The organism is Ligilactobacillus sp. RTP31139st1_D10_RTP31139_211217, from assembly GCF_040226755.1.
In the GTDB taxonomy this organism is placed as follows: domain Bacteria; phylum Bacillota; class Bacilli; order Lactobacillales; family Lactobacillaceae; genus Ligilactobacillus; species Ligilactobacillus animalis.
Window position 1 is genome coordinate 1 of record NZ_JBCOAR010000001.1, and the last position, 115,343, is coordinate 115,343.

The window sequence follows — 115,343 nt, forward strand, 5'->3', positions numbered from 1 at the left end:
AAACGCAAGTTAATTCCAATGAAGATTCAACGTCTGATAGACACGCATGATTCAAATTATTTTTGGAAGGGTAAAGTTCAATCAATTACGCTTGCTGATGATAACAAATATCAAACGTTGGTGGCCACGATCACCTTTAACTGCTATCCGTTTGCATTTGCCAAAAATTATGAAGGATCTGATATTTGGGACGATGTAGAGTTTGAACATTGGGTATTTCAAGAGGTGAACTTCGATGTATTTGAGGCTAAGAAGATCACACTGATAAATATCGGATCAAGGTCTACAGTGTGCAGTGTAGAAGTTACGGGGAATGTTTGGGTCAGAGGCAATAACACTGAGTTACAAATAAATTCAAGTAACTACCTAGGTGTTGAGATCGTATTGAACAGAGGAGAAAATTACTTTGAGCTTGCTGGGGAAGGGACTATTAAGTTCAAGTTTAGACGTGAGGAGATGATCTGATGTATCGTATCATTGCTTATAATGAACCAACGGATAAAGTTGGATATATCATTCATGATCCACGTATTGATAGACGTGTCTCAGCGGGAAAGCTAACTTTAAAAGAAGGTGAAATTGATGATCTTACACTAAAGGTCAATCAAAAAAGTAATTTGTTCAATAATGTTCGCCCGATGCATACGCATGTTGAAGTTTACGATGGTAACGAACTGATTTTTAGAGGACGTGCACTAAAACCTACTAGAACAATGGAATCTAGTGGGCAGTTCATGCAGGAATATGTTTTTGAATCGATCGAAGCATATCTATTAGATAGTGTTCAAAGATTTGCTGAAGTTCATAATACGACCCCAGCCGATTTCTTTCGTATGTTGATCCAAGTACACAATAATAGCGTACCTGATTGGAAGAAGTTTGAAGTCAGAAAAGTGAATGTGACCAACTCGACTGATAATGTATATCGCTTTGTTGACTATACTAAAACAAGAGATACGATCAAAGAAAAACTGTTGACGCGTTTAGGTGGCTTCTTACGAGTTGAATATCATGATGGTAAAAATTATGTAGACTATGTTATTGATCCAGGTAGAGATCATCAGGCTGACACTCCTATTAAATTAGGGAGGAATCTAAAGTCTGCTAGTATGACGATCGATCCAACTAAAGTGATAACACGTCTTATTCCGTTAGGCGCACAAATAGAGCCTCCACAGAATGAGACTGGTAATGTGGCTAATGGTACAAGGCCAAGAATAACGATCGCAGATTTAAATGGCGGGAAGGATTACTTGGATATACCTGATTTACAGCAAGAATTTGGGATTATCAACGGCACTCAAACTTGGGACGATGTGCATGAACCACAAAACTTGCTAAGAAAGGCAAATGAGTGGATCCAAGCACAATCGGCAACGAATACTCAATGGACTATTTCAGCGCTAGAATTGCCAGAATACAATGCCTTCAAGGTGTCTGATCGCTATTTATTTATTAATCCGGGGATCGTAGAACCGCAGATGTTGAGGGTGACGCAAAAGCAAATTGACCTAACTAAGCCTTATGAATCGTCATTAACGATAGCCGAGAAACCTTTTGGGCTAGTTGAGTATCAATCTAAACTTCAAAAATCGCTAGGAAGGGTTGAGAATTTGAAACGAGTTATCGAGTCGCAAGCAGAAGCTATTAGCGAGTGGAATGCCCGTTACGATAACTCACAACAACAGATAAAGGATCTAAGCTCAGCGCTAAAAGACTTAGAGAACAAAGTCAACGCACAAACGCCAGAACAGCCTAAGCCACCGCATATCGGGAAGATCATCGATGTGTCCGAATGGCAAGGTGTGATCGACTGGAATAGCGTTGTCAGAGATGACGTTACATTGAGTATCATTCGAATCCAAGACGGATCGTCACATCAAGATCTTAAGTACATGGAAAATCTGCAGAAGTGTATCAATGCAGGTGGAAAATATGCGGTATATGCGTACTTTCGTGGTACATCGACAGCAGACGCACAACAAGAAGCTAGAGACTTTTTTGAGAGAACACAGCAGGTTGTTGCTAACAAGCAGCAGCCTGTTTTTTATGCGATCGATGTTGAAAGCGCCGAAATGGGTGGAAACATATCTCAAATGCGGGCTGGTATCGAAGCGTTCATGTCGCAGCTTAATACGCTAGGTGTTCCAGACCACAAGATTGTGCTGTATATCGCAAACCACCTGTATGACAGTTTCAACTTGAATACAGCCCGTGCTGGTGCGATCTGGATCCCCAGCTATGGACAAAATGATGGATCTATCGTCAATAGTACGAAGCCTACACATCCTTATGATCTTTGGCAATACACAAGCAAAGGGCGTGTGTCTGGGATCACTGGCAACGTTGATATGAACACAGAACCAAGCGATAAATTCAAAGCTTATCTTAGTTGAAAGGAAGTGAGAAAGTGACATATCGAGATAATACACCGATCACACAAGAAGACTTAAAAAAGCTTCAGCGTGATATTTCGGTGGGGGACGTTGAAAAAGTCGCTCAAACAGTAGCGACTTGGCTTAGAGAAAAAATGTACGGTAAAGACGTGCGCGAGACGTTAGCGCAATGGGCGATCTATACTGCACGTATTGCACAGTATCTTATCAATGACGAGCAAGAATTTAAGCGAGTAATGAACGATCTAAAACTTGAGCTTATCAATCGACAAGAGCAAGTTGAAGGGCGACAAACAGACTTAGAGAACCAATTTTTGCAAGTGATCGCAAATGCAACAGTTGACAGTGAAGTTATTTTAGCTCGCAATTCTAATCGCTATGGTAGCTATATAACGCTAGATAATCGATTAGAACACATAGAAAGCTTGCTAGCATCATATGTGCCTGCTGGCTTTACGATCACACTAAAACACAATCAAAATCGAAACCCGATAGTAAGTATTTTGTATTACGAATACGCTATCGGGACGGAGCCTAACGGATTAGGCAGTGGCCCAAGTGGGTCTTTTGGTGGAACGAATTTTACCAGCGTAGCGCCACAAGTTGACTATCCAGATTTGAATACTGTGGTAATCCATCTGCCAACTGTATATTCAATGCACGGTACAGTCGAGTATAAACACGGCTACTGGTATCTTATCGATGGCTACAAGACGTTACGTATCGATCTAGGAGACGTTGACGATCAACGAGCATTGGCTGGCAACGGCCAGCATCAAGTATCGACTGACTCAGTTGCACCACCGCAAACGAATCCACAACCAACCACAGTGACAGCACCACGTAATTTGCGCGCAACACGGATCAATGACGAAACAGAAAGACTTGATCGGAATGAATAATAAAGGAGGTTGATAGTTTATGGCTATCTCGTTAGAAACGATCGTGACTGGTATGAATGGTGGACCAGAGGCGATCCAACAAAATTTCAATAAGGTCAAAGCTGAACTTGAACGCATGAACGGTAGTGTAGTAGAAATTCCAAAAGAGCAGTTTACAGCGCTCAATGGTTTTAATGTTGATAGTAATAATTGCAGGGGTCTCATCTTCAAATTCGATAGTTTTGCGATCATCTATTTTCAAAGTTATATCGGAAATGTCACGTCGAAAGGTTGGACGTTTAAAGAAGCTGTATCTATTCCAAAATCATATTTAGGCGGTTTTACGAAGTTTGCCTCTTTTGGAGTTGGTAGACGTATCTCTGACGATGCAAAACAATTCGATGTTGATTTTAAACCAGACAAAGCAGTTGCTACCATCTACACTCGTGGTAGTGAGTGGAATAATGGCGGAATGGATATTAAATTTGCAGGTATCTTATACAACTAGAGAGGATGTGGAAGTTAGATGTTGATTTATTATTTTGATGATACTAAGCGCTTTGCGTATACTGATGTGATCGCTGACGAGACACCAGTACCAGAAAATGCAACAACGATCGCACCAGTGAACACTGACGGCACTGGTATGTATGCACCTACGTGGAACGGGACGGAGTGGGTGCCGATGACTAAAGAAGAATTTCAAGAAAAGTATGAGCAACAGCAAAAGCCAGACGATGTTCCAGCAATCACAGAAAGTCAAAAGCAAGAAGCACAATATATGCTTGAACTAGCGAAGATGAAAGCAAATATCGCTGCAAACTCAAAAACGATTGCTGTGCTAACTAAACAATTGGCTCAAACTGCTTTGAACAATAAGGGGGTACAATAACATGTTATTTGATTACAACACAGTGAAATTATATTTTGATTTAGGGCTATTTACTAAGCAAGATGTAAAAGATTTTGTAACAGTAGGCTTTTTCGCTCAATCAGATTATGACAAGATGTTTACGGGACGGATCAATTGAACTCTGATTTTTCGGCATTTGATGGCGACAAGGCTATTTATTTGAAATGATTTTTAGCAGTGGTGGGCGGGCGGCAAGAAGGGATAAAAATGTTAAAAAATATCAAAAAGAATAGATTTTGGCTATTGAAGGCGCTGGAGACTTATTCTCTAGCGCTTTTCTTTATCGTTAAGCGATCGACCGGGATTTTTGATTGGGATCATAGCCCGCTAGCTGTGCTTGATGATCCGCCATTCATTTTCGCGTTAGCCGTCGTCGGAACGATTGCATTAGTTTTTGCGCTGTGGGATATCAAGTATTTGTACTACAAGCAGATTATGACGAGTACGTTAACATTTGTGTGGCTAGCCTTTTTCTTGTCATTTTGTACGAATGACGCTTTGCGAGAAGTGTATTTAAGTTTCCCTGGAATATATGCCTTTTTTGTATTGGTAGGAATAGTGATAGAACTTCGTTGGGAGTGATTAGACTTGAGTGATCAAGTGTGGGTTGCCGTGATTTCTACGCTTGGATCAATTATTGTTGCGTGGATCACGGCGACTGCGAATAGCAGAAAGGCTGATAAATATGATGTCAGCGAATTAGAGAAGCTTAGAGAAGAGAACGCTAAGCTCAGATCAAAATTGAAAAGTAAGGGGAACGAGAAAAATGAACACAAATGAATTAGTAGTCACGTTGTTAGCTACAGTTTTGACTGCAGTAATCAGCTATTGCGGTAATGTGCTTGTGAAAAATAATCGAGCATTGACGATCGTGCGAGCACTCGAGCCGCTTGCTCGAGATGCGGTGATCGCAGCGCAAAAATTGGGCGTCACCGAATATCTTACTGGAGTGGCTAAGAAAAATCATGCAGTGCAGACTGTTGTTCAGGCGCTTTCTAACGCTGGGTTCACGATTGCAGATGAACAAGTGATCGTAAACGCAGTAGAAAAAGCCTATGCTGAACAGAAAAAGTTACTTGATCAATATCCGCAGAAAACAAAGGAGGACTGATCTAGTTGAATAAGAAAAAATTATTAGGAGTTGTCGCGTTGGCAACTCTTTTTTTATCGCTTGCAACACCGATGACGGCTCAAGCTGCCAAAGGTGATCATGGTGTCGACTGGGCCAAGTATCAAGGCGCAAATGGTGTCTTTGGATACCCACACGATAAGTTCGCTATTGCGCAAGTTGGCGGTTATTATAACGGATATTTTGCTGATCAGTGGACATACCCAACACAAGTTCAATATGCAATTGCTCAAGGCAAACGAGCACACACATATATTTATGCACGCTTTAGCAATAAATATGAAGCTGATCAGATGTTAGATCATTACTTGCCGAAAGTACAAACGCCTAAAAAGTCGATCGTGGCATTAGACGTAGAAGACGGTACTCCCAATACTGAAGCTGTGTTATATGCATTGGATCGTGTCGAAAAGGCAGGTTATACGGCCGTATTGTATGGCTATAAGAATTTCTTACTCAATCATGTTGACTTAGCACGTATTGCTAAGCAATATCCGCTTTGGCTAGGCGAGTACCCAGACTACAACGTTACGCCCGAACCGAACTACAACTATTTCCCGAGTTTTGACAATATCGGCATTTTTCAGTTCACAAGTACTTACATCGCTGGTGGTTTGGATGGTAATATCGATTTGACAGGCTTGACAGACGTAGGCTATAAGAATGGTAATGCTGAGAAGCCAGTGACAAAGCCTAATGCGGTTCAGCAAGGTATCATCGCAGATAACACGCCTAAGAAGGATATTACAGCAGGCTACACAGTCAAAGTCAACTTTAGCGCAAAAACGTGGTCCACAGGTCAAGAGATCCCAGCTTGGGTCAAGGGTAACAGCTACGAAGTCATTCAAACGAGTGGTAACAAAGTCTTGCTTGGCGGCATCATGTCTTGGATCGATCGCTCTAACGTTGAGATCCTATCGACAGCAAAACAAAACAACACACAAGCTACATCAAACACATATACAGTTCGTTCTGGTGACAGCTTGAGTGCGATTGCAGCACGCTTTGGGACAACAGTTAGTGCATTGCAGAGTGCTAATAACATTCGCAACGCTAACTTGATTTATCCTGGTCAAGTACTCAAAGTCAGCGGTCAACCTACGATCATGAGTGTATACACGGTGCGCTCTGGCGATAATCTAAGCACGATCGCTAGTCGCTTAGGCACAACAGTATCACACTTGCAAAGTGTGAACGGGATCAGAAATGCAAATCTGATCTATGCTGGACAAACATTAAGATATTAATGCACGCTAAAGCGCCTCGCTCGATTTTATTCGGACAGGGCGCTTTTTTAGTGCAAAAAAATTACCCTCTGACAAATATGTCAGAAGGTAAAACTGGCTGGGCTGATTAGACCCAATACGAGATTAACTCGTGTCCTTACAACTACATGATAGATTATTGTTCTAATTATGTCAATATTCTAGTATAATCAAAGACGGTACATAGAAGCTGATTACTTCTAGCTCAAGTGCCGATTGCGAGGTGATACTCGTGTCCTTACTATTTGATTTAGTATTGGCGATCCTTGTCAATCTAATTTCAGATATTATCTATGATTGGTTGAAAGACCGTCACTAGATAAAACGGTACCCTAGTTACTTTTGGCTAGGGTATTTATTTTAAATAAGTTGAGCTTTTTGTGTTACAATAAAATTAAACCTTCCTATTTATATGCCGATATATGCCATAGTATTTTTTGGGTGGGCAAATAGTGGACAGAAAGTTTAATGTTGGATAGCGCCAATGAATAACACGGTATTATCATTTTAGTGATAGTGCTTGGTATTATGCGATTTTTGAAAACTATAAGTATCAGTATGTGACATAGCTCAAAATGAGCCAAGTTAAATAACATTCGCTTATTTTAACGCTAGAACCCTTGATATATCAAGGGTTCTTTTTTGTGTTGGGAATGAAACTATTCCATATTAGCAAGAATAAGCAATTTTTGTGGTGTTTCTAATTATTAAAGAAAATGAGTAGCAGTACTTGACAGTAGTCGTTTTTCGGAAGAAAATTTAGTTAGTTTTATTTAGTATAATGGGTATTTATGGAAATATTGATAGAAGTGTTCTCTAAAGGGGGACAGAATGATGACTAATTTGATCTATCAGCTGTTAGTTGAAACGAAGACAGGCTTGAAAGTATGTAAATTATGGAACGAGCTTACTAAGTTATTTAATGCTTATCTGAGTTATTGTTCTAAAAATAAAGTCGTAGGTGTGATAAGTTATTTAATAACAATTATTGTTGGCGCGGTAGTACTTAAACTTTGGCTTATTCCGTTCTTGCTCAAGCTCATGCTTATTGGTGCCTATCTTCTGGGAGGATTAGTTTTTGGTGCAGTTTTGTCTGTTATCTTACTATTAAATTTCTTTGCCCAACATTTATGACCTGTCCGGATAAATAATATGTTAAAAAAGTTGAGATAGAACACTATTTTCTGAGAACATAATGATAATCTATGATATATTTAACGCAACAATTCGCAATTCATAGTGTTTTTAGGTAAAATAGAAAAAGAAGTTTCTAGTCAGAATAGTTAGGGAGCATAATAATAATGTTAAAAAATTTAATTGGACGCAATATAACTGCTATGGTCATTGATGAAAATGCAGATTATGTTTTTGCGCAAAAAGAAGGAACAACTTTTAGGATCGCCAAGAGCGAACTTTTGAAGTTACCTAAACCAGGAGCTATGATCTCAGGCTTTGCTTATGAAAATGAAGATCATGAATTACAGTTGACTAAAACTGAACCCAAGAGTGGTTTTGATCGTTATGCATGGGGTGAAGTAAAGAAGGTCCAACGTGGCTTAGGGGTCTTTGTTGATATCGGTCTACCTAACAAAGACATCGTAGTTTCGACTGATACTTTACCTGAATTGCAAAATCTTTGGCCTAAAGCAGGCGACCGTTTGATGATCGCTTTACGTGTAGATGATAAAGGCCGTCTTTGGGGCGAATTAGCTACAATGGAGATGTTTAAAGCTGTAGGTGATGCTGCAAGTCAAAAGATGATGAATAAAGACGTGATCGCAACGGTCTACCGTTTGAAGATGGTGGGTTCATATGTCATTACTAAAGATTACCAATTAGGCTTTATTCATCCGTCAGAACGTGATCAAGAACCGCGTTTAGGTCAAGAAGTTAAGGCCAGAGTGATCGGGATAAGACCAGATGGGACATTGAATCTTTCATTACGTCCACGTGCTTATGAAGCTATCAGTGACGATGCGCAAATGCTTCTAGCTGCTTTACAACATAATGCAGAAGGCCGTTTGCCGTTTACAGATAAGAGTGATCCGGCTGAGATCAAAGTCTATTTTGGAATCAGTAAAGGACAATTTAAACGCGCAGTTGGGCATTTGATGAAAGCTGGCTTAGTTGTGCAACGAGATGGATATTTGATCTTAGTCAAATAGAGTATAGAAAGGAAGGATGACCTTGGATCAGTTAGCAAAGATCGAACAAAAGTTACATGCACAAGGTTTTAAATTAACACCTCAAAGAAGAGCCACGATCGCAGTGTTACTTGAGCATCAAGCTAGGCATCTTTCGGCAGAAGAGGTTTATTCCTTACTCCATCAAAAACATCCTGAAGTTGGTTTAGCAACTGTTTATCGGACTTTGGACGTTTTGGCCGAGATCCAGATCGTCAATAAGATAAGTTTTGAAGATGGGATCGCACGCTTTGACCTAAAAACAAGTGATAAGGGACATTTTCATCATCATCTTGTATGTAGTGTTTGTGGCAATGTGACTGAGATCTACGAAGATATGCTGATCGACGTTGAAGAACGACTCGCCCGGCAATATCATTTTGAGGTCACAGATCATCGGCTAACTTTTTTGGGTATTTGTCAAGATTGTCAACGAAAACAAGTGATCAAGGAAGTGAAAGACGATGCCTCCAACATCTGAAGTGATAGCTGATTATTTGCATTATCTCATGGTCGAATGTGGTCTATCTAAAAACACACTTCTGAGTTATGGGCAAGATCTGCGCCAGTTTGCAGCATTTTTAGAGCAAAAAAAAGTTACGCTGACTCAGGTCGATCGTGATCTGATCATGTTGTATTTAGAGAGCCAATTACAACATCAAAAAGCCAGGACCACGATCAGTCGTTGTATTACAAGTTTAAGGCGTTTTTTTCGCTATTTGATGCAAGAAGAGCTCGTCACTAAAGATCCGATGCAACTGATCGAATTACCTAAAAAAGAAAACCATCTGCCGGAAGTATTGTCAGTGTCTGAAGTTGAAATGTTACTTCAGACACCTGATGTAGAAAAGCCATTGGGGTTACGTGACCGTGCGATCTTAGAATTGATGTATGCGACTGGATTACGAGTCAGTGAGGTCATCAATTTGAAATTAGCTGACCTACATTTAGAGTTAGGGATCATCCAAACACTAGGTAAGGGTCAAAAAGAGCGGCTCGTCCCGATCGGAGATACAGCTGTAATGTGGGTCCAGCGCTATTTAAAAACGGCGCGTCCTAAACTATTGCGAACACCAAATGATTATTTATTTTTAAATTTTCACGGAAATCAATTGACTCGTCAGGGGATCTGGAAAAATTTGAAACAGCAGGTCAAATTGGCGGGGATCAAGAAAAATGTGACTCCACATACGTTGCGACATTCATTTGCGACCCATATTTTAGAAAATGGAGCTGATCTGCGGATCGTCCAAGAACTATTAGGGCATGCAGATATTTCAACAACGCAACTCTATACGCACTTATCTAAGAAACGCTTAGCTAAGATCTACAATGAAGCTCATCCGCATGCGTGATTGTCTTTCGCGTGAATTTGTGGTAATCTAGCATAATCAGATGAGCAATTAGCTATTGGAGGAGAAAATGCTTTATAAGTATAAAAGCGACTATGAAAAAATCGCAATGGGATTGTTATCGTTTATCCCCGATTTAAAAGAGATCGCTAATTTGAAGACGGAAATTGAATGGTACGAAGCTGACAGCTCGCATGTGCTATATTTATGGAAGAATGAGAATCGTGATTTTGTCGGTGTTTTAGGGACCGAAATAAATGAAGATTTCATCATGGTACGTCAGATAGCAGTAACACCAACGGAAAGAAGTCAAGGACTGTGCTTTTTGATGCTAGATAATTTAGCCGAACTCTATCCGGATAAGAAGATAATGGGTAATATTGAAGCTTCGTCCTTGATAGCTAAATGGGAGCACCATAATGAAAAATGAAGCGACGCCAAATGTAAAAGAGTTACTATTTAAAGTTCCTGATTTTGAGGGGCCGTTAGATCTATTGTTGCACTTGATCAAGAAAAATCAAATGGATATCTATGATATTCCGATGGCGGAAATAACTACCCAGTATATTGACTACTTGCACCAGTTAAAGGAAATGCAATTAGACATTGCTGGGGAGTATTTGGTTACAGCTTCGATGCTGGTCAATATTAAAAGTAAGATGCTTTTACCAAATGAGCAAGCTAGCCTACAAACAGACGATGAAGTTGAAGATCCACGTGAAAGTTTAGTGCAACAATTGCTATTACACCAAACATTTCAAACTGCTGCCCAGAATATGCGCGGTTATGCTGATGAAAGGATGAAGTTATATCCGCGTGAACAAGCGCTCGTACCAGCTGGTGCTAGTTTAGGGAAACTTGACCCTGATAGCTGTGATATAACTGCATTGCAGAAAGCATTTGCACGTTTGATGCTCAAACGTAAGGCCCAAAAACCAGTTATGCGCAAGATCGAATCAGAACGTTATTTCTTAAAAGATCAGATCACGCGGGTCGAAAAATTGGTCAAGCAAGCAAAAGAGCCGATCGAATTTGAGGATCTGTTTGCAGCAAATGCAGTCTTAGAGCTAGTGGTGACGACCTTTTTAGCACTTCTTGAATTGGTCAAACAAGGAGCAATCAGAGCCACACAAGAAGATATTTTAGGACCAATAAAATTAGTGAGTGGTGAAGTAAATGCTGTCTAATCAAGCTAAAATAGAAAGTTTGCTGTTTGTAAGTGGAAATGAAGGCATAACAGCGCGCGAGCTTTCACAGTTGACAGGGATCATGAAACCGGCTGTCTTAGATCAGTTAGCTTTGATCGAAAAAAAATATAAACAGGATGCCAACACCGCCTTAAAGTTGATCCATGCAGAAGAGCGTTATCGGTTGGTGACTAAGAAAGCTGTGACTGAGCTAGTTAAACAGTATTTTGAATCACCGGCAATGACGGAATTATCTTCAGCTGCATTAGAAACGTTGGCCGTAGTGGCTTATAAACAGCCTGTGACTCGGATCCAGATCGATGAGATCCGTGGAGTGCAATCAAGTGGGATGTTGCAAAAGCTGTTAGTGTTAGATCTGATCAAAGAAGCTGGTCGAATGGATGCTCCTGGTCGTCCGATCATGTATGCAACAACGGAAAATTTCCTTAATTATTTTGGGATCGAATCGCTAGCACAATTGCCTGAATTACCACAAGATGACGAAAAAAATGAAGCTACTTCAGATGATCTAATGTCATTATTTAACGACGCATTAGATGATGAAGAGTAGTTGATAGTGAAAGGAAAAAACTGCAGTTGCTGCAGTAGGTGACTAAAAATGGCAGAAAGACTGCAAAAAGTGATGGCTAACGCTGGGGTGGCTTCTCGGCGTGCCAGTGAAAAGATGATCTTGGACGGACGGGTTCGAGTTAATGGTAAGGTCATCAAAGAATTAGGTCAAAAAGTTGACGGAAATGACGTGATCGAGGTCGATGGACACTTGATCGAACGCGAAGAAAAGGTCTATTACCTTTTCTATAAGCCACGTGGCGTTATCAGCGCGGCTAAAGATGATAAGGGTCGTAAAGTGGTGACTGATTACTTTACTGATTATAGTGAACGTGTATATCCCGTTGGACGGTTAGATTATGATACTTCTGGTCTGCTTTTATTGACCAATGATGGAGAACTAGCTAATCGTTTGATGCATCCACGTTATAAAGTCAACAAGACTTATGTGGCTAAAGTCAAAGGAATTGTCCAAAATGATGAGTTAAAGCAACTACGTGTGGGCGTTCGCTTAAAAGATGGCAAAAAGAGTGCCCGGGCTAAGGCCAAGATCTTGTCTTTAGATAAAAAAAGTGATACTTCGATCGTGTCGTTGACGATCCATGAAGGTCGAAATCATCAGGTCAAGAACATGTTGCAAGCTGTCGGACATCCTGTTAAGAAGCTCAAACGTGAAACATATGGCTTTTTGACCTTAGCTGGATTGACTTCAGGGCAATATCGTGAGTTGACACGTGAAGAGGTAAAAGCTCTTTATGAGCTAGGAAATAAGTAAGTTACTTGTTTTTTTTAAGTTAGTATGCTAAACTAACTGTGATAATAATTTAGGTTTATCTTCAGGGCAGGGTGTAAATCCCGACCGGCGGTAAAAGTCCGCGACTCCTCGTTTATTGCGAGGACTGAACTGGTGTGATCCCAGTACCGACAGTTAAAGTCTGGATGAAAGAAGATAGGTTTTATATACATGGGTGGAGTGGATGCTTTACCGATGAAAATAGACCTCTGTTGCTCAAGATGAACAACAGGGGTCTATTTTTGATATAGGATCTACTGTGAGATGGACCTCTTAGGAGGAATTAGCTTTGGCAGTAAAACGTTGGGTAGTAGCAGCTTGCTTAGCTGCTATCTCGTATCTTTTGATGTTTCTATCATTTGTGATAGTTCCGATCGTACCTTTTATGAAGTTAGATTTTTCGGATATTCCGATCTTATTGGCTTTCTTTATTTTAGGTCCATTAGGTGGGATACAGGTCGCATTTCTACGTTCCTTGTTGTATTTTCTGATCACAGGGCCGTCATTACCACAATTGATCGGCGTCAGCTTGAGTTTTGTGGCGACGTTAGCGTTTTGTTTACCACTTTACTATTTGCTCAAAAACAAGTCATTGGTATGGCAAAATGTTGTAGGAGCTATTTTAGGGGCCACGCTGAGCTTAACAGTTGTATTAGCCTTACTTAACTGGCTTGTGACGATCCCGCTATATATGAGCTTGTTAGGGATGAAATTAAGCATTCCTTTAGGACAGATGATTTTATTTGGAGTCGTACCATTTAATTTGATCAAGGGGATCGTGATCGGTGCAGCTTTTATTTTGATCTATAAAAAGTTAAGTGTTTGGATCGAACATAAAAAATATCTCCAATCATAATAAAAAGAGGGCTCATAGCGAAAGAATTTTGCTATGAGCCTGTTTATTTAGAATTTAACAGTATAAAAATATCCGATCAAATTTCTCAAACATGGAATTTGATCGGATATTTTTAGCTTAGGCTAGTAGTTTTTCAGCCAATTATTTGTTATTACCTGCTTGGTGAGCAGCTAATTTTTCAGCATAGCGCTTATTACCTTTGTATAGCTCATACATTGTCCAGATCAAGAGCGCTGCGATCACAACGATCAAGGTATAAGCAATTCCGTTAGCTAATTGAAGTTGAGCAGCTGATGGCTTATCACCGAAGAAACCAGCCACCATATCTGGTAAGCCCTTGAAATCAAGGATCGTTAAGGTCAAGACAGAAAGCCAACCTAGAACTTTGACCCAAAGAGAGTTTTTGAAACGTTCGCCCATTTCAGTCTTACTATTTGTCATCATCAATAATGGTAACATTGAGAATGGTAAGGCTAAGGACAAGAATACTTGAGAATTGATCATCAAGTTGTTTAGCGCTTCGTGTTCTTGTTCAGCACTTTGACCAGCTGAAAGTGAAACACAGACCAAAACCGGGATAACAGAGATCAAACGTGTGATCAAGCGACGTGCCCAAAGTGGCATCTTCAAATGAACGAAACCTTCCATGATAACTTGACCAGTCAATGTACCCGTGATAGTTGAGTTTTGACCAGAAGCAAGCAAGGCAACAGCAAAGAGTACAGAAAGGATACCTGATTTAGCAACCGAGATCAAGACACCGTTACTGAGCATTGATGTATCAGATAAAGCTTCGTAAAGACCAAAGAATGATGGATCATCTACTGCACCGCTCTTGAAGACCGCTACACCCATGATCAAAAGTAATGAGTTAACGACAAAAGCAGCACTCAATTGAATGTTAGAATCCCAAGCTGAGAAACGTACAGCTTCGGCAACGTCTTCTTCGTTGTTATGATCGATCTGACGAGTTTGGGAAACAGCAGAGTGTAAGTACAAGTTATGTGGCATGACCGTTGCCCCGATGATCCCTAAGGCACCGTTCAATGGTGTCATACCATGAACTTCAGGTGAAGTTGCAAAAGTTTGTGAAGTTGGAATGAAACCTGCAAAAACAGCACCCCAATCAGGATTTGACAATGCAACTTGGTAAGTGAAGACGAACAAGATAACTAAAATTAAAGCAACAACGATCGCTTCGATCTTTCTAAAACCGATTTTTGTTAATAAAAGCAAAAGTAAAACGTCAAATACGGTAATAAATACGGCAAATACTAGTGGGATACCGAATAAGAGATATAAGGCGATCGCAGCCCCGATAACTTCAGCGATATCAGTAGCCATGATAGCTAACTCGGTCAAGATCCATAAAATGATCCCGAGCGTCTTGCCTGTTCTGGCACGGATCGCTTGGGCTAAGTCCATCCGGCTCACGATACCAAGTTTGGCAGCCATGTATTGTAAAAGCATCGCGATCAAACTTGACATCAAGATAACGGACATTAATAGGTATTGGAAGTTTTGTCCACCGGTGATGGAGGTTGACCAGTTACCTGGATCCATATAACCTACCGCAACTAAGGCACCTGGGCCAGAGTAGGCAAATAGGGTCCGCCAAAATCCTTTCCCTTTAGGCACTGTAACAGTACCATTGATTTCCTCTAATGAGGGACCATTCGCATATTCAACGAGTTTGTGTTTTTCGTGTTTTTTATCCACAATAAAAACCGTCCTTCCTTTTTTAGGTACTTAGACATTGTACACCTTATTAAGCCAAATTAAAAGTATTTTTTAGGTGTGCCTTACAAAAAATATTTTTAACCTAACTTATGTTGTTTGAAACAAATTTAGAAGAATTATTCAGGTTTAGCAAAAAAATCAGCAAATTTAGCGTATATTATATAGTGAAGACTTTTAGTGGGAGGTGGGCATATGGATTATGGATCAGAAAAATGGTTGCTTTATTTCTCTGAGAGTCAGCCGAGACGCCCCGCCGTCATTCGTCAACTCTTGAGTAACCATCTAACGACTTCGGCTTTATTTTGGGGGAGGGCATATGGACTTTTAGATATCATTGCTTTACCGCTAGATATAAATAACTTCGAGCCTACATTAGATGAACTATGCCAAAAGAAGTTGCTAGTGGAGACTTCGAAAGGGATGTGTTTGACTGCTAAAGGTAAATTACGGGTCGAAGAATTGAAAAGTAAGCACCAATTTTTGCGTGAACCGGCCTTTTTTAATGGATTTGATCTTAAGGGCTGGGAGAAGCAATTTTATTTATTAGTTCAAGTTGCGTCAGAATTGAGCTATCAAAATAATAAATATTTTGCGATCACCAATGATTTTAGAACGCAACAACTTTTCAAAAACTGGTTCAGACGATATGGAAAAGCTACATTATTAGAGGAGATAACGACATCATTGACTGATTTCTTAGCACATGAGCCTAAGTTGGATGCGCAACTCTTTTGTGAACAATTAACGGGACATGGACGTTTAGGACAGACTAAAGCACAATTAGCTGCAAGATATCGACTACAAATTGCTGAGATCGAGGTGGGCTGGCGCGATATGTGTGCTCGATATGCTAAATATTTGCTTGAACAAAACTTTGAGCTGGCAAAGCTTGTTTTGAATTATAAACGCCTATCTAACTTGCCGGCTAGTACAGAGAAGACATATACTTTGTTTTTAGCGGGTAAAAGTATTGAAGAGATCGCAAATTTACGAAGGATACGGAAGAGTACAGTCCAAGAACATCTTTTAAATGTAGCTATTCTAGCAGATGATTTTCCAAAAGAACAGTTGTTGTCACCGAAGATAAAAAAGCAGATCGTGGATCTTTTTGAAAACTGTCCAGTCTTAGACTGGAAGTTTCAACAATTGCATGAAAGCTACCCTGAGATCTCATTTTTTGAGTATCGTTTATGCCAAATAGAAAGGGTAATTGCAGGTGAAAGAAAAGCTTGAAGCCATCTTGAAAAGTGAATTTGGCTATCCAACATTTAAAACTGGTCAAAAAGAGACGATCGAGTCTTTATTAGCTGGTAAAGATACTTTAGCTATTTTGCCGACGGGAACTGGAAAATCTCTGTGCTACCAGTTTATCGGAAAATATCTAAAGCGTTCAGTATTGATCGTTTCACCCTTGATATCACTGATGCAAGATCAAGTCGAGCAACTGCGGTACAGTGGTGAAAAAGCGGTAGTTGCTCTAAATTCACAATTGAGTTTTGCTGAGAAGAGATTTGTATTACAAAATATTGCTAGTTTTCAATATATCTATGTTTCACCGGAAATGTTGGGCTCGGCTGAAGTTTTGAACGCACTTGGTCAATTAGAGTTAGGACTGTTTGTCATCGATGAAGCCCACTGTATCTTGCAGTGGGGACCTGATTTTCGACCTGAGTATCTAAATTTAGGCAAAATCAGAAAAAAGCTACATGAGCCCCTGACTTTAGCCTTGACTGCAACGGCAACTCCTAGAGTAGCACAAGATATAACTGCTAGTCTGGGATTAGCACAGACAGGAAATGTGATCCGATATCCGGTTGATCGGCCCAATATCTATCTAGGAACACAAAGTTTTATAAATGAACCCGAAAAACTTGCGTATCTCCTAGAATTACTTCCTAAGTTAAACGGGAAGGGGATCATTTACTTTTCAAGTAAGAAAAAAGCTGACGAAATAAACGAAAATTTGGTAACTAAGGGATTCAAGAGTGCAGTTTATCACGCTGATCTAGAGCTGACAGAACGTTTTTTGGTACAACAACAATTCTTAAATGATCAATTAGATGTTATTTGTGCAACTAGTGCTTTTGGAATGGGGATCAATAAGCCTAATATCCGGTATGTGATCCACTATCACATGCCAAATGATCTTGAAGCTTATGTGCAAGAGATCGGCCGTTGTTCGCGTGACGGGAAAACTGGGATCGCAGTGCTACTATATGAGCCTGGTGATCTAAAACGTCAGGAATTTTTGATCGAAAAAACCTTGCCTAACCCCCAACAGATCCGGTATTTTACCAAACACCAAGAGTTGCTCCAAAACTTTCCCAGTGAAGAAATGCAATTATTAGCACGGCTGTTAGCTAATGGTTATCAAAAAGATCAGATAGAGACATTGGTGAAAAAGCGTCAGACTGAACGTAATGTTGCTTTACAAAAAATGCATCAATATCTTAAAACTGGTAACTGTAAACGCCAATTTATCGCGCAATATTTTGGTGATAAAGTTGAAAACATCCATGGCTCAGGAACTTGTTGTGGCACTGGTCAAGCGCTCCCATTAGAAAAACTTGGCTTATTAGGAGAGCCGGCAGTAAAGGTGAGTGAAATAAACGAGCTGGACTATCGCGAGATCTTACAGCAATTGTTTAAAGAAACCTAACTAAATGAGAATTTCAAGCGATTATTTATATATTTTTAGGAGTATTTATGCTATCATATTTTGTAATATTAGTAGTTTTGTGAGTACTATGAGCTAATTGTAAAAACAAGCTATCGTTTATGAATGTCAACTAAAAAGTTAGAATGTGGAGCTGACATTTAATTACTTTGATATTGTTTTATACTGTTATCGGCGGTATCATAAATTTATGTAGCAAGCTCTAAGAGATATTATAATTGCTTCTAAACTATATAGTTTGCCATGCATGTATGGCATTAATGGTAATAATAAATTTTTAAGAAAGGAAAAAACTATATTTCTTTTTGATCATGACACTAAGTGATCTTAGTAGCATGATTCCATATTTATATAGTGGGATTTTAATAAAAATGAGTCGAAAGAATAACGACCACACCAAAAAACCTTGGGAAAAGACCTTTGAAGAGATAAAAGATGATAAGGGAAATTACTCGCGTAGAGCTAGCCGGCAGAGCAATAAACGAAATACGATGCTGACAACGATCTTATTGGGTGTCTTTGTGGTCATCATTGTAAGTACGATCGTATTTTACTTTGTTTCACAACGGGCCTCTAGGCAAACTGTAAGTACCGATGATTCGATCGAAGTGGTCTCTTCAAGCGAAAAAAAATCATCTTCGAGTAAGAAAAAGGCTGTAGCTAAGAAAAGTTCAAGCAAAAAGAAGGATACAACTAGAGAATCTAAGTCAAAAAAGAGTTCAGATACGCAATCTGATAGTACTGATAGCACACCACAAGCAGCACCGCAAGACACAACACAAGCGCAAGCAAGTAGCGAACAGCCTGCAAATCACGAAAATCAAGCAAATGCTGAACACCGAGCAGCTGAAAGTTCACAAGAATCGCAACATTCAGAAGAACAATCTTCCCAACAAGAGCAGTACATCTCTGTTCCAGCAGGGCAAGGCTTGTATCGGGTAGCGGTCAATAATGGTTTGACGCTAGATCAGTTATTGCAGTTGAATCCAGGCTTAACAGCTAATTCAAGTATTTTACCAGGACAACAGATCCGTGTAAAATAAGCTTTAGAATAATAAAAGAGAGGAAAAACAATAAAAATGTGTCCTTAGTTTTCTTGGGACACATTTTTATCTGTTTAAATGGGGTATATTATAGTATGCAAACAAAAATGCAAATTGCGATCGATGGGCCCGCTTCTGCAGGTAAGAGTACCGTTGCAAAGTTAGTCGCTAAAAAATTAAATTACATTTATTGTGATACAGGCGCAATGTATCGCGCCACAACTTGGAAAGCACTCCAAACGGGTGTTGCACTAGATGATGATCAAGCTCTAGGGAAAATGCTCGAGACGATGGAATTGAGCTTTAAGCCTAATGACCCAGAACAATTAGTATTTGTTGATGGAACAGATGTGACAACTGCGATCAGATTGCCAGAGATCACTAATAATGTTTCACTTGTCTCAGCTCAACCAAGTGTGCGCAAAAATTTAACTGAGCGTCAACAACAGATCGCAAGTGAAGGCGGGATCGTGATGGACGGACGTGATATTGGTACGACCGTTTTGCCAAAGGCTCAAGTAAAGATCTTTTTAGTTGCGAGCGTACACGAGAGAGCTTTACGGCGCTTTAAAGAAAATCAAGCTAAAGGTATCGATACGCCATTAGCTAAACTCGAAGCTGAGATTGAAGCCCGTGATTATAAAGACTCACACCGTAAAGTTTCGCCATTGACTAAGGCAGATGATGCGATTTTATTGGATACTACTTCACTAGATATTGCACAAGTTACCGATGAAATCATGAAAATTGTTAAAAATACAGAGAAATAGGTAATTTAACTAGCATTTTGAACTGCTTTCAGTTAAAATGGTTATTAGAGTTAGTCGTTAAGGAGGACAAAGTCCATGAGTGAATCAGAAAACAAGGATTTATTAGAAGCTTTAAACAGCGTTAAACCAGTTAAGGTTGGCGACGTTGTCAAAGGCGAAGTGTTGGCATTTGATGATAAAAAGCAAGTTATCGTAGGGATCGAAGGCACCGGTGTTGAAGGTGTTGTTCCTGCACGCGAATTGAGCGTTAAAGCAGATGAGATCGAAGATAACATCAAAGTTGGCGATGTGCTTGACTTAGTTGTTATTTCTAAGATCGGTTCTGACAAAGAAGGCGGTAGCTACTTATTATCACAACGTCGCCTCGAAGCCCGCAAAGTATGGGATGAAATCGAAAAGAAATTTGAAGCAGGTGAAACTATCACAGTTCCTGTAACTCAAATTGTAAAGGGTGGCTTAGTTGTTGACGCTGGCGTTCGTGGCTTTGTCCCTGCATCAATGGTTTCTGACCATTTCGTTGAAGATTTCAACCAATACAAGGGTCAAGAACTTGAACTTAAGATCGTTGAGATCGAACCAAGCGAAAACCGTTTGATCTTATCTCATAAAGAAATCGTTCAACAAGAACGTGAAGCTAAGAAACAAGAAGTTATGTCACAACTTGCAGCCGGCGATGTGCTTGATGGTAAAGTTGCGCGCTTAACTAACTTTGGTGCGTTTATCGACCTTGGTGGCGTTGACGGTTTAGTTCACGTTTCTGAAATTTCCTACGAACGTGTTGGCAAGCCATCTGATGTCTTGAAAGTTGGCGAAGATGTTAAGGTCAAAGTGTTAGCTGTCGATCCTGAAAAAGATCGCATCTCACTTTCTATCAAACAAACATTGCCACAACCTTGGGACAATATTGAAGAAAAAGTTGCTGAAGGTGACGTTCTTGATGGCAAGGTAAAACGTTTGACAAGCTTTGGTGCATTTGTTGAAGTATTCCCAGGTGTTGAAGGCTTGGTACACATTTCACAAATTTCACACAAGCATATTGCTACACCAAATGAAGTTTTGACATCTGGCCAAGACGTTAAAGTCAAAGTCTTGAATGTTAACGGTGCAGACCGTCGTTTAGCATTATCTATCAAAGCTTTACAAGAAAAACCAGCAGCTGATAAAAAAGAAGTTGAAGTTGTCGAAGAAGAACATGTTGAAATTCCAGAAGAAGATACAGGTTTTACTTTAGGCGACTTAGTCGGTGACGACTTAAAAAATGAAGACTAATCTCACGTAATTGAGATTCATTTTGACTGGCCCAAGCGTAAAAGGTTTTGGGTCAGTTTTTTTGCTAAAACATTATTATAAGGAGTGATTAAAATGGCTAATCCAGTCGTTGCGATCGTTGGACGTCCAAATGTCGGGAAATCAACGGTTTTTAACCGGATCGCTGGTGAGCGGATCTCTATTGTTGAAGATACCCCTGGTGTGACTCGTGATCGTATTTATGCGAAGAGCGAATGGCTCGGACAACCCTTTAATTTGATCGATACAGGTGGGATCGATATGGGGGATGAACCATTTTTAGCCCAAATTACCGAGCAAGCTCAAATCGCGATCGATGAAGCTGATGTGATCGTTTTTGTGACAAGCGTCAAAGAAGGAATCACGGATGCTGATGAAAAAGTAGCAAAGATCTTATATCGAACTGATAAACCAGTTATTTTAGCTGTAAATAAAGTAGATAACCCTGAACTTAGAAGTGAGATCTATGATTTCTATTCATTAGGGTTTGGCGACCCAATGCCACTTTCTGGAACTCACGGGATCGGTACGGGTGACTTATTAGATAAGGTCTGTCAGGCATTTCCTAAAGATGGAGCTAAAGAACAAGATGATTCGATCAAATTTAGCTTTATCGGACGCCCTAATGTCGGTAAGTCTTCTTTAGTCAACGCGATCTTAGGTGAAAACCGCGTGATCGTTTCTAACGTTGAAGGCACAACGCGTGATGCGATCGATACGAAATTCGTGGCTGAAGATGGAACGGAATTTACGATGATCGATACTGCAGGGATCCGTAAAAAAGGTAAAGTTTATGAAAATACAGAAAAATATTCTGTTTTACGGGCCATGCGTGCGATCGATCGTTCTGATGTCGTTTGCGTTGTTTTAAATGCTGAAGAAGGTATTCGTGAACAAGATAAACACGTAGCCGGCTATGCGCATGAAGCAGGACGTGGGATCATCATCGTTGTCAATAAGTGGGATACTTTGAAAAAAGATAACCACACGATGAAAGAGTTTGAAAAGACGATCCGGCAAGAGTTCCAATACTTGAGTTATGCACTGATCGTATTCGTTTCAGCTAAGACGCATCAACGCTTAGAACAATTACCAAAATTGATCGAGCGTGTAAATCACAACCATGAACGCCGTATCTCATCAGCTGTCTTGAATGATGTTATCATGGATGCGATCGCGCATAATCCAACCCCAACAGACAATGGACGTCGATTGCGGGTCTACTATGCGACTCAAGTGGCCACTAAGCCACCAACATTTGTCGTCTTTGTTAATGACCCAGAATTGATGCACTTTTCATATGAACGTTTCTTGGAAAATCAGATCCGAGCAGCGTTTGATTTTGAGGGTACACCGATCCATGTGATCGAAAGACGGCGTAAATAATCAAAGATAAAAAATTAAAAAAATTATGCCTAAATTTATCTTATTTTTTCAAAAAAATGATTAAAAACGTTGCTATATTAGGCTTTCTGTGCTATCTTATTAACTGAGCAATGATTTGTTAGTCATTGTTTCACCATTTCTGGCTAGTTTAGAAATGGACAAGAAGATATGCCTATATCTTTATCTTCACTTGAGGAGGTGAAACACATGGCAAACAAAGCACAATTGATCGAAACTGTTGCTGAAAAGACAGGTTTGACAAAGAAGGACGCAACTGTTGCAGTTGATGCAGTTTTTGGTTCTATCCAAGACTACCTTAAAGAAGGCGAAAAAGTTCAATTAATCGGCTTTGGTAACTTTGAAGTTCGTGAACGTGCAGCTCGTAAGGGTCGCAACCCACAAACTGGTAAAGAGATCCAAATCCCTGCAAGCAAGGTACCTGCATTCAAACCAGGTAAGGCGCTTAAGGATGCTGTTAAATAAGATTGACTTATTTTAGCTTCGACCCTTGATATATCAGGGGTCTTTTTTTGTATTAAAAAATACTGGAGCCATAGTTGATTTGAAGTCAACCATGGCTCCAGTATTATATTAGGCATTTAGATGTTGGATAAATTTTAAGTAAGCTTCTTGTTCACCGGTCGCTTGGATCTGACAAACATTGGGAGTAACTGTATTGTGATGTAAGTGATTTTCAGCAACTAAAATATCATGGGTGAAAGTTGCATTTCCGATCAACTGGATCTTAAATTGATCATCTAATTGTTGCACTTTAGTTTTGACCATTCCCCCGGGATTGAAGACTGTTATCTCTTGCGTGAGATCGCAGTGCTCGGGATGACTGAGATAAAAGGCTAAACTTGTAGCCGACATTCCAGTCCCACAAGCATTAGTAAAACCTACGCCCCGTTCGTAAGTACGCACAAATAGCTTGTTTGGACCTAGGATCTGAGCAAAGTTGACGTTGACACCATCTGGAAAATACGGGTTTGGGGCATTTAACTTAGCGCCTAATTCGCCTAAAAATGTTCCAGCTTTCTCAATATCGGGTACAAAACTGATCAAGTGGGGATTGGGTACGGCCATGATCGTAAAGTGTAATTTTTCCTGAGGGTCAAATTCCGCCAAGGGACGATCGATGACCTGCTCAGCTCCTAGGTTATCAAAGGGAAGATAGCGCTTCTCAAAATGAACGGGTGAGATCTCAACGCCAAAAGCAGGAACATTAGGCGCTAGGTCGGCTTGTTTTTGGACTTCTAGGTCACTTTGGCGAGTCTGAACTTTAAAAGCTGTCAGCGCGTGTTTTTCGGCCAAATAACGCGCAACTGTACGCAGACCATTACCGCACATTGATGCTTCGCTCCCATCAGCATTGATAACGCGCATTTGTGCCACCGTGTTGGGAGTAGAACTCTTTTGAACGACTAGGACGCCATCCGCGCCACCTAAGATACCGGAAGTTTTAGTCGTGAGTGTTTTGGTCAGTGTGACCAATTCTTGTTCGGTCAAAGGTGTAGTCAGTAATGTTTGATCTAAGATAAAAAAACTATTCTGTGATCCATGAACTTTTTTTAAGTTGATCATGAATATCCCTCCAATTTTTTAAGCGAATAAGGGCTTATTTTCCCCCATCTTGTATGATGAGAGGCAATCTCGCTTTAATTTTTCGATAACTGAATTGTATCATTTTTAATTTTAATGACAAGAGTCAAATATATAAAATTCTAGATTTTTTTATAAAAAAACCGATTTTCAAAAAAATAATATTAAAATCCCTTGACGTATCACATTAAAAATTATAGTATTATGTTAAATCGAAGAGGCGCAACTGACATGAGTAAGGTTCTTTAGCTGCTATAACAGTGTTTGAGTGGTCCTTGAAAGGGGAAGTTGCCGAAGTTTTAGGTGTTTATAGACACTTAACGCTGGGTTGTGGTTTAAGAGATCACAGACTGTCGCAAACTAAACTTTGCGGAGTGCTATCGATCAAACAGAATTTTGCAATTATTCCAGCAAGATCTTTTTAGGCGATAGGACTAAAAAGATCTTTTTTTTGTGCAATTTATTTATTGGAGGGGAACTTATGACGTTACCAACGAATAACGCCGGTCATTTGACGATCGGCGGTGTAGATGCGATCAGCTTAGCCCATCAATACCAAACTCCATTGGTCGTATATGATGTGGCTTTGATCAAGGAGCAGATCACTAAATTTAAACGAGTTTTTGAAGAGCAAGCTGTTGACTATGAAGTCAGCTATGCTAGTAAGGCATTTTGTTCGGTAGCAATCTACCAAGTGATCAATGAATTGGATTGTCATACAGACGTTGTTTCCGGTGGTGAATTAGCAACTGCTTTAAAAGCTGGTTTTCCCGCTGAAAAGATCAGTTTCCATGGAAATAATAAGTCGATCGCTGAACTTGAATTTGCGATCAAAGCCGGCGTCGGTGTGATCATCGTGGATAATTTTTATGAGATCGAACTTCTACAGAGGGTCTTACGGGAGCAAAAAGCTAAAGCTAAAGTCATCTTGCGCGTGACTCCGGGTATCTCAGCGCATACGCATGAATATGATCAAACGGGCCAGATCGATAGTAAATTTGGGTTTGATCTAGCTTCGGGGCAAGCTGATAAGGCTTTGACTCAGTTACTGGCTGACCCGCAGATCAAGGTTTTAGGGCTCCATGCACATATTGGTTCCCAGATCTTTGAATTAGGTGGCTTTGAGTTAGTTGGTCAAAAATTGATGGAAGTGGCTCATTCTTGGAAGCAAAAATACGATTATACAACTAAAGTTATCAACGTTGGTGGTGGTTTTGGTATCAAATATACCGCTGAAGATGATCCGTTGGCACCAGAAAAATTTGTCGAGCAGATCATTAAGGCGGTAAAGCAAAAGGCGCTGGAATATGAGTTGGAGCTTCCAGCAATTTGGATCGAGCCCGGGCGTTCGATCACAGGACCAGCTGGATATAACCTATATACAGTCGGGGCACGAAAAGATATTCCAGACCATTTATCGTATTTAGCAGTTGATGGTGGCATGGGAGATAATATTCGCCCCGCCTTATATCAAGCTAAGTATGCAGCTGTTTTAGCTAATGAGCCAAACGCCAAAGTGACTCAGACAGTGCATTTAGCTGGAAAATACTGTGAATCAGGGGATATTTTGATCGATAAATTAGCTTTACCTGAAACAAAACCAGGTGACATCATCGCGCTGTTAGCAACGGGGGCATACGGTTATGCGATGGCTTCAAATTACAATCGTAACCCACGTCCCGCAGTTGTTTTTGTTGAAAATGAGCAGGCTAAACTAGTGGTCAAACGTGAGACTTACGCTGACTTATTGAAGTTGGATCTACCTTATAAATAAAATCAAGAAAGGAAAGCTACTTTTTGGTAGTAGCAATTAAAGAACATGGCAGAATTAAACGCACAAGAAATTATCAATTTTATCGCAAACGCAGACAAGAAGACACCGGTCAAAGTTTATTTGAACGCTTCGATCGCTGACCTTGATATTCCAAATGAGATCAAAGTTTTTGGCGGGGCAGATAGTGCTGTATTATTTGGTGACTGGCAGGTCGTCAAACCATTTTTAGCCACTAACCAAACTAAGATCAAAGACTATGTGATCGAAAACCAAACGCGAAACTCCGCTGTACCGTTACTAGATCAAAAAGATATCAATGCGCGGATCGAACCCGGCGCTTTGATCAGAGATCAGGTCTTGGTCGGTGATAATGCAGTCATCATGATGGGGGCGATCATCAACATTGGAGCCGAAATCGGTGCTGGTTCAATGATCGATATGGGGGCTGTTTTAGGTGGCCGTGCGATCGTAGGTAAGAATTGTCATATCGGTGCGGGGACTGTTTTGGCGGGGGTAGTCGAACCAGCGTCGGCAACGCCTGTGATCATCGAAGACGATGTTTTGATCGGCGCTAATGCTGTTGTTTTAGAAGGTGTTCGGGTCGGTAAAGGCGCAGTCGTGGCTGCTGGTGCGATCGTGACTAAAGATGTTGAACCTTACAGTGTCGTTGCCGGGGTACCAGCTAAGTTTGTTAAATACACTGATGAAAAGACCAAAGAAAAGACAGGCTTAGAAGATGATTTAAGAAAGTTGTGAGCAAAATGTTAAGTGAAAGTAAGTTGACAAAGATCTATCAAGAGTTGCATCAGATCCCCGAGTTAGCACTAGAAGAAGTCAAAACGAAAGCATATTTACAACAAGAGATCGCTAAATTAGATCAAAGTTACTTAGAGATAAAAGAGATCCCTGAGTTGCCAACGGCTTTATTGGTCAAAGTGCGGGGAAGTGCCCCTAAAAAAACGCTCGGCTATCGCTGCGATATCGATGCGTTGCCCCTCACAGAAGAAACAGGCTTAGAGTTCAGCTCGAAAAATCCTGGGGTGATGCACGCTTGTGGTCATGATATCCATATGACAGTGGCATTGGGAGTCTTAGCTTATTTTACAACTACTCGTCCTAAAGATGACTTGATCTTTTTCTTTCAACCAGCTGAAGAAAGTAAGAATGGTGGTAAATTAGCTTATGAATTAGGCGTTTTTAGTGGAGAGTGGCGCCCCGATGAATTCTATGCTTTGCATGATGCACCTGAACTGCCTGCTGGTGCGATCGGATGTAATTTAGGAACATTATTTGCAGGAACAACTGAAGTCGATATCCATTTGTACGGCAAAGGAGGCCATGCAGCTTATCCCCATCAAGCCAATGACATGATCGTCTGCGCTAGTGCTTTGATCATGCAGGCGCAAACGATCATCTCGCGCAATGTCGATCCAACTAAGGGTGGTGTCTTAACGTTTGGTGAACTAAAGGCTGGTACGATCAGAAATGTGATCGCTGGTAAAGCGGTGATCAAAGGCACCATTCGTGGCTTGACCCAAGAGATGATCACCTTGATCCAAAAAAGATTACAGGAGATCTGCGATGGTGTAGCCCAGAGTTTTGATGCTCGAGTCGAGCTTACCTTGAATCAAGGTGGTTATCTACCCGTTGAAAATGATTCTGTATTGACGGCTTTTTTCATTGAACATATGCAAAAAGCGCCAGATGTTGAATTTATCGAGACTGAGCCGAAGATGACCGGGGAAGATTTTGGATACTTACTTTCCAAATTTCCTGGGACGATGTTTTGGTTAGGTGTAAATGATGTCCATGCTTTACATAGCAATAAGCTAGTGCCTGATCAAACAGCGATCCTCAAGGGAGTCAATGCAATAACTGGGTTTTTATGTGCCCGTATGAAACAAGAGAAAGAAGTGGATGCTTAATGTTAACCAGATCACAGATCATAACCGCGATCGTGACCCCATTTACGGCTGAAGGGCAGATCGATTATCCTGCCTTAGAAAAATTGACTGAACACTTGTTACAAAGTGGGACCCAAGGCTTTGTGATCGGCGGTACAACGGGTGAGACGCCAACTTTGACACATCAAGAGAAATTAACGCTTTACCAAAAGTTTGCCCAAATAGTTGCTGGACGTGTTCCAGTGATCGCTGGTTGTGGAACGAATGCGACTCAAGCGACTTTAGAATTTATCAATGAAGTTGCAAAGATCACGGGAATAGATTACGCTTTGGCCGTAGTACCTTATTACAATAAACCAGATCAAGCTGGGATAAGAGCACATTTTGAATATTTGGCTAAAAAGGCTGAGCTTCCCTTGATCATGTATAATATACCTAGTCGGACTGGTGTCAAACTCGATAAAGAAGTGATCGTAGACTTAGCCAAATTGGATAACATTGCTGGGGTAAAACAATGTGGCAGTCTAGATGAGCTGGCATATATCATCGAGAATACACGTAATGAAGCTTTTAGTGTCTTTACTGGTGAGGATGCACAGGCTTTAGCAGCTAAGAAATTAGGCGCAGTTGGAGTTATTTCGGTGGCGGCACATATTTACGGTGAGCAAATGACACAAATGTATCAAGCATTTGCTAAAGCTGATCAAAGTAAAGCTAAGGCATTGGAACAATGGTTGCTCCCTAAGATGCAAGCTTTGTTTATGTATCCTTCACCAGCTCCAGTCAAAGCCGTGTTGAATGCCCAGGGCTTTGCTGTTGGTGGGCTTAGGTTACCGTTGCTTGCTTTAAATGAGGCTCAACAACAAGAATTAGCATCAAGCCTAGGATTAGCTAAAAATGCTTTATCAAAACGATTACCATTAGATTTGGGGGAGACAAAATGATCAAGATTTTAGTTGCAGGTTATTCAGGTTCAATGGGCCAACAGGTCTTAAAGTTGATCGATGAGACACCTGATTTTGAATTGGTGGCGGTTTTTGCTTTAGGAGCTACCGAAAGTGATCGTCAACGCTTTGGTCTTGGTGAGCAGGTCAAGATCTACAATGAGCTGTCGCAGATCGAACATGGAGCTGATGTTTGGATCGACTTTACCGCTCCGAGTGCTGTGTTTGAAAATGTCAAATTTGCTTTAAAACACGGGATGCGTCCCGTAGTGGGAACTACAGGTTTGACCGATGAAGAGTTAGCTGAACTTAAGCAGTTAGCTTTAGCTCAGCAGCTAGGTGGCTTAGTGGCACCTAATTTTGGGATGTCAGCGGTATTATTGATGAAATTTGCCAAAGAAGCAGCCAAATATTTCCCTGATGTTGAGATCATTGAAATGCATCATGATAATAAAAAAGATGCACCCTCAGGGACAGCCTTGATGACAGCCAAGTTGATCGCACAAAATCGCGTACCGCATCATCAAGGAGCAAAGGATGAAACTGAGACCCTAGCGCATGTACGTGGCGGTGACTATGAAGGTATCAAGCTCCACTCAGTTCGTTTGCCAGGATATGTGGCTCATGAACAGGTCCTTTTTGGTGGTGCAGGTGAAGCCTTGACGATCCGCCAAGATTCATTTGATCGGGCTTCGTTTATGAGCGGTGTCAAGCTTGCGGTGCAAAAGGCTAAGGCATTAGACGGTTTAATCGTTGGATTAGAAAATATTTTATAAAAAGAAGGTAAAGTAAAATGAGAGAATATACAGTTGCTATTTTAGGTGCTACTGGTGCGGTGGGTTCACGGTTGATCGAACAATTAGAACAGTCAACGATCCCAGTCAAGAAGGTCAAATTGCTTGCTTCCAAGCGTTCGGCAGGTAAACAGCTCAGTTTTAAGGGTCAAGCGATCACGATCGAAGAGGCAACACCAGAGGTATTTGAAGGTGTTGATCTAGTTTTAGCTTCAGCTGGTGGTGCTGTTTCTAAGAAATTGCTCCCTGAAGCAGTTAAGCGCGGGGCGGTCTGTGTCGATAATACGAGTGCTTTTCGGATGGAGCCAGAAGTACCGCTAGTCGTCCCAGAAGTCAATGAACAAGCTTTATTTGAACACCGTGGGATCGTAGCTAATCCTAATTGTTCAACGATCCAAATGATGGTCGCTTTAGAACCGATCCGCCAAAAATTTGGCTTAGAACAGATCATCGTTTCGACTTATCAAGCAGCTTCAGGCGCAGGTCAAACTGCTTTAGATGAAATGCTTTCAGAGGCCAAAGATTATTTGAATGGGGAGACAATGGAAGGTAAGATCTTTCCAGTCAAGGGTGACAAGAAGCATTATCCACTAGCTTTTAATCTTTTGCCACAGATCGATGTCTTTGAAGAAGATGGTTACTCACATGAAGAGTGGAAGATGATCCATGAAACTAAAAAGATCATGCAAGGTGACATGAATGATCCAAAACTCAAAGTGACGGCGACCTGTGTTCGGGTCCCAGTCGTGATCGGCCACGGTGAATCGGTCTACTTTAAGACGGCAGATACCACTTTGACAGCTGAACAAGTCAAAGAAACGCTTAAAACTGCTCCTGGAGTCGTTTTACAAGATGATCCGGCTCACCAAGAATACCCACAGCCACTGACAGCTGAAGGTAAACGTGAGACTTTTGTGGGACGGGTACGTGCTGATAAGGAAAATCCGGGTAGTTTTAACATGTGGATCGTGTCAGATAATTTGTTGAAGGGAGCTGCATGGAATACAGTTCAGATCGCTGAACGCCTAGTTGAAAATGATCTCGTACATGTTCCAGCGGATCCATATTTAGGTTAATACCAAAGAAGTCGTTATTAATTTAGCGACTTTTTTATGTTATGATGGTAGCTAGAAGTTATTAAGTAAAGGTGGTAACCACATGACTTATTCGGAAGAAACACTAGATCATTTAGCGCAAGGAGATTTTACCAAAGCAAATGAAACTTTAGAGCTTGCGTTGACTAGGGATGAAGACGATATGCTATACAGTTTGGCCGAAGAGCTGTATTCACTAGGCTTTTCTGAGATGGCAGCTAAAGCATACGAAACTTTAGTCAAACGCTATCCCAATGAAGATAGCTTAAAGACCGCCTTAGCTGAGATCCAGATCGGTGAAGGTAATGATGATCAAGCCTTAGCGATCTTATCTCAGATCACTCCGGAATCAAATGCTTATTTAGAAGCTCTTTTAGTTAGCGCTGATCTTTATCAGACGCAAGGGGCTTTTGATGTCAGTGAACAAAAATTGCTAACGGCTTATCGATTAGCACCAGATGAACCGGTGATCGAATTTGCTTTAGCTGAGTTATACTTTAACATTAAAGAATATCGTAAAGCAGCTCAATTTTATCGTTCCTTGTTAAAACAAGGGATCTTAGAGTTTTCCCGGGTCAATTTAGTGACTCGTTTGGGTCTTTCTTATGCCGGCTATGGCAAGTTTGAGACTGCATTAGGCTATTTAGAACAGATCCCAGAAGAACAACTCGATAACGATACGTTGTTCCAATTAGCCTTTACCCAACGTGAATTAGGTGATCTTGAAGCTGCGACGGCCAACTTTGAGAAGTTGCGTGAACGTACGCCAGATTATGTGACGGTCTATCCATATTTAGCTGATCTCTACGAACAAGCGGGTCAGTTTGGTCAAGCTTTGATCACGGCCCAAGAAGGTCTAGCCGTGGATGAATTTAATGAAGCCCTATACCAAAAAGCCAGTCAATTAGCTGCTAAATTGGGCAAAAACAAGGAAGCAACTGATTACTTGAAAGAAGCCTTAGCGTTAGATCCAAGTAATTTGACGCTAGTTTTGGAATTGAGTAACCAATTATTGGCTACGCAACAAGATCAAGAAAATATCGAACTTTTGAAAGATTATTTGGCTAAAGATGAAGTTGATCCGCAGATCTATTGGAATCTAGGGCGTTCATATGCCAACTTGGATGATTATGAACAGGCTTTGACTAATTACGAAACAGCTGCTCGTTATTTAGATGACAATGCTGAATTTTTAAGGGATGCAGCTTTCTTCTTTAGAAATGCAGGGCGCCGTACTGAAGCTAGTGCAGCAGCTAAAGCTTACCTCATGCAAGTTCCGACTGATTATGAAGTCGAAGATCTATTAGATGAATTACAATATTGATAGCAAAAAAGCGCTCGAATTCGGGCGCTTTTTTGCTATTGAAGTTCGTATCTGATCAGTTCTTGCCGATAATAGTTGAGTGAAGTCCCATCAAGATGCAATTTGTCACTAAGTTGTTGCTCATTTAAGTGTTGTTCGGTCAATAGAGCATGGAAGATCGCAGCTTGGTAGAACTTACGTGGGATCAAAGGTAAGAAGCATTTAGGTTGGTCAGCTTTGAGATATTTATGCAAGCCAGGCAAAGTCAGCCGGGGTTCAACTAGATTGATCCGCTGTTTTAAGAAAAGATCTTGACTGTGCTGTTTAGTTTGCAAAGGAGCAAGATATTCTTTAAAGCGGTCTAAGAAGAGCTGTTCATTGGGGGCAAAGTTTTCCGTGTCTAATATCTGATAAAAGCCACTTTGTAAGATCTCGGTGATCGTATAATAGTGTGAGATAAATAATAAAGTGGCACGCGTGTAATACGATAAGTCATCGTTTTCCAGCAATAGCGGTAGTTCTTCTTGCCAATTTACCGGGACCAGCTCATTTTTAGAGCGTTTTAGTCCTTTTAATGGTAGAGTAGGCAAGCTAGTTGAAAGACGTTCATTGAAGAGAAACGCAAAATAAACATTAAGGTGTGTCAGATATTTGTTGTAAGTCGTATTTTTGATCTCCCGTTTGACTTGGAGCATGTTTAAATAATCACGGATATCGCTTTCGGTCAGGTTAGAGAGATCAGGATCCATGCGGTAAAGGCTGTTGAAATTTCTTAGATAGTTGAAGAGATCGGCGACATCACGACAAAGATCATCACAAGTATTTTTTTCAAGCACCCGATCGTATTCTAAATAATGCCGAAATCTATCTTCATAAGGGAATTGTGCCATATTTACCCACCTCGATAATAATAATTTGTTACTTTAACAATAGCAAAAAGTGTAAATGCTTGCAAGTTTATCAATAATAAAATGTTACTTTAACTTTAAGAAATAAAATAAAAGACTGCGCCAAAAACCGGCGCAGCCAACAAAACATTTTATAACTGATCTTAAGCTAGTAAGTTAGCGACCTACTTATGTTATTATAAAACTAGAGAGGGTGTGTTTGCATGGTATCAAATGAACGTTTAAGTATAATAGATCTTATCATGATAAGTTTGGGGTGTGCTTTTTATGGCTTGGGTCTAGTCTCGGTCAATATAGCAAATAATTTAGCTGAAGGTGGAGTTACAGGGATCACGTTGATCATTCGTTATTGGTTACATATCGATCCAGCGCTATCAACGATCTTGATCAATATTCCCTTGATCATCATTGGCTATCGCTACTTAGGGAAAAAAGCTTTAGTTTATACAGTTTATGGAACATTGGCTTTGTCATTTTGGATCTGGTTTTGGCAACGATTCTATATTCCGATAAATATTCATAATGATCTCTTTATTGCCGGGATCTTAGCTGGGATCTTTGGTGGTGTTGGCTCAGGGATCGTCTATAAATTCGGTGGAACTACCGGGGGGACCGATGTCGTAGCTCGGATCTTGGAGAAGGAAAAAGGGATCCAGATGGGAAAGACACTGCTTGCGTTAGATGCGGTCGTTTTGACGTTATCTCTGAGCTACTTGGACCTACGCCAAATGATGTATACCTTGCTCGCTTCGTATGTCTTTTCGCAACTAGTTAATTTTATCCAAGGTGGGGCATATGCAGCGCGCGGTGTTGTGATTATTTCACGCTTTCCAGATGAGATCGCTAAATCGATCATCCAAGATCTTGATCGGGGCGTCAGTTATTTAGCTGGACAAGGGGCATTTTCCAATCAAGATTTTAAAGCGATCTACTGTGTCGTCAGTCCCAGTGAATTGACGGCCATCAAGCGGATCGCAGAGCATCATGATCCCAAAGCTTTTATCTCAGTCTTAGATGTGACCGAAGCATTGGGTGAAGGTTTCACGTATAATCGGCCCAAGAAGAAATTACTATGAAATGAGTGTGAGCTAAATGAGCAAAAAATATAAAATATTTGCCGGTGACGTAGAATTTTCATATATGGGTAAAGAGTTGACTAATTGTACAATTTAACAAGTGATGAGAAAAGTGAATTGATGTTTTTCGTTTTTGAAATGACCGATCACCCTAATCCAGAGGACGCTTGCTTTTATTTTGATAATCTAGAAGAACTTTACTGGCCTAAGTTGACACCCGAAGAAAAAGAAAATGTCAGAAAAGCTATCGAACCACATATCATAAAATTAAAGTAATTTACCTTAGCATTCAGCGAAAGTTGAGTGCTTTTTTGTTAGATACTTTTAATTGTAACGCTGAATTGAGACGGCTATAATAATACTGACTATATATTTAGAATAGGTTGGATATAGATTATGCAAGTAGAAAAAATACCTCAAGAATTTACGGTAGCTTTACCGTTGTTACAACAGATAAGAGCTGCTGGCTTTGAAGCTTACTTTGTGGGGGGAAGCGTCCGGGATACGATCCTAGGCTTACCGATCCACGATGTTGATATTGCAACTAGTGCATATCCGGCCGAGATAAAAGCGATCTTTGAGCGGACAGTCGACACGGGGATCGAGCACGGAACTGTCATGGTATTAGACCATGGTGAAGGTTACGAAATCACGACTTTTCGGACGGAAAGTGGCTATCAAGATTTTCGGCGCCCTGATAAAGTCGAATTTGTGCGTTCTTTAAAAGAAGATCTCAAGCGCCGCGACTTAACGATCAATGCTTTGGCTTTAGCACCCGATGGCACTGTGATCGACATGTTTTCTGGCTTAGATGACTTAAAAAATAAAACGATCCGTGCTGTGGGTGATCCGACTGAGCGTTTCTTTGAAGACGCCTTACGCATGATGCGGACAGTACGCTTTGCTAGTCAATTGGATTTTAAGATCGAGCCTAAGACTTTACAAGCGATCAAAGCCAATGCACATTTACTCGAAAAGATCGCGGTTGAACGGATCCAAGTCGAATGGATCAAATTATTATTAGGTAAAAATGTGGTCCAAGGACTAGATGCCTTTTTAGAAACAGAACTTTTCAAATACTGCCCACAATTTGCGACACGTGAGCAAGCTTTACGTAAGATCGCCAAATTGCCTCAACTAAAACTAGTAGATGAATTAGAATGTTGGGCATTATTGGCCTATGTCTTTGAGCTTACCCCTAAACAAGTCCGCAGTTTTCTCAAAGCTTGGAAAACTTCAAATGATATCAGTATGGAAGTTCAAAACGTCCTATCGATCCTTGAGCAAGCCACACCTGATCTTGATCCGTTGGTCTGTTACCATGCTAAAGAACGTGCAACTAAAGCAGCGAGCCACCTATTAGATATCTTACAGTTACCTTTGACCGGTGCTAAACTTTTACAGACCTATACAGCGTTACCGATCAAAGATAAGGCGCAGTTAGCTTTGAATGGTAAGGATCTGATCCAAACACTGGGCCTAAAACCAGGACCAGGATTAGGCAAGATCTTGAATACGCTCGAACAAAAAGTTGTGCTAGGTGAACTAGCCAACGATAAAGCAGTTTTATTAGCTCAAGCTGAAAAATTAAGTAAGGAATTAAACTAGATGCAAACACTTCGAATTGAAAATTTAACTAAGACCTATGGCGATAAAACACTGTTTCAAGATGCGAGTTTTATCATCAATGAACATGACCGGATCGGCTTGATCGGGACTAATGGTTCAGGGAAGACGACTTTTTTGAATACGATCAGTGGTTTTGATCCCGCCGATTCTGGTGAATTGATCGCACCTAATAATTATCGGATCAGTTATCTAAAGCAACAACCTGAATTGGATCCAGAAAAAACGATCATGGAAGCTGTTTTTGATGGTGCAGCGCCAGTTTTTCAGACGATCAAACATTACGAACAAGCATTAACGGCCTACAGTAATGATCCGGAAAATGAAAAACTCCAAAAACGCTACGATGAGGCTGAAGCCAAGATGAATCAAGAAGATGCTTGGAGTGCTGATAGTGATATTAAGACTATTTTGACGCAGTTACACATCAACGATTGGCATCAAAAGATCAAGACACTTTCTGGTGGTCAGGTCAAACGGGTCGGCCTAGCCCAAGTTTTGATCCAAGAGCCAGACCTACTGATCCTAGACGAACCGACAAACCACTTGGACTTTGATTCGATCGCTTGGCTAGAAAATTACCTAGCTTCGTATAAGGGTGCGCTTTTAGTAGTGACCCATGACCGTTATTTCTTAGACCAGATCGCTAATCAGATCATTGAACTATCATTTGGCAAATTATATTTTTATACCGGGAATTATCAAGATTTTGTCGATCAAAAGGCAAAACGTGTCGAACGCGAATTGACTGCTGAACATAAGCAACAACAGCTCTATAAAAAAGAATTAGCGTGGATGCGTACCGGGGCTAAAGCGCGAACGACTAAACAGCAAGCTCGGATCAATAGCTTTAATGAACTAAAAGAAAATCTCAACAAAGTTCAAGTTGATGGTAAAGTCGATATCAATCTAGGGCAACAACGCTTAGGTAAAAAAGTTTTAGAGCTAAAACATGCTTCATTAAACTTAGATGAGCATGCGATCTTAAAAGACTTTGATCTGTTGATCCAAGCCGGTGATCGGATCGGGATCACAGGGGTCAATGGTGCTGGTAAATCAAGTTTATTGAATGTTTTAGCTGGGAAATTAGCTTTAGACAGTGGAGAATTGATCACAGGTGAAACGGTTAAGATCGCCTACTACCAACAAAAAACAGAAGACATCCCTGAGGACAAACGAGTTATCAGTTATCTAAATGATGTTGCTCAAACGATCGTCAATAAAGATGGCGAGCACGTCAGCACGACGCAATTGCTCGAACAGTTTCTCTTTCCAAGATCAATGCATGGTACCTTGATCAAGAAACTTTCTGGGGGCGAAAAACGGCGCTTATATCTTTTGAAACTACTGATGATGCAGCCAAACGTCTTGATCTTAGACGAACCGACAAACGATCTAGATATCGGTACATTGACGGTATTGGAAGATTATCTCGATCAATTCCAAGGAACCGTGATCACAGTTTCGCATGACCGTTATTTCTTAGACAAAGTAGCCGATTCACTTTTGATCTTTGAAGGCAATGCTAAAATAACACGGCATTATGGGCTTTTCACAGATTATCTAAAAAAAAATCTAGATAAACGACCTGCCAAAAAAGTAGTCAAGGAAAAGCCAGTTACCAAATCGACTGAACCAAAAGAAAAAACAAAATTGACTTATGCTGAGCAGCTTGAATTTGATAAATTAGAACAAGAGATCGAAATGTTGGATGAAAAGCTAGAACAATTACAGACGCAAATGGGTGAAGTGGATGGTTCAGATTATCCTAAGCTCGCCAGTTTACAACAAGAGATCGACGACCTAAACGCACAAAGTGAACAAAAAATGGCCCGCTGGGAAGAGTTAGGACAATACGTCTAATAAAACATGATATAATGATCTATCCCAAATAATTGCATCGGAGGAAGAAAATGACTGCACTTGAAGAACCGTATTTACAATTGATTCGAGATATTTTAGAAAAGGGTCATCAAAAAGGTGACCGGACTAAAACAGGGACGACCAGTTTATTTGGTTATCAAATGCGCTTTGACCTAAGCCAAGGTTTTCCTTTATTGACAACTAAAAAAGTTCCTTTTGGCTTGATCAAAAGTGAGTTGCTTTGGTTTTTGAAGGGTGATACCAATATTCAATACCTATTGCAACATAATAATCATATTTGGGATGAATGGGCTTTTAAAAATTGGATCGAAAGTGATGAGTACACTGGACCAGATATGACTGATTTTGGCTTACGTGCTCAAAAAGATCCAGCGTTCAAAGAAGTATATCTAACACAAAAGAAGCAATTTTGCGACCGGATCGTTAACGATGATGAATTTGCAGCTAAGTATGGCAATTTAGGTGACGTTTATGGTGCACAGTGGCGGCATTGGAAAACCCATACAGGCGAAACGATCGATCAGATCAAAGATGTGATCGAGACGATCAAAACTGACCCAAATTCTAGACGAATGATCGTTTCGGCTTGGAATCCTGAAGATGTACCTTTCAGTGCTTTGCCACCGTGCCATACGTTATTTCAATTTTATGTCAATGACAATAAGTTGAGTTGTCAGCTCTATCAACGAAGTGGTGACGTCTTTTTAGGAGTACCGTTCAATATTGCTAGTTATGCTTTATTGACACATTTGATCGCCCATGAAACAGGATTAGAGGTAGGCGAATTTATCCATACTTTAGGGGATGCGCATATCTACTCTAACCATCTTGAGCAAGTTAAAGAGCAATTAGCACGTACACCTAAAGTGGCCCCTAAGTTGTGGTTGAATCCAGCTAAAAAAGACGTTTTGTCATTTGAAATGGATGATATCAAACTAGAAGGCTATGAATCTTGGGGAGCTATCAAAGCACCTGTGGCTGTATAAGAAAAGGGGTAAAAAAATGATCTCATTTATTTGGGCTGAAGATAAGGCACATCATATCGGATACCAGGGGAAATTACCTTGGCATCTGCCAGCTGATCTAGCTTTCTTTAAAAAACAAACTATCGGTCACCCGATCGTTATGGGACGCAAGACTTTTGCTAGTTTTCCAGGCTTATTGCCGAAGCGCCAACATGTCGTCTTGACGCACAGTGAAGAATTAAAAAAAGAAGCACAAACGACTGAACGCTTAACGGTTTTTTCAGATCTAACTGAGCTAAAGACTTGGTTATCACAACAGTCTGAGGAAGTTTTTGTGATCGGTGGCGCTTCGCTGTTCAATAGTTTGCAAGAAGAAGTTGAGCGTCTGTATGTGACCAAGATCGCTGCTGAATTTAAGGGTGATACGCTTATGCCTGAGCTAGATTATTCAAAATTCAGAGTGATCTTTCAAGAAGACGGTGTGGTCGATGAAAAAAATCATTATCCACACACCTTCTATATCTATGAACGTAAATAAAAAACGGGGATGTTTTATTACGACATCCCTGTTTTTATCATCACTAACGGATCAATTGTATCAGACCTAAAAGCCAAGTCCAGATCAGCAATGTTTCTGCAAGACATGAGAGCCAAAGTAGTTTAGGCTGGGCTTTATTCCACCAATAGGAAAGGATCCCTAAGATGATGGCGATAATAAAGAGTGGTTCAAAGATCTGACCGGTAACGATCAAGATCAAACAGACCAACCAAACGACCAAGCTAACGGCATAGACCCATTGCCAGTATTTTAGATAAAAAACACATTCATAGATCAATGTTAAGACCGCCCAAGCAGTCACGAGTCCAAAAGCGACCCAGCCGGCTGCAAAAAACTTTACCCCAAAACAAAGTGGGTAAAGCAGCGTCATAAGCGTCAAAGCTCCTAAGCTACGTGTTATCGTGTCTAAAGGACGGTGAGCTTTAGTATTATACAGAGCTAAAGTAATGATCTTTAGCAATAGATACAGGCTAACAGTCCCTAAGATAAGCGAAAGCGCAACAATAAAGGCAGTTTTGGGATGCCCAGCTAGCAGCGTGATGATCGTTAAAAAGACAGAGCCTAGCAGCGCGATCCCTGTGATGATCGAACTAGCGATCAGATTTTTGTTAGTATATTTAGGCAAATAGATCGACCTTTCTGATAAAAAATTTTTAATCAATTACAATTGTAACATACTAGCAAATACAACTTACATGAGATAAGTATTTAAATTAAAGTGCATTTAGCTTACAATAAAGGCAAGACCAATTAAAGGGGGATATTTTTTGAAAGTAATCGGAAAAATAGCAGCATTTGTCGGTTGTATCGTTGGAGTAGCTGCTGTTTTTTATTTAGTTTTACAGCTTGTATTACCGCAGAAACAAGAATTGGACCCAGTCAAAAAAGTTACCGCTAAAGTGGAACGAGCTACTACCAAAAAAGCCAAACCGACCCTGACCTTGACTGCTTTAGGTGATTCTTTGACTTTTGGTGTGGGTGATACCACAGATAAAGGTGGTTATGTTGGCTTGATCAAGACCAAGCTCGAGCAAAAACAAGCTCTAACGGTGACCACACACAATTACGGCAAGACTGGTGATCGTAGTGATCAGATAAAACAACGTGTGCTTGATTCAAAACAGCTCCAGTCAGATCTTAAAAAGGCTGATGTGATTACGATGACGGTCGGCGGGAACGATCTAATGAAAGTTCTTCAACAAAACTTCAATAGTTTAGCTGAAAATAAACTCAGTAATGCAATGCCTAAAGCTAAAACTGAATATGCAGCTAATTTACAGAGTTTATTAGCGACTGTGCGGCAATATAACAAAACTGCACCGATCTTCTTGATCAGTGTCTACAATCCATTTTATGTATATTTTCCGACTTTAACACAAATGCAACAATATACTGATGAATGGAATGAAGTTGCTAAGGATACTATTAAAAATGAGTCGAAGATCTATTTTGTGGATGTAAATAAGCGGCTATCTGAGGGGCAATATTACGGTAGATCGAAGGCAACACTGCAAAAAAATGCGACGACCGATCTAAATGATGTTGCTGATAGTAAACTTGAGCAACTTTTAAGTGATGATAAGGAGAAAAATGACTATCTATCTGATGAAGATCATTTTCATCCTAACGATAAAGGTTATCGCTACATCACTTCTAGACTATATCAAGTGATGCTCAAACATAAAAGTACATGGTTAGAGGGTGAAAAATAAAATGAAACAAAATCCTTGGAAATGGGCGTTTGCGATCCTTTTAGGGCTAGTATTAGGCTTTATCGTCTTTGTTTGGTTTCAAGTAACGACTCCAAGCTCAGATCAAAAACAGATCGCAACGCAAACAACACAAAAACAAGGACAGTATGCCAATGTCAATGTTGTTTTGAATAAAGAGCAACTAAGTGCGGCTGTCAACTATTATCTACAACAAAACCAAAAGAAGGGTGCGATCAAGTACCGTTTCGTCTTGGATAAATCTGCGATCTTGATGGGGACGACAAAGATCTTAGGCAAAGATGTCTCCTTCACGCTATATGCGACGCCACAGCTTGACGATTCGGGAAATCTAGAACTAAAAACTAAATCAGTCGCGATCGGATCTTTGAATGCTCCACCAAGTTTTGTCTTAGGGTATATCAAAAATAATTACGATCTCGGTAAGTGGGCTAAGATCAATGCCTCCAAAGCAACGATCACCCTTGATCTAAATCAATTGACCAAAAAACAAGGGATCAAGATCCAAGGTGAAAAATTTGATCTCAAGCAAGATGATCTTCAATTTAAAGTCGCTTTCCCATTGAGTAATACTAATTAAAGGTAGGTAAATTTATGCGCGAAAGTTTTTATCGGTATTTGATGACTAAACGTGATCCCAATGGTGTAGATGAGATCAGTCATTTTGCCAATGCAGCGTTCTTTGATCAAGCTTTTCCTAAACATTCGGATGATTATCATGAGATCTCGCATTATCTCGAATTGAATGCGACTTATCTACCTTCAATGAGTGTTTTCGATGAAGCTTGGCAAGGATATTTGGAAGAGGTAATTTAAGTGGAAAAAGAGAAGCAAAAAGAACCAAAACTTAAAAGAGTGTTTTTACAAAAAAAGTACAATTTATTGACCACCGTGCTCGTTGCAGTTTGTGTCGCCTTGCTCAGTGGTGGTGGCGTGTTTTGGCTGATGGATCGTCAGGTAAAGGGGCTCGAGTCGGCTAACCAAGCAATGGGCAAGATCAATACGGTCTATAATGCCCTTTACTACAACTATTATAAAGATGTCAGTCAACAAAAACTGGTTGATGGTGCTTTAAATGGGATGGTCGAGGCTTTAGGTGATCCCTTTACCGAGTATATGAATGCGACTGAAAGTCAAGAATTAAATGATTCGATCTCGGGAAGTTTTGGCGGTATCGGCGCCCAAGTGCAAAAAAGTGGTTCAGAGATCAAGATCATGTCACCGATTGCAGGGACACCAGCTGCTAAAGCCGGTTTGAAAGCAAATGATGTTATCGTCAAGATCGATGGCAGATCGACTAAGGATTACTCCTTGAATAAAGCTGTTTCATTGATGCGGGGTAAAGTTGGGACTAAGGTTTCAGTTACGATCAAGCGGAATGGAACGACTTTCACGAAGACTTTGACGCGGGCTAAGATCCCAGTTAAAACAGTTGAGGGTAAATTAGCTACTGAAGATAAGCAGGTCGGTTATATTCAAGTAACTTCATTTTCTGAAAATACTGCCAAAGAATTTAAACAAACAGTCCAAAGCTTGCGCAAAAAAGGGGCTAAGTCCTTTATCATCGATGTACGTAATAATCCAGGTGGCTTGATGGATCAAGCTTTAGCGATGTCTTCAATGTTTGTTGAAAACGGCAAACCGATCTTACAAGTTGTTGGCCGTGATGGCAAGCCAACGGTCTATAAGGCAAGTAATGAACTGGATGACGGTTTCAAGGTCAAGGAAAAATCGATCGTCTTGATCAATGGCGGCTCCGCTAGTGCTTCAGAGATCTTTGCGGCGGCACTCAAACAATCAGGTAACAATGTCACTTTGATCGGAACTAAGTCCTATGGTAAAGGAACAGTTCAAAATACGCTACCATTCAAAGATAAGACTGAATTGAAATTAACGATCGCTAAGTGGTTGACGCCAGATGGAACTTGGATCCATAAAAAAGGGATCAAGCCAGATGTCGAAGCGGATTATCCGGATGTTGCCTACTTGACTGCGATCGATACAGCTAAAACCTATCAAGAAGGACAAAATTCAAAGCAGATCAAGAATTTGCAACAGATGCTGGTCTTTTTAGGCTATGATTTGGATGAAAAATCAGGTTACTTTAATGAGCAAACTAAGCAAGCTGTTGAAAAATATCAAACAGATAATGGGCTAACAGTTACCGGAACGGCTGATAAAGCAACCGTTGAAAGTATTGAAGCCAAAGTTGCTCAAAAAGTCACCGAATCAGACAATGCCTACCAAAAAGCTGTCGAAAAATTAAGTGAATAAATTTTTTAACGGGACGTCTCAAAACAGACGCCCGTTTTTTATCTTTACAAGAATTATGTTACAATATGGGTGTATTTTTCAGAAAGGGACGTAGAGATCATCATGAAAGTACATGTAGATAAACAAAAACTCAAAAAATGGAGTGGTCCCTTCGTATTGGCGCTCGTAATAGCGCTCTTCATTCGCTTTTTTTTAGTCACCCCTTTGGAGGTCAATGGCAATTCGATGTTACCGGCACTTCATGATCATGATGAAGTCTTGGTGCGACATTACGGTACGATCAAGCGTTTTGATATCGTCACTTTCAAGCTCGCTAATGGTGAAACTTATATCAAACGGGTGATCGGGTTACCTGGTGATGAGATCAAATATGAAAATAATCAGCTTTATGTAAATCAAAAGAAGGTCCCAGAAAAATTTCTAACGGATCCAAATTTGGGTGAAACTTCAGATTTTACATTGGATGATTTTTTTACGACTACTAAAGTCCCAGCGCGTAAATATTTTGTATTGGGAGATAATCGCCGGATCAGTCAAGATTCGCGTACTTTAGGGATGGTCGATGAAACGTGTATCTCAGGACGAGCCTGGATCATTTACTGGCCTATCTGGCATTTTAAAGTACTATAAGGCATGGTATAATAGCAAAAGCTGATTTAATTTTATGAAAGGATGCAAAAACATGGCAATTATTCAATGGTTCCCTGGTCACATGGCCAAAGCCTTACGTCAAGTCAAAGAAAACCTCAAACTGGTGGATGTCGTTTTGGAATTAGTCGATGCTAGACTACCTGAATCATCACGTAATCCCCAGTTAAAGGATCTATTACAAGACAAGCCAAGTATTATCGTGCTGACGAAAATGGACTTAGCTGATCCTAAGGAAACCCGTAAATGGATCGAGTATTACGAAAAAATGGGACAACCTGCTGTAGCGATCAACAGTGTTCAAGGTTCATTAAAAGTGATCGATAAGAAGATCAAAGAAGTCTTAGCTGAAAAATTAGCAAATAAAAAAGCACGCGGGATCTTATCGCAACGCATCAAAGTCATGTGTATCGGCATCCCTAACGTAGGAAAATCTACGTTATTGAATCATTTGGTCAAAAAAAATGTTGCTCAAGTTGGCAATCGCCCTGGGGTCACCAAGTCGCAGCAATGGTTGAAAGCTGGCAAAGATCTCCAATTATTAGATACACCGGGGATCTTGTGGCCGAAGTTCGAAGATCCGATCGTGGGTAAAAAGCTAGCTTTGACGGGTGCGATCAAGGATACTTTATATGCAAAAGATGATGTTGCGTTATATGAGATCGAAGAATTCAGTGCAAAAAATCCACAAGCTTTGATCGAACGCTATAAGATCGACGAAGAACTTTTGGAATTGCCGACAGTTGAAGTTTTACTGGAACTGACGCGTAAATTGGGCTTTAAAGATGACTATGAGCGCGCAAGTGAACGTTTGATCTTTGATTGTCGCAAGGGCAAGTTAGGACGTTATACTTTGGATGACGTTCCTAAAGATCCAGCTAAAGTTTAGATCATATTCGAGAGGGACTTGCAGTAGCATGCCCCTCTTAATTTATTAATTGGGGGAATTATTTTGGCATACACGATCGCACAGATCAAAGCGCTATTAAAGGCTGAGCCTAGCGCTGAAATGTTAGCAGAATTGAAAAACGACCCACGTAAAGGTGTTCAGACTGCCTTAGCAACGTATTATAAACAAAAAGAAAAACAGGCACAAAAGCTAGTCAAATTTAAAGAACGCTTGCGTTTAGAAAAACAACTATGGAATAATGACGTTGAATACGTTGCCGGGATCGACGAAGTCGGTCGCGGCCCTTTGGCTGGTCCAGTCGTTACAGCAGCAGTGATCTTACCGCATGATTTTCAATTAGTTGAAGTCAATGATTCAAAGCAGTTATCTGAAAAAAAACGTGAAGAACTTTATAGTAAAATTTTAGAACAAGCGGTCGCGGTAGCCGTTGGAGTAGCCGAAAATGATCTGATCGATGAAGTCAATATCTATCAGGCAACTCGGATCGCAATGAAAGAAGCTTTGGAAGCTTTAACGATCAAACCGGGGCATATTTTGATCGATGCGATGCAGATCGATACTGACATCCCGCAAACAAAATTGATCAAGGGCGACGCTAAATCAGTTTCGATCTCAGCCGCTAGTATCGTTGCTAAAGTCAATCGTGACCACTTGATGAAATTTTACGATACGGTATATCCAGGCTATGATCTAGGTAATAATGCTGGCTACGGGACGCCTAAACATTTGGCTGGTCTAGCTCAAAAAGGAGTCACTCCGATCCATCGTAAGACATTTGAACCAGTTGTTAAATATTTAAGCAAATAAACTCATACCTTTTGCGTATTTATATAGCGAGAGGTGTTTTTCATGAACGAATTAGAATTTTTCTTGCTGAAGCTACATTTATGTAACCTAGATCTTAAAAATGAATTACGGGTCGTTCGTTATATGCTTTCATTTGAGCGTTGGCCCTAGTAAAGATGAACTTTTTTTACTTCTAAAATTAGGACAAACGCAAAAAAATGATCTATGGGATGCTCTACAAAGTAAACAATTAGCGCAAAAGGTCCGCCAAAATCTAAAGGTCAGTCATTTTTTGACGATTTTAGATAAGCGCTACCCGTCACAATTACAGGAAATATACTCACCACCGGTCGTTTTGTTTTATCAAGGTGATATCGAACTGTTGGATTCTAAAAAACTCTTAGGTGTAGTCGGAGCACGGCAATGTAGTTCATATGCACTGCAAGCCTTGACTTAATTATTACCTAACGTGATCCAACAACAACTTGTCCTTGTCAGTGGGTTGGCCAAGGGAGTTGATGGTCTTACTCATCAGTTGGCTTTGAAACACCACGGAAAAACGATCGCTGTGATCGGTAATGGCCTAGATATCAGTTACCCAAGCTGTAATCGTGCTTTACAAACACAGATCGCACATGCTGGACTGTTGCTCAGTGAATATCCTTTGGAAAGTCGGCCGTTGAAATACCATTTTCCTTTGCGTAATCGGATCATTGCAGGATTGTGCCAAACAGTGTTAGTCGTTGAGGCAAGACATCACAGTGGCAGTTTGATCACCGCTAATCTTGCACTACAAGAAAATCGCAATGTTTTAGCTTTACCTGGGCGCATAAATGATATCAATTCGATGGGATGTAATGAGTTGATCGCAGCTGGAGCCAAACCAGTCCTGAATAGTAATGATATCTTAGAAGAATTTATTTAGGTAAGGTGAACAATAGCTGAGAAATGTTCAAACTGCTTGACAAAGTTAGTTTAAATAGCATAACATGAGTATCGAATTTCGTGACTGGTCGATCGATCGTGTCAGCAGATATTTTTAAATCAAGACTATATTATGAGGGAGTTGTTGGTATGCCGAGGTCTACAACTGGGTCTGCTACCAAAAAGAAAACAAAACGCAAAGTAAAAAAAAATTTAGTGATCGTGGAATCACCTTCTAAGGCTAAAACGATCGAAAAATATTTAGGCTCACGCTATAAAGTTATGGCTAGTTTAGGGCATATTCGTGACTTACCTAAGAGTAAGATGGGGGTCGATGTTGAAAATAACTACGAACCACATTACATTTCGATCCGCGGTAAAGGTGATGTGATAAAAGAACTAAGAAAAGAAGCCAAAAAGGCTGCTCACGTTTATCTCGCAGCCGATCCGGACCGTGAAGGAGAAGCGATCGCATGGCACTTATCCTATCTTTTAGGGCTTGATCCAAAAGATAAAAACCGGGTCGTGTTCAATGAGATCACTAAAGATGCGGTTAAAAATGCTTTTAAAAACCCACGGGCGATCGATATGAATTTAGTTGATGCTCAACAAGCTAGGCGGGTTCTTGATCGTTTAGTAGGTTACTCGATCTCACCACTATTATGGGCTAAGATCAAAAAAGGGCTATCAGCTGGGCGTGTGCAATCGATCGCTTTAAACTTGATCATTCAACGTGAACAAGAGATCAAAGCTTTTAAGCCTGAAGAATATTGGACTTTAGATGCTCAATTCAAAAAGGATAAAGCTAAATTCGATGCTAGTTTCTATGGCTTAGACGGCAAGAAAGCTGAGCTAAAGAACAACGAAGCAGTGCAAAATGTTTTAGCTAAGTTAGACACTAAGAAGCCATTTACTGTTTCAAGTGTTACTAAGAAGGAACGTAAACGGATGCCACAGCCACCATTTACGACTTCGACGTTGCAACAGACTGCAAACAACACATTGAAATTCAAGACACAAAAGACGATGATGGTGGCCCAACAACTCTATGAAGGGATCAGTTTAGGCCGTGGCGGTGCTGTTGGGTTGATCACGTATATGCGGACCGACTCAACACGGATCTCTAGTGTAGCAAAGCATGAAGCTTCGACCTTTATTCATGAAGAATATGGTGAAGAGTATGCAGCTTTAAAGCCACGTAAGGCTAAACTATCTGAAGGAGCACAAGACGCCCATGAAGCGATCCGACCTTCTTCAGTTATGCGGACCCCTAAATCGATCGAGAAATATTTGACTAAAGATCAAATGAAACTCTATTCTTTGATCTGGTCACGGTTTGTGGCAAGTCAGATGACACCGGCGATTGTCGATACGATGCGCGTCGATCTAACGCAAAATGGTGTGACTTATCGTGCAAATGGATCAAAACTAAAATTTGATGGTTTTACTAAGGTCTATGCTGAATCCAAGCGCAAAGATAATGTCTTACCAGACCTAAAAGAAGCTGATGAAGTTTTAATGGTCAAAAATCAACCTAATCAACACTTCACCTTACCACCAGCTCGTTATACTGAAGCTAGTTTGATCAAGACGCTCGAAGAAAATGGGGTCGGACGTCCTTCAACGTATGCGCCAACGCTAAATGTCATCCAAAAGCGTTACTATGTAAAATTAGCTGCCCGTAAATTCGAACCAACGGAATTAGGTGAGATCGTTGATAAGATGATCCAGGAATGCTTCCCTGATATCTTAAATGTTGATTTTACGGCTAATTTGGAAGGACAGCTAGATGAGATCGAAGAAGGTAAACAAGAATGGGTCTCCATTATCGACGAATTTTATCAACCATTCTCTGATGAGGTCAAAGAAGCTTCTGAAAAATTAGCTAAGGTCACGATCAAAGATGAACCAGCTGGTTTTAACTGTGAGATCTGTGGTGCCCCAATGGTCGTCAAAATGGGACGCTATGGTAAGTTTTACGCTTGTAGCCGGTTCCCAGATTGCCGTAACACCCAAGCAATCATCAAACAGATCGGGGTAAAATGCCCAGTTTGTGGCAAGGGACAAGTTGTTGAACGTAAATCCAAGAAGAATCGTGTTTTCTATGGCTGTTCGCGGTATCCAGACTGCGAGTTTGTTTCTTGGGACAAGCCGGTCGGTAGAAATTGCCCTAAATGTGACCACTATCTAGTCTATAAAAAGACGAAAAAGGGACAACAAGTTAAGTGTCCAAATGGTGACTATGAAGAAGCCATTCAAAAATAACTAAGGAGTAAAATAATGACAACTACTAGCATTAATGTTATTGGTGCCGGTTTAGCCGGCAGTGAAGCCGCTTGGCAGATCGCCAAACGTGGCCTCAAGGTTCGACTTTATGAAATGAGGCCTGAGAAAAAGACCCCAGCCCACCATACACAAAATTTTGCTGAATTGGTCTGCACTAACTCGTTGCGTGCAAATCAATTAACAAATGGTGCGGGGTTGTTAAAAGAAGAGATGCGGCGCTTAGATTCGATCATCATGGAGGCAGCCGATACACATAACGTTCCCGCTGGTGGAGCGTTAGCCGTTGACCGCGAAACGTTCTCGAGTGCGATCACAGAAAAATTGACAAATCATCCTAATGTGGAAGTTATCCGAGAAGAATTGACTGAGATCCCAGAAGGATTAACGGTCATTGCGACTGGACCATTGACTTCTGATCCATTGGCGCAAGCGATCAAGCGTTTAACCGACGATGAAGGTCTATATTTCTATGATGCCGCTGCTCCGATCGTTGAAAAATCATCCCTTGATATGGATAAGATCTATTTGAAATCACGTTACGATAAAGGCGAAGCAGCTTATCTCAACTGTCCAATGACAGAAGAAGAATTCTACAATTTTTATCATGAGTTGATCAATGCTGAGATGGCTGAATTACATGACTTTGAAGATCAAAAATTCTTTGAGGGCTGTATGCCGATCGAACAAATGGCTTCGCGTGGTGAAAAGACGATGCTTTTTGGTCCTTTAAAACCAGTTGGCCTAGAAGACCCTAAAACGGGTAAAGAACCTTTTGCCGTCGTTCAATTACGGCAAGACAATGCTGCGGGTAACTTATATAACCTTGTTGGGTTCCAGACGCATCTCAAGTGGGGCGAACAAAAACGGGTCTTTTCAATGATCCCAGGGCTAGAAAATGCTCAATTTGTCCGTTATGGTGTGATGCATCGCAATACTTACTTGCGTTCACCAGAATTTTTAAATGCAACATATCAAACTAAAAAGCGTGCTGATCTATTATTTGCAGGTCAAATGACAGGTGTCGAAGGCTATGTTGAAAGTGCAGCTAGCGGACTTTATGCAGGGATCAATGCAGCCTTGATCGCTCAAGGTAAAGAACCAGTCGTTTTCCCAGAAGAAACGATGATGGGGGCAATGGCTCACTATATCACCCATGCTAGTCCTAAGCATTTCCAACCGATCAATGCAAACTTTGGGATCGTCCCACGTTTGGAAAAACGTATCCGTGAAAAACGCGAACGCAATTTAGCTTTATCACAGCGTGCGTTAGCTGTTTTAGAAGAATTTAAAACAACAGCTGATATTTAAAGAAAGAATAAAAACTCGTATTTCTCGTGTGAGATGTACGAGTTTTTTAGTGTGCTTATCACTTTACACGAACATACTTTCGTTTTAGAATATACATGTTCATAGACGAAGAGATATCTCAAACGTCTAACCTTAAGAAAGTTTAAAAGTTTTAGACATATACGTATTTAGGAGCTTGACTAACATTGACCAATATTAGAAAATAGCTTTAGATAGGTGAAGGAGCAAGCAAATGGAAAAAAAGTGGATCACAGAATTTAAAGAATATCTTCGCGTCGAACGCCAATATTCGCCTAAGACGATCACTGCTTATTTAGAAGATGTTACTGAATTTGAGCAATTTTTAGCTGACAGTGGTCATCCTAAATCATTTGCAGCGATCACGACTTTTGATGTTCATGTCTTTATGAGTGAGCTTTACGATAAAGATCTCAAAATGAGTAGCATTTCGCGTAAAGTCTCAAGTCTACGGGCGTTTTATCGTTTTTTGTTGCGCAATGGATATGTGACTAAAGATCCTTTTGCATATGTGCAGATCAAACAAAATCCACGGCGCTTGCCACGGTTCTTTTATGAAAAAGAACTCGAGCTTTTATTTGAGGAAACAAGGCGCCCGGATAAGCTTTCGTTACGCGATAACGCCCTGCTTGAAACACTTTATTCGACAGGGATGCGGCTCAGTGAGTGTACTGGGCTCAAGCTTGAAGATATCGACTTTGAACTAAAAACGATGCTTCTTCACGGAAAGGGACGCAAGGATCGGTATGTGCCATTTGGGTCATACTGTTATACTTCACTTAAACGTTATTTGGCGAAGTCACGTAAGCCACTGATGGCTAAATACAAACGTGACCATGATCATGTTTTTGTGAACCATCATGGTGATCCCTTGACAGCTGCTGGTGTCTCTTATGTTTTAGACCAGATCGTTAAGCGCAGTTCGCTTTCGAGCACGATCCATCCCCATGAATTGCGGCATACCTTTGCCACACATTTGTTGAGTAATGGGGCAGATCTACGAGCGGTCCAAGAACTTTTAGGCCATAGTAGTTTATCGACCACACAAATATATACACACGTTACGCCGGAACACTTACAACGAGATTATCGGAAGTTCTTTCCACGAGCGTAAATTTAGGAGGAATTTACATGTCTGTTTCATTTCACGCAACTACGATCTGTGCTGTGCGCCACAATGGGCATACTGCGATGGCCGGGGATGGTCAAGTTACCATGGGCGAAAAAGTCATCATGAAAGGTTCTGCTCGTAAAGTTAGGCGGATCTACGATAATAAAGTCGTAGTTGGTTTTGCTGGAAGCGTTGCTGATGCTTTTAACTTGGAAGATAGATTTGAAAAAAAGCTCAATCAATATAGCGGAAATTTACAACGAGCAGCTGTTGAATTGGCCCAAGAATGGCGCAGCGACCAAGCTTTGCAAAAACTTGAAGCCTTATTGATAGTGATGGATAAAGAAAACTTACTATTGGTCTCAGGATCAGGTGAAGTCATCGAACCTGATGATAATGTTTTAGCGATCGGTTCTGGTGGAAATTACGCCTTTGCAGCAGCTAAAGCGATGACAGCTTATGCTAAAGATCTAAGTGCAGCTCAGATCGCTCAAAATGCGATCTCGATCGCTGGTGATATTGATATTTTCACCAATCACAATATCATCGTAGAAGAACTTTAATCAAGGAGTGACAGATTTCTATGGAACATAGTGAAAAAACACCTAAACAAATCGTAGCTGAATTAGATAATTATGTTATTGGCCAAGATCAGGCTAAAAAAGCGATCTCGATCGCTTTACGTAACCGTTACCGTCGAATGCAATTGCCCGAAGACATGCAAGAAGAGATTACCCCTAAAAACCTCATGATGATCGGGCCTACTGGGGTGGGTAAGACTGAGATCGCACGTCGTTTGGCTAAAATCGTTGATGCACCATTCATCAAAGTCGAAGCAACAAAATTTACTGAAGTTGGTTACGTTGGTCGCGATGTTGAATCAATGGTGCGTGATCTAGTCGAAGTTGCTTACAAGATGGAACAAGATGAACTCTTTAAAAAGGTCAGAAGTCAAGCTGTCCAAAAAGCAGATAAACGCTTAGTAAAATTATTAGTTCCAGCTCAAAAACAACAAACCCGTCAAAATGAACAAGAAAACTTCATGCAGTTCATGCGTGATCTCCAAAGTGGTAAAATGCCAAACATGCCAGGGATGCAAGGTGCTGAAGAAAACGAAACCGTAACCGAGGGCGTTAAACGTGAACGCTCCAGTGTGGCTGAAAAACTCCAACGTGGCTTACTTGAAAATGAAGAAGTTACGATCCAAATGGAAGATCCTGCCCAAAAATTCCAAGGTGCTGATGGAATGTTAGGCCAAATGGGCTTAGATCTATCGGATACATTAGGTTCACTAGCACCTAAACGGATGGTGACCCGCACGATGCCAGTCAAAGAAGCTCGTGAAGTATTTGTGCGTGAAGAATCAGAAAAACTGATGAATACTGCTGATGCAGCTAATGCAGCGATCAAACGTGCAGAAAATACTGGGATCATCTTTATCGACGAGATCGATAAGATAACTTCAAAATCGCAACAAAATGCAGGTGAAGTCTCACGTGAAGGGGTCCAACGTGATATCTTACCGATCGTTGAAGGTTCGCAGATCAAAACTAAGTACGGGATCATTAAGACCGATCACATCTTGTTTATCGCTTCAGGTGCATTTGCTCAAAGTAAACCAAGCGATCTGATCGCTGAATTACAAGGACGTTTCCCGATCCGAGTTGAATTAGAAGACTTGAGTAAAGACGATTTCGTTAAGATCTTGACTGAACCTAATAACGCATTGATCAAGCAATATATTGCGATCATTGGGACTGATAACATTAAGGTCACATTTACGATCGAAGCGATCGAAAAAATCGCCGAGATCGCCTATCGTGTAAACCATGAGACCGATAATATCGGAGCACGCCGCTTACACACGATCTTAGAAAAATTACTCGAAGATTTACTCTTTGAAGGACCAGACATGCAAATGGGTGAGATCACGATCACAGAAGCGTATGTTGAAGAAAAAGTAGGTAAGATCGTGGCTGATAAGGATCTTAGTCAATATATCCTATAGTCCGAACGTTTCGGTGATACTTAAAAGTGTTTCCTCGGGTATTTTCGAGAATTTGCCGAATTATATTTTGAAATGTACCTTATATAGTTCGATAATAACACAAAAACAGCACTTCCAATTTATATGGAAGTGCTGTTTTTTTTATTATCTAGTTAGAAAGTATCGATCGTGTAGTTAGCTTCAAAAACTTGTTGTCCATTTAACTTATTGATCGCATATTTTGTTTTAAAATCGCCATCAGTATCCAAAGTATCAGATAAAGCCCACCAAGGTTCGAGGCAAACAAAATCACCTTCAGCTGGGTAACTTGACCAGATACCCATTGCTTTAGCATCAGTCGTTGTGATCGTTACGCCATGGCCATGGTGTTTACTTACTAAGCTGATCTCATTTGGTTCTTGGGCGAGATCATAGATAAGAGCATCATTTTTAAATAGATCATGGCTAACGGGCAAGGTTGCTGCGCCAGTCGTGATGTGTTCTAGATCGATAAAACCATCGACCAGCGGGATGCGCGGATAACTCTCTTTAGGACTTAGGCGAACTTCGTAATCTTGATAAGTATCGGTTGCTTTTAGTTTAGTTGAAAAAGCAGGGTGTGCACCTAAGCCAAAATACATTTCTTTAGTACTTGGATTGATCACGCGGTAGCTTACTTCAAGCTTAGTTTGTGTCAAATTATATTGAACTTGCAAAACAAACTCGAAAGGATATTTTTCAAGGGTCTGTTCATTAGAGCGTAATTCAAAACAAACTTCAGTTGGAGCTTGATGTAAGATCTCAAAATCCATATCACGGGCAAAACCGTGTTGTGTCAAGTGATAGCTTGTTCCATCAACTTGATATGTATCATCTTTTAAACGTCCTTCGATCGGGAAAAGAACCGCTGAGTGCCGTTTCCAGTACTTACTATCGCCACTCCACATATATTCAAACCCATTTTCCTTAGAGATTAAACTAGCTAATTCAGCCCCGTGTTCATTGATCACGACGCGTAATTTTTCATTTTCAAGCATAACTGCCATTATAATATCACCTCAACTTCATTATAGCACACAAAAAAAGCGTATCTGGGTAACTGTAGCCCCAAAGATACGCTTTTATTTATTTTGTTTTTGTTGTCGACGCTTATAACCTAGGCCAAATGGTACCATGTTTTCAGTCCCATTTTTGATCCGTTCAATGTTACCGTAGTGGCGAACAAAGACAAAAATCGTTAAAGTGATCGCAACGACTGAAAGTAGGGCATCTTTAAAGAAAAATGATACGATCGTGATCAGTAAAAAGCCTAGCATGCTAGCGACACTGACCATACTGGAGATGTAAAGTGTTACTAAAAAGATCAGCCAAGCAATAACAAAGAATAATGGATTATAAACTAATAAGACACCCACACTCGTAGCAACAGCCTTACCACCCTTAAAACCGGCAAAAATCGGAAAGACATGCCCAACGATCGCTGCCAGACCGATCAATAGTGGGTTAGCAGTGGAATGAAATAGGAAAGGTAATAGGGCAGCTAAAGTTCCTTTAAATATATCCATCAATAAAACGATCGTCCCAGCTTTTTTTCCTAGGACCCGAAATGTATTGGTCGTTCCCATATTACCACTACCGTAATCGCGAACATCTTTACCATACATCAGCTTCCCGATCCAAACACCTGATGGGATGGAGCCTAAAAGATAGCCAATGATCAACATCAAAATGATCTTTAATGTCTCTGACAAAAAAATTCCTCCTCTAAAAAGCAATACGTTCTATTGTACTGGCTTTTGAACATAAATTCAATAATGATCAGAAGATATAATTGAAAATAACAAAGACCCCAGCCGCTAAAAAGCCTAGACCAATCACCATAGTCATTGCCTTTAATTCACCAGGTGCTTCATCCCAAGCGACATTTTTTTCATTAGCAGTCAAAGCACCAGTATGGCGCAAAATAGCCATTGTAAAACCGGCGATCAAAAACATTAAGCTCATTAGGCCATAACCGATCAAAGAAATTAGCGGTAATGTGGCTAAATTCCCGATCACCAGTAAGATAACACTTAGTAACAAGCCAAGTGCAAAGAGCAAACGTCCATTCATATGATAAATTCTCCTTAAAATTAGTCTTATAGATATTATTACACTTTTTTAACGGCTTAACAAATGTTTGAGTAATTTACATAAAAAACTTGTGTTGTATTCAAATAAATAAATCGTTAAAATACATCTTGTACACAAGTTTTACCTCGCAATAAATTGGAGGAGAAATTTTGAAGATCAAAAAGATCATTTTAAGTTTCGTGGCTTTTATGCTACTAGGGATGTCAACGGCGCAGGCTAAGACGAATTTGGGCGACCAAAACACGATGGCAGTTGCATGGTATCAAACTTCAGCTGAAGTAAAGGCGTTGTATTTGCAGGGGTATAATGTTGCTCGCAATAATCTGGCAACTAAGCTTGCAACTCCGTCAGAAAAGCCGAAAGCTATCATTTTAGATATTGATGAAACGGTCCTAGACAATTCACCATATCAGGCGTATAACGCTTTAAATAATAGATCCTATCCCCATGGTTGGGATCAGTGGGTCAGAGCGGCTAAGGCTAAGGCTGTACCAGGAGCAAAAGACTTTTTGAATTATGCTAATGAGCAAGGAGTTCAAATTTATTATGTCAGCGATCGGGAACAGAGCCAATTAAAGGCAACGATCAAGAATTTAACGGCCGAAGGGTTGCCACAAGCCGATCGTGAGCATATCTTGCTCAAACAAAAGCAAGATAAGACTAAAGAACAACGGCGCCAACAAGTGGCACAAAAGGCTGATGTTATCATGCTGTTTGGCGATAATCTTTCTGATTTTAACGATCCAGCCGAAAACACTGTCGCAAAACGCACAAATGATGTTATGCAAAATGCGGCGCAATTTGGGGATAAATACATCATTTTACCTAATCCGATGTATGGTAATTGGGAAGCTGCACTATATAACAATAATTACCAACAGAGTGATTCTAAAAAGAGTAAGTTACGTAAATCACATTTAACTTACTTCGATCCAAAAACTAATAAGGTAAAACAAACGACTGTAACTACTAAATAATGAGCTAAAACTTGTGTACTTGAAAATTTGAATCTATCTCGGTCAGCCTGCAAGCTAGTAGGCTGACCTTTTGTAGTTTACTGGTAATTGTCCCTTAAATATATTAATATATTTAGATATAGTGTTGTTGGGATATAAAAGTGAAGGGGTAACGTAATAGACTGGAATCAAAGGAGGCGATATTTTTTGCGATTCTTTTATGGGATCATAGAGTCATTCACGAATTTCATGGGCTGTCTGTTCAGCTTGTTTTGGATCGGATTTTTGATAATGCTGACCTATGTATATCTCAAGGTAGCATTTAATATCTAAATTGTTTTGACTTAATTAAGGAAGGTGGGATTTAATGCGCTTCTTTTTTGGTGCCATGGAATCATTTGCAAGCGTAGTTGGTTGCATTTTTAGTTTGCTTTGGTATGGTATACTATTTTTTATAGCGATAGCACTTTTGCGCTGGGCGTTAGGTATCTAACGAAGGTGGTTACATATTTAAATTAGATATTGGCTGACCAGGAGAGTAGGTCGGCTTTTTTTTTGCAGTTAATATTGATATTCACCCAATATATTCTAGTTTACATAATATACATTATAAAAAGTAGTTTTGGTAGCTAAAATAAACAGTTAGTATTATATACATAACTGTTTATTTTAGCTAGACCTTGATCACTAGCTCATCAGTATCGAGCCAGACTTCTTGACCTAGCGGGATCGTAAATATTGGCTGTGTATGTCCAAAATCTAGATCATACATTACAGGTATCCCTTTTAGGATCGGAAATTTGTCCAAGACGTATAACAAGCGTTGCTCTGTCATCTGTGATATTTTGGGAAAACGCCCTAATAAAAGCGCGCGTGGCCGTTTAGCTAGTTGTAACACTTGAGCTAACAACCTAGAAAAGTCGAGCCAAGTTTCACCATCATCTGCAAATTCAAGCAAAATTATCTTATCCTCAAAATCTGGTTGGTATTGCGTTCCAGCTAATAAAAACAACGTGTTGACATTGCCCCCCAACTGTTACACTACGGACACGTCCTGGTGTATAAATCTTCCAATCAGTTGGATAAAATGTCCGCTTGCTGTCGGATAAAAACCATTCATCGCTTGACCAGGTCTGTGATGGTCGGAGCTCGTAATGCTTTTTGGTCAGTGCTTGTAGGAAATTGTTATCTTGATAAGCCCCTGCTTTATCCAGCATTTTCAGTGTTATGTAAGCGGGTCCATAGTAGGTAACTAGCCCTGTTTTAGCTGTGATCGCATTAGCCAGCGCCGTGAAATCAGAAAAACCACAGATGATCTTGGGATTATTGGCTATCAGATCAAAATCTAGGTATGGTAATAACTCGTTTGAGGTAAACCCACCGATCACTGTTTGGATCGCTTTGACATTAGGATCGCTAAATGCCGCATGAATATCCTCTATCCGCTCAGAAATGCTGTTAGTGCCATCTAAAGTCATCCCTGAGGTGATCACCAAAAGTGACCTTAAATCCCATCTGGGTCAATTTTTCCTGTGCTATTTGATTAGCAGCAAGCCCACCGACACAATCAAGTGTCCGACTAGGAGTAATGATCCTGATCTCATCATTTTGTTTCAAACGTGCGGGTATCAGCATAAACATTCCTACTTTCTAAAAGATATTGAACAAATTTTAGCATATAAATCGTCTAAAATAAAAAATATCGACCCTAAGCCACTTGACTTGAGGTCGATATTAGTTAATCACCATATGAATTGATATATTCGTGGGCATCATTCCAAAATGGAACTTTGACAACGCCTAAGATCTTAGAACGCGGGACAAAGCCATAGGAGCGGCTGTCATTGGAGACTTCACGATTATCACCTAAAACAAAGTACTCATCTTTAGGGACCGTGAATGAACGTCCAGTACCAAGTGTCACACCTTTATCTTCGGCACTTGCGATCGATAAAGTTCCTTCTTTTTGTTGCTCAGTAGTGATATACCCTTGAGATTGGAATTTTCCGTTAACATAGAGTTTACCATCATTTTTGTATTCGATCTTGTCACCAGGCAAACCGATGACCCGCTTGACGTATTTTGTAACGTCGGTCACACCAGGACGGTCATCGACGCCTTTAGCACTGAAAACAACGACAGTATCACGTTTTATCTTAGCATGTTTTAACATGATCACACGTTCGTTATTTTGTAGATTGGGATACATCGATAAGCCATCGACTTTGACCAATGATAATAGGAATGTATTGATCAAAAGTGCGATAAGTAGTCCGATAACAACGGGCCAGACCCATCCCATGATATTTTTAAATGTTGACATCTAGTTTTTCCTCCAACGTTTTTAAGTATTTAAAGCTGTTAACTTGTTCCAAAGCATTAGTCTGATCTTTTAAGACGATCTCAAAGATATTGGTCGCATCTTCATTCAGTAGAGGTAAGATATTTTCCCAAGCGATCTTTCCCTTACCAAGTTCTAAGCTATCATGTGTTTGCCCTAATGAGTCAACTAAATGATAATGAACGATATTTTGCTTCAAACGAGCTAAGGCGGTCATTAATTTAGCGTTATCCCCCTGCCACTTGATAAAGCAATGCGATGTATCAAAGGCTAAGCGATAATCATGAGCTAAGATCTTGGCATCTAACGCTTCATCCCCATAATAAAATACCGGTGAGATCGAATTTTCAAACATCACATGCTCTTTACCGAGATCTTTAAAATGGTCTAAGCGCTTAAAAACGTATTCTTCAGCATGCGCTAAATCAGGATATAAACTGAGAAATTCAGCCGTTTGGCGCGAATAAGACCCATGGATCAACACTTGAACATTTTTGTCATAAGCTAATTGTAACAAATCTAAGGAACTTTGCTCAATAAATCGATACAATTCTGGCAATTTAGCTTCGGGTGTCAAAAGTTCAGTAAAATACTCCCGGTAACGCATGGGGTGATGTAATACGATATGATTTATTCCCGCATCTTTGACTTGATCGATACCATAGGCCAGACGCTTTAGTCCATCCCTAGTAAAGTCGTTTTCAGCGGTGTAGAATTCAAAGACATTGGGCTGATATTGTAGACGATCCTTGATCTGTTCAGGGTCAGAACTAGCTTTCAAGCCTAAATCGATTTTTTTCATAAAATCAGCTCCTCCTCAAAAAACTGGATAGGTCATACTACCGATCCAGTTTAAAACATATATTATTATTTATCGATATCTTCCATCCAACCAAGTGCGAGTGCATTTTCACCTAAATGCGTCCCGATAACAGGCCCAAAATAGCTGATCTCGATCGAATTGTTTGGATATTTTTTAGCAAGTTTAGCTTGCCATTCTTTAGCTGCTTCTTCGTTGTTAGCGTGGATCACGAGCATCTTGATCGGATAAGTTAGATCTTTTGTATCTTCTTCAAATAGATCTTCTACGCGTTTTAAAGCACGTTTAGATGAACGAACTTTATCAAAAGCTACGATCTTGTCGGTCTCATCATCAAAAGTCAAGATCGGTTTGATCTTAAGGACACTACCGACAAAAGCTGCAGCATTAGATAAGCGACCACCACGCACTAAGTTTTGTAGGTCGTCAACGACAAAATATTCATTGGTCGTTTTCTTTAAATGATCTAAACGAGCTAAGATCTCATCTAGGTCTTTACCTTGTTTAGCCATCCGAGCTGCTTCGATCGCTAAGTAACCCATCAACATAACGGTGATCTCAGAATCCACAGGTACAACTTGGATATTATCGACTGTGTCTTTAACCGTTTCCAAAGTTTGAACTAGCCCTGAGATCGTACCTGCTAAATGAATGCTGATCACGGCATCATAGTCTTGGTCACCTAAGGACTCGTAAAGTTCGATCAATTTGCCGATCGGTGGTTGTGAGGTACTAGGGAAAGTTTCCGAAGTCCGTAGCTTTTCATAAAATTCTTCAGTAGTAATATCAATACCTTCATCATAGCTTTTACCATCGAGAATAAACGGGATAGGAACGATATGGATATCATTTTCTTTGATCTGTTCTGTGCTGAGATAGGCTGTACTGTCGGTAACAACAGCTATTTTCATAAAATTACACCTACTTTAATTATTATTGCAAATCCTATCATAACACACAAATAAGCTAGTTACTAGCACAGTTCTTACTTGTGCGCGTTCAATAAGCCACTTCAAACGGGCTTTAAAAATAAATTATATCATTTAGATAGCCAACTTTACACAGATAACTTTGCTCTTTTCTGAAATAAAGGCTACAATATTAAGTGAAACTTTTTTAAAGGAGGCTTTTAACATGGCATTTGATGGTATTTTTACCCGTGCAATGGCTAACGAATTAAATGAGCTTCTCTTAGATGGACGCGTGATGAAGATCTCGCAACCCTACGCCAATGAAGTCATCCTAACGATTCGCCAAAATCGCCATAATTATCCTGTTTTATTATCGGCACATCCCAATTATGCGCGTGTTCAGGTCACTGAGATCCCCTATACTAATCCCCCAGTCCCGACTAATTTTACGATGGTCTTACGTAAGTATTTAGAAGGTGCTAAACTCGTTAAACTGGAGCAATTGAACTGTGATAGAGTTCTCAATTTCTACTTTATGACTCGAAATGAACTCGGGGATCGGTTGCCGTTGGTCTTAAGTATTGAGATCATGGGACGTTATAGCAATATCATTTTAGTCGAACAAGAGACCAATAAGATCTTAGACACGGTAAAGCATGTCGGGATGGATCAAAACCGTTATCGGACCCTTTTACCAGGGGCTACCTATAAAACGCCCCCGGCTCAAACTAAAATTGATCCTTTTTTAGATCCAGATAAACTTTATTTAGCGCTAGTCAAAGAGTATCCGAATCGTGAAGTCTTAGCTACGCAACTTATCAAGACTTATCAAGGTCTATCGCGGCAAAGTGCCCTCCAATTAGCTAAGATGCTACACGAAGATCAAGATATAAGCGCTAGTTTTAACGCTTTTTTTGAACAAACTAAGCATCCCCAAGCTAATATCTTTACCGAAAAAAATAAGCTAGCCTTTGATATCTTTACGCACCATACGACCCAACAAGAGTTTGCGACTTTAAGTGAGATGCTCGATAGTTACTACCAAGAAAAAGCAGTACGCGATCGTGTCGCTCACCAAGGTGCAAAATTGATCCATGTCGTTAAAAAGGAACTGTCTAAAAATCAGACTAAGCTCAAAAAATTGACTAAAGAGCTCAAAAATACGGATAAAGCTGATGGTTTTCGGGTCAAAGGCGAATTGCTGACGACTTATCTTTACCAGGTAAAGCCAAATTCAACGAGTGTGACCCTACCTAATTATTATGATGATGAAAAGCCAGTTGAGATCATTCTCTCACCGCAAATTTCCCCAGCTCAAAACTCACAAAAGTATTTCAAAAAATACCAAAAGCTTAAAAATGCAGTTGCGCATATAGAGCAACAATTAGCTTTAACTAAAGCTGAGATCGCTTATTTAGAAAGTGTACAGATGCAATTAGAGTTAGCACAGCCAAGTGATCTAAATGACATCGAACTCGAATTACAAACAGCGGGTTATCTGACCCAAACTAAACAACAAAAAAAGCGTAAACCTAAATTGAGCAAACCAGAAAGCTTTGTTGCTACTGACGGGACCGAGATCTCAGTCGGTAAAAATAATTTGCAAAATGATCGTTTATCGTTAAAAACAGCCCAAAAAAATCACTATTGGCTCCACGTAAAAGACATCCCTGGCTCACATGTGATCGTGCATAGTGCTCAGCCGTCCGAGGAAACTTTACTACAAGCCGCTGGTCTAGCCGCTTACTATTCTAAGGCTCGAGGCTCAGCCAATGTTCCAGTCGACTATGTGCAAGTTCGGCACCTTAGAAAGCCTAATGGGGCTAAACCAGGCTTTGTGATCTATGAAGGCCAAAAGACCATTTATGTTACGCCAGACGAAGCATTAGTCGCTAAACTAAAAAAATAGATATATCAAAAAGAGTATGCTATCACTTTGGATAACATACTCTTTTTGATCATTCAGTTTCAGTCTCTTCTATTGTATAGAGTCTGATATTTTGTGGCTCACCCTCGGTCTTAGCATCAAACACGTAAGAACCATTGGAATAGCGTTCATTAAAGTTATGAGCATTTGGTTCCACGATGATCACTTTTTCAGTCGCAGTCATGACTTCTAAACGTTGGTCAGGTGCGATCAAAAACGCAGTGAACACGCGATGGGGTTTGCTCTTTAGTTCTCGTAAGATCTGGACTCCGCGGCGCGCTCGTGATGTCAGTGGGATCTCAGTGACTTTCATCTTTTTAAATGATCCGCGTGTCGTCAATAGTCCAAGCGCACTTTGCTCATCGGCCAATAAGACAGCCACCAAAGTATCATCCCGTAGATCCATACATTTGACCCCCGCTGCGCGTGCCCCAGTCGTTGGGACTTCAGCTAGATCATAACGTAGACCGTAACCGTTATAAGATACACAGACTAATTGTTTATTTTCAGTGGTGTAATACAACGAAATAACTTCATCGGTCGGCGTTTTGAGCGTGATATAACGACTAGCCCGTGATTTATACGTCCGTCCAGGTTTTAGATCAACAAGTGCAGTCTGCTTGATAAAGCCTTCTTTAGTTGCAAAGACAAAGTTTCCGGGTTCGTCTAAACTCTTGAAAACTTTAGCAAAAATGACCCGTTCATCTGCATCTAGACCTACAGTTTGCGAGAGATGTTCGCCCGTATCTTTAAAGCGGGCTTCAGTGATCTCGTGAACTGGACGATAGATCACATTTCCCTTATTGGTAAAGATAAAGAGATGATCTAACGTATTGACAGTCGTTTGTAGGACTGGTTCGTCATCTTCGCGTAAGCCATTATCATTAGCATCCGATGCGTTGAAAGAACGCAATGAGGAGCGCTTGACATAACCTTCCCGCGAGATCTGAACGATCACATCTTCTTGGGCAACTAAGACTTCAGTTTCGATCTTAAGTGAGGCGATCTTAGCTTGGATCTCAGTTTTACGCGGGGATGCGTACTTTTTAGCGATCATTTGTAATTCTTGGCGAATGACCTTATCTAATTCCTTAGGATCACTCAAGATCTTTTCGTATTTAGCAATCTCTTTTTTCAGCGCAGCCGCTTCTTTTTCAAGTTCAGTCACGTCAGTATTCGTTAAACGATACAATTGTAAGGCAACGATCGCATCGGCTTGTTTATCAGTGAAATCAAACTGTTGTACTAAATTCTTAGTAGCATCTTTACGGTTTTTAGAAGCGCGGATGACCTTAATGACTTGATCTAAGATCGATAAAGCTTTGATCAGACCAACAACGATATGCTCTCTTTGCTTGGCTTTATCTAGATCAAATTCAGTCCGTTTAGTCGTAACTGTTCGTTGATATTCTAAATATGAAGTCAAGATCTGTTTTAAGCCAACATGTTTAGGACGCATATGATCGATCGCGACCATGTTGAAGTTATATGAGATCTGAAGATCAGTATTTTTGAAGAGATAATTCAAGATCCCTTCAGCATTGGAATTTTTCTTCAGCTCGATCACGATCCGTAACCCGTCGCGGTCACTTTCATCCCGAACTTCGGCGATCCCTTCAACTTTTTTGAGTAAACGGATCTCATCTATTTTTTTGACTAAAACGGCTTTGTTGACTTCATAAGGGATCTCAGTGACTACGATCGCAGATTTCCCCCCACGGAGGGCTTCGATCTCGGTCTTAGCGCGTAACATCGCCCGGCCACGCCCAGTTTCATAGGCTTTCTTGATCCCATCTAATCCTTGTAAGATCCCACCAGTTGGAAAATCTGGTCCTTTGATAAATTGCATCAACTCTTCTAAGCTCGCTTCGGGATGTTTCATCAAGTAAATCGTTGCTTGGATCGTTTCGTCTAAGTTATGAGTCGGTATCTCAGTCGCATATCCCGCTGAGATACCCGTAGCACCGTTTACCAATAAGTTAGGGAAACGGGCCGGTAAAACAGTTGGTTCGTATTCCGTATCATCGAAGTTTAGGACCATATCAACTGTCTTTTTATCGATATCTTTAAGCATTTCAGCAGCGATCTCGGATAGACGTGCCTCAGTATAACGCATTGCAGCAGGCGGATCGCCATCCATTGAACCGTTGTTACCGTGCATTTCGATCAACGGTTCACGTAACTTCCAATCTTGACTCAAACGGACCATCGCTTCGTAGATCGAACTATCGCCGTGGGGATGGAAATTACCCATTACGTTCCCTACAGATTTAGCCGATTTTCTAAATGGCTTATCGAAAGTATTTTTATCTTCGTGCATTGCAAATAAGATCCGACGTTGCACGGGTTTTAAACCATCCCGAATATCAGGTAAGGCGCGTTCTTGGATGATGTATTTAGAGTAACGTCCAAAACGTTCACCCATAACGGCTTCCAAGGATAGTTCTTGGATATTTTGTTCAGACATTTATGAATTGCTCCTAACTATGCTTTATCTTCTGTTTCATGGGCTTTATTAGCTAAAGTCGTATCTAATAAGCTTCCATCTTCTTCCAGGGTGAACTGGACATTTTTCTCGATCCATTTGCGACGTGGTTCGACTTTATCACCCATCAAGGTCGTGACCCGCTTTTCAGCTAAGGCATCATCCTCGATCTTAACTCTGACCAAAGTTCTTGTTTCGGGATTCATGGTTGTTTCCCAAAGTTGATCAGCGTTCATTTCACCAAGACCTTTGAAACGTTGTAAGGTATAACCCTTACCGATCGCTTTAGCTTGTTTTTCCAATTCCTCGTCAGTCCACGCGTAACGTACTTGAAGTTTTTTGTTAACACTTTTTTGGAGCTTATATAATGGAGGTAAAGCGATATATACTCGCCCGGCATTGATCATTGGGCGCATGTATTTATAGAAGAAAGTCAACAATAGCGTTTGGATATGTGCACCGTCAGTATCAGCATCGGTCATGATGATGATCTTGTCATAGTTGGCATCTTCAAGCTCAAATTCAGCCCCGACACCAGCCCCGATCGTATAGATCATCGTATTGATTTCTTCATTTTTCAAGATATCTTGTAACTTAGCCTTTTGGGTATTCAAAACTTTCCCCCGTAACGGTAGGATAGCTTGGAATTTACGGTCGCGTCCTTGTTTAGCCGAGCCACCAGCTGAATCACCTTCGACAAGGAACAATTCATTGCGTTTAGCATTCCGTGATTGCGCTGGTGTCAATTTACCTGAGAGCAAACGATCTTTTTTATGCCGTTTTTTGCCATTGCGACTTTCATCACGCGCTTTCCGAGCAGCTTCCCGGGCCTCTCTAGCTTTGATGGATTTTTTGACCAGATCTTTAGCAAAATCTCCATTTTCCATCAAATAGTAGTTTAATTGCTCATTGACGATATTATCAACGATCGTCCGGGCTTCAGGGGTTCCCAGCTTACCCTTTGTTTGGCCTTCAAATTGTAATAATTCTTCCGGGATGCGCACAGAAACGATGGCCGAGAGCCCTTCACGCACGTCACTACCTTCAAGATTTTTATCTTTATCCTTTAAAAGACCAACTTTACGAGCGTATTCATTGAATGCTTTTGTCCAAGCGGCTTTCATCCCGGCTTCGTGTGTACCACCATCTTTGGTGCGGACGTTATTGACAAATGACATGATATTTTCTGAGTAACCGTCATTGTATTGACCAGCCACTTCAACTTCAACACCATCTTTTTGTCCTTCAAAATACATCACATCGCCTAATGTATCTTTATCTTCATTTAAATAGGAAACAAACTCTTTGATCCCTTCTTCAAATAAGAAAACATCTTGCGTATCTGTTCGTTCATCAGTCAAAACGATCTTGACACCTTTTAATAAGAAGGCTGATTCACGAAGACGTTCTGCTAAAGTATCATAGTTGAATTTGGTCGTCGAAAAGATCTCAGGATCAGGCTTAAAAGTGACTGTGGTCCCACTATTTTTCGTTGTTTTGCCTAATTTTCTGAGGGTCCCGACTGGTTGACCACCATCTTTAAAATCTTCTTCGTACTCAATACCATCACGCACTGTATTGACCGTCAAACTAGAAGAGAGTGCGTTTACGACCGAAGCCCCCACACCGTGAAGCCCACCAGAAGTTTTATAGTCACCTTGACCAAATTTACCCCCGGCATGCAACACTGTGAAAATAACTTCGACCGTTGGGATCCCCATCGCATGCATCCCAACTGGCATCCCACGACCATAATCAACGACTGTGATCGAATCATCGGGATGGATCGTGACGTCGATCTCTTTACCATAACCAGATAAAGCTTCGTCAACTGCATTATCGACAATTTCATAAACTAAGTGATGCAATCCACGACCATCAGTGGAACCAATATACATCCCTGGTCGTTTTCTAACTGCTTCTAAGCCCTTTAAGACTTGGATGGAGTCATCACCGTATTTTGCTTTACTCATACATTCATTTCCTTTATCAAATTTAAAAGTCACGTTATCTATCTTACCGTATCAAATGGATAACTATCAATATAAATTAATATTATCTTGAACTTGGTAGATCTCGGATAAAGTGTCATCAGCAAAAACTTTGTACATTTCATCAAAAGTCTTTGCTAGGTCTTGCTTTAGTAGATCACGTTCAGGCAACCAGAAGATCTCGCCTTCACTTGATGATTTAAGTTCACCTGAAAATTTAGTTGCGCGATAAAGCAAAACTATGTAGCGGGTCTCGTTGACAAAAAATTGTTTGATCCCACAAAGTTTAGGGTCTAACAAGGTCAAGCCTGTTTCTTCAAAAAATTCCCGGATCATTGCTTGGTGAAATGATTCACCCGCTTCAACATGTCCGCCTGGAAAAGTGATCCCTGGCCATTCCTTTTTACGGCGGTTTTCAACTAGCACTTGTTCACCGTTGCGCAATAAACACATATTGGTGAGTTCGATCGTCTCGGTTCGTGCCATTAAATTCACTCCTTTATATAACGCTGAGAAACGCATTTAAACGCAGCGTTCATGTTCTACTTAATAGATTATCAATCTTAGTGCAAAATATCAAACGATATTATTTGTCGAACATACATTCTATATTATACACAAATATCGGTAAAATGGGGATGATTTTGGCTAAAAAACTTCCAACTTCCGCTAATGTTAATTTGCGGAAGTTGGATTTTAAGGCATAAAAATAGTGCGATCAGTAATTGATACCGATCACACTAGCTATTGTTAATGTTTATTTTTATAGATCATAATTTCCCCAACTACCATAAAGCTCACCATCATCCCCAATTCGAGTAACCATGAATTTTTTAAACTAAAGAGCTGCAACATTGCAGTGGCAAGTAGTGAGCCACTTGTATTGGCTAACATTAAAACAAATCCCAACAGACTTTCAACTCGGGTCAAATGTTCTTCGCCGATTTTTTGAACCAGATCTGTCGTGAACTTAGGTGAAAGGTATCCACTGATAATAGTTGTGGCTAACATAATGACCAAGACGATCAATAACGGTCCCCGATAAAAACAATTGAGTGTAGCCAAGATAAGGCATAAAAATTGCATCATCATTAATTGTTCATAACTTAATTTTTCAAGCCAATTAAATCTTAAAAAGGAACCGACAAATAAACCTAGGGTCATAACAGCCTGTAGTACGACTAGAGTTTGTGCAAAATTACCAAAACGTAAATTTGCATCTACAACCATCGCAACTGTCAATATCAAATAGTAGCTAACATAAACTAATTTAAGGGATGTCATGACCCACATTGTTTGAAGGGCATGTTGTTTATGCATATAGTCATAGGCGGCTTTCATCTTCTTTAAAAAATCAGATACTGAGAAATGCTGATTTGTCGGCATGACACTTTTGACCGTATCATCGAATTTGATCTTTTTTAAGAAATAAAGACTTAAAGCAAATGTTACAGCGTTAAATAACGCAAGTCCAAAGAAATCATCAGGAAACCAAACTAACCAACTCGCTCCTAGTAACTGACCAAAGACTAAACTTAGCCCAAATAAGACGATCTCAAGTGAAGTCACGACCCGGCGTTCATCTGGGGCGACCCAAGTCCTGGAAAAAGGGATGACATATTATTGATATAACTATCAAGATTGTCGGACACAACATTAGCCAAGATGATAAAAACAAATACCGCGAGCAGCATTTTGTATTTGAGCATTACAATGGCAAGAACGATATATATCAAAACTTGGATGACATTTAAAATAGCAGCTTTCTTGAGACGTTTGGTCTCACGGTCAGTCATATAGGCCAAGATCGGATCGATCCAACCCGGAATTCCACCTAACACGTTGACCAGTGAGATCGCCAAGGTACTGTATGTTTGTTTAGAAGCTAAGGTCAACATAGCTACATTATAAAGTGCACTACCGATGCGATTGACGGTATTAGCACAGATCATATTGCGTAAATGTTTCTTTTCTTTTAAAACGACTAATAACTTAGTATTTGATAATTCCTTTAAGTTCATAATTTTTCCCCTTTTATTTATTTTTTGGAGCGATATATCGCGATTTCCCCACCTATCATAAAGCTCACTAGCATCCCCAGTTCGATCAACCAGCTTAGCCTTAAGCCAAAAAGTTGTAAGCAGATCGTCGCTTGTAAAATACCAACTGGATCAGCGAGCAACAAAATAAAATTATTGAGGCTTTCTACCCGCGTTAACTGTTCTTCGTCGATCTGTTGAATGAGATCGGTATAATACTTAGGTGCCATATAACCACTGAGAAGCGTACCGATCAATTTTAAAATCATAATATTGATCAACGAGAGTCCCAGAAAGCAACTGAGTACAGATAGAATAATAGTCATGTTGCTCAGCATGATAAATTGCTCATAATTTATTTTTCTAACCAACTGATCCGTAAAAACGCCCCTAAGATCAACCCTACAAATGAAATGGACTGCCAGATAGCCAAAGTTTGCGCGTAACTGCCAAAACGCAAATTACTAGTCGAGACCATTGCTACATTCAGCAATAACAGAAAACTCGCATAAGTTGCTTTGCCAATTGCTAATAACCAGATCATTTGTAGCAGATGTCTTTCTCGCATATGCCCATATGCGAGTTTCATTTTTTGAAAAAAGTCTTTGATCGAGAAACGTGCTTCTGCGGTTAGAGTTTTGACCGTATCATCGAACTTGATCTTTCGAAGAAAAAACAACCCCAGCGCAAAAGTCAAGGCATTCAACAATGAAAGACCAAAAAACTGATCAGGATATAAAGCTAGCCACGCAGCCCCTAAAAGTTGACCGAGAACTATGCTTAAACTAAATAAAACAATGTCCAAAGCAGAGATCACACGACGCTCGCTGTGATCGATCCAAGTCTTTGAAAACGGAATAAACATATTACTAATGTATCCATCGATGCTATCAGATACCACGTTGGCTAAAAGAATCACAATAAATAAAGCTAGAGGCATTTGATATTGCAACATCAAAAAAGCGATCACAAAATAGATCCCAACTTGGATCCAATTAAGTAAAGTAGCTTTTTTTAGTCTTCTTGTTTCACGATCGGTCAAATATGCTAGTACCGGGTCGAAAAAGCCAGGTAAGTTCTCCAATAATTTAACAAGCGTAATCGCTAAAGTACTATATGTTTATTTAGAAGCTAAGGTCAATAAAGCCAAGTTATATAGCGCACTTCCAATACGATTGACTAACTTAGTACAAAGCAAATAACGTACGTGTTTCTTTTTTCGCAAAATAACGATCAATTTAGCATTGGTCACTCTCGTTAAATTCATAACTTTTATCCCCCATTAATAACCTTTGAAAACCAACTAAGTCATTCTACTTACACGCAAACTGTAAATATTTTCCTCATAACAGTGTTCCCCTAACTGCACACTTTGTAATTATTTTAATTATAATAATTAGAAATTATTTATATGTAATCTGATATATAGATGCTATAAAAATTAATATCTAATAATTTGATAGGCGATATTTACAGTTTATTTCACAGATACTATAGCATAATACTAATAAAATAAATAATATATTTATAATTAAAAATATCTAATTGTAATTTAAAATATGCCCAGGGGTGTACTTTCAATGTATTGCTATAAAAAAACGCTGGCCTAAGCCAACGTCTACTTGAAGATCGCATCACTGATCCGATCACTACTCTTGTTATTTAAACTGTTCAAATGATGGGCATAGATCTCAGTTGTCTGAATGTTAGTATGCCGCAAAAGTTGTTGGGTTTCCTCCAAAGTCGCGCCATTCAATAAGTTGAGGGTGGCACTGGTATGGCGTGTGCTATGGGCCGTCAAACGTGGACTATTATAACCGGCTGCAATAAAACATTGCTTGACGATCCCACGAATACTTCGCGTCGAAAGGCGTTTGCCTAAATTGTTATTGGATGTCGAAGCAAATAACGGTGCTTGACTATTGAATTCTTTCCGGACGCGTAAGTACTCACGGATCGCATTTTCAACGTGATCAGGCATTCGGATCGGAGCATCTTTTTCGATATGCCCTTTACCTTGAACATATAAAACAACAACATCACCACTAACACGCATATCTTCGATGTTAGCTCGTCTGACCTCGATCGTCCGCAAAGCCATCGTCAACATCAAAGCCAACATAGCATAATCGCGTTTGCCTTTGAGTGTACTCCGATCGATGTTTTCTAAAACTGACGCAGCTTGTTTGGAAGTCAGATAATCTTTTTTATGTTCCGTCCCTAGCTTTAAACCTTTGACATTTTTAGCAATATCGCGGTAAAAACCCATTTCTTCGGTCCATTTGAAAAATTGCTTGACTGCCATTAGATAATTTTGGACCGTTGTTGGCCGTAATCCCATTGCTAGTAAAGCTTCACGATAGTTTTTGACATCTTGCGGAGTCGGCTCTGTGATCTGTTGTTGGTCGGTGTAATTAAACCATTGTTTTAATGAGGTTTTATAAGTACGGATCGTATTTGGTGAAGCATCGATAAAATCGATAAAGCGTTCTAAATAATCAATTTCAGCTAATTGTGTAGCTTGACTAGTTTGTAGATCCATAAAATTTCCTCCTGTTAGTTGTTAGATCCCCAGCTTAAAATAAGCTGGGGATCGTTTGTTTTTCACTAAAGTTAAAGTAACTTTTTATTTATCGCATTTTATTTTGATAAGCGATCACTTCTTGCTCATAACCATACTTTTCATTATACTGGGCTAATAATTCTTGATCATGCGTATAGACTTTGCCTGTTGTCAAAAGTTTTTCGTAAAGTTCAAGGTATGGAATGTGGGCTTTTTTAGCTAATTCCAATTCTTTTTGGTAATCGTAGGCAACTTTACAAAAAGATATCCCACCAAGTCCATACTCATCGATCTCTAGCAAAGCATACTGCGCTCTAAGATCAGCTTGGAACTTTTTCCAATCACAAAAAGGCTCGCCGACCGAACCGGGATTCAATACGATCTGTTCAGCGGTCGTATACCGCATCAGTTGGTGGTGAACATGCGCATAGACCGCTAGATCAGCTGTGATCCCCTCTAAAACGGCATCAAATTCTGCCTGTGGTCGCGTAGGATATAGCTTTTGACCGTAATTTAGATCTGGCAAGTTATGTGAGACACTGATCGTCAAGGGACCACGTGTTAGCGTCTGTTGGATGGGATTTGTAGCTAAAAAATCTAATTCAGCTTGCCCTAGGTCTTGACCGCAAGCCATTGCTAATTTGGAAAAATATACATGGCTAGGTTTGGTCAATTCGATCTTACCAGCTAACCCGTGTAATAACAGATCATCCCAATTGCCCCGGATAAACACTGTTGGCTGTAATGACTGCAGCAATTCCAAGATCTGTTTTCCCCCAGGTCCTGGCATCAAAATATCACCTAAGACCCAGACCTCATCAACTGCTTTAGCTTTGATATCGGAAATAACCGCCTCCAATGCAGTCAAATTACCATGGATATCCGAAATTATCGCTATTTTAGCCATCAAACCATCCCTATCTTTTAATCATTTACCAAATTGTTAGTCTTTGGTTTCAATAATTTCATACATTTGCGCCGTTCTTTGACTACTGCCGTTTGCATCTCTTTATTTGACCACTCGACTACCGGTGCAAATTCATATTTAACATACATATTTTTGCCTTCAAAACGTACATTCAAAATGGCATCGATCTGGACCCAGATCCCGGTACTTTCATCATAGATAAATTCCCCGACTTCAGAGACCTCACGAAATTCGTGCGGTTGATACATAATCTCGGCTTGGGTCGTCGTGTATTCCGCCGACAGATCCGGTGTTTGGAGCTGTTGACATAAACAGTCATAATAGATAAACTCACCCGCAGACCGTGGAGCAACTTTGATACTTAAAATGTTTATTACAACAAATGTTGCTTTACGATAATTGACAATATCGCCAATACTGATCACTTCATTTGAACGACGCCTAACCCGAATTTTTTCTAACATTGACTTTCCCAGCTATATAAAATGTGAAACAACATAATCTTTATTAATTATACTTGCGAAAGAAATATAGTTTTTCCCTTCCTAAACTTGAGGCCTGCATCTAACGAACCGTGAGCAACTCTCCCCGCACATTTTTAACTTTCCGAACAGGTCACTCCAGCTAAATAGCAGATCTCAGTATACGAACTGATTCCATAATAATATACTATCATTTTTCCTAAGTTTTAGCTATAACTTATGGAAACGTTTTAAAAATATAGCTAAAAAATACTCGCCAATATCTCCGGCGAGTATCTCTTACTTAGACATTATTGGTAAATTTCTTTTTTCTTGGGCGCCAATTTAAAGCTAAAACAGCAATAATGACCAAAAATGAGCCTAACAGATCGGCTCCGCTGAGTTGGAGCCCAAAAAAGATGATCGAACCGATCGTTGCTGCGATCGGCTCAAAGGCATCTAGCATACTGGCTGTAGTTGGGCGGATGTATTTCAAAGCATTGGTAAAGAGCTGAAACGGAATGATTGTTCCTAAAACAACTACAGCTAAAACTAATAGTACTAATTCTAATGTCAAAGGAAATGACTCAAATTTTGGATGGATCACGGTCAACCCGATCCCGGCGATCAATAAGCCCCAACCGGTCACAGCCGTTGAAGAATAATGTTGTAATAAACTGCGGGGAATCAAAGTATTAGCTGCTCCACCAACTGCTGAAAGCAATCCCCAGATCAAAACGGCCGGCGTGATCACTAATTGCGTCAGATCACCATGCGTTGCAAGCAAGGCTACACCTAAAAATGCTACCAGCGCACTGATCAGTTCGATCCGGCGTGGTCGTTGTTTTTGAAAGACCGCTAAATATAAAATAATGAAAAATGGTCCAACGAATTGCAAGATCGTCGCGATCGAAGCATCACCTAATTTGATCGCCATAAAATAACAAAATTGTACTGGAATTATTCCACCTAATCCGTAAGCGATCGCAGTTTTTGCACTTTGCTTATTTTGCCAAAGCGCTAATGGAGCTTCCTTTTTATAACTGGCTAAAGCTAATAAAACTAAGCCCCCACTGAGCATCCGGATCTGACTCAATAAAAGTGGGGTCAATCTAGGTTCGAGCTCGAAGATAAATTTAGCAAATAAGCCCGACACGCCCCAAAGAAAAGTCGACAGGATCGTCAGCAGCGTCCAGAGTTTTTTTTGTTTCGTCATTTGTTGTCCTCACTATCTAAAAAATTCCAAAGAAAAGAGCTGAGAGATCTTCTCAGCTCAAAGTGACTGTATTAATCAGTCAAGTTCATCAGTTTTTGGCTCAGCTCGATTTCAACTGGGGTGGCATTACTATTTTCAAAAGTTATCTCACCGCCTGTTTGGTTAGGTGAAAGTAATTGCTTTTGCGTCAATAAATGCTTCAATTCGCGAGCCGCACCTGCTCCTCCGTCAAAAACAGCAACATCTTTTCCAATAATATCTTGGATCGCCTTTTTAACGAATGGAAAATGCGTGCATCCCAAAACAACTGAATCAACGTTTTCTTTATACGGTGCTAATATATCTTCTAAATATGCATATAATTCTGATGAATTTAATTCACCTTTTTCGACAAACTCAACTAACTTAGGGGCTGGTAACTTGATGATCTCACCTTGGTCTGAAAAGCGTTCCATCAAGTGATTGAATTTTTCTTCCTTTAAAGTCAATGGAGTCGCCATTACTAAGACTTTAGAATCCGTTTGATGCAAAACAGCTGGTTTGACAGCTGGTTCCAGTCCTACGATCGGAATTTCGGGATACTTTTGCCGTAAATACGTGGCCGCAGCACTTGTCGCAGTATTACAAGCGATCACGATCGCTTTGACTTTCTTTTGCTGGATAAAGTCCTCTACGATTGCTTCACTCAAAGCTTTGACTTCGGCTACACTTTTGGTACCATAAGGGGCATTTTTCGAATCCCCAAAGAAATAATAGCGCTCATTTGGCATGAGCTTATAGATCTCACGTAAGACACTGATCCCGCCGAGACCTGAATCAAATACTCCGATCGGAGCTAAAGCCTTGTTTTCCGTCATCACTATTCCTCATCTCTACTGCATTATTCACAATTAAATATTCTAACACTTTTTGGCAGTGAGGAGTAGTCTTAATAATTATCAGTAAATTTTTTAATGCGTTCACTTGCTTGGTGTAAGTCATCCATCGAAGCAGCATAACTCAAACGCACATACCCTTCGCCACCTTGACCAAATGAAACACCCGGGATCAAAGCGACTTTAGCTTCTTTGGCCAATTCGCGGACAAACTTCCAAGAGTCATGTCCACATTTAGCGGGGATCTTAGCGAATAAATAGAAGGCACCATCTGGTTGGACTACTTCAAATCCAGCATCTTCTAAAGCTTGGCGCATAAAATCACGTCTAGCTTGATATTCCTTCCGCATGCTCAAAGCATCATCTTTTCCTTTGGTCAACGCTTCTAAAGCAGCAAATTGAACATTTGTCGTTGGTGCTGTCACCATATATTGATGTGCTTTGACAACTTGTTCACTAAAATCCTTTGGCCCTAAAATAAAGCCCAAACGCCAGCCGGTCATCGCATGTGATTTCGAAAGCCCGCCGATCACGATCGTATTTTCAGGTAAGAAACTGGCTAAGGAAACATGTTGTCCTTCATAAGTCAATTCAGCATAGACTTCATCACACAAAGCCCAAATATCATATTCAGCGATCACTTTAGCCAAAGCAGCTAATTGTTCTTTTGTATAGGTTGCTCCAGTTGGGTTACTTGGGTAGACTAAGACAACTGCTTTGATATTTTTATCTTTATTTTCTTCTAAAGTAGCGCGTAATTTTTCAGGCGTTAAGATAAAACCATCTGCGCTCGTATCGACTTGTAAAACATCAGCCCCATTCAACTGGCTGATCGGAGCATAGATCGGAAAAACCGGTGTCGGCATCAAGACTGTATCACCTGGATTTAAAATCGTTTGCAAACTAGCGGCGATCGCTTCTGTTGCCCCCACAGTCGTAATGACCTGTTCTGGCGTGTAATCTAGATCATATTTTTCTTTGTAGTACTTAGCTGCGGCACGGCGTAACTCCATGATCCCCGAATTAGGTGTATAGTGTGATTGATCCGCATTGATCGCCGCGATCGCAGCTCGTTTCACGTGCTCCGGTGTATTAAAATCCGGTTCCCCTAATGTTAACTTAATGATCCCCTCGATCTGACTGACTTCCATATCGAATTGTCGAATGTCTGATACAGCAATGGCTTCGATCTTATGGTTAAATCTAGCTTGCATAAAACATTACCTCACTTTTTTAAATTTACTCTATTATATAGCAGATAGATTAAAATTACCAAAGAATTTTCGATAAATAAAAAATGCAGCCCGTATGACTGCATTTTGGCATAGCGCTTATATCTTAGCACTTCGTTTGGCAAATTCACGATAATAGATCTGTGCGCATATACATACTAAAATGACTTTAACTGCTCCAGGAAGAAGAAAAGGAACTGTTCCCAATAAAAGAGCATTTTCCAAGTTGATATCGCTGATCACAAGTAACCACAAAGAACCACATAATAACTGCATTATGGCCCCAAAACTGTTAGCTACTAATAACCAGCCAAACGTTTGCTTTTTAGCGACTAAGGAACCAACAACTATGACATAAACTAAAAAACCCAGTAAATAGCCCCCAGTATTGCTAAATAAGACACCTAGCCCCCCTTTAAAATTGGCAAAGATCGGTAGACCGATAAAGCCAAGCAATAGATACACTAAAATCGTCTGTAAACTGTATCTTAGCGGTAAGATCGAGGCTAACAAGCCGACCGCCAACGTCTGAAGCGTCAACGGGATCACAGGCAAAGGGATCGTTAACTGTGAACAAACGATCAACAAGGCGAGCATGATGCTAGCTAAAGATATGTAATATAATTTATTTTTCAAATTCAGTCATCCTCTCTACTTCCAATATTATAAGCATACGAGTTTTAGACCCACTTTGTCAACTTTATATAAATAAAAAGTTTACTATATCGCTAAAAAAAGAAGCTAGCAGGCTTCTTTTAGCTAGTCTTCTTGGGTCACGATTATTTTAGTCTCGGGAGCAAACATCGCACGTTGTTCGGGTGTTGGTGCTTGGTCAGTGATAAATAATGAGATCTTATCCAACGGACAAATACGATAGTAGGATTTATTGATAAACTTTTGATGTTCAGCTACCAAAATGACCTTACGAGCCCGTTTGACCGCCATTCCAACGATCTGAGCATCATCTTGATCAAGTAGGTAAGCCCCATTTTCATCGATCCCAGATGCAGCGATAAAAGCTGTATCGAATACAACATTTTGTAACTCTTCGATCGCTAAATTGGAATAGAAATAACGATTCTCATGATTCAAAGTCCCACTCAAGACCTTAACCCGTACTTTATTATGCTCGGCTAAAGCCATGCAATTGTCCAAAGAATGGGTCACGATCGTTAGGGGCATATTAATATTTTGACAAGTCTTCAATAAGATCGTTGACGAATCGACAAAATAAACATGATGCGGTTTAAAATAGGTCGCAGCTGCTAAGGCGATCTGCGTTTTTTGTTTAGTAAAACGCGCTAAACGGCTTTGAAAGTTCGGCACACTACGTCCAAAATCTAACGGTAAGATCCCGCCATGTGTGCGTCTAACTTCACCACGTTTTGCTAATAACACGATATCACGTCGCGCAGTATCTTGCGAGATCCCAAATTCCTGCATGATATCTTTAGTCGATAATTCCTGCCTTTCTTCTAATAATTGTTTGATCAATTCAATTCTCTTTTCTTGACTCATCAAGCGCACCTCTTAACTAATTATCTATAATTATTATACCTTTAGTTATCAGTAATTAAAAGCATTTATAATGATGTCCTTATTTAAAATAGGTAAATTCCCTTAAAAAATAGCTTATTTACCCCCTGTTGAAAAATAAAAAGTGCATACGTCCTTAAATTGAACGCATGCACTTTTACTTAACTAAAACAACTTTTAAGCGTTAAAAGCCGCTTCTAATTGTGGCACGATCTGTTTCTTACGGGAAACAACGCCTGGTAGATCAACTTTGTCAGCTACCAATTCTTTTTCAAAGGCCTTTTCGACCATTTCCTTAGGTTCACCCACAACTAAAAGACGGGTGTTGGAATCCAAGATATTAGTTACCATCAACAAGAACAAGTCATAACCTTCAGCAGCTGATTGTTTTTCGATAGCTTCACGTAAAGCAGCTTCACGTGCGAAAACTTCGTCAAGATCAACAGTGTTTACTTGATCGACACGAACAGTCTTACCACCCATGTCAAATGATTTTGCATCGGCTGTGATCAATTCTTCTTCGGTCTTACTTGCCAAGTTGGTACCAGCTTTAAGCATTTCAAGACCGTATGCTTCAAAATCTACATTAGCGATCTTAGCTAAAGCTTTTGCAGCAGCTTCATCTTTAGCCGTAGTTGTTGGTGATTTGAATAGTAAAGTATCAGAGATAATAGCCGATAGCATCAAACCAGCCAATTTATCTGGGATCTCAACGTTATTTTGCACGAATTCGCCGTAAATGATCGTACTTGTACAACCAACTGGTTCAGCATGATAATACAAAGGTGCAGCTGTTGCAAAGTTAGCGATCCGGTGGTGATCAACTACGTGTGTAACTGTCACATCAGCGATATCAGCAACACTTTGTTGTTCTTCGTTGTGATCGACCAACATTACAGCTTCAACTTCTGGTGCTGCCTTTTCGATCACACGTGGAGCTGGTTCTTCAAAATGTTCTAACACAAATTTTGTTTCTTCATTTGGTGTACCCAAGGCAACAGCTTCGACTTCGTTACCTAAAGCGTTTTGTAAAAATGCGTAAGCCTTAGCAGCTACGATCGCATCTGTATCTGGATTTTTATGTCCAAAAACTAATTCTTTCATCAAAAATATCTCCCATCTAAAGTATTCCTAACTTTAATAATTCTACCACACAACTAGCCAAACTTAAATAACAATAAAAAAGCTCACCCCGATGCTCAGTTGCATCGTGGCGAGCCCGTAACTTATAAGCTTTCTTTGAGACGTGAAACGTAATCTTTTTTAGCTAGATAGCCGTCAAAAGTTTTCAAAAAACTATTGATGCGCGGGATCTGATCCTTACCCCGTCTAAAGACGAAGGCCAAGTCGAACTTGATCTCTGGTTCAAACAATGCCATCCCCATCTCACCATGGTTTTTAGCCGTCACAAATGACATTGGTAGTGCAGTGTAACTACCAGTTCGTTTAGCAAACTCAAAAAGTTGCTCAGGTGTAGCAAAATGCGCTACGCTATTTGGATGATCGACCATCGCATTCTTGTAAGCTTCTCTGATCGTATCATTTAAGTAATATTGTGGTGGATATGTCACCCATTTATTGTTCAACGTATCCTTGAACCGCACCCGTTTCCGTTTTTCTAAGCGTTCATTATTGTGCAAGAAGATCAAGTCTTCAGTGATGATCTTTTTAGTTTCGTATGGTTTCCAGTTCTTGATACTTTCATCTGGAAGATACATTACCGCTAGATCGATCGTATTGTTTTCTAAGCGCTCCCAAATCTCCTTACGCGTCAACATATGTGTGGAGAGTTTGATGCCATTATTTTTTTCGTAATATTCGATTGCAAAATCTGTGAAGACTTGATCCTCGATCGAAGCTAAGATCCCAATGTTGATCGTCCCTTGAGTCGCACTTGTCGACTGTTGGATCTCATCGGCTGCTTTATTTAATGTTTCATAGATCTGGTGAGTTGCATCTAGCATGGTGTAGCCCGCATCAGAAAGGTGCAACTTTTTACCAACTGAATAAAACAGTGGTGCTCCGACCGTTCGCTCTAATTTCTTTATCTGTTGAGTCAAAGCTGGTTGGGTGATCCCCAAGATCTGAGCTGCTTGGGTATAGCTCATCGTTTCAGCTAATTGCAAGAAATAGGTCAACGTCTTTGATGAAAAGATGTTTTCTTGTTGTGTCTTCATATAAGTATATCCTTTCCCGTAGCATTATCCTTCATTAATTCAAATGCCAAATATCTTATCCTTATATAAATAATTATACTATATTATGATAGTAATGTTAAAACTTTTTGAACTCTCTAAGGGTAATAATTCTATTATAAGTGAAAAATTCTATAACTACTAGAAATTTGGATAAATTAATGAATATAGTACACAAAATAAAATAAAAAACGATAATCTATGCTTCCACCCATAAATTACCGTTCTACTAGTAGATAACTTCCACATGATCTACCATTTTAAAATACGCAAGCACAAAACAATAAACAAAAAATTATCTTGCTATGATTTGTACCACAGTATCAGTATAGTATCACTTACTCTAAGTTTCAACGGAAGTATATGAAAAAAAGTTGAGAATTTATTAATTCTCAACTTTAATTTTAATCATTTAAGTTTTAACGTTTGCTTTAATTGAGTTTGAACTTTATCCAAATTTTCCTTTGGTACGACTTCATATGAGACGCCATCGATCATTTGTCCATTACCCTTGAGCTGGATCTGATCGATATTTTTAGCCCCACTATAATTAGTTACGATATCTTTAATATCATCAAATGTTAAGTCAGTTTTCATGCTAGCCGAAATAGCATTCAAAATGCTATGGTATTTAGCTAGACTATCGATCGAAGCTGCTTTTTCCACTAAAGCCGTCAACACTTGACGTTGACGCAATTGACGTCCGTAATCGCCCCGTGGATCCTCATAACGCATCCGAGTATAAGCTAAGATATTATCGGAATCGATCGTGACTTCTCCCTTAGGAAAATGAACATCCAAATTAGTAAATTCTAAGTCATTATCGACTTTGACCGGGCCGATCGCTTCTGACAACTGTTCAAGCCCTTTCATATTGATCTCGATATAATGGTCGATCGGAATATCTAAATAGCTTTGCAACGTATTCAAAGCCCCGGAAACACCATCATATGAATAAGCTGCATTGATCTTATTATTACCTGGATGGCCAGCGATCGTAACTAAAGTATCCCGTGGAATACTCAATAATTCAGTCTTTTTAGGGGTAACAGCGGCTACCATGATAGTATCCGAACGTCCTTGTTCAGTCCGACCATACTCACCAGTATCACTGCCTAATAAGAGGACGGAAAACGGCTGTCCGTTATCTAAATCGACACTGCCGGTGCGCTTATCATCATGTTTGACAGCTTTATATGTAACATCGACAGCTTTTTTGGCATCGAAATAGAGTTTGCCTACGATAACTGCATCGACTAGTAAAAAGAGCCCCAATGCGATCAAGACCCACTTCCACCAACGTTTTTTCTTCTTATGATGTTTATATTTGTGTTGTTCATCAGGCATCAACAATCACCGCCTTAGTATTTATATTAATAAAAATAAACCTTGTATATTATACCAATATTCCTAAATTTTGTATAACAAAAGCTTTTCATATCTGAGTTAAAAATCTAAAATGACCATCCAACGTATCTGGATGGTCATTTTATCATTTAGTCTTTAGCTGACCAGTTTTCAGGATCATGGCGCCATTTTTCTAAGACTGCACGTTCTGCAGTTGAAATATAGTTAGCTTCAACAGCTGCTTCCAATAATTCTGAGTAATTAGTCAGGGTAAAATAACTCAGCTCTGCTTGTTTGAAATTATCAACGATCGCTTGTAATTGATAGCTAAAGATCGCTCCAACGCCTAAAACATCGGCTCCTTCATGTTGCGCAGCTTGAACAGCTTTCAAGACACTGCCCCCCGTCGATAAGAGATCATCGATCACGACGGTTTTAGCCCCAGGTTGCAAAACACCTTCGATCTGTTTGCTACGTCCGTGATCTTTTGGCTTAGAACGGACATAGACTAATGGTAAGTCTAACTCAGCGGCGATCCAAGCAGCATGCGGGATCCCCGCCGTAGCTGTTCCTGCGATCACCTCAACTTCTGGATAATTTTCTCTGATCAATTCTGCAATTCCTTTAGCGATCGCTGTTCTGATCTTAGGATAGCTGATCGTCAAACGGTTATCACAATAGATCGGACTTTTGATCCCACTTGCCCAAGTAAAAGGTTCATTGGGGGATAATTTTACAGCTTGAATTTCGAGTAAGTCTTTTGCGATTTCTTTCATTTACTTTATCCTTTCTTACTGGTTCCAAAGCTCAAAAATTTCTTGATACGCCTTCACGGGTTCTTTGGCTTGCGTGATCGGACGGCCAACAACGATCGCACTTGAGCCATTTTGCGCCGCCATATCTGGGGTCATGACCCGTTTCTGATCGCCTAAACTGTCGGTTTTTAGCCGGATCCCAGGCGTGACCCGTAAGAAATCCGGACCCGTAACTTCTCTTAGCTTATTAGCTTCCCAGCCAGAACAAACGACACCATCTAAACCTGCATTTTGCGCCAATTTAGCATAATTTTCCACGCTCTTATCAAGTCCGACCGTGATCAATTGTTCTTCTTTGACCATTCGTTCATCAGTTGAGGTCAATTGAGTGATCGCTAATAATTTGGGCTCTTTTTTGCCAGCTTTTAGTGCCCCTTCAACTAGACCGTATTTAGCTGCCTTGAGCATTTCACTGCCCCCATTAGCATGCGTCGTGGTAAGACTAACACCTAATTGACCTAAAACATACATTGCTCGTTCGACCGTATGCGGGATATCATGGCATTTTAGATCTAAAAAGACATCGTGTCCTTGTGTTAAGACCGCTTTAACTAGATCTTGTCCAGCACTGTAATACAGTTCCATCCCGATCTTCACAAAAAGCTTCTCAGTTTGCGGAAAATTTTGTAAAAAATCAAGGGTACGCTGGGCATCATTAAAATCAAGGGCAATGATCGGGCGTTTAAGCTTCATTATCTCTAGCCTCCCGTACTTCTTGGATCAACTTTTCAATACTTTCGATCCCCAATTCATCCATTACTTTTGGTAATTCCGCAACTAAATGTGGGCAGATCAAAGGATCGTAGAAGTGTGCCGTTCCGACTTGAACAGCTGATGCTCCAGCTAAATACATCTCGATGATATCTTTAGCGCTCTTGATCCCACCGACCCCAATGATCGGGATCTCTACTGCATGAGAGACTTGATAGATCATTCTGATCGCGATCGGTTTGATCGAATGTCCCGAAAAGCCACCAGTCAAATTGCCTAAGACCGATTTACGCGTTTTTAAATTCAAACTCATCCCCATCAAAGTATTGATCATTGTCAAACCATCAGCTCCAGCCGCTTCAACTGCCTTAGCGATCGCCACTACATCAGTCACATTGGGAGAAAGTTTAACATAGACTGGTACCTTAGAAACAGCTTTGACTTGTTTAGTCAATTCAGCTGCGGTCTGCGGATCAGTCCCAAAGGCCATCCCACCTTCATGTACATTCGGACAAGAAATGTTCAATTCTAAAGCGGTCACTAAATTAGAATAAGAGAGTTTTTTAGCGACCTCCACATAATCTTCGACCGTTGAACCACCTACACTGCCTAACACCGGCAAGTCGGGATAATCTTGTTTCAATGCGGGTAATTTCTCATTAACGACCGCTGCGATCCCCGGATTTTGTAATCCGACCGCATTGATGACCCCATTGTCCAGTACGGCGATCTTAGGATTAGGATTACCATCACGGGGCTCAGGTGTCGTCGTTTTGATAACTAATGCCCCTAAAGTATTCAAATTAAACTTTTGCGCTGCACCAACATCCCCAAAGCCAAAAGTTCCACTTGCTGGCATGATAGGATTTTTTAGATCTAAACCTGGTAAATTGACTGCTAACCTTGACATAATTGACCTCCCTTTATAATGCTGTCGTCGAGAATGAACGATTTTCTAAAGCTTTCAGTAAAGCATCCACAGTATCAAATGATGTCAACAAAGCAATATTGTGCTCGATCGCAGTTTGTCTGATCACGAAACCATCAGACACTTTTTCTTGGTCATGATCCATCGTGTTGATCACGATATCAACTTCATTATTTTGTAAAACATCTAAGATCCCTGGTTTAGCTTGTCCGATCTTGGCAACAGTCATGGTATGCAAACCATTTTCATTTAAAAATTCGGCTGTGCCCGCAGTCGCAAAGATCCGATAGCCGATCTTGGCAAAACGTTTCGCTAAAGCTAAGGCTTGTTGTTTATCTTTGTCTTTGACCGTAAATAGGACGCTCCCGTTAGCTGGCAACTTCATGTTAGCTCCAATAAAGGCTTTGTAAAGTGCTTTTTCAAAGCTATGATCACTACCCATGACTTCACCCGTTGATTTCATTTCTGGTCCTAACAAACTATCAACATCGGCCAGTTTATTAAAGGAGAAGACTGGGGCTTTGACATGAATCATTTCAGATTCAGGATAGATCCCCGAATCATAACCGAGTTCTTTCAAAGTCTTGCCTAAGATGACTTGAGTAGCCACTTGAGTCATCTTGATATCAGTGATCTTACTCAAGAATGGTACCGTCCGACTAGCCCGTGGATTTACTTCAAGAACATAAACTTCACCTTTATGCACGATGAATTGGATATTCATGATCCCGATACACTTCAAAGCAACAGCTAATTTCTTAGTTGCATCTTCAATTTGATCTTTGACATTTTGATCAAAGCTTTGCGCTGGATATACCGCCATGGAATCACCTGAGTGGACCCCGGCTTGTTCGATATGCTCCATGATACCTGGGATCAAGACATCCTTACCGTCACAGATCGCATCGACTTCACATTCATAGCCTTCAAGGTACGCATCGACCAAGATCGGATGTTCTTTGGCTAAATATGCATTTTCAGCTAAGTATTGGGTCAATTCTTCATCGTTATTAACGATCTCCATTGCCCGCCCGCCAAGCACGTAACTTGGACGAACTAAAACGGGATAACCGATCTCATGGGCGCACGCTAGGACTTCTGCTTCTGACATTGCCGTCTTACCCACAGGTTGTTTTAAGCCAAGTTGTTTAATAACTTGATCAAATAACTCACGATCTTCAGCGCGGTCAAGATCAGCAACTGCAGTCCCTAAAACATTGACGCCATTTGCTTCTAAACCAGCCGCTAAATTGATCGCCGTTTGGCCCCCAAACTGCACGATCACACCTTTAGGCTGTTCAAGGTCGATCACGTTCAAGACATCTTCTAGATCAAGCGGTTCAAAATATAATTTATCAGAGACTGAAAAATCGGTAGAGACCGTTTCAGGATTAGAATTCATCACGATTGCTTCATAGCCTAGCTTTTGGATCGCTTTAACACTATGGACCGTAGCGTAATCAAATTCAACCCCTTGTCCGATCCGGATCGGGCCCGAACCGATAACTAGGATCGATTCTTTAGCTGAAGGGTGACTTTCATTTTCAAGATCGTATGAACTGTAAAAGTATGGCGTGTGTGATTCAAATTCAGCTGCACAAGTGTCGACCATCTTATAGACAGGCAGGATCTGATTTTCTTTTCTTAAAGCACGGATCTTTTCTGTAGTCGTATCCCAGAGCTTAGCGATCGTATAGTCACTAAAGCCATAATACTTAGCCTCTTTTAAGCAAGCTAGCTCATTAGGATGCTCCTTTAATTCAGCTTCAAGTTCGATGATATGTTTTACAATATCTAAATAATAGAGGTTGATCTTAGTAAATTCATGAACTTCTTGTAATGTATAACCGCGACGAAAGGCCTCAGCCAAATAAAAGAGGCGGTCATCTTGGGCATGAACTAATTTCTTCTCCAATTCTTCATCTGAAGCTTTAGCCACTCGTGGTGATAAAAGATCTTTTTCATCGATCTCAAGTGAGCGAACGGCTTTTTGCAACGCTTCTTCTAGGTTACGACCGATCGCCATAACTTCCCCAGTTGCTTTCATTTGCGTTCCTAAGGTCCGATCTGCCTGTGCGAATTTATCAAAGGGCCAGCGTGGGATCTTAGCAACTACATAGTCTAAAGCCGGTTCAAATTCCGCATAAGTCGTTTGGGTAACAGGATTTTTGATCTCATCTAATGTTAGACCAACTGCGATCTTAGCTGCCATTTTAGCGATCGGATACCCAGTTGCTTTAGAAGCTAAAGCCGAAGAACGTGAGACCCGTGGATTTACTTCGATCACGTTATACTTGAAACTGTTAGGATCAAGTGCTAACTGAACATTACAGCCCCCTTCGATCTTGAGCGCACGGATCAACTTTAAGGAACAATCCCGCAACATTTGGTATTCACGGTCGGTCAACGTTTGCGTTGGGGCGACCACGATCGAATCACCCGTATGGATCCCAACTGGATCAAAGTTTTCCATCGAACAAACTACCATTGCATTGTTAGCTGAATCGCGCATCACTTCAAATTCGATCTCTTTATAACCCATGATCGATTTTTCGATCAAACATTGGGTCGCAGGTGAAAGATCCAAACCATTAGCCGCGATCTCTTCTAACTCAGCAGGGGTATCACACAAGCCCCCACCGGTACCCCCCATCGTAAAAGCAGGCCGCACGATCACAGGATAGCCGATCATTTCAGCAAATTCTAAGGCTTCGGCTACTGTATTGACCGTCTTTGAAGCTGGGATCGGTTCGTTTAACTGTAACATCAACTCTTTGAATTTTTCGCGGTCCTCGGCTTGGTCGATCGCAGATAATTTGGTACCTAAAAGTTCGATCCCGAGTTCATCCAAGATCCCACTTTCATGCAAGGCAATCGCTAAGTTCAACCCGATCTGACCACCTAATGTTGGCAATAAGGCATCGGGATATTCTTGGCGCATGATGCGTGAAACTGATTCGACCGTTAATGGCTCTAAGTAGACCCGATCAGCAATATCAGTGTCGGTCATGATAGTTGCTGGATTGGAATTGACCAAAACTACTTCATAGCCTTCTTCCCGTAACGCCATACAAGCTTGAGTTCCGGAATAGTCAAATTCAGCAGCTTGGCCGATGATGATCGGTCCTGATCCCAGAACCATGATTTTTTTAATATCTGTTCGTTTAGGCATTTTCTTCTTCCTTTCGTTGATCGATCATATGCATAAAGTCATCAAAAAGATCGACTGCATCATGTGGTCCTGGTGCAGCATCGGGATGGAATTGCACGCTAAAAGCTTTATAGCGCTTATGGCGTAACCCTTCGACCGTGCCATCGTTGATCTCACGGTGGGTAATGATCAATTCATCTTTATCGACGGTTGCAGGATCGACTGCATAACCATGGTTTTGTGAAGTAAAATTGATCCTTCCCGTTGCGATCTCACGAACCGGGTGATTGAAACCGCGGTGTCCAAATTTCATCTTGTACGTATCAGCTCCGTTAGCTAAAGCAAAGATCTGGTGACCCAAACAGATCCCAAAGAGCGGCAGATGTTTTTGGACTTCTTTGACCATTTCGACCGCATGTAAGACGTCTTTAGGATCCCCAGGTCCGTTAGATAACATGACGCCATCGGGTTTTAAATTCAAGATATCTTGAGCCGTTGCACTTGATGGTAGAACGATCGTATTGCAATCACGTTTAGAAAGTTCGCGTAAGATACTGTGCTTGAGTCCATAATCAACTAGAACAACATTGCGCTTTTCACCTGGATTTGGATAAGGTTTAGTCGTTGAAACTTGTTCCACGACCCGATCATTTAGCACAGTTGCCCGCAACTGATCCAGTGTATGAGCCATATCGTGGACTGAATCGACTAAACATCCCTTCATCGTTCCATGTTCACGTAATTTCTTAGTCAATGCCCGGGTATCGATATGACAGATACCTGGGATCTGCATTTGCTTTAAGAAATCATCAAAGGTCCCTTGCTTGCGCCAACTGTCAGAAACGCGCGCCACCTCACGACAAACGACCCCACAACAATTTGGCATGAGCGATTCGTAATCATCCAGGTTGACCCCGTAATTTCCGATTAACGGATTGGTGAAAACTAAGATCTGGTTGGCAAATGATTGATCGGTCACAGCTTCTTGGTAACCTGTCATCCCCGTTGTAAAAACAACTTCTCCGGTCGTTTGCCCTTCAAAACCAAAAGCTTTTCCGGCAAATACTGTCCCATCTTCTAAAACTAAATAGCGCTCCATGCTAATCCTCCTTTTGATAAACTACATTACCATCGACCATCGTCAAGTAAGTTTGTCCAAAAACTCTTTCACCCGTAAATGGAGTATTTTTCCCCATCGAGAAATAATCAGCTTCCATGATCGTGGTTTCATGTTGCAGGTCAATAACAGCAAGATCTGCTTTCGCTCCGGCAAAAATACTTCCGGCATCAAACTTGAATGCTTCAGCCGGATTTTTAGACATGAGATCTAACAGCTGCTCCAAAGTCAAAACTTGCTGTTGCTTTACCAGTTGGGTATACAGTAAGGAAAAAGCTGTCTCACTCCCAGTGATCCCAAAAGCAGCGGTCCGCATATCGCCAGTTTTTTCGTCGATACTGTGAGGGGCATGATCAGTCGCAATCATATCGATCGTGCCATCCAAGACGCCTGCGATCAAAGCCTGTTGATCTGCATTAGCCCGCAACGGTGGGTTCATTTTATAAAAGCCATCATTTTTGACGATATCATCTTCACTCAACAATAGATGATGTGGCGAGACCTCACAGGTCACATTGATCCCATGCTTTTTAGCGATGCGAATCAATTCAACACTTTCTTTGGTCGATACATGGCAGACATGGTAATGGACCCCAGTTTCCTTGGCTAATAAGAGATCACGTGCGATCTGAGAAGATTCACTGATCCCCAAAATACCTGGTAGACCTAATTTGTTAGCCTTCTTGCCCGCATTCATCACTCCACCGAACAACAATGAATTATCTTCGACATGAGCTACCAAAGCGACATTGAGTTTTTTAGCTGCTAACATGGCTTGATACATCGTGCCAGCTGTTTGGACTCCACAACCATCATTGCTAAAAGCAAAGGCACCGGCTGCCTTCATCCCCGCATAATCGAGTAGCTCATCACTTTTTAAGCCCGCTGTGATCGCACCATATTGCTTGATCTTAACGACCCCATCAGCCTTATTCAACGCAACTTGAGCGGTAACTTTAGCTGGCGTGTCTGGGACAGGATCTAGGTTTGGCATCGCACAGACAGTTGTATAACCACCATGGGCTGCCGCTAAACTCCCGGTTTTGATCGTTTCTTTGTGAGTAAAACCTGGTTCGCGGTAGTGCACATGAACATCGACTAAACCAGGAGCAACTAATTTATCGGTCACATCGATCACTTGATCGACATCGGCTTTTAGGTCAGTACCTAAGGCTGTGATCACACCATTTTCGATCAACAGATCATTTTTTAATAGTTTACCAGCTTGATAAACTGTCCCATTTTTAAGTAATAACTTCATTTTGTTTTTCCTCCTAGCTCGCGGCCCTCGATCACTTTTTCTAACATTGCCATCCGCATGAACACACCATTTTGCATCTGTGCCTTAAAGCTTGATTTTTCCGCCTCAACTAAGCTACTGTCAAACTCAACATCACGGTTGATCGGTCCGGGATGCATGACGATCGCATCAGCTTTTAATTTAGCATAGCGGTCAGTCGTTAAACCGTATTTTTGATGATAACTCTCTTTTGAAAAAGTTTGCTCTTCAGTAGCACCATGGCGTTCGTGTTGCACTCTCAAAAGCATCAAGACATCAACTTGGGCGACTAATTCATCTAATGGGCGATAAGTACCGTATTCTTCAAAGGCTTCATCATACCAATAACTTGGGCCTGAGAAATATACGGTCGCTCCCAATTTGTGCAATAACTCCATATTGCTTTTGGCGACCCGAGAGTTCGTCAGATCACCCACGATCGCCACCTTTAAGCCCGCAAATTTTCCGAATTGCTCGTAGATCGTCAACATATCCAATAGACATTGTGAAGGGTGCTGACCACTTCCATCCCCGCCATTGATGATCCCGATATCTAGCGTTTGGTCAGGAGCTAGCGCGATCAATGGTGCATAATATTCATTTTGAGAATGCCTGATCACAGCTAGATCAACACCTAAAGCATCCATCGTCAACAACGTATCATATAATGTCTCCCCCTTGTTGACTGAGCTTTGCTTAGGGTCGAATTGCAAAACATTCAACCCCAATTTACGTTCAGCCATTTCAAAACTCGTATGCGTCCGAGTCGAATCTTCAAAGAACATATTGACACAATAGACCTCGCTTAGATCACGCGTTGGACGCCCCCCTTGTTTGAAATATTGCGCGCGCTTGATCAACGCTAAAACTTGTTTTTCATCTAAATTATCGACTGTTACAAAATGTTGCATGGCTCTTTTTGGCTATAGATCATGTGGTTATTAGAAAGTGCTATAGTTTTCCTTTCTTAGATTGCTGGCAAATATCAGTTCCACATTTTACTTTCCACTGATTATTTTTATCGTTCACTAAAAGCATATTTTGGTAAGATCAAGTTCAAACCGATCCCAAAGATCGTTGCTAAAGCAATACTTGTCAATTGGAAATTCCCTAATTGAAGGTATGTTCCGCCGACACCCACGACTAAGATGACTGAAGTGATCACTAAGTTGCGTTTCAATGCATAATTTACTTTATTATCAACTAAGATCTGTAGACCATTGGAGGCGATCATCCCAAAGAGTAGAAATGAGATCCCACCGATAACTGGACTTGGGATCGATTGGATCAAGGCTGAGATCTTACCACAAAAACTAAAGACGATCGCAAAGAAGGCTGCACCTCCGATCACCCAAACCGAATGGACCTTTGACATGGCTAAAACACCAATATTTTCACCATAAGAAGTGGTTGGCGGCCCACCAGCAAAACCAGCGATAATACTTGAAAAACCATCACCCAGTAACGTTCGATTCAAACCTGGATCTTTGAAGAAATTGCGCTTAGTCAATTTATTCAAGACCATGATATGTCCCATATGTTCAGTCATCGTCACAAAAGCGATCGGTGCCATCCCCAAGATCGCTGCAGGATACCATTTAAAGTCATAATTGATAAACATTACATCGAATGCTGGTAACGTGAACCATTTAGCCTTAGCAACAGCTGTAAAATCTACGATCCCCATCATAACAGCAAAGATATACCCGCCGATGATCCCAAGCAAAACGGGGATCATGCTTGGAAAGCCACGTAAGAAGATGTTAAAGCCGATCGTCAGTAGCAAGGTAAAGATCGCAACGCTGAAAAATTTCAGATCGTAATTCGAATTGTTCAACATCGCATCATTAGCCGCCGTCGTAGCAAGTGAGAGCCCGATAACGATGATGATCGGCCCCACAACGACCGGTGGTAATAATTTATCGACCCAACTTGAACCAAATTTACCAACGATCAAAGAAACGATCACGTAAACCAATCCGGCTGCGATAGCCCCCTGACCGACAGCCGGGTAGCCGTAGTTTTTCATCAAAACTTGCATCGTCATGATAAAAGCAAAACTCGAGCCTAGATAAGCTGGGATCTTAGCTTTGGTACACAGCAAGTATACGATCGTCCCGACACCGGAACAAAAGAGCGCGATACTTGGATTCAGACCGATCAGCAACGGTACGAGCACAGTGGCTCCAAACATCGTAAAGAGATGCTGGATCGATAAGACTAACCAATGCGGAAAACTCGGCTTATCGTTGATATCTAATAGTGCATCTTTATTTCTAAAAACTTCTTTTTCTGACATAAAATAATCTCCGTTCTATTTTTCTAAGAAAAAAAGCCCGAAACATTACATTTCGGGCTCTAAAAGGTAGACTTAATCCATGATGACTTAAGCCTAGCAACCTTTTTTGCCCTCTCTGGAGTCAATTAAAATGGTCGTTTTATTTGATTGTCTTCAATTCGATCCCGTCTTTACCATCGATCTCTTCGACATAGACGGAAACTTCTTCATTTAATGAGGTCGGAATATTTTTACCAACGAAATCGGCGCGGATCGGCAATTCGCGGTGGCCCCGATCGACCAAGATCGCTAAGTTGATCGTCTTTGGTCGACCTTGATCCATCAAAGCATCTAAAGCCGCGCGGATCGTTCTTCCAGTAAATAACACATCATCAACTAAAATAACATGCTTGTCATTGATATCAAAGCCGATTTGACTATTTTTTACGATCGGTTCATGCTTGGCTTCAGGATCATGATGGACATCATCACGATATAAGGAAATATCTAATTCGCCTACCGGGATCGTAACATCCTCTAATTGTTGCAAGCGCGCTGCGATCCGTTTGGCTAAATAAATGCCGCGGGTCTTGATCCCGACTAAAACGATCCCGTCTACCCCTTTATTCTTTTCAATGATCTCATAAGTCATCCGTGTTAATGCTCGTTTCATCGTAATTGCATCGCTCACTTCTTTTACCAAAGTAAAAACCTCCCTAGGATATTAAAAAAACGCTAGCCTCAAAGAATACACTTCAAGACTAGCGCTAAACAGGCCCACTGATAGCGTGGGCATATCGAACCGTACCTTGCTAGCCTCTCTGGACTATTCTTAAAGGACTCACTTATTTATTTATAATTTACTTGATTTCGTTTGTTTTGTCAAGATATGCTAGTTGTTTTTCAAAAATTTCTGGCAGTGGAGCTTCAAAAGTCAAAAATTCACCCGTTTTGGGATGGGCAAAGCCTAATTTAGCGGCATGCAAAAACTGCCCCTTGCCTTTTAACGTCTTCTTTGGACCATACAGCGGGTCACCAACTAGCGGATGACCGATATATTTCATATGCACACGTATCTGGTGGGTTCGACCAGTCTCTAAGCGACAACTTACCAAGGTGTAGTCTTGATAGCGTTTCAAGACTTTAAAATGCGTCACGGCATCTCTACCACCAGAAACAACAGCTTGTTTTTTACGATCCTTAGGGCTACGTGCGAGCGGAGCTTTGATCGTTCCCGAATCTTCTTTGATCCGTCCATGAACAAGAGCGATGTATTCACGTAAATTAGTCTTATCTTTTAATTGCTTAGCCAAACTGCGATGTGCTTGATCATTTTTAGCGACCATCAAGAGCCCTGAAGTATCTTTGTCGATCCGGTGCACGATCCCTGGGCGGTAAGTTCCATTGATCGTTGAAAGCGGGCAATGATATAGCAAAGCATTGACTAACGTATGGTCTTCATGCCCAGGTGCCGGATGCACGACCATTCCTTGTGGCTTATCGACCACGATCACATCATCATCTTCATAAACGATGTCTAAAGCGATATTTTCGGGTTCGACTGCGAGCTCTTTGATCTCCGGTTCAGTCAAACTGATCTTATCGCCCGCTTTGACCTTATATTTACCCTTTTGTTGCGTCTCATTGACTAAAATATTGCCCTGCTCCAATAATTGCTGGATCTGAGACCGCGAATACTGCGGAAAGACGGTCGTTAAAACTTTATCTAACCTTCCTGTCTGTGTAGTGATCGTTGCTTCTACCAATTCATTATCATCCTTCTTTATAGATTTAAACTATCCCTTCATCATCTTTTAGCATCGTGATCAAAATTACGATCACACCTAAAGTCAAGGCGCAATCAGCAATGTTGAAGATTGGAAAATTGATAAAATCCAATTCAAACATATCGACCACGTATCCAGAGAAAAGACGATCAAGTAAATTTCCGAGCGTTCCACCGATCAACAGTGAAAAGCCGAGGCCATAGCCCCAGTTATAGTATAATTTCTTAAAATAATAGCCAAAGATCACTAAAGCTACCAGTGAAATAATACTTAGTAACCATCTTTGACCTAACCACATGCTCCAAGCCGCTCCGAAATTTTGCACATACCCGATCGATAGGACACCTGGAATAACTTCATAGCTAAGATTAAGTGGAACATTTTGCTGAATATAAAATTTCAACAACTGGTCGGATAAAACTACCGCGACCATCAAACAAATATATAACGTCATCCGATCCATAACCCTTCTAAACTAATGACTAAAAAATCTTTCATTTCAATCTTAACGTAAAAATCGTTGTTAGACAATTATTCAAACAAAAAAGGCACCACTGCTGATGCCTTTTAAAGCTGATCTGACCTATCAGACTCCATTTTTCAGAAAATTGCAAACTATTTTAGTATAAGCCCGTGATCGTACCATCATCTGCTAGGTCCATCCCCATCGCAGCCGGAACTTTTGGCAGACCAGGCATCGTTAAAACATTACCGGTCAAGGCTACGATAAAGCCTGCCCCTAATTTAGGTACAAATTCACGCACATGGATCGTAAAATCAGTTGGGGCCCCAAGCAATTTAGGATCGTCAGAAAGTGAATACTGTGTTTTAGCCATACATACAGGTAATTTATCCCAACCAAGAGTTTTGAACTCGCTTAATTGGCGTAAGGCTTTCGGACTGAATTCAACATCTTTACCACCATAGATCTTAGTTACGATCTGCTTGATCTTGTCTTCAACGCTATCATCAGCCGCATACAAACGTTTAGGTTCAGTAACTTGATCACAGCTAGCGATCACAGCTTGAGCTAATTCTTTGGCACCAGCCCCACCTTTAGCCCACACATCGGCAACAACGGCGGTAGTGTCTTCTTTAGCGCAAAGCTCAACTAACAAGTCTAATTCGGCTGAAGTGTCTGCTGTAAACTTATTGATCGCAACAACTACAGGAATATCATATTGTTTCATACTTTGAATATGACGCTTCAAATTAGCAAAGCCTTTTTCTAAAGCCACTAGATCTTCATGATCGAGTTGGTCTTTGGCCACGCCACCGTTCATCTTCAAAGCGCGTACTGTAGCCACGATCACGATCGTATTTGGCGCCTTGCCTAACTGAGGTACTTTGATATCTAAGAATTTTTCAGCCCCAAGATCAGCTCCAAAACCAGCTTCAGTGATCGTATAGTCAGCTAACTGCAAAGCTGTCTTCGTTGCTAACACACTGTTACAACCATGGGCGATATTAGCAAAAGGTCCACCATGGATGATCGCTGGGGTATGCGCTAAGGTCTGAACTAGATTTGGTTTCAAGGCATCCTTTAACAACAAGGCGATCGCACCTGTCACGCCTAAGTCGTCAACTGTCACCGGTTCCTTGGTAAAAGTATAACCGATCACGATCTGCCCTAAGCGTTTCTTGAGATCAGCGATATCTTTGGCTAAACATAAGATCGCCATCATTTCTGAAGCTACCGTGATATCAAAACCGTCTTCACGCGGGATCCCTTGGACGACCCCACCAAGGCCGATGACCACATGACGCAAGGCGCGATCATTGATGTCCAATACGCGTTTCCAGATGACCCGGCGCTGGTCGATACCTAGCTTGTTACCTTGATAGATATGATTATCGATCAAGGCTGCTAAAGTATTATTGGCCGTCGTCAAGGCATGCATGTCACCGGTGAAATGCAAGTTGATATCTTCCATTGGAACTACTTGAGAATAGCCCCCACCAGTTGCACCACCTTTCATCCCCATCACAGGTCCTAAAGATGGTTCGCGCAAGGCGATCATTGTTTTCTTGCCTGCTAAACTCAAGGCATCGCCTAAACCAACAGTCACCGTCGATTTTCCTTCACCAGCCGGCGTTGGATTGACAGCCGTCACTAAGATCAACTTTTCTTTAGTCTTTGGACGGTCAGCTAATGGTAATTTGATCTTTGCTTTATATTGACCATATTGTTCGATCTCTTGTTCACTTAGACCCGCTTTTTTAGCGACCTCAACGATCGGTAACATCTCACTTTGTTGTGCAATTTCAATATCTTTCACGTTTACGCTTACGACTATATCATCAAAATGATAAATATAGCTTTTCCTTTCTTTTTTACCTGTATCTTATAGCTAATTCCTGATGAATTTAAGACCAGTATAAAACATATTTCGTGTTTTGTCATTAGTTTTTATAAAAAAGCTAATAAACATAATTTAAACAAACTAAAAGCGAACTATTTTAACAATTCTAGACACTTTTCTTTGCTTTTAGGTAACATCAAAACTGAATAAGTCCGATATTGATCAGTGATCTTCAATTGGCATTTCGTAGCCACGACTGCTTTGATATCGTTACGAGCAATGATCTTATCATTTAAAGATAAAACGCACTTGAATCTCACTTCGCGGTCTGTAATAACTAATTGGCGTCGCCACAATTGGATCGCAGTGACTAGCACAAAGATCACAAAAGCAATTGCGGTCCAGATCTGAAAAACTGTGATCTCTAACCATAAGAACAAACTCAATAAAAAGATCATAAAAGTATAGGACCAACATGTGATCGAACTAGGAATATCAGGTTGACAATAAAATTTTTGTTCCACAGAAAAAACACCTTTCCGTTGCACTAAGTTTCTTTTAATTTTACAATTTGAAGAGGACCACTTGTTTATTGAAGTGGTAATTTAACAATTAATTAAGAAAAGAGCACAGTCCATGGTAAAATTATACACCGATGCCGCAACAAACAAAACACATAGTGCGGCTGGGATCTTAGTTATCGCTGAGCAAAAACAACACCAAATCAAACAAAAGATAACAGCCTCAAATAATCATCAAGCTGAATTTGAAGCTGCTATCTTAGGTTTTGAATATTTGCTTCGACACTTTCCGAATGCGCAAAATGTCTTCTTTTACTCCGATAGTAAGATCGTGATCGATAGCTTAGACAAACGCTATAGTAAGTCATTTGCCCCTGAGTTGACAAAGCTACTCGCACTCCAAGAAAAATTCCCGCTTGTTATCGCTCAGTGGATCCCTGACAAGCAAAACGCCGGCGCGCATAACCTCGCTTTACAAGCTTTAAAAGCCTAATTGCGAGGCTTTTTTTGGCCCCAATATTGGAATAGATCAGTTCTTAAAGTACCATTATAAAGCTTGCGTCGCTTAGTCGCTTTTTGCCCATAATATTGTTCAAAAGCTAAGTCACTAGTCAAGATATATTTGCTCCAAGTCGTTAATGGACGGTAAAGATCCCCCATTTCTTGATAGAGCTTATGCACGCCAGCCTCATCGCTCAAACGTTCACCGTAGGGCGGATTAGCCACGATCACACCGTATTCTTTATCAGTCTTAAAATCTTTGACAGCCAATTGTTTGAACTTGATACTATGGGATAATCCAGCTTCCATCGCATTTTGCTTAGCGATCTCGATCATCTTACCATCAATATCGTAGCCACAGATATCAAGTTCGATATCATAATTAGCTTCTTGTTCGGCTTTAGCCCGTAATTCTTCGCTCAAGCCAGCCGGCATCCAATCCCATGTTTCACAAACAAAATCACGATTGAAGCCTGGTGCGATATTGTGCCCGATCATGGCCGCTTCGATCGGTAAAGTCCCTGAACCACATACCGGATCGACAAAAGGCTTTTCTGGATACCAATGCGCTAATAAAACGAGCGCTGCTGCCATATTTTCTTTCAAAGGAGCGCCCCCTTTACCAACACGATAACCCCGTTTGAACAAACTGCTTCCAGTCGTATCTAACGTCAATAAGACCTTATCTTTATTCAATGCAACTTCTAAAGGATATTTAGCCCCTGTTTCCGGTAAAAATGACCGGCGATGATATACCGATGAAAGCTTTTCAACGATCGCTTTTTTTACGATCGCTTGTACACTGGGAACGTTGTGCAATTTAGATTTTTGTGATTTTCCAGCAACTGGGAAATTCGCATCTAATGGTAAATATTCATCCCAAGGCAATGCCTTTGTCTTTTCAAAAAGTTCATCAAAAGTCGTGGCTTTGAATTCACCAATGATGATCTTGACCCGGTCAGCTGTACGTAACCAGAGATTGGTATTGATGATATCTTCTACCGTTCCTTGATAGCGAACTCGCCCGTTTTCAACGGCCACTTGATAGCCGAGGTGCTTTAATTCGTTTCCTGTGATCGCTTCGATCCCAGCAGCACAAGTTGCTAGTAAGTTGTATTTCTTCATAATGCTTCCTTTCTGTCTGAGCATAGATTTAATAAATTGATTTTTACATTAAAAAAACTAGGACAAAAGTTTCCTTCCGCCCTAGTCATTTCCTGAATATGTAGTCCTCTATAAGCCACGTTCTGTACGTCATTTAGCCCAGGAGCTAAAATCGGTGGTAATCATCTATCTCCGAGTTAGATAACTCGCCCCCATGATTAGTTCATTTCCGTCATGAAGCGCCCCTACCAAAGTTTGGGTTACCTGCTCGTGGGGTTTACCGCGTTCCACCAATAATGTTTCCACTATTGCTTCGTCACTGTGGCACTTTTCAAGACTACTCGGACATGGTCAAATGACTTTAGCCCTTTTATCTGCCGTTACCATCAAAATGGTACCTTGCCTTATTTTTTCAGCAAGCACGATCACTACAGGCATCGCAGCCTGTGCAAGCTTGGACTTTCCTCAGCCTATATAAAATAGACCGCGATTACCAGAAGACTACACATTATTTACTTATTTAAAAACGATTACTACGATCGTCATCATCATTAAGTTGAGCACCAAAAACATGTCGCTCTAAGTTAGACAACCGCTTTAAAACATCCATATTAGTCATATTCGTCGTTGGACGAGCGGTTTGACCCGAAGAACCGACCGCAACTTGCTTCGTCAATTCATCGACTTTGCTTACTAAACGATCATTTTCCATTTGAAGACGTTGATTTTCTTTAGCGTATGCTTCATAATCTTGGATAACTTGATCCAAAAATTCATCGACTTCATTCGAGTCATAACCGCGTAGACCGCGTGAAAAATTCTTATTTACGATGTCCTTAGGCGTAAGATTTACATTTTCCATCGAAACTGCACCTCATTTACATATTAGGAACTTAACTCATAACGTCCCTTATTATAGCATAATCGTTTGGTACTTGTAAATATAAATTTTTGTATATTTTTTAACGGTCATTCTTTTGTTCCAAATACTGTTCTGCCTCATCTTGAAGCTGATACATATCGATCACTTCAAGCTCATAAGCATGTGCTTGCTGATAACGTTTGATCGCTTCGTAGTCAAATTTTGGCTTCCCGGGAAGCTCTTGGTCATAGATCAAGACTGCTTTATCCGTATGTTCTAACATAAATTGCTGATAATTTTTCAACTGCACTGGCGAACTATATGGCCGTTTACTGACACTTGCACAAAAATCAACTTGTTGTTCTAACTGTGCTAGATGTATCTGTTTATCTTCCTGCCAATTTTTGGAAAATTCTGTATAGGGATACATCAGTGCTGTCTTGATCCCGACATATTCTTGTGTAAAAGAAACTGCTTCTTCTAATGCCCACTGTTCGATCCCCAACTGTCCCCCAGAAATGATCCATTCAAGCCCTAGATCAGCATTTTGCATAAAAATTTTACGTAAATAATACTTTAATACTTCGATCTTAGGGTCATCTAGTTTAAAGACCCCCAATTCATAACTTCGATAGCCACTTACCCATAAACGCACGTGTTTCACCTCGCCAAAATATTTTCTTTATCTTATGATACCACAAATTATTTGCTTTAAATTTTACCCAACTTTTTGCCAATAACTGTTTAAATTTGTTATAATTAACCGGATAGGAGCGTGATATTTATCTATGGCAATCCACTATCCAAACGGCGGCTTGTTCACTACTAAAAATAGTGCGAGTAAAAAAAGCCGCGCCAACAATACTATTTATGGAAAGCGCGGAATGTCGTTAGAAGATGAAATAAACGAAAGCAATAAATACTATCTTTCAGCTGGGATCGCGGTCATTCACAAAAAGCCGACACCGATCCAGATCGTTGATGTTTATTATCCCAAACGTAGTGCCGCAGTGATCAAAAAAGCTTATTTCAAACAGGCTTCTACTACTGATTACAACGGTGTCTATCGTGGCCATTATCTTGATTTTGAAGCAAAAGAGACTAAAAATAAGACCTCTTTTCCGCTCAGTAACTTTCATGCTCACCAGATAAAACACATGAAAGCTTGTCAAGATCAGGCTGGTATCTGCTTTACGATCGTTAAATTCGTCACAACTGACCAGGTGTTTTTGATGCCAGCCGATATTTTATTTGATTATTGGGATGCCCAAGCGACTGGGCGCAAATCGATCCCTAAAGCAGTGATCGAACGCGATGGCTTTGAGATCGATTATGCACTCCAACCACGCATCCCATATCTAAAATACGTTGACCTACTACTTGAAAAGTAGTTCAATGTTTCCCTAGTGGATAAATACGGTTAACTATATCAGTTAGAAAGTTAAAAATGTGTGACTGATACTTACAACAATCCAGTCAGGCAATTTGCCTAAACTACACTTTATCACTATAATTGTAGTACCTAAAATTAAGAAAGGAACGCTATATTCTTTCTGATCATATATTTTATGATTCCACATTTATATAGTAGCAGTATCGTTATGGATAAAAATCCTAAATACTCGCGCACAAATGGTCCGAAAAAAAATGGCCGTTTAAAGCGTAGCGGTAAGAAAAAAGCTTCACGCGCTGGCAAAAAACCAATGTGGCTCAAGATCTTATTATCCCTAGCAGCCGCTTTAGTAGCTGCTCTAGTGGTCGGGGTCACCATCTTTTTTGTCTACGCAAGCAGTGCTCCTAAATTAAGCGAGCAACAGCTAGAAAGTGCTGGTTCAACGGTCATTTATGATTCAAATGGCAAAAAGATCATGTCTTTAGGGACTGAAAATCGGACTTATGTTGCAGAAAAAGACATCCCACAACAATTAAAAGATGCGGTCATCTCGATCGAAGACCGTCGTTTCTATAAACATCATGGGGTCGACCCATGGCGGATCGTCTCAGCTGCAATGTCTAACGCATCGGGGTCAGCTGGTCTACAAGGTGGGAGTACATTAGATCAACAATTGATCAAGCTCTCCTACTTCTCAACTAAACGCTCCGACCAAACGATCAAGCGTAAAGCCCAAGAAGCTTGGCTAGCGATCAATATGGACCGCCAATACAGCAAAGATCAGATCTTGACTTTCTATGTCAATAAGGTCTTCATGGGTGATGGCTGTTACGGGATGCAGACCGCGGCTAAATACTATTTTGGTAAAACATTGGATAAATTAGACTTAGCTCAAACAGCTTTGATCGCCGGGATCCCCAATGCCCCATCCTCTTATAATCCTTATACCAATCCAGAATTTGCTAAAAAGCGGCGGAATGATGTTTTAAATGCGATGGTCGCTAACAAAAAGATCACCCAAGCTCAAGCTAACGAAGCTAAACAAGAAAGTATCACCACTGGTCTAGTAGAGAAAAGCACTTCAAAGACTGTGACCTCAACTGAAAAGATCGCTGATCCATATGTCAAACAAGTTATCGAAGAAGCTAAGAAAAAAGGCTACGATCCTTATAAAGACAGCTTACAGATCTATACTAATTTAGACATGACGATCCAAAAGCGTCTCTATGAGATCGCAAATAGCGATGAATATTTGAACTTCCCAGATGACAATATCCAAGTCGCTTCGACCGTGATCGACCCTGATAATGGTAACGTGGTCGCAATGCTCGGGGGACGTAAGACTGGCGATGTCACCTTTGGACTCAACCGGGCAGTTCAAACTGATCGGACGAATGGTTCTACGGCTAAACCTTTGATGGATTACGCACCTGCGATCGAATATCTCGATTGGGCTACGTATCATCCGATCAAAGATAACCGCTATGTTTATCCTGGAACAAATATCCAGCTATACGATTTTGACCACCAATATAAAGGTTTGATGACGATGCGCCAAGCTTTGATCGAATCACGTAACGTCCCTGCGATCCGGGCTTTAGCCGCAGTGGGGATCACGAAAGCTCAAAACTTTATTTCACAAATGGGCTTTGATTACGATAAGACCTTAGAATATCAAAACGGTATCGGGTTACCTTCTTCGACCTTACAAAATGCTGCTGCCTATGCAGCCTTTGCTAATGGTGGGACGTATTACCAACCACAATATATCAAAGAGATCGTGACTGGTGATGGCGAACGTAAAGAATTTTCAAGCTCTGGTAAACAAGTCATGCAGTCATCAACTGCTTATATGATCACTGATATGCTCAAGGGCGTTATTACTTCACCTGAAGGAACGGGTACACGAGCTAATATCAGCGGTCTATATCAAGCCGGTAAGACTGGGACCAACGCCTATCCATCTGATATCTCGGCTAAATTCCCTGATAATGCTGTAATGGATTCTTGGTTCAACGGTTATACTAAACACTACTCTGTCTCCGTTTGGGTCGGCTATGACCACCAATACGAAGCCGGTAATTACTTGGATAACAATTCAGTTGCTTTAGCATCGCTTTTCTATAAGAGCATCATGACCTACATGTCACAAGGTAAGACTAACACCGATTGGCGCAAACCAAGCAACGTCTATGTTCGCTATATCAATGGTGTTCGTGAACTTTATTTAGCTGGTTCTGCTGCTCCAAGCTCAGAACTTTCTGACAGTTCAAGTTCCAGTCGCTCAAGTTCTTCAGAAACTTCGAGTTCATCGTCTGAATCTTCTTCCAGTTCGGAAAGTTCATCTAGCTCAGAAAGTTCATCAGAATCTTCTTCAAGCTCAAGTAGCTCTGAGAGTCAATCGTCAAGTCAATCTTCTCAACCGGCCGACGATAATTCAAGTTCAACAAATTCTACCCCACCCGCTGAACCTAGCTCATCTACTGAGCCTCGAACAACAGACGGTGGGAATCCACCACAATAAAAAGCGGGTCGTCAACTTAAGAAATGATCCGTACAACACTTCCTACAGAAATGTGGGAAGTGTTTTTTTACACAAAAATGCACACTAAAAAATCGGTATCTATTTCGCAGATACCGATTTTTTAGGCTTATTTTTGTTTAAAAGATGCTACATATTCATCATGTTTTGCTTGATCAAATTCATTTTCGGATTTACCAATGATCAATGTTGCAGTAACATTCCCCGCAACATTGACAACTGTCCGACCCATATCAACTAAACGGTCGATCCCGGCGATCAAAGCCAACCCAGAAACTGGAACCCCGATCGTTGAGACTGTTGCTAGTAAGACAACAAATGATGCCCCAGGAACGCCTGCCATCCCTTTAGAAGTGATCATTAAAACTAATAATAACGTCAATTGTTGACTCAATGAAAGATCAATGTGATAAGCTTGGGCTAAAAAGATAGCTGCTAATGATTGATAGATCGCCGATCCGTCCAAGTTAAAGGTATAACCGGTCGGAATAACAAACGAACTGATCGCTTGGTCAACACCCAATTTTTGCGTTTTTTCCATCAAGCGCGGTAATGTTACTTCTGAACTAGCCGTTGTAAATGCTAAGACCAGCTCATCTTTGACAACTCGCAATTGGTCCATGATCCTAAAACCAAAGATCCGTGAAGTGATCCCTAAAACTACTAAAATAAAGAAGATCATCGTTACATAGGACATTACGATAAATAATCCCAATGGTTTCAAGGATTCAAGACCCAATTGAGCTACGGTAGCCCCGATCAGACCAGCGACCCCAAATGGAGCAAAATGCATGATCCAACCAGTGATCTTAAACATCACTTCTGCTACAGCTTGGAAAAATTGTAATAAGATCTTGCCTTTTTCACCAATTGCTGCGATCCCTAAGCCAAATAAACAGGAAAAGAAGATCACAGGTAACATTTGCCCCGTCGCTAAGGCATCAAAGAAATTAGATGGTACGATCGACATCAAGATCGACCCTAATCCACTATGTGAAGCTTGTTTAGCGGTCTTCACATATGTCGAGATATCAACTTGCGATAATTTACTTAGATCGAGCATATAGCCGATCTTTGAAAGATTAGAAACTAACATCCCAACGATAAAGGCGATCGTTGATAATACTTCAAAATAGATCAAAGTTTTTAGTCCGATCCGCCCTAACTTTTTGATATCGCCCATATTAGCGATCCCAACAACTAAACTCGAAAAGACGATCGGTAAAACGATCATCGAGATCATATTGATAAAAGTCGATCCGAGTCCATTTGCAAATTTGATAAATCCTTTATCATCTGTAAATATGACTCCTAAACCGATCCCGATCAAAAGGCCTAAGATGATCTGCCACCCAAGTGACAAACGATATACTTTTAACTTTTTCAAATTCACCATCTCCATAGAATTTTTATGCCAGTTAATAATTTACCATATTTTTTATAAAAATTCATTATGTTGTTTGTTTTTTTATTAAAACCATATCTTTATCACTAATTATGTTCGGTTTTTACACTCTTGAGCGGCCTTCTGGACAAATATCTAATAGGGGACAAGAACTACACTTCGGATTTCGGGCCATACATTGGTAGCGACCCCAAAATATCATCCGATGATGCCCTTTGATCCATAGATCTTGTGGGACTTTTTGCATTAGGATCTTTTCGATCGTTAAAACATCACTATCAGCTGGGACCATCCCTAACCGTTTAGCAACGCGGCTGACATGCGTATCGACCGCAAATGCTGGGATCCCAAAACATTCGGCTAAAACTACATCTGCTGTTTTGCGGCCGACCCCACTTAAGCTCATCAGTTCTTTTCTAGTCTTAGGGACGACCCCATTAAAGCGTTCAACTAGTTCCTGTGAGCATTTGATCAAAAAGCGCGCCTTGTTGCGATATAGACCGATCGTTTTGATATAACTCTCAACTTCTGCTTGACTCGCATTAGCTAAGTCCACCGGAGTTTTATAACGTTCAAATAAAGCCGGTGTAACTAAATTAACTGCTTTGTCAGTAGTTTGGGCACTCAATATCACCGAAAGCATAAAGTGATACGGATCTGTCTTAGTCAACGATGTTGTGGCATTGGGAAACATTTCCCCCATAACTTCGATCGCACGTGTCGTTTCTTCACTATTGAGCATCATCGATCCCTCCTGACCAATCATACATTGGAATACTTGGCTTAGCTTTATTTTGCTTAGGCACTGTAGGACGTTCTTTTTGCGCCAATTCTTGCCGCCGCTTTTGGCGTAACCGTTGCACATCAGCACTAGTTTTGATATTTTGCTTTTCCCAGCTCAATAAGATCTTATCAATATACTTCAAGCTGTAGACCTGATTTAAAACGGCCTCACGTAAAGCCAAAACGATCAATTCAGGTGCATAATTCTCTGTATTGAGCCAACTATCGATCGTTTGCAGTTCCATCGGAGTCAAGAGACGCCCAAATTCGACCTCGATATTTTTATAAACTTCTTGCTTACTGGTCGTTTCAGTTTGTGTCAGTTCAGCCGTTACTTCATTTTGTTCTAAAGCAAATAATTTCTCGTAAAGCAGCGTAAAATCATATTTGTCATACTTACGTCCCGCCGCATCTGTGGCTGTTGTTAATCTAAGAAATTTTTTTTCGATCAAATTACGCAATAAATTTCCCAGCTTACTCGTATCAAGCTGCATGCTTTGTGAAAGTTCAGTTAGATCGATCGCTTTTCCCTGCTGCGTTCGACTCATGATCTGCAACATCAAGATAAACTCAGCTTCATCTAGTCCTAACTGACGATAATTATTTAACAATAGATTGGATACTGTCATTTGCCCAGCAGCTAAATATTTTTGTAGTATTTTATCCATCTCGATCTTCCTTTTTAAGTAAAAAAACAGGACACAACGCTCTGTCATGTCCCGCAGCTCACCAACTATTATGGGTAGATCCGGTTTAATAAACGTGGGAATGGAATAGCTTCCCGGATATGGTCTTCACCTGTGATCCAAGTTACCGCACGTTCCAAACCAAGTCCAAAGCCAGAGTGTGGTACACTACCGTAGCGACGTAGATCTAAGTACCATTCATAATCAGCTTTATTTAAACCTGCATCTTCAATTTGTTTTGCTAGATATTCAGTATCTGTTGCACGTTCAGAACCGCCGATGATCTCACCATAACCTTCTGGCGCTAATAAGTCAGCACACACAACGAGATCTTCTCTAGTTGGATGTGGCTTCATGTAGAATGGTTTGATCGCTTTAGGGTAGTTCAACACAAACACAGGCTTGTTGAAGTGTTCTGCCAAATAAGTTTCTTCTGGCGAACCGAAATCTTCGCCCCATTTTACATCTGGGAATTTACCTGATTCTTGCAATAATTTGATCGCATCATCATAGGAAATGCGTGGGTAAGGTAATTGCGTATAGCGCTTGAGGACTTCCTTATCTCGACCCAAAATATCAAGTTCGTAGTCACAATTTTCAAGTACTTTTTCAACCAAGTAAGCAATATAGCGTTCTTGGATCTCTAAGCTCTCTTCTTGATGCATAAATGCCATTTCTGGTTCGATCATCCAAAATTCGATCAAATGACGACGTGTCTTGGATTTTTCCGCTCTAAATGTTGGCCCGAAAGTAAAGACTTTACCATAAGCCATTGCTCCAGCTTCAGCATAAAGCTGACCTGATTGTGAAAGATAAGCATCTTTTTCAAAATATTCAGTATGGAACAATTCTGTTGTGCCTTCAGGAGCACTACCGGTCAAGATCGGTGAATCTAACTTGATGAAACCTTCCTTGTTGAAGAATTCATAAGTTGCACGGATCATTTCGTTTCTGATCTTCATGATCGCAAATTGACGCTTCGAGCGCAACCAAAGATGACGATGATCCATCAAGAAATCTGTCCCGTGTTCTTTAGGAGTGATCGGATAGTCTTCACTTTGACCTACCAGTTCAATATCTTCAATTTCGATCTCATAGCCAAAGTGTGAGCGTGTATCTTCATGGATCGTACCTGTGACGTACATACTTGCTTCTTGTCTTACTTCTTTGGCAAGCTTGAATACATCTTCAGAAACATTATTCTTAACTACGACTCCTTGAAAATAAGCTGTTCCGTCGCGCAGCTGTAAAAAGGCGATTTTACCGCTGGAGCGCTTATTAGTCAACCAAACTCCGATTCTTACTTTTTGGTCGACATAGTCTTTAGCGTTAATAATACTGATAGTTTCCACTAAATTTTTCCTCCTATTTTATTTACTATATTTTTCAACAAATTTCTCTATCCGCACGATCGCCTCACGCAGATCTTCCAGTGAAGTTGCATAACTCAGGCGAATATGGCCCGGCATGCCAAAGGCTTCCCCTGGAACTACCGCAACAAAGGTCTCGCTCAATAAAGCATCGGCAAAACTTGGCGCGTCACTAAAACCAGTTGCTTTTAAAGCCTTTTGAATGTTAGGGAATAGATAAAAGGCCCCTTCTGGCTTAGCTGTCAACTCAAAACCGGGGATCTTCTCCACTAAAGGATAGATCTCATTTAACCGCGTTTCATACTCTTGACGCATCTTCTCAACGCAAGATTGGTCTTGTTGTAAAGCTGCTAAAGCTGCATATTGGCTGACTGCCGAAAGATTGCCAGTCGCATGTCCGACTACAGTCCCTAATTTAGCGATCAATTCTTTATTCGCCAAGGTATAACCAACACGCCATCCGGTCATCGAGTATGTCTTAGAAAAACCGTTGATCAATATCGTTTGCTGCTTGATTGCTTCTGAAAGTTCAACTAAAGAAACAAAGCTGTTTCCATTATAAACTAACTTATTATACATGTCATCAGCAATTAGCCAGATATTATTTTTTACGGCCCAATTTCCGATCGCTTCTAGCTCAGCTCTAGTGTAAATGACACCAGAAGGGTTTTGCGGCGAGTTGATGATCACGGCCCGCGTCTTTTCTGTTCGTTTAGCTTCAAGATCGGCTACCGTTACCTTTAATTTTCCAGTCTCAGGCAATACAAAGACTGGTTTTCCTTCAGCCAATTTGACTTGTTCGCTATAGCTGACCCAATATGGCAAAGGGATCAAGACTTCATCGCCCGGATCAAGGATCGTTTGGGCAACTGCATATAAAGAGAATTTCCCCCCTACTGTAACAGCAACATTTTCAAATGTATAATCAGTGTGATATTCAGCATTAGTTGCCTTAGCGATCGCCTTGCGCAATTCCACGATACCCAAAGCAGCAGTATAAAAATCTGATTTTCCTGCTCTGATCGCTTGGATCGCTGCTTCTTTAATATGCTCTGGCGTATTGAAGTTAGGCTCGCCAGCAGTCAAATTTTTGACATCATAGCCGTCTGCCTTTAATTGCTTTGCCTTAGCTGACAAGGCTAAAGTTGCTGAGGGTGAAACATTTTGTACTCTTTTTGATAATTCCATCTTGATTGGCCCCTTTATTAAATATTTTGGATCGTTTTAACAACTTTTCCTGTTTTAAAATCAAGTAGATCATAACAAAGATTACCGTAAGAATTAAGATAACTTACTTCCCAGACCGGTTTGTTTTTATGCATCCCTAAAGCAGTATGGGTGATCTTTTTCACGTTTCCAGTTTGCTGCGCGATCTTTTTAGCATTTGCTTCAGAGATCCCTTCATTTTGCTGGTAAACATTGATCTTCTTACCATTTTGTGCAACGATGGCATAAATTTTTTGTTTTTTGTCATTAGTTCCTGCGACCGTGTAATAAGTATGGTTCCGATTGTAGTGATAAAAGGCCGTCTCTTCTTTTAAGCCAGCGTATTGTTGTGCTAATTGCGTTGCCTGCTTTCTGGCATTTCTCATAGGCGAAAGTGCCAAATTGAAAATAACTAGCACTAATACTAAGACAGCCAAAACTCCGAGATACCACAAACGATACTTTGTTTTCTTTTTGATCCTCGTTGTCCGCTTCATAAATTCCTTCCTCTAGTCAAAAAACTGTTTATCTCAATTATACCAAGTTAGCGCTGTTTGTCATGTAAAAAATCAGTAACTAATTTCGGGATCTCAGCTGTCAAAACTGGATGTAATTCTAATTTAGCCGGAAAGACCTGCTTAAATTCCTGACCATAGTGCTTGGTCAAGATCCGTGGGTCTAATAAGACAAATGCTCCACGATCATTTGGAGTCCGGATCAAGCGGCCAAAGCCCTGTTTTAGCCGTAAAACAGCTTCAGGCAACGCTAAGGTCGTAAACGGATCTTCGCCTACTTGTCGAGCACGCTCATACCGAACTTGGTTAAATAAGGTATTTGGTGCTTGAAATGGTAAACGTACGATCACCAAGAGCTCTAATAATTTTTCGGGGAGATCGATCCCTTCGAAGAATGTCCCCGTTGCAAGTAAGATCGCCGTCTGATTTTGATTCAAGATAAAACGCTTCTTCAACTTTTCAGGACTGCCATTGACTCCTTGAGCCAAAACTTCTCTTTCCTTGGTAAGACCTAAGACGGCTAGATATTCATAAGTTCGTTCGAGTTCATCTAATGAATTGAACAAGATCATCGTCTGACAGTGATTTTTAGCAGTCAGATCATAAAGTGTCTTGGCTAGATACTTCGCATATTCCTCGTTGTCCGTCGCACCAACAGTCGGCGCATCCTTTGCGATCAGGGCTAAAGTTTGCTTTTGATAGTCAAAATTACCTTGATAGCTCAACAAACGCGTATCTTTAGGTAGGTCTAACTGTTTTAACGTATAGGCGTGGGTTTGTTTGGTAAATAAGCCTGCACCTAAAAACAATACGTGTTCAAACTTCGGATACACTTTACTTTGTAAGAAATCAGCTCCATCTAAGTAGCTGAAGTGCAAGCGTAAATGTGCAGTCTCTTGTTCAGCTAAACTCAACCAGATCAATTGTTTAGTCTGATTAGCTTCAAGATCGGTAAAGGCTAATTTTTGCCAAGGCTCAAAAGCAGTCACCAATTGCGAAGCTAATCTAAAGAAATCCAACAAGTATAGCGTTGCTGTTTGATCGATCTGCTCTAAACGACTTGCTTTGAAAAATACTTTTTGGAGCCAGGCAAATTGCTGTAAAAATCCGTCATAGGCGCGAGTTATCTTATTGATCACACCATAATGTTCCTTTAAAAATCCCAAGAACTTCTTTTCACTTAATGGCTGCTCGGTGATCCCATTTTGTCGGAATCTTAAGAATCTACGAATAAAGGCCGCCCGCAGATCCCACATATCGTGATCCAATACTTGGAGATCTTTTAAAAGAGCGCGATATTGCTTTTTAGTCAATAGACTTTGTTCGATCAATTGTTCAAAGGAAAATGAGATCTGCGACTCCATTTTGACCAACATGCTATCACAGAGGATCTTGACCTCATCAAAATCCAAAACTTGCTGCACACTTTTGGCCACTGCAGTCGGAAGATTTTGCGCTTCATCGACGATCAATTCCAAGTCATTGCCCTTAAAATCAGCGGCATGAGTCAACAGATAGGCATGATTGGTAATGATAAACGAGGCGTTTTCTTTTGCGATCTCGTTTAGACGCAGATAGTCGACTCGATAAAAGGGACTTGTGGGCTCTAAACTATCCAAACCAGTATGCTCGATATTAGCAAATAAAGGATCTTGGCGTGTCGTCAATCTAAGCTCATCTAGGTCCCCGGTCTTAGTCTGTAATAGCCAAACGATCAAACGCATCTGTAACAAACGCGAATTTTTATTATATGGTTGTTTTAATGAACGCCAAAACTTATCTAGATCGATATAATGACGATTACCCTTTAAAACAACGACATCAAGATCAAATGGAAAGAGATTTTTCAAGGTCAAGTCGATCTCTTCTGCCAATTGAGCCTGAAGTGCCGTCGTTGCCGTACTGATCACGATCCGTTTATCTTGGGTCGAAGTGTACGCAGCCGGGACTAAATACCCTAAAGTCTTTCCCATCCCAGTTGGGGCTTCAAGTAACAAGCGCCGTTCGTCTGGATCATCAAAGAAATCAGCGATCGTAGACATCATTTTGACTTGTTCATCTCGCCACTCGATACTTCCTGAAAAGAGTTGTTTTTGTTCTTCTTTAGTCTTAGGAAATGTCAAAGCTATATTATCCTTGGTCTTAAAATTTGGCCTCAGAATAACTAAGTCTTCGATCTGCATCCACTTTTTAGCTAGTAGCTGCGCTTTTTTACTTTGCTCCGCATATGCTTCTTTAAAACACTCTGCTGTATCATAAAGCAACGCACCACTCAAGTTACATAAAGTTTGTAAAACACTAAGTGGTAATAATTCTAAACGTTTCTGCAAGAGTAAAAACAACTCTGCGGTAACATAAGTATCACTATCCGCTTGGTGTGGGCGCTCGTGCTTGATCCCAAGATAGTTACCGAGATCGACTAACCGATATGAAGGCTGTGTCGGCAATAAGATCTGGGCCAACTGCACCGTATCGATCCCCTTTAATTCAAGTTCAGGATAGCCCGCACGCTCAAACTCTGCATTTAAAAAGCGGTAATCTTGCATAATATTATGCGCTACAAAGACTGTGTCCTGTAGCAACGCATAGATCGTATCCGCTACATCACTAAATAATGGTGCTTTGCGAACATCACTGTTCTTGATCCCGGTCAGCTTTTGCACTTCCGGTGGGATCGGACATTGGGGATCGATCAACGTGCTAAAAGTATCTGAGATTTTTCCATTTTCAATAAAAGTACAACTAAATTGGATAATTCTTCCAGTTCCATCCAATGCAGGAGTCGTCATCTCAAGATCGACTACTGCATAGGTTTTTGATTTAGTCATTCATCATCACCGACTTTAAATAATCTTTCTGACAATAATTCTATCACACTCTACTCAAAAATAAATAACCAGTGATCGACTCAGCTTGACCGATCTATCCTTAATTACCGGTCTAAACTTGTCGCTCAAACACTAAACAGGTATAATCTAGTTTGAGACTTATCCATCCTTATTTAGCGGTATGGTATAATTTAGTTTGAAATTACAATGTTTTTCATTGTAAATATTTAGAATAGATACGATAGAAAGGGTGCTCTTTTTGCTTAGCACACAAAAAAAGATTGGTCAGGGTTCGAGTCATGCTAAGATCATTTTGATCGGTGAGCATGCGGTCGTATACGGGCAACCAGCGATCGCTCTACCACTAAAAACGCTCAAGACTCATGCTAAGATGACCTTGCGCCAAGATGACCAACAAATACTAGAAAGTAGTTACTATACGGGTCCGATCGCTGATGTTCCCGAATTTATGCGGGGGATCAAGCACTTAGTCATGTATATCTTGACTCAACAAAATAAAGATATCGGCTTTACGCTTCAGGTAACTAGCCAATTGCCGATCGAACGCGGAATGGGCTCATCGGCCTCTGTTGCAGTCGCGATCATTCGCGCTATGTATGATCTATTTTCTCTAGAACTTGATCATCAAACGCTCTTAAAACTCGCTGATGTGGCTGAAAAAGATACACATAAAAATCCAAGCGGCTTAGATGCAGCGACGACCTCTTCAGCCACACCGATCTGGATGATCCGTGACCAAACGATCGACCCGATCCCACTTGATCTCGATGCTTATTTGGTGATCTGTGATAGTGGTATCAAAGGTCAGACTTCGCAAGCGATCGCGACTGTCAAAGCTAAACTTCAAGCCACACCTACTGCGACTAAAAAAAAGATCGAAGCGATCGGAGATTTAAGCTGGCAAGCACGCAAGCAATTAGCCCAAAATGACGTTTTAGGTCTGGGACAAACGCTCAATGCAGCTCAAGAATATTTAAGGCAATTAGAGGTCAGTGAGCCAAAGCTGGATAAATTGATCGACTTAGCTTTGCAAAATGGAGCCTTGGGCGCTAAATTGACTGGTGGTGGCCGTGGTGGTTGCTTTATCTGCCTAGTCAAAGATCAGCGCTCAGCCAAGCAGCTCTCTGATCTTTTGCTCGCTAATGGCGCAATCGCTGCTTGGATCGAACCACTCAAAAAATGATCATCAGTTAGAAAGTTAAAAATGTGTGACTGATCATAATATAGTTATCAATGTAGCACTATGAAAGGAAAACTATATCGCTTTCTGGTCACTAGACCAACACATTTATATAGGTAATATCAGATGAAAACACCTAAAGTAACTGCTCGTGCACATACGAATATCGCACTTGTTAAATATTGGGGCAAAGAAGATGAAGAACTCATCATCCCACAAAACAACTCCCTTTCTTTGACATTGGACCATTTTTACACCGATACGACCGTCCAATTCGATCCTGATTTGACAGCTGACCAGTTCACACTCAACGGTCAAGCCCAAGAAACGACTAAGATCACTAAATTTTTGGATATCATTCGGCAAATGGCTAGTAGCCAACTTTTTGCACGGGTCGAATCGACTAATCACGTCCCTACTATGGCTGGGCTAGCCTCTTCTGCAAGTGCTTATGCGGCCCTAGCTTTAGCTGGTAGTAAGGCTTTGGGACTAGATCTTAGTTCTAAAGACTTATCACGTTTGGCCCGCCGTGGCTCTGGTTCTGCTTGTCGTTCGATCTATGGTGGCTTTGTAGAATGGAAAAAAGGCGATTCTGATCAGACCTCATATGCAGTTCCTTTGGTGGAAAATTTAGATTGGGATCTAAAGATGATCGCGATCGTTGTCAATGATAAACAAAAAAAGATCGCTTCACGGGCTGGCATGCAGACTGTTGTCCATACTTCGCCTTACTATTCGGCTTGGGTAAAACGTTCAAAAGAAGATCTATCAGCGCTCAAAGAAGCGATCAAGGAAAAAGATTTTACGCAATTAGGTAAGATCGCAGAGGGTAATGCCATGTGCATGCATGCTTTAAACCTCAGTGCAACACCACATTTCAACTATTTTGAAGCTGAGAGTCTAAAAGCAATGCAACTTGTCGAACGATTGCGTGGTCAAGGACTAGAGTGTTACTACACAATGGATGCTGGCCCTAACGTCAAGGTCATCTGCCAAGGAAAAGATCTTGAAGCTATCATGGATCTATTAAGTCAAGAATTCTCAGCGGAACAGCTTTTAGTCGCCTCAGCTGGCCCAGGTGCACGGATCTTAGAAATTGAAAATGCGGAAAGGAATTGATTTTTTGCCTACTGTAAAAGCTCCAGGAAAACTCTATATTGCTGGTGAATATGCCGTTGTTGAACCTGGACAACCGGCTATTTTGATTGCAGTCGATCAATTCGTCTATGCCACGATCAGCCAAGCCAAGCAAGGTTTAGTGTCCTCAAAACAATTGCTAGGTCAAGATATCTATTGGACACGTGAAAATGATCAACTGCAAACGACCCAAGCGACCGCGAAATTTGCCTATGTCCTCAAAGCAATCGAACTGACTGAACGCTACGCTAAGGAACAAAATTGCCAGCTATCGCCCTTCAATTTACAACTTGATAGTGATCTAGATAGCCCCGATGGTAAAAAATATGGCCTCGGTTCTTCGGCAGCAGTCACCGTTGCTACGGTCAAAGCAGTAGCTGCCTACTATAATTTAGCGCTGACTCCCCTTGAGATCTTCAAGCTGGCAGCCAGTGCTCATTATCTCGTTCAAAAAAATGGTTCACTAGGTGATATTGCGGCTAGCAGCTTTGGGGGCTGGATCGCCTATCATTCCTTTGATCGCTCATGGTTGCTCCAAGGTTTGCAAGACCACTCTATGACCGAATTATTAAAACTTACTTGGCCTAAATTGCAGATCGAATCCCTCGAGGCACCACCACGCTTGCAGCTTTTGATCGGTTGGACCGGTTCACCTGCTTCAACTTCAAATCTGATCAATGAAGTTGCACTCTCAAAAGAAGAACGCCAACGTAAATATGACCATTTTCTAGAGCAAAGTGCACTCTGTGTTTCTAAAATGATCGCAGCTTTCAAGCAACAAGATCTGGAAGTGATCATGTGCCAACTTGCGCGGGATCGTGAATTATTGCGCTCACTTGAAACCTTTTCCCAAGTGACGATCGAGACCCCTAAATTACACCAGCTGATCACCTTAGCCCAAAAATTTGGGGGCCAAGCTAAAACTTCAGGTGCTGGTGGGGGTGATTGTGGGATCGCTATTTTAGCCAAAGAGCAACCGCTAAATGAGCTCTTAAATGCTTGGAAACAAGCTGGGATCACCCCACTTCCCTTCAGTATTTACCACACTACTTTAGAAAGGAGTTGAGCTAATGGATATTCACGCACACCGTAAAGATGAACACGTATTTATCGCTGAAAAACAATACCGCCCCACGGCTGATAATGGTTTAGATCAGATCAGGCTCTTGCCTGCGACCTTACCTGAGCTTGGACTAGATGAGATCACACTTACGACCACATTGGCTGGAAAACAAGTGGCTTACCCTTTCTTTATCAATGCAATGACTGGTGGGAGTCCACAAACTGATAAAATAAATGAAAAATTAGCTTATGTTGCCAATAAGACCGGTCTGGCTATAGCAACAGGTTCACAAAGTGTCGGACTAAAATCACCTAAATATGCCCAAGGTTTTACAACTTTACGGACTCGACTCTCAGAAAACATGGTGATCGGTAATCTTGGGGCCGACCATCCCTTAGAAAATTGTCAAAAAGCGGTCGCCATGCTTTCCGCTGATGCCTTGGAATTGCATTTAAATGCTGCTCAAGAATTAGTTATGCCTGAAGGTGACCGTCAATTCTACTGGTTAGAAAACTTAAAACATGTCACCAAAAATTTGGACGTCCCTGTGATCGTTAAGGAAGTGGGCGGTGGGATCTCGCCCCTAGCTTTGGCCAAACTAAAGCAATGTCACGTCAAGTATGTCGACCTTTCAGGAAAAGGTGGGACTAATTTTATTGCGATCGAAAATGAGCGCCGTAAACAAAAAGAATATCACTTTTTGACCGATCTTGGTTTGACGACAGCCGAGGTCTTACTAGCAGCTCAACCTTATAAAGCCGATTTTTCTTTTACAGCTTCGGGTGGGATCAGAAATGCATTAGATATCGCCAAATGTATCGCACTGGGAGCGGATAATGTGGGGATCTCAGGCTTATTCTTACACACTTTCTTAAAAGAAGGCACCTCAGGGTTGATCGCATTGATCGAAGACCTCAAACAGCAATTGGCGCAGATCATGCTATTAGTCGGATGTAAAAACATTACTGAATTACAACAAGCACCTTACGTTTTATCAGCTGAATTACTAGCTTTCAGATCACAACTTTAAAAAAACCGTTCCCTTAATTGGAGCGGTT

At 40.7% G+C, this 115,343-nt stretch carries 111 protein-coding genes, 1 other RNA gene, 3 pseudogenes and 2 riboswitches; of the genes and pseudogenes, 61 read left to right on the forward strand and 54 right to left on the reverse strand.

The window, feature by feature from the left end; genetic code table 11:
• From ABT996_RS00005 to ABT996_RS00095, 19 genes and pseudogenes are all read left to right on the forward strand, one after another.
• Window positions 1-465, forward strand: a pseudogene (locus tag ABT996_RS00005) (phage tail protein); the annotation flags it as partial.
• Window positions 465-2,396: a GH25 family lysozyme gene (locus tag ABT996_RS00010; protein WP_081797077.1), complete on the forward strand. Its 1,932-nt coding sequence runs from the start codon at window positions 465-467 to the stop codon at window positions 2,394-2,396. The pseudogene ABT996_RS00005 and the gene ABT996_RS00010, both read left to right, overlap by 1 nt.
• A 14-nt stretch (window positions 2,397-2,410) precedes the next feature.
• On the forward strand, window positions 2,411-3,298 hold the full coding sequence (locus ABT996_RS00015; protein WP_052006359.1) for a hypothetical protein: 888 nt from the start codon (window positions 2,411-2,413) through the stop codon (window positions 3,296-3,298).
• A gap of 19 nt (window positions 3,299-3,317) precedes the next feature.
• On the forward strand, window positions 3,318-3,785 hold the full coding sequence (locus ABT996_RS00020; protein WP_035448047.1) for a hypothetical protein: 468 nt from the start codon (window positions 3,318-3,320) through the stop codon (window positions 3,783-3,785).
• An 18-nt stretch (window positions 3,786-3,803) separates the two neighbouring features.
• The gene (locus ABT996_RS00025; protein ID WP_052006360.1) at window positions 3,804-4,169 is read left to right on the forward strand and encodes a YomQ N-terminal domain-containing protein; all 366 of its coding nucleotides are present in this window, start codon (window positions 3,804-3,806) and stop codon (window positions 4,167-4,169) included.
• 1 nt (window position 4,170) lies between these two features.
• Entirely contained in the window at window positions 4,171-4,308 is a 138-nt protein-coding gene (locus ABT996_RS00030; RefSeq protein WP_081797078.1) for an XkdX family protein, read from the forward strand.
• 89 nt (window positions 4,309-4,397) lie between these two features.
• Complete coding sequence (locus ABT996_RS00035) at window positions 4,398-4,772, forward strand: hypothetical protein (protein ID WP_035448050.1); 375 nt, start codon at window positions 4,398-4,400, stop codon at window positions 4,770-4,772.
• A gap of 6 nt (window positions 4,773-4,778) precedes the next feature.
• Window positions 4,779-4,970 (forward strand): hypothetical protein, encoded by a 192-nt coding sequence (locus ABT996_RS00040; protein ID WP_035448053.1) that lies wholly within the window; start codon window positions 4,779-4,781, stop codon window positions 4,968-4,970.
• Complete coding sequence (locus tag ABT996_RS00045; RefSeq protein ID WP_103050389.1) at window positions 4,957-5,301, forward strand: phage holin, LLH family; 345 nt, start codon at window positions 4,957-4,959, stop codon at window positions 5,299-5,301. The genes ABT996_RS00040 and ABT996_RS00045 overlap by 14 nt, the downstream gene beginning before the upstream one ends.
• Before the next feature lie 5 nt (window positions 5,302-5,306).
• Entirely contained in the window at window positions 5,307-6,566 is a 1,260-nt protein-coding gene (locus ABT996_RS00050; RefSeq protein WP_035448362.1) for a LysM peptidoglycan-binding domain-containing protein, read from the forward strand.
• 852 nt (window positions 6,567-7,418) lie between these two features.
• Window positions 7,419-7,718, forward strand: coding sequence for a hypothetical protein (locus tag ABT996_RS00055; protein ID WP_010688965.1), 300 nt, complete (start codon window positions 7,419-7,421; stop codon window positions 7,716-7,718).
• 167 nt (window positions 7,719-7,885) lie between these two features.
• Window positions 7,886-8,749 carry a CvfB family protein gene (locus ABT996_RS00060; protein WP_035448358.1) on the forward strand — a complete coding sequence of 288 codons (864 nt, stop codon included), beginning with the start codon at window positions 7,886-7,888 and terminating at the stop codon, window positions 8,747-8,749.
• A gap of 16 nt (window positions 8,750-8,765) precedes the next feature.
• The gene (gene fur, locus ABT996_RS00065) at window positions 8,766-9,248 is read left to right on the forward strand and encodes a ferric iron uptake transcriptional regulator (RefSeq protein ID WP_029507314.1); all 483 of its coding nucleotides are present in this window, start codon (window positions 8,766-8,768) and stop codon (window positions 9,246-9,248) included.
• Window positions 9,232-10,122 carry a site-specific tyrosine recombinase XerD gene (xerD, locus tag ABT996_RS00070; RefSeq protein WP_035448356.1) on the forward strand — a complete coding sequence of 297 codons (891 nt, stop codon included), beginning with the start codon at window positions 9,232-9,234 and terminating at the stop codon, window positions 10,120-10,122. The genes fur and xerD overlap by 17 nt, the downstream gene beginning before the upstream one ends.
• Before the next feature lie 67 nt (window positions 10,123-10,189).
• Window positions 10,190-10,549, forward strand: a complete 360-nt coding sequence (locus tag ABT996_RS00075; RefSeq protein WP_035448354.1) for a GNAT family N-acetyltransferase — start codon at window positions 10,190-10,192, stop codon at window positions 10,547-10,549.
• Entirely contained in the window at window positions 10,539-11,306 is a 768-nt protein-coding gene (locus ABT996_RS00080; protein ID WP_035448352.1) for a segregation and condensation protein A, read from the forward strand. The genes ABT996_RS00075 and ABT996_RS00080 overlap by 11 nt, the downstream gene beginning before the upstream one ends.
• A complete protein-coding gene (gene scpB / locus ABT996_RS00085) occupies window positions 11,296-11,877 on the forward strand; it encodes an SMC-Scp complex subunit ScpB (protein WP_035448351.1) in 582 nt (193 codons plus the stop codon). The genes ABT996_RS00080 and scpB overlap by 11 nt, the downstream gene beginning before the upstream one ends.
• A gap of 48 nt (window positions 11,878-11,925) precedes the next feature.
• A complete protein-coding gene (locus ABT996_RS00090; RefSeq protein ID WP_010688974.1) occupies window positions 11,926-12,651 on the forward strand; it encodes a pseudouridine synthase in 726 nt (241 codons plus the stop codon).
• A 53-nt stretch (window positions 12,652-12,704) separates the two neighbouring features.
• A riboswitch (FMN riboswitch) is annotated at window positions 12,705-12,831 on the forward strand.
• 127 nt (window positions 12,832-12,958) lie between these two features.
• Complete coding sequence (locus ABT996_RS00095; RefSeq protein ID WP_010688976.1) at window positions 12,959-13,525, forward strand: ECF transporter S component; 567 nt, start codon at window positions 12,959-12,961, stop codon at window positions 13,523-13,525.
• Between the two features lie 141 nt (window positions 13,526-13,666).
• On the opposite strand, the gene ABT996_RS00100 is transcribed toward ABT996_RS00095, so the two are convergent.
• Window positions 13,667-15,244, reverse strand: a complete 1,578-nt coding sequence (locus ABT996_RS00100) for an Nramp family divalent metal transporter (protein WP_010688978.1) — start codon at window positions 15,242-15,244, stop codon at window positions 13,667-13,669.
• 213 nt (window positions 15,245-15,457) lie between these two features.
• Here ABT996_RS00100 and ABT996_RS00105 point away from each other — a divergent pair, with 213 nt between their 5' ends.
• The 7 genes from ABT996_RS00105 (at window position 15,458) to hbs (ending at window position 22,911) form a co-directional block, all read left to right on the forward strand.
• Window positions 15,458-16,498, forward strand: coding sequence for a helix-turn-helix domain-containing protein (locus tag ABT996_RS00105; RefSeq protein ID WP_035448349.1), 1,041 nt, complete (start codon window positions 15,458-15,460; stop codon window positions 16,496-16,498).
• Window positions 16,482-17,924, forward strand: a complete 1,443-nt coding sequence (locus ABT996_RS00110; protein ID WP_035448347.1) for a RecQ family ATP-dependent DNA helicase — start codon at window positions 16,482-16,484, stop codon at window positions 17,922-17,924. The genes ABT996_RS00105 and ABT996_RS00110 overlap by 17 nt, the downstream gene beginning before the upstream one ends.
• Window positions 17,925-18,313: 389 nt before the next feature.
• Entirely contained in the window at window positions 18,314-18,985 is a 672-nt protein-coding gene (locus ABT996_RS00115; RefSeq protein WP_010688982.1) for a LysM peptidoglycan-binding domain-containing protein, read from the forward strand.
• 95 nt (window positions 18,986-19,080) lie between these two features.
• On the forward strand, window positions 19,081-19,755 hold the full coding sequence (gene cmk, locus ABT996_RS00120; protein WP_035448345.1) for a (d)CMP kinase: 675 nt from the start codon (window positions 19,081-19,083) through the stop codon (window positions 19,753-19,755).
• Between the two features lie 75 nt (window positions 19,756-19,830).
• Window positions 19,831-21,024 carry a 30S ribosomal protein S1 gene (gene rpsA, locus ABT996_RS00125; RefSeq protein ID WP_035448343.1) on the forward strand — a complete coding sequence of 398 codons (1,194 nt, stop codon included), beginning with the start codon at window positions 19,831-19,833 and terminating at the stop codon, window positions 21,022-21,024.
• Between the two features lie 93 nt (window positions 21,025-21,117).
• Window positions 21,118-22,428 carry a ribosome biogenesis GTPase Der gene (gene der, locus ABT996_RS00130; protein WP_035448341.1) on the forward strand — a complete coding sequence of 437 codons (1,311 nt, stop codon included), beginning with the start codon at window positions 21,118-21,120 and terminating at the stop codon, window positions 22,426-22,428.
• Between the two features lie 207 nt (window positions 22,429-22,635).
• Window positions 22,636-22,911, forward strand: a complete 276-nt coding sequence (hbs, locus tag ABT996_RS00135) for a non-specific DNA-binding protein Hbs (protein ID WP_004047651.1) — start codon at window positions 22,636-22,638, stop codon at window positions 22,909-22,911.
• Window positions 22,912-23,019: 108 nt separating this feature from the next.
• On the opposite strand, the gene dapF is transcribed toward hbs, so the two are convergent.
• Window positions 23,020-24,012 (reverse strand): diaminopimelate epimerase, encoded by a 993-nt coding sequence (dapF, locus tag ABT996_RS00140; RefSeq protein ID WP_035448339.1) that lies wholly within the window; start codon window positions 24,010-24,012, stop codon window positions 23,020-23,022.
• 226 nt (window positions 24,013-24,238) lie between these two features.
• Window positions 24,239-24,418, forward strand: a riboswitch (Lysine riboswitch).
• A gap of 78 nt (window positions 24,419-24,496) precedes the next feature.
• Between dapF and lysA the strand changes: the two genes are divergently transcribed.
• From lysA to ABT996_RS00175, 7 genes are all read left to right on the forward strand, one after another.
• Window positions 24,497-25,804: a diaminopimelate decarboxylase gene (gene lysA / locus ABT996_RS00145; protein ID WP_371319652.1), complete on the forward strand. Its 1,308-nt coding sequence runs from the start codon at window positions 24,497-24,499 to the stop codon at window positions 25,802-25,804.
• Between the two features lie 45 nt (window positions 25,805-25,849).
• Window positions 25,850-26,560 carry a 2,3,4,5-tetrahydropyridine-2,6-dicarboxylate N-acetyltransferase gene (dapD, locus tag ABT996_RS00150; RefSeq protein ID WP_035448336.1) on the forward strand — a complete coding sequence of 237 codons (711 nt, stop codon included), beginning with the start codon at window positions 25,850-25,852 and terminating at the stop codon, window positions 26,558-26,560.
• A 5-nt stretch (window positions 26,561-26,565) separates the two neighbouring features.
• Window positions 26,566-27,729, forward strand: a complete 1,164-nt coding sequence (locus tag ABT996_RS00155; protein WP_035448334.1) for an N-acetyldiaminopimelate deacetylase — start codon at window positions 26,566-26,568, stop codon at window positions 27,727-27,729.
• The gene (gene dapA, locus ABT996_RS00160; RefSeq protein ID WP_010688996.1) at window positions 27,729-28,652 is read left to right on the forward strand and encodes a 4-hydroxy-tetrahydrodipicolinate synthase; all 924 of its coding nucleotides are present in this window, start codon (window positions 27,729-27,731) and stop codon (window positions 28,650-28,652) included. Before ABT996_RS00155 ends, dapA begins: the two co-directional genes overlap by 1 nt.
• The gene (dapB, locus tag ABT996_RS00165; protein WP_010688997.1) at window positions 28,649-29,428 is read left to right on the forward strand and encodes a 4-hydroxy-tetrahydrodipicolinate reductase; all 780 of its coding nucleotides are present in this window, start codon (window positions 28,649-28,651) and stop codon (window positions 29,426-29,428) included. The genes dapA and dapB overlap by 4 nt, the downstream gene beginning before the upstream one ends.
• Window positions 29,429-29,445: 17 nt before the next feature.
• Window positions 29,446-30,522, forward strand: coding sequence for an aspartate-semialdehyde dehydrogenase (locus ABT996_RS00170; RefSeq protein ID WP_035448332.1), 1,077 nt, complete (start codon window positions 29,446-29,448; stop codon window positions 30,520-30,522).
• 82 nt (window positions 30,523-30,604) lie between these two features.
• Window positions 30,605-31,864, forward strand: a complete 1,260-nt coding sequence (locus tag ABT996_RS00175) for a tetratricopeptide repeat protein (RefSeq protein WP_035448331.1) — start codon at window positions 30,605-30,607, stop codon at window positions 31,862-31,864.
• A 35-nt stretch (window positions 31,865-31,899) separates the two neighbouring features.
• Here the strand turns inward: ABT996_RS00175 and ABT996_RS00180 are convergent, their stop codons facing one another.
• Complete coding sequence (locus ABT996_RS00180; protein WP_035448329.1) at window positions 31,900-32,733, reverse strand: site-specific integrase; 834 nt, start codon at window positions 32,731-32,733, stop codon at window positions 31,900-31,902.
• A gap of 221 nt (window positions 32,734-32,954) precedes the next feature.
• On the opposite strand from ABT996_RS00180, the gene ABT996_RS00185 reads away from it, so the two are divergent.
• The 6 genes from ABT996_RS00185 (at window position 32,955) to ABT996_RS00210 (ending at window position 38,840) form a co-directional block, all read left to right on the forward strand.
• Window positions 32,955-33,827: a YitT family protein gene (locus ABT996_RS00185; protein WP_035448327.1), complete on the forward strand. Its 873-nt coding sequence runs from the start codon at window positions 32,955-32,957 to the stop codon at window positions 33,825-33,827.
• An 84-nt stretch (window positions 33,828-33,911) separates the two neighbouring features.
• The gene (locus tag ABT996_RS00190) at window positions 33,912-34,103 is read left to right on the forward strand and encodes a hypothetical protein (protein ID WP_035448325.1); all 192 of its coding nucleotides are present in this window, start codon (window positions 33,912-33,914) and stop codon (window positions 34,101-34,103) included.
• 120 nt (window positions 34,104-34,223) lie between these two features.
• Complete coding sequence (locus ABT996_RS00195) at window positions 34,224-35,435, forward strand: CCA tRNA nucleotidyltransferase (RefSeq protein WP_010689006.1); 1,212 nt, start codon at window positions 34,224-34,226, stop codon at window positions 35,433-35,435.
• On the forward strand, window positions 35,436-37,316 hold the full coding sequence (locus ABT996_RS00200) for an ABC-F family ATP-binding cassette domain-containing protein (RefSeq protein ID WP_035448322.1): 1,881 nt from the start codon (window positions 35,436-35,438) through the stop codon (window positions 37,314-37,316).
• A gap of 50 nt (window positions 37,317-37,366) precedes the next feature.
• Window positions 37,367-38,323 (forward strand): thymidylate synthase, encoded by a 957-nt coding sequence (locus tag ABT996_RS00205; RefSeq protein ID WP_035448320.1) that lies wholly within the window; start codon window positions 37,367-37,369, stop codon window positions 38,321-38,323.
• A 16-nt stretch (window positions 38,324-38,339) separates the two neighbouring features.
• Window positions 38,340-38,840, forward strand: a complete 501-nt coding sequence (locus tag ABT996_RS00210) for a dihydrofolate reductase (protein WP_035448318.1) — start codon at window positions 38,340-38,342, stop codon at window positions 38,838-38,840.
• Window positions 38,841-38,883: 43 nt separating this feature from the next.
• Here the strand turns inward: ABT996_RS00210 and ABT996_RS00215 are convergent, their stop codons facing one another.
• A complete protein-coding gene (locus ABT996_RS00215) occupies window positions 38,884-39,486 on the reverse strand; it encodes a hypothetical protein (RefSeq protein WP_010689013.1) in 603 nt (200 codons plus the stop codon).
• Window positions 39,487-39,628: 142 nt separating this feature from the next.
• On the opposite strand from ABT996_RS00215, the gene ABT996_RS00220 reads away from it, so the two are divergent.
• From ABT996_RS00220 to hslU, 13 genes and pseudogenes are all read left to right on the forward strand, one after another.
• On the forward strand, window positions 39,629-40,573 hold the full coding sequence (locus ABT996_RS00220; protein WP_035448316.1) for an SGNH/GDSL hydrolase family protein: 945 nt from the start codon (window positions 39,629-39,631) through the stop codon (window positions 40,571-40,573).
• A 1-nt stretch (window position 40,574) separates the two neighbouring features.
• Window positions 40,575-41,171, forward strand: a complete 597-nt coding sequence (locus ABT996_RS00225) for a YpmS family protein (protein ID WP_010689016.1) — start codon at window positions 40,575-40,577, stop codon at window positions 41,169-41,171.
• Between the two features lie 14 nt (window positions 41,172-41,185).
• A complete protein-coding gene (locus ABT996_RS00230; protein WP_010689018.1) occupies window positions 41,186-41,407 on the forward strand; it encodes a YozE family protein in 222 nt (73 codons plus the stop codon).
• A complete protein-coding gene (locus ABT996_RS00235; protein WP_035448314.1) occupies window positions 41,408-42,865 on the forward strand; it encodes a S41 family peptidase in 1,458 nt (485 codons plus the stop codon).
• 102 nt (window positions 42,866-42,967) lie between these two features.
• Complete coding sequence (gene lepB / locus ABT996_RS00240; RefSeq protein ID WP_010689021.1) at window positions 42,968-43,495, forward strand: signal peptidase I; 528 nt, start codon at window positions 42,968-42,970, stop codon at window positions 43,493-43,495.
• A gap of 52 nt (window positions 43,496-43,547) precedes the next feature.
• Window positions 43,548-44,402: a ribosome biogenesis GTPase YlqF gene (ylqF, locus tag ABT996_RS00245; RefSeq protein ID WP_004047864.1), complete on the forward strand. Its 855-nt coding sequence runs from the start codon at window positions 43,548-43,550 to the stop codon at window positions 44,400-44,402.
• 63 nt (window positions 44,403-44,465) lie between these two features.
• The gene (gene rnhB, locus ABT996_RS00250; protein ID WP_035448312.1) at window positions 44,466-45,230 is read left to right on the forward strand and encodes a ribonuclease HII; all 765 of its coding nucleotides are present in this window, start codon (window positions 44,466-44,468) and stop codon (window positions 45,228-45,230) included.
• A gap of 42 nt (window positions 45,231-45,272) precedes the next feature.
• Window positions 45,273-46,134: pseudogene (gene dprA, locus ABT996_RS00255) on the forward strand (DNA-processing protein DprA).
• A 149-nt stretch (window positions 46,135-46,283) separates the two neighbouring features.
• Entirely contained in the window at window positions 46,284-48,398 is a 2,115-nt protein-coding gene (gene topA / locus ABT996_RS00260; RefSeq protein ID WP_035448310.1) for a type I DNA topoisomerase, read from the forward strand.
• A gap of 15 nt (window positions 48,399-48,413) precedes the next feature.
• The gene (trmFO, locus tag ABT996_RS00265) at window positions 48,414-49,727 is read left to right on the forward strand and encodes an FADH(2)-oxidizing methylenetetrahydrofolate--tRNA-(uracil(54)-C(5))-methyltransferase TrmFO (RefSeq protein WP_035448308.1); all 1,314 of its coding nucleotides are present in this window, start codon (window positions 48,414-48,416) and stop codon (window positions 49,725-49,727) included.
• A 232-nt stretch (window positions 49,728-49,959) separates the two neighbouring features.
• Window positions 49,960-50,859 (forward strand): tyrosine recombinase XerC, encoded by a 900-nt coding sequence (xerC, locus tag ABT996_RS00270; protein WP_035448306.1) that lies wholly within the window; start codon window positions 49,960-49,962, stop codon window positions 50,857-50,859.
• Between the two features lie 17 nt (window positions 50,860-50,876).
• Window positions 50,877-51,419 carry an ATP-dependent protease subunit HslV gene (gene hslV, locus ABT996_RS00275; RefSeq protein WP_010689035.1) on the forward strand — a complete coding sequence of 181 codons (543 nt, stop codon included), beginning with the start codon at window positions 50,877-50,879 and terminating at the stop codon, window positions 51,417-51,419.
• Between the two features lie 20 nt (window positions 51,420-51,439).
• The gene (gene hslU / locus ABT996_RS00280; RefSeq protein WP_010689036.1) at window positions 51,440-52,864 is read left to right on the forward strand and encodes an ATP-dependent protease ATPase subunit HslU; all 1,425 of its coding nucleotides are present in this window, start codon (window positions 51,440-51,442) and stop codon (window positions 52,862-52,864) included.
• Window positions 52,865-53,016: 152 nt separating this feature from the next.
• Here the strand turns inward: hslU and ABT996_RS00285 are convergent, their stop codons facing one another.
• The 3 genes from ABT996_RS00285 to ABT996_RS00295 form a co-directional block, all read right to left on the reverse strand.
• Complete coding sequence (locus ABT996_RS00285; RefSeq protein WP_035448303.1) at window positions 53,017-53,889, reverse strand: aldose 1-epimerase family protein; 873 nt, start codon at window positions 53,887-53,889, stop codon at window positions 53,017-53,019.
• A 75-nt stretch (window positions 53,890-53,964) separates the two neighbouring features.
• Window positions 53,965-54,567 (reverse strand): glycerol-3-phosphate 1-O-acyltransferase PlsY, encoded by a 603-nt coding sequence (plsY, locus tag ABT996_RS00290; protein WP_033193018.1) that lies wholly within the window; start codon window positions 54,565-54,567, stop codon window positions 53,965-53,967.
• Window positions 54,568-54,661: 94 nt separating this feature from the next.
• A complete protein-coding gene (locus ABT996_RS00295) occupies window positions 54,662-54,955 on the reverse strand; it encodes a hypothetical protein (protein WP_010689041.1) in 294 nt (97 codons plus the stop codon).
• A gap of 170 nt (window positions 54,956-55,125) precedes the next feature.
• Here ABT996_RS00295 and ABT996_RS00300 point away from each other — a divergent pair, with 170 nt between their 5' ends.
• Complete coding sequence (locus ABT996_RS00300) at window positions 55,126-55,953, forward strand: 5'-nucleotidase, lipoprotein e(P4) family (protein ID WP_103050391.1); 828 nt, start codon at window positions 55,126-55,128, stop codon at window positions 55,951-55,953.
• A gap of 652 nt (window positions 55,954-56,605) precedes the next feature.
• Here ABT996_RS00300 and ABT996_RS00305 read toward each other — a convergent pair.
• The 4 genes and pseudogenes from ABT996_RS00305 to ABT996_RS00320 all read right to left on the reverse strand — a co-directional run bounded on the left by ABT996_RS00305 (window position 56,606) and on the right by ABT996_RS00320 (window position 60,004).
• A pseudogene (locus ABT996_RS00305) lies at window positions 56,606-57,567 on the reverse strand (S66 family peptidase).
• A 103-nt stretch (window positions 57,568-57,670) separates the two neighbouring features.
• Window positions 57,671-58,255 carry a signal peptidase I gene (gene lepB / locus ABT996_RS00310; protein WP_010689047.1) on the reverse strand — a complete coding sequence of 195 codons (585 nt, stop codon included), beginning with the start codon at window positions 58,253-58,255 and terminating at the stop codon, window positions 57,671-57,673.
• Window positions 58,242-59,075 (reverse strand): TIM barrel protein, encoded by an 834-nt coding sequence (locus ABT996_RS00315; RefSeq protein WP_010689048.1) that lies wholly within the window; start codon window positions 59,073-59,075, stop codon window positions 58,242-58,244. Before ABT996_RS00315 ends, lepB (ABT996_RS00310) begins: the two co-directional genes overlap by 14 nt.
• A 65-nt stretch (window positions 59,076-59,140) precedes the next feature.
• A complete protein-coding gene (locus ABT996_RS00320) occupies window positions 59,141-60,004 on the reverse strand; it encodes a DegV family protein (protein ID WP_035448300.1) in 864 nt (287 codons plus the stop codon).
• Between the two features lie 223 nt (window positions 60,005-60,227).
• On the opposite strand from ABT996_RS00320, the gene ABT996_RS00325 reads away from it, so the two are divergent.
• On the forward strand, window positions 60,228-61,913 hold the full coding sequence (locus ABT996_RS00325; RefSeq protein WP_035448298.1) for an NFACT RNA binding domain-containing protein: 1,686 nt from the start codon (window positions 60,228-60,230) through the stop codon (window positions 61,911-61,913).
• Between the two features lie 49 nt (window positions 61,914-61,962).
• Here the strand turns inward: ABT996_RS00325 and parC are convergent, their stop codons facing one another.
• The 32 genes from parC to ABT996_RS00485 all read right to left on the reverse strand — a co-directional run bounded on the left by parC (window position 61,963) and on the right by ABT996_RS00485 (window position 95,692).
• Window positions 61,963-64,398, reverse strand: coding sequence for a DNA topoisomerase IV subunit A (gene parC / locus ABT996_RS00330; protein WP_035448297.1), 2,436 nt, complete (start codon window positions 64,396-64,398; stop codon window positions 61,963-61,965).
• A 17-nt stretch (window positions 64,399-64,415) separates the two neighbouring features.
• Window positions 64,416-66,389, reverse strand: coding sequence for a DNA topoisomerase IV subunit B (gene parE / locus ABT996_RS00335; RefSeq protein WP_010689052.1), 1,974 nt, complete (start codon window positions 66,387-66,389; stop codon window positions 64,416-64,418).
• A 66-nt stretch (window positions 66,390-66,455) separates the two neighbouring features.
• Window positions 66,456-66,893: an 8-oxo-dGTP diphosphatase gene (locus ABT996_RS00340; protein ID WP_010689053.1), complete on the reverse strand. Its 438-nt coding sequence runs from the start codon at window positions 66,891-66,893 to the stop codon at window positions 66,456-66,458.
• Between the two features lie 264 nt (window positions 66,894-67,157).
• Window positions 67,158-67,976 carry an MFS transporter gene (locus ABT996_RS00345; RefSeq protein WP_225361394.1) on the reverse strand — a complete coding sequence of 273 codons (819 nt, stop codon included), beginning with the start codon at window positions 67,974-67,976 and terminating at the stop codon, window positions 67,158-67,160.
• Window positions 67,973-68,428: a hypothetical protein gene (locus tag ABT996_RS00350; RefSeq protein ID WP_225361395.1), complete on the reverse strand. Its 456-nt coding sequence runs from the start codon at window positions 68,426-68,428 to the stop codon at window positions 67,973-67,975. Before ABT996_RS00350 ends, ABT996_RS00345 begins: the two co-directional genes overlap by 4 nt.
• 17 nt (window positions 68,429-68,445) lie before the next feature.
• Complete coding sequence (locus tag ABT996_RS00355; protein WP_225361396.1) at window positions 68,446-68,715, reverse strand: hypothetical protein; 270 nt, start codon at window positions 68,713-68,715, stop codon at window positions 68,446-68,448.
• Window positions 68,716-68,801: 86 nt separating this feature from the next.
• Window positions 68,802-69,530 (reverse strand): hypothetical protein, encoded by a 729-nt coding sequence (locus ABT996_RS00360; RefSeq protein WP_225361397.1) that lies wholly within the window; start codon window positions 69,528-69,530, stop codon window positions 68,802-68,804.
• A 36-nt stretch (window positions 69,531-69,566) separates the two neighbouring features.
• Complete coding sequence (locus tag ABT996_RS00365) at window positions 69,567-69,713, reverse strand: hypothetical protein (protein WP_010689056.1); 147 nt, start codon at window positions 69,711-69,713, stop codon at window positions 69,567-69,569.
• A gap of 351 nt (window positions 69,714-70,064) precedes the next feature.
• On the reverse strand, window positions 70,065-70,988 hold the full coding sequence (locus tag ABT996_RS00370; protein WP_035448295.1) for a tyrosine-type recombinase/integrase: 924 nt from the start codon (window positions 70,986-70,988) through the stop codon (window positions 70,065-70,067).
• An 88-nt stretch (window positions 70,989-71,076) separates the two neighbouring features.
• The gene (locus tag ABT996_RS00375; protein ID WP_035448294.1) at window positions 71,077-71,916 is read right to left on the reverse strand and encodes a metallophosphoesterase family protein; all 840 of its coding nucleotides are present in this window, start codon (window positions 71,914-71,916) and stop codon (window positions 71,077-71,079) included.
• Window positions 71,917-71,933: 17 nt separating this feature from the next.
• Complete coding sequence (locus ABT996_RS00380; RefSeq protein ID WP_010689059.1) at window positions 71,934-72,401, reverse strand: hypothetical protein; 468 nt, start codon at window positions 72,399-72,401, stop codon at window positions 71,934-71,936.
• Between the two features lie 301 nt (window positions 72,402-72,702).
• Window positions 72,703-73,614: a DMT family transporter gene (locus ABT996_RS00385; protein WP_035448292.1), complete on the reverse strand. Its 912-nt coding sequence runs from the start codon at window positions 73,612-73,614 to the stop codon at window positions 72,703-72,705.
• 71 nt (window positions 73,615-73,685) lie between these two features.
• Window positions 73,686-74,471: a glutamate racemase gene (murI, locus tag ABT996_RS00390; protein ID WP_035448290.1), complete on the reverse strand. Its 786-nt coding sequence runs from the start codon at window positions 74,469-74,471 to the stop codon at window positions 73,686-73,688.
• Between the two features lie 71 nt (window positions 74,472-74,542).
• Window positions 74,543-75,703 (reverse strand): pyridoxal phosphate-dependent aminotransferase, encoded by a 1,161-nt coding sequence (locus ABT996_RS00395; protein ID WP_035448289.1) that lies wholly within the window; start codon window positions 75,701-75,703, stop codon window positions 74,543-74,545.
• 117 nt (window positions 75,704-75,820) lie between these two features.
• Window positions 75,821-76,357: a biotin transporter BioY gene (locus ABT996_RS00400; protein WP_010689063.1), complete on the reverse strand. Its 537-nt coding sequence runs from the start codon at window positions 76,355-76,357 to the stop codon at window positions 75,821-75,823.
• A 123-nt stretch (window positions 76,358-76,480) separates the two neighbouring features.
• Window positions 76,481-77,239, reverse strand: a complete 759-nt coding sequence (locus ABT996_RS00405; protein ID WP_035448287.1) for a DeoR/GlpR family DNA-binding transcription regulator — start codon at window positions 77,237-77,239, stop codon at window positions 76,481-76,483.
• A gap of 195 nt (window positions 77,240-77,434) precedes the next feature.
• Window positions 77,435-78,361 (reverse strand): manganese-dependent inorganic pyrophosphatase, encoded by a 927-nt coding sequence (locus ABT996_RS00410; RefSeq protein ID WP_035448285.1) that lies wholly within the window; start codon window positions 78,359-78,361, stop codon window positions 77,435-77,437.
• 122 nt (window positions 78,362-78,483) lie between these two features.
• Complete coding sequence (locus ABT996_RS00415; protein WP_035448283.1) at window positions 78,484-79,434, reverse strand: LysR family transcriptional regulator; 951 nt, start codon at window positions 79,432-79,434, stop codon at window positions 78,484-78,486.
• A gap of 426 nt (window positions 79,435-79,860) precedes the next feature.
• The gene (locus tag ABT996_RS00420) at window positions 79,861-80,799 is read right to left on the reverse strand and encodes an LCP family glycopolymer transferase (protein ID WP_035448281.1); all 939 of its coding nucleotides are present in this window, start codon (window positions 80,797-80,799) and stop codon (window positions 79,861-79,863) included.
• Between the two features lie 149 nt (window positions 80,800-80,948).
• Window positions 80,949-81,575 carry an orotate phosphoribosyltransferase gene (pyrE, locus tag ABT996_RS00425; RefSeq protein WP_010689068.1) on the reverse strand — a complete coding sequence of 209 codons (627 nt, stop codon included), beginning with the start codon at window positions 81,573-81,575 and terminating at the stop codon, window positions 80,949-80,951.
• Between the two features lie 15 nt (window positions 81,576-81,590).
• Entirely contained in the window at window positions 81,591-82,307 is a 717-nt protein-coding gene (gene pyrF / locus ABT996_RS00430; protein ID WP_035448279.1) for an orotidine-5'-phosphate decarboxylase, read from the reverse strand.
• Entirely contained in the window at window positions 82,297-83,235 is a 939-nt protein-coding gene (locus ABT996_RS00435; RefSeq protein ID WP_035448277.1) for a dihydroorotate dehydrogenase, read from the reverse strand. The genes pyrF and ABT996_RS00435 overlap by 11 nt, the downstream gene beginning before the upstream one ends.
• Window positions 83,236-83,248: 13 nt before the next feature.
• A complete protein-coding gene (carB, locus tag ABT996_RS00440) occupies window positions 83,249-86,425 on the reverse strand; it encodes a carbamoyl-phosphate synthase large subunit (RefSeq protein ID WP_035448275.1) in 3,177 nt (1,058 codons plus the stop codon).
• Window positions 86,418-87,503, reverse strand: coding sequence for a carbamoyl phosphate synthase small subunit (locus tag ABT996_RS00445; protein ID WP_010689073.1), 1,086 nt, complete (start codon window positions 87,501-87,503; stop codon window positions 86,418-86,420). Before ABT996_RS00445 ends, carB begins: the two co-directional genes overlap by 8 nt.
• A 1-nt stretch (window position 87,504) precedes the next feature.
• The gene (gene pyrC, locus ABT996_RS00450; RefSeq protein ID WP_035448273.1) at window positions 87,505-88,782 is read right to left on the reverse strand and encodes a dihydroorotase; all 1,278 of its coding nucleotides are present in this window, start codon (window positions 88,780-88,782) and stop codon (window positions 87,505-87,507) included.
• The gene (locus ABT996_RS00455; protein ID WP_010689075.1) at window positions 88,779-89,711 is read right to left on the reverse strand and encodes an aspartate carbamoyltransferase catalytic subunit; all 933 of its coding nucleotides are present in this window, start codon (window positions 89,709-89,711) and stop codon (window positions 88,779-88,781) included. Before ABT996_RS00455 ends, pyrC begins: the two co-directional genes overlap by 4 nt.
• Before the next feature lie 107 nt (window positions 89,712-89,818).
• Window positions 89,819-91,099, reverse strand: coding sequence for a solute carrier family 23 protein (locus tag ABT996_RS00460; RefSeq protein WP_035448271.1), 1,281 nt, complete (start codon window positions 91,097-91,099; stop codon window positions 89,819-89,821).
• A gap of 139 nt (window positions 91,100-91,238) precedes the next feature.
• Window positions 91,239-91,781 (reverse strand): bifunctional pyr operon transcriptional regulator/uracil phosphoribosyltransferase PyrR, encoded by a 543-nt coding sequence (pyrR, locus tag ABT996_RS00465; protein ID WP_035448270.1) that lies wholly within the window; start codon window positions 91,779-91,781, stop codon window positions 91,239-91,241.
• Between the two features lie 157 nt (window positions 91,782-91,938).
• Window positions 91,939-92,844 carry an RluA family pseudouridine synthase gene (locus tag ABT996_RS00470; protein WP_035448268.1) on the reverse strand — a complete coding sequence of 302 codons (906 nt, stop codon included), beginning with the start codon at window positions 92,842-92,844 and terminating at the stop codon, window positions 91,939-91,941.
• A gap of 25 nt (window positions 92,845-92,869) precedes the next feature.
• Window positions 92,870-93,319 (reverse strand): signal peptidase II, encoded by a 450-nt coding sequence (gene lspA / locus ABT996_RS00475; protein WP_035448377.1) that lies wholly within the window; start codon window positions 93,317-93,319, stop codon window positions 92,870-92,872.
• Between the two features lie 166 nt (window positions 93,320-93,485).
• Entirely contained in the window at window positions 93,486-95,144 is a 1,659-nt protein-coding gene (locus tag ABT996_RS00480) for a formate--tetrahydrofolate ligase (protein ID WP_035448266.1), read from the reverse strand.
• A 176-nt stretch (window positions 95,145-95,320) separates the two neighbouring features.
• On the reverse strand, window positions 95,321-95,692 hold the full coding sequence (locus tag ABT996_RS00485; RefSeq protein ID WP_010689081.1) for an EbsA family protein: 372 nt from the start codon (window positions 95,690-95,692) through the stop codon (window positions 95,321-95,323).
• 112 nt (window positions 95,693-95,804) lie between these two features.
• On the opposite strand from ABT996_RS00485, the gene ABT996_RS00490 reads away from it, so the two are divergent.
• The gene (locus ABT996_RS00490; protein ID WP_035448264.1) at window positions 95,805-96,182 is read left to right on the forward strand and encodes a ribonuclease HI family protein; all 378 of its coding nucleotides are present in this window, start codon (window positions 95,805-95,807) and stop codon (window positions 96,180-96,182) included.
• Here ABT996_RS00490 and ABT996_RS00495 read toward each other — a convergent pair.
• The 4 genes from ABT996_RS00495 to ABT996_RS00510 form a co-directional block, all read right to left on the reverse strand.
• Window positions 96,179-97,315, reverse strand: coding sequence for a THUMP domain-containing class I SAM-dependent RNA methyltransferase (locus ABT996_RS00495; RefSeq protein WP_010689083.1), 1,137 nt, complete (start codon window positions 97,313-97,315; stop codon window positions 96,179-96,181). The genes ABT996_RS00490 and ABT996_RS00495 overlap by 4 nt on opposite strands.
• A gap of 106 nt (window positions 97,316-97,421) precedes the next feature.
• An RNA gene (gene rnpB / locus ABT996_RS00500) (RNase P RNA component class B) lies at window positions 97,422-97,796 on the reverse strand.
• 18 nt (window positions 97,797-97,814) lie between these two features.
• Window positions 97,815-98,156: a cell division regulator GpsB gene (gene gpsB / locus ABT996_RS00505; protein ID WP_004047746.1), complete on the reverse strand. Its 342-nt coding sequence runs from the start codon at window positions 98,154-98,156 to the stop codon at window positions 97,815-97,817.
• 100 nt (window positions 98,157-98,256) lie between these two features.
• On the reverse strand, window positions 98,257-98,811 hold the full coding sequence (locus ABT996_RS00510) for an SLOG family protein (protein ID WP_035448262.1): 555 nt from the start codon (window positions 98,809-98,811) through the stop codon (window positions 98,257-98,259).
• A gap of 133 nt (window positions 98,812-98,944) precedes the next feature.
• Between ABT996_RS00510 and recU the strand changes: the two genes are divergently transcribed.
• A complete protein-coding gene (gene recU / locus ABT996_RS00515) occupies window positions 98,945-99,547 on the forward strand; it encodes a Holliday junction resolvase RecU (RefSeq protein ID WP_035448261.1) in 603 nt (200 codons plus the stop codon).
• A gap of 210 nt (window positions 99,548-99,757) precedes the next feature.
• The gene (locus ABT996_RS00520) at window positions 99,758-102,073 is read left to right on the forward strand and encodes a transglycosylase domain-containing protein (protein WP_035448375.1); all 2,316 of its coding nucleotides are present in this window, start codon (window positions 99,758-99,760) and stop codon (window positions 102,071-102,073) included.
• A gap of 127 nt (window positions 102,074-102,200) precedes the next feature.
• On the opposite strand, the gene ABT996_RS00525 is transcribed toward ABT996_RS00520, so the two are convergent.
• The 7 genes from ABT996_RS00525 to ABT996_RS00555 form a co-directional block, all read right to left on the reverse strand.
• Window positions 102,201-103,478: a cation:dicarboxylate symporter family transporter gene (locus ABT996_RS00525; protein ID WP_010689087.1), complete on the reverse strand. Its 1,278-nt coding sequence runs from the start codon at window positions 103,476-103,478 to the stop codon at window positions 102,201-102,203.
• A 121-nt stretch (window positions 103,479-103,599) separates the two neighbouring features.
• Window positions 103,600-104,238 carry an endonuclease III gene (gene nth / locus ABT996_RS00530; RefSeq protein WP_010689088.1) on the reverse strand — a complete coding sequence of 213 codons (639 nt, stop codon included), beginning with the start codon at window positions 104,236-104,238 and terminating at the stop codon, window positions 103,600-103,602.
• Window positions 104,228-104,947, reverse strand: coding sequence for a DnaD domain-containing protein (locus tag ABT996_RS00535; RefSeq protein WP_035448259.1), 720 nt, complete (start codon window positions 104,945-104,947; stop codon window positions 104,228-104,230). Before ABT996_RS00535 ends, nth begins: the two co-directional genes overlap by 11 nt.
• Before the next feature lie 68 nt (window positions 104,948-105,015).
• Window positions 105,016-106,317, reverse strand: coding sequence for an asparagine--tRNA ligase (asnS, locus tag ABT996_RS00540; RefSeq protein ID WP_010689090.1), 1,302 nt, complete (start codon window positions 106,315-106,317; stop codon window positions 105,016-105,018).
• A gap of 18 nt (window positions 106,318-106,335) precedes the next feature.
• On the reverse strand, window positions 106,336-107,523 hold the full coding sequence (locus ABT996_RS00545) for a pyridoxal phosphate-dependent aminotransferase (RefSeq protein WP_035448258.1): 1,188 nt from the start codon (window positions 107,521-107,523) through the stop codon (window positions 106,336-106,338).
• A 17-nt stretch (window positions 107,524-107,540) separates the two neighbouring features.
• Complete coding sequence (locus ABT996_RS00550; RefSeq protein WP_035448256.1) at window positions 107,541-108,038, reverse strand: cell wall elongation regulator TseB-like domain-containing protein; 498 nt, start codon at window positions 108,036-108,038, stop codon at window positions 107,541-107,543.
• 47 nt (window positions 108,039-108,085) lie between these two features.
• The gene (locus tag ABT996_RS00555) at window positions 108,086-110,884 is read right to left on the reverse strand and encodes a helicase C-terminal domain-containing protein (protein ID WP_035448254.1); all 2,799 of its coding nucleotides are present in this window, start codon (window positions 110,882-110,884) and stop codon (window positions 108,086-108,088) included.
• 259 nt (window positions 110,885-111,143) lie between these two features.
• Between ABT996_RS00555 and mvk the strand changes: the two genes are divergently transcribed.
• The 4 genes from mvk (at window position 111,144) to fni (ending at window position 115,315) form a co-directional block, all read left to right on the forward strand.
• Window positions 111,144-112,088: a mevalonate kinase gene (gene mvk, locus ABT996_RS00560; protein ID WP_035448252.1), complete on the forward strand. Its 945-nt coding sequence runs from the start codon at window positions 111,144-111,146 to the stop codon at window positions 112,086-112,088.
• Window positions 112,089-112,211: 123 nt separating this feature from the next.
• The gene (gene mvaD / locus ABT996_RS00565) at window positions 112,212-113,204 is read left to right on the forward strand and encodes a diphosphomevalonate decarboxylase (protein WP_035448251.1); all 993 of its coding nucleotides are present in this window, start codon (window positions 112,212-112,214) and stop codon (window positions 113,202-113,204) included.
• A 4-nt stretch (window positions 113,205-113,208) separates the two neighbouring features.
• Window positions 113,209-114,288, forward strand: a complete 1,080-nt coding sequence (locus ABT996_RS00570; RefSeq protein WP_035448249.1) for a phosphomevalonate kinase — start codon at window positions 113,209-113,211, stop codon at window positions 114,286-114,288.
• A gap of 4 nt (window positions 114,289-114,292) precedes the next feature.
• A complete protein-coding gene (gene fni / locus ABT996_RS00575) occupies window positions 114,293-115,315 on the forward strand; it encodes a type 2 isopentenyl-diphosphate Delta-isomerase (RefSeq protein WP_035448247.1) in 1,023 nt (340 codons plus the stop codon).
• The last annotated feature ends 28 nt before the right edge of the window (window positions 115,316-115,343 follow it).

Excerpts from the sequence above, each read along its gene's own strand:
- ABT996_RS00010 (WP_081797077.1), top strand. The coding sequence starts at position 465 with ATGTATCGTATCATTGCTTATAATGAACCAACGGATAAAGTTGGATAT.
- ABT996_RS00020 (WP_035448047.1), top strand. The coding sequence starts at position 3,318 with ATGGCTATCTCGTTAGAAACGATCGTGACTGGTATGAATGGTGGACCA.
- ABT996_RS00025 (WP_052006360.1), top strand. The coding sequence starts at position 3,804 with ATGTTGATTTATTATTTTGATGATACTAAGCGCTTTGCGTATACTGAT.
- ABT996_RS00030 (WP_081797078.1), top strand. The coding sequence starts at position 4,171 with ATGTTATTTGATTACAACACAGTGAAATTATATTTTGATTTAGGGCTA.
- ABT996_RS00035 (WP_035448050.1), top strand. The coding sequence starts at position 4,398 with ATGTTAAAAAATATCAAAAAGAATAGATTTTGGCTATTGAAGGCGCTG.
- ABT996_RS00045 (WP_103050389.1), top strand. The coding sequence starts at position 4,957 with ATGAACACAAATGAATTAGTAGTCACGTTGTTAGCTACAGTTTTGACT.
- ABT996_RS00055 (WP_010688965.1), top strand. The coding sequence starts at position 7,419 with ATGACTAATTTGATCTATCAGCTGTTAGTTGAAACGAAGACAGGCTTG.
- ABT996_RS00060 (WP_035448358.1), top strand. The coding sequence starts at position 7,886 with ATGTTAAAAAATTTAATTGGACGCAATATAACTGCTATGGTCATTGAT.
- fur (WP_029507314.1), top strand. The coding sequence starts at position 8,766 with ATGACCTTGGATCAGTTAGCAAAGATCGAACAAAAGTTACATGCACAA.
- xerD (WP_035448356.1), top strand. The coding sequence starts at position 9,232 with ATGCCTCCAACATCTGAAGTGATAGCTGATTATTTGCATTATCTCATG.
- ABT996_RS00075 (WP_035448354.1), top strand. The coding sequence starts at position 10,190 with ATGCTTTATAAGTATAAAAGCGACTATGAAAAAATCGCAATGGGATTG.
- ABT996_RS00080 (WP_035448352.1), top strand. The coding sequence starts at position 10,539 with ATGAAAAATGAAGCGACGCCAAATGTAAAAGAGTTACTATTTAAAGTT.
- scpB (WP_035448351.1), top strand. The coding sequence starts at position 11,296 with ATGCTGTCTAATCAAGCTAAAATAGAAAGTTTGCTGTTTGTAAGTGGA.
- ABT996_RS00090 (WP_010688974.1), top strand. The coding sequence starts at position 11,926 with ATGGCAGAAAGACTGCAAAAAGTGATGGCTAACGCTGGGGTGGCTTCT.
- ABT996_RS00105 (WP_035448349.1), top strand. The coding sequence starts at position 15,458 with ATGGATTATGGATCAGAAAAATGGTTGCTTTATTTCTCTGAGAGTCAG.
- ABT996_RS00115 (WP_010688982.1), top strand. The coding sequence starts at position 18,314 with ATGAGTCGAAAGAATAACGACCACACCAAAAAACCTTGGGAAAAGACC.
- cmk (WP_035448345.1), top strand. The coding sequence starts at position 19,081 with ATGCAAACAAAAATGCAAATTGCGATCGATGGGCCCGCTTCTGCAGGT.
- rpsA (WP_035448343.1), top strand. The coding sequence starts at position 19,831 with ATGAGTGAATCAGAAAACAAGGATTTATTAGAAGCTTTAAACAGCGTT.
- der (WP_035448341.1), top strand. The coding sequence starts at position 21,118 with ATGGCTAATCCAGTCGTTGCGATCGTTGGACGTCCAAATGTCGGGAAA.
- hbs (WP_004047651.1), top strand. The coding sequence starts at position 22,636 with ATGGCAAACAAAGCACAATTGATCGAAACTGTTGCTGAAAAGACAGGT.
- dapF (WP_035448339.1), bottom strand. The coding sequence starts at position 24,012 with ATGATCAACTTAAAAAAAGTTCATGGATCACAGAATAGTTTTTTTATC.
- dapD (WP_035448336.1), top strand. The coding sequence starts at position 25,850 with ATGGCAGAATTAAACGCACAAGAAATTATCAATTTTATCGCAAACGCA.
- ABT996_RS00155 (WP_035448334.1), top strand. The coding sequence starts at position 26,566 with ATGTTAAGTGAAAGTAAGTTGACAAAGATCTATCAAGAGTTGCATCAG.
- dapA (WP_010688996.1), top strand. The coding sequence starts at position 27,729 with ATGTTAACCAGATCACAGATCATAACCGCGATCGTGACCCCATTTACG.
- dapB (WP_010688997.1), top strand. The coding sequence starts at position 28,649 with ATGATCAAGATTTTAGTTGCAGGTTATTCAGGTTCAATGGGCCAACAG.
- ABT996_RS00170 (WP_035448332.1), top strand. The coding sequence starts at position 29,446 with ATGAGAGAATATACAGTTGCTATTTTAGGTGCTACTGGTGCGGTGGGT.
- ABT996_RS00175 (WP_035448331.1), top strand. The coding sequence starts at position 30,605 with ATGACTTATTCGGAAGAAACACTAGATCATTTAGCGCAAGGAGATTTT.
- ABT996_RS00180 (WP_035448329.1), bottom strand. The coding sequence starts at position 32,733 with ATGGCACAATTCCCTTATGAAGATAGATTTCGGCATTATTTAGAATAC.
- ABT996_RS00185 (WP_035448327.1), top strand. The coding sequence starts at position 32,955 with ATGGTATCAAATGAACGTTTAAGTATAATAGATCTTATCATGATAAGT.
- ABT996_RS00195 (WP_010689006.1), top strand. The coding sequence starts at position 34,224 with ATGCAAGTAGAAAAAATACCTCAAGAATTTACGGTAGCTTTACCGTTG.
- ABT996_RS00200 (WP_035448322.1), top strand. The coding sequence starts at position 35,436 with ATGCAAACACTTCGAATTGAAAATTTAACTAAGACCTATGGCGATAAA.
- ABT996_RS00205 (WP_035448320.1), top strand. The coding sequence starts at position 37,367 with ATGACTGCACTTGAAGAACCGTATTTACAATTGATTCGAGATATTTTA.
- ABT996_RS00210 (WP_035448318.1), top strand. The coding sequence starts at position 38,340 with ATGATCTCATTTATTTGGGCTGAAGATAAGGCACATCATATCGGATAC.
- ABT996_RS00225 (WP_010689016.1), top strand. The coding sequence starts at position 40,575 with ATGAAACAAAATCCTTGGAAATGGGCGTTTGCGATCCTTTTAGGGCTA.
- ABT996_RS00230 (WP_010689018.1), top strand. The coding sequence starts at position 41,186 with ATGCGCGAAAGTTTTTATCGGTATTTGATGACTAAACGTGATCCCAAT.
- lepB (WP_010689021.1), top strand. The coding sequence starts at position 42,968 with ATGAAAGTACATGTAGATAAACAAAAACTCAAAAAATGGAGTGGTCCC.
- ylqF (WP_004047864.1), top strand. The coding sequence starts at position 43,548 with ATGGCAATTATTCAATGGTTCCCTGGTCACATGGCCAAAGCCTTACGT.
- topA (WP_035448310.1), top strand. The coding sequence starts at position 46,284 with ATGCCGAGGTCTACAACTGGGTCTGCTACCAAAAAGAAAACAAAACGC.
- trmFO (WP_035448308.1), top strand. The coding sequence starts at position 48,414 with ATGACAACTACTAGCATTAATGTTATTGGTGCCGGTTTAGCCGGCAGT.
- xerC (WP_035448306.1), top strand. The coding sequence starts at position 49,960 with ATGGAAAAAAAGTGGATCACAGAATTTAAAGAATATCTTCGCGTCGAA.
- hslV (WP_010689035.1), top strand. The coding sequence starts at position 50,877 with ATGTCTGTTTCATTTCACGCAACTACGATCTGTGCTGTGCGCCACAAT.
- hslU (WP_010689036.1), top strand. The coding sequence starts at position 51,440 with ATGGAACATAGTGAAAAAACACCTAAACAAATCGTAGCTGAATTAGAT.
- ABT996_RS00285 (WP_035448303.1), bottom strand. The coding sequence starts at position 53,889 with ATGGCAGTTATGCTTGAAAATGAAAAATTACGCGTCGTGATCAATGAA.
- plsY (WP_033193018.1), bottom strand. The coding sequence starts at position 54,567 with ATGTTGATCATTGGCTATCTTTTAGGCTCCATCCCATCAGGTGTTTGG.
- ABT996_RS00295 (WP_010689041.1), bottom strand. The coding sequence starts at position 54,955 with ATGAATGGACGTTTGCTCTTTGCACTTGGCTTGTTACTAAGTGTTATC.
- lepB (WP_010689047.1), bottom strand. The coding sequence starts at position 58,255 with ATGTCAACATTTAAAAATATCATGGGATGGGTCTGGCCCGTTGTTATC.
- ABT996_RS00315 (WP_010689048.1), bottom strand. The coding sequence starts at position 59,075 with ATGAAAAAAATCGATTTAGGCTTGAAAGCTAGTTCTGACCCTGAACAG.
- ABT996_RS00320 (WP_035448300.1), bottom strand. The coding sequence starts at position 60,004 with ATGAAAATAGCTGTTGTTACCGACAGTACAGCCTATCTCAGCACAGAA.
- ABT996_RS00325 (WP_035448298.1), top strand. The coding sequence starts at position 60,228 with ATGGCATTTGATGGTATTTTTACCCGTGCAATGGCTAACGAATTAAAT.
- parC (WP_035448297.1), bottom strand. The coding sequence starts at position 64,398 with ATGTCTGAACAAAATATCCAAGAACTATCCTTGGAAGCCGTTATGGGT.
- parE (WP_010689052.1), bottom strand. The coding sequence starts at position 66,389 with ATGAGTAAAGCAAAATACGGTGATGACTCCATCCAAGTCTTAAAGGGC.
- ABT996_RS00340 (WP_010689053.1), bottom strand. The coding sequence starts at position 66,893 with ATGGCACGAACCGAGACGATCGAACTCACCAATATGTGTTTATTGCGC.
- ABT996_RS00350 (WP_225361395.1), bottom strand. The coding sequence starts at position 68,428 with ATGAACTTAAAGGAATTATCAAATACTAAGTTATTAGTCGTTTTAAAA.
- ABT996_RS00355 (WP_225361396.1), bottom strand. The coding sequence starts at position 68,715 with ATGATTTTAAAATTGATCGGTACGCTTCTCAGTGGTTATATGGCACCT.
- ABT996_RS00365 (WP_010689056.1), bottom strand. The coding sequence starts at position 69,713 with ATGAATTTAACGAGAGTGACCAATGCTAAATTGATCGTTATTTTGCGA.
- ABT996_RS00370 (WP_035448295.1), bottom strand. The coding sequence starts at position 70,988 with ATGGATCTACAAACTAGTCAAGCTACACAATTAGCTGAAATTGATTAT.
- ABT996_RS00375 (WP_035448294.1), bottom strand. The coding sequence starts at position 71,916 with ATGGCTAAAATAGCGATAATTTCGGATATCCATGGTAATTTGACTGCA.
- ABT996_RS00380 (WP_010689059.1), bottom strand. The coding sequence starts at position 72,401 with ATGTTAGAAAAAATTCGGGTTAGGCGTCGTTCAAATGAAGTGATCAGT.
- ABT996_RS00385 (WP_035448292.1), bottom strand. The coding sequence starts at position 73,614 with ATGACGAAACAAAAAAAACTCTGGACGCTGCTGACGATCCTGTCGACT.
- murI (WP_035448290.1), bottom strand. The coding sequence starts at position 74,471 with ATGACGGAAAACAAGGCTTTAGCTCCGATCGGAGTATTTGATTCAGGT.
- ABT996_RS00395 (WP_035448289.1), bottom strand. The coding sequence starts at position 75,703 with ATGCAAGCTAGATTTAACCATAAGATCGAAGCCATTGCTGTATCAGAC.
- ABT996_RS00405 (WP_035448287.1), bottom strand. The coding sequence starts at position 77,239 with ATGAGTCAAGAAAAGAGAATTGAATTGATCAAACAATTATTAGAAGAA.
- ABT996_RS00410 (WP_035448285.1), bottom strand. The coding sequence starts at position 78,361 with ATGAAAGAATTAGTTTTTGGACATAAAAATCCAGATACAGATGCGATC.
- ABT996_RS00415 (WP_035448283.1), bottom strand. The coding sequence starts at position 79,434 with ATGAAGACACAACAAGAAAACATCTTTTCATCAAAGACGTTGACCTAT.
- ABT996_RS00420 (WP_035448281.1), bottom strand. The coding sequence starts at position 80,799 with ATGCCTGATGAACAACACAAATATAAACATCATAAGAAGAAAAAACGT.
- pyrE (WP_010689068.1), bottom strand. The coding sequence starts at position 81,575 with ATGAAAGAAATCGCAAAAGACTTACTCGAAATTCAAGCTGTAAAATTA.
- pyrF (WP_035448279.1), bottom strand. The coding sequence starts at position 82,307 with ATGAAGCTTAAACGCCCGATCATTGCCCTTGATTTTAATGATGCCCAG.
- ABT996_RS00435 (WP_035448277.1), bottom strand. The coding sequence starts at position 83,235 with ATGTCAAGGTTAGCAGTCAATTTACCAGGTTTAGATCTAAAAAATCCT.
- carB (WP_035448275.1), bottom strand. The coding sequence starts at position 86,425 with ATGCCTAAACGAACAGATATTAAAAAAATCATGGTTCTGGGATCAGGA.
- ABT996_RS00445 (WP_010689073.1), bottom strand. The coding sequence starts at position 87,503 with ATGGAGCGCTATTTAGTTTTAGAAGATGGGACAGTATTTGCCGGAAAA.
- pyrC (WP_035448273.1), bottom strand. The coding sequence starts at position 88,782 with ATGAAGTTATTACTTAAAAATGGGACAGTTTATCAAGCTGGTAAACTA.
- ABT996_RS00455 (WP_010689075.1), bottom strand. The coding sequence starts at position 89,711 with ATGCAACATTTTGTAACAGTCGATAATTTAGATGAAAAACAAGTTTTA.
- ABT996_RS00460 (WP_035448271.1), bottom strand. The coding sequence starts at position 91,099 with ATGTCAGAAAAAGAAGTTTTTAGAAATAAAGATGCACTATTAGATATC.
- lspA (WP_035448377.1), bottom strand. The coding sequence starts at position 93,319 with ATGACGTTATATATTTGTTTGATGGTCGCGGTAGTTTTATCCGACCAG.
- ABT996_RS00490 (WP_035448264.1), top strand. The coding sequence starts at position 95,805 with ATGGTAAAATTATACACCGATGCCGCAACAAACAAAACACATAGTGCG.
- ABT996_RS00495 (WP_010689083.1), bottom strand. The coding sequence starts at position 97,315 with ATGAAGAAATACAACTTACTAGCAACTTGTGCTGCTGGGATCGAAGCG.
- gpsB (WP_004047746.1), bottom strand. The coding sequence starts at position 98,156 with ATGGAAAATGTAAATCTTACGCCTAAGGACATCGTAAATAAGAATTTT.
- recU (WP_035448261.1), top strand. The coding sequence starts at position 98,945 with ATGGCAATCCACTATCCAAACGGCGGCTTGTTCACTACTAAAAATAGT.
- ABT996_RS00520 (WP_035448375.1), top strand. The coding sequence starts at position 99,758 with ATGGATAAAAATCCTAAATACTCGCGCACAAATGGTCCGAAAAAAAAT.
- nth (WP_010689088.1), bottom strand. The coding sequence starts at position 104,238 with ATGCTCAATAGTGAAGAAACGACACGTGCGATCGAAGTTATGGGGGAA.
- ABT996_RS00535 (WP_035448259.1), bottom strand. The coding sequence starts at position 104,947 with ATGGATAAAATACTACAAAAATATTTAGCTGCTGGGCAAATGACAGTA.
- ABT996_RS00545 (WP_035448258.1), bottom strand. The coding sequence starts at position 107,523 with ATGGAATTATCAAAAAGAGTACAAAATGTTTCACCCTCAGCAACTTTA.
- ABT996_RS00550 (WP_035448256.1), bottom strand. The coding sequence starts at position 108,038 with ATGAAGCGGACAACGAGGATCAAAAAGAAAACAAAGTATCGTTTGTGG.
- ABT996_RS00555 (WP_035448254.1), bottom strand. The coding sequence starts at position 110,884 with ATGACTAAATCAAAAACCTATGCAGTAGTCGATCTTGAGATGACGACT.
- mvaD (WP_035448251.1), top strand. The coding sequence starts at position 112,212 with ATGAAAACACCTAAAGTAACTGCTCGTGCACATACGAATATCGCACTT.
- fni (WP_035448247.1), top strand. The coding sequence starts at position 114,293 with ATGGATATTCACGCACACCGTAAAGATGAACACGTATTTATCGCTGAA.